Origin of the sequence: Thioclava sp. ES.031, assembly GCF_002563775.1 — a bacterium.
GTDB lineage: Bacteria > Pseudomonadota > Alphaproteobacteria > Rhodobacterales > Rhodobacteraceae > Thioclava.
Genome location: NZ_PDJO01000001.1, coordinates 2537057 through 2647811, shown reverse-complemented (window position 1 = coordinate 2647811; position 110755 = coordinate 2537057). Strand labels below are relative to the sequence as shown.

107 protein-coding genes, 1 tRNA gene and 1 other annotated feature (2 of these 109 cut by a window edge) are annotated in these 110755 nt (G+C 64.0%); of the genes, 59 read left to right on the top strand and 49 right to left on the bottom strand.

The window, feature by feature from the left end; genetic code table 11:
- Positions 1-553 carry the 3' portion of a PQQ-dependent sugar dehydrogenase gene (locus tag AXZ77_RS12625; RefSeq protein WP_098411411.1) on the top strand. The gene continues 572 nt to the left of window position 1, outside the view, so the window shows 553 of its 1125 coding nt (coding positions 573-1125); the start codon falls outside the window, past its left edge; its stop codon occupies positions 551-553.
- A 106-nt stretch (positions 554-659) separates the two neighbouring features.
- Here the strand turns inward: AXZ77_RS12625 and AXZ77_RS12620 are convergent, their stop codons facing one another.
- From AXZ77_RS12620 to AXZ77_RS12605, 4 genes are all read right to left on the bottom strand, one after another.
- A complete protein-coding gene (locus tag AXZ77_RS12620; RefSeq protein WP_255266494.1) occupies positions 660-1526 on the bottom strand; it encodes an ABC transporter permease subunit in 867 nt (288 codons plus the stop codon).
- Positions 1523-2308 (bottom strand): taurine ABC transporter ATP-binding protein, encoded by a 786-nt coding sequence (locus AXZ77_RS12615; RefSeq protein ID WP_098411410.1) that lies wholly within the window; start codon positions 2306-2308, stop codon positions 1523-1525. The genes AXZ77_RS12620 and AXZ77_RS12615 overlap by 4 nt, the downstream gene beginning before the upstream one ends.
- A gap of 77 nt (positions 2309-2385) precedes the next feature.
- Entirely contained in the window at positions 2386-3384 is a 999-nt protein-coding gene (gene tauA, locus AXZ77_RS12610; protein ID WP_098411409.1) for a taurine ABC transporter substrate-binding protein, read from the bottom strand.
- Positions 3385-3477: 93 nt separating this feature from the next.
- Positions 3478-4851 carry an aspartate aminotransferase family protein gene (locus AXZ77_RS12605; protein ID WP_098411408.1) on the bottom strand — a complete coding sequence of 458 codons (1374 nt, stop codon included), beginning with the start codon at positions 4849-4851 and terminating at the stop codon, positions 3478-3480.
- A gap of 254 nt (positions 4852-5105) precedes the next feature.
- Between AXZ77_RS12605 and AXZ77_RS12600 the strand changes: the two genes are divergently transcribed.
- The gene (locus AXZ77_RS12600) at positions 5106-6611 is read left to right on the top strand and encodes a PLP-dependent aminotransferase family protein (protein WP_255266493.1); all 1506 of its coding nucleotides are present in this window, start codon (positions 5106-5108) and stop codon (positions 6609-6611) included.
- A gap of 30 nt (positions 6612-6641) precedes the next feature.
- On the top strand, positions 6642-7382 hold the full coding sequence (locus AXZ77_RS12595; RefSeq protein WP_098412544.1) for a sulfite exporter TauE/SafE family protein: 741 nt from the start codon (positions 6642-6644) through the stop codon (positions 7380-7382).
- 16 nt (positions 7383-7398) lie between these two features.
- Here AXZ77_RS12595 and AXZ77_RS12590 read toward each other — a convergent pair whose 3' ends face one another.
- Positions 7399-8151 carry an SDR family oxidoreductase gene (locus tag AXZ77_RS12590; protein WP_078606190.1) on the bottom strand — a complete coding sequence of 251 codons (753 nt, stop codon included), beginning with the start codon at positions 8149-8151 and terminating at the stop codon, positions 7399-7401.
- A gap of 227 nt (positions 8152-8378) precedes the next feature.
- Positions 8379-9311: a hydrogen peroxide-inducible genes activator gene (locus tag AXZ77_RS12585; protein WP_098411407.1), complete on the bottom strand. Its 933-nt coding sequence runs from the start codon at positions 9309-9311 to the stop codon at positions 8379-8381.
- A gap of 189 nt (positions 9312-9500) precedes the next feature.
- Here AXZ77_RS12585 and AXZ77_RS12580 point away from each other — a divergent pair, with 189 nt between their 5' ends.
- The 3 genes from AXZ77_RS12580 to AXZ77_RS12570 all read left to right on the top strand — a co-directional run bounded on the left by AXZ77_RS12580 (position 9501) and on the right by AXZ77_RS12570 (position 10897).
- Positions 9501-9725 carry a DUF465 domain-containing protein gene (locus AXZ77_RS12580; RefSeq protein WP_098411406.1) on the top strand — a complete coding sequence of 75 codons (225 nt, stop codon included), beginning with the start codon at positions 9501-9503 and terminating at the stop codon, positions 9723-9725.
- 62 nt (positions 9726-9787) lie between these two features.
- Positions 9788-9991 carry a hypothetical protein gene (locus tag AXZ77_RS12575; protein ID WP_098411405.1) on the top strand — a complete coding sequence of 68 codons (204 nt, stop codon included), beginning with the start codon at positions 9788-9790 and terminating at the stop codon, positions 9989-9991.
- A 78-nt stretch (positions 9992-10069) separates the two neighbouring features.
- Positions 10070-10897, top strand: a complete 828-nt coding sequence (locus AXZ77_RS12570) for a DUF6544 family protein (RefSeq protein WP_098411404.1) — start codon at positions 10070-10072, stop codon at positions 10895-10897.
- Between the two features lie 17 nt (positions 10898-10914).
- Here the strand turns inward: AXZ77_RS12570 and AXZ77_RS12565 are convergent, their stop codons facing one another.
- The 6 genes from AXZ77_RS12565 to AXZ77_RS12540 form a co-directional block, all read right to left on the bottom strand.
- Positions 10915-11748, bottom strand: coding sequence for a CPBP family intramembrane glutamic endopeptidase (locus AXZ77_RS12565; protein WP_098411403.1), 834 nt, complete (start codon positions 11746-11748; stop codon positions 10915-10917).
- Positions 11749-11857: 109 nt separating this feature from the next.
- Positions 11858-12193 (bottom strand): DUF1992 domain-containing protein, encoded by a 336-nt coding sequence (locus AXZ77_RS12560; RefSeq protein ID WP_078547572.1) that lies wholly within the window; start codon positions 12191-12193, stop codon positions 11858-11860.
- 121 nt (positions 12194-12314) lie between these two features.
- Positions 12315-13094: a heme ABC transporter ATP-binding protein gene (locus tag AXZ77_RS12555; RefSeq protein WP_098411402.1), complete on the bottom strand. Its 780-nt coding sequence runs from the start codon at positions 13092-13094 to the stop codon at positions 12315-12317.
- A 2-nt stretch (positions 13095-13096) separates the two neighbouring features.
- Entirely contained in the window at positions 13097-14152 is a 1056-nt protein-coding gene (locus tag AXZ77_RS12550) for an iron ABC transporter permease (RefSeq protein WP_098412543.1), read from the bottom strand.
- 10 nt (positions 14153-14162) lie between these two features.
- The gene (locus tag AXZ77_RS12545) at positions 14163-15002 is read right to left on the bottom strand and encodes a hemin ABC transporter substrate-binding protein (RefSeq protein ID WP_098411401.1); all 840 of its coding nucleotides are present in this window, start codon (positions 15000-15002) and stop codon (positions 14163-14165) included.
- On the bottom strand, positions 14999-16042 hold the full coding sequence (locus AXZ77_RS12540; RefSeq protein WP_098411400.1) for a hemin-degrading factor: 1044 nt from the start codon (positions 16040-16042) through the stop codon (positions 14999-15001). The genes AXZ77_RS12545 and AXZ77_RS12540 overlap by 4 nt, the downstream gene beginning before the upstream one ends.
- Positions 16043-16249: 207 nt before the next feature.
- On the opposite strand from AXZ77_RS12540, the gene AXZ77_RS12535 reads away from it, so the two are divergent.
- The 7 genes from AXZ77_RS12535 to AXZ77_RS12505 all read left to right on the top strand — a co-directional run bounded on the left by AXZ77_RS12535 (position 16250) and on the right by AXZ77_RS12505 (position 22795).
- Positions 16250-18349 carry a TonB-dependent receptor gene (locus AXZ77_RS12535; RefSeq protein ID WP_255266492.1) on the top strand — a complete coding sequence of 700 codons (2100 nt, stop codon included), beginning with the start codon at positions 16250-16252 and terminating at the stop codon, positions 18347-18349.
- Positions 18350-18423: 74 nt separating this feature from the next.
- Positions 18424-18756 (top strand): hypothetical protein, encoded by a 333-nt coding sequence (locus AXZ77_RS12530; RefSeq protein ID WP_141536272.1) that lies wholly within the window; start codon positions 18424-18426, stop codon positions 18754-18756.
- Positions 18753-19433 (top strand): MotA/TolQ/ExbB proton channel family protein, encoded by a 681-nt coding sequence (locus tag AXZ77_RS12525; protein WP_098411397.1) that lies wholly within the window; start codon positions 18753-18755, stop codon positions 19431-19433. Before AXZ77_RS12530 ends, AXZ77_RS12525 begins: the two co-directional genes overlap by 4 nt.
- A 1-nt stretch (position 19434) precedes the next feature.
- On the top strand, positions 19435-19809 hold the full coding sequence (locus AXZ77_RS12520; RefSeq protein WP_255266491.1) for a biopolymer transporter ExbD: 375 nt from the start codon (positions 19435-19437) through the stop codon (positions 19807-19809).
- Entirely contained in the window at positions 19806-20192 is a 387-nt protein-coding gene (locus AXZ77_RS12515; RefSeq protein WP_098411396.1) for a biopolymer transporter ExbD, read from the top strand. Before AXZ77_RS12520 ends, AXZ77_RS12515 begins: the two co-directional genes overlap by 4 nt.
- Positions 20189-21025, top strand: coding sequence for a TonB family protein (locus AXZ77_RS12510; RefSeq protein WP_098411395.1), 837 nt, complete (start codon positions 20189-20191; stop codon positions 21023-21025). The genes AXZ77_RS12515 and AXZ77_RS12510 overlap by 4 nt, the downstream gene beginning before the upstream one ends.
- 150 nt (positions 21026-21175) lie before the next feature.
- Complete coding sequence (locus AXZ77_RS12505) at positions 21176-22795, top strand: Na/Pi cotransporter family protein (protein WP_098411394.1); 1620 nt, start codon at positions 21176-21178, stop codon at positions 22793-22795.
- 166 nt (positions 22796-22961) lie between these two features.
- On the opposite strand, the gene AXZ77_RS12500 is transcribed toward AXZ77_RS12505, so the two are convergent.
- From AXZ77_RS12500 to AXZ77_RS12480, 5 genes are all read right to left on the bottom strand, one after another.
- On the bottom strand, positions 22962-24062 hold the full coding sequence (locus AXZ77_RS12500; protein WP_098411393.1) for a site-specific integrase: 1101 nt from the start codon (positions 24060-24062) through the stop codon (positions 22962-22964).
- On the bottom strand, positions 23951-24250 hold the full coding sequence (locus AXZ77_RS19845) for a helix-turn-helix domain-containing protein (RefSeq protein ID WP_176536037.1): 300 nt from the start codon (positions 24248-24250) through the stop codon (positions 23951-23953). Before AXZ77_RS19845 ends, AXZ77_RS12500 begins: the two co-directional genes overlap by 112 nt.
- Positions 24251-24509: 259 nt before the next feature.
- Positions 24510-26597 carry an AAA family ATPase gene (locus AXZ77_RS12490; protein ID WP_098411391.1) on the bottom strand — a complete coding sequence of 696 codons (2088 nt, stop codon included), beginning with the start codon at positions 26595-26597 and terminating at the stop codon, positions 24510-24512.
- Positions 26598-26678: 81 nt separating this feature from the next.
- A complete protein-coding gene (locus AXZ77_RS12485) occupies positions 26679-27674 on the bottom strand; it encodes a GIY-YIG nuclease family protein (protein ID WP_176536036.1) in 996 nt (331 codons plus the stop codon).
- 134 nt (positions 27675-27808) lie between these two features.
- Complete coding sequence (locus tag AXZ77_RS12480) at positions 27809-28294, bottom strand: hypothetical protein (protein WP_098411390.1); 486 nt, start codon at positions 28292-28294, stop codon at positions 27809-27811.
- Positions 28295-28411: 117 nt separating this feature from the next.
- Between AXZ77_RS12480 and AXZ77_RS12475 the strand changes: the two genes are divergently transcribed.
- Positions 28412-28582, top strand: coding sequence for a ribbon-helix-helix protein, CopG family (locus AXZ77_RS12475; RefSeq protein ID WP_253732601.1), 171 nt, complete (start codon positions 28412-28414; stop codon positions 28580-28582).
- Between the two features lie 335 nt (positions 28583-28917).
- On the opposite strand, the gene AXZ77_RS12470 is transcribed toward AXZ77_RS12475, so the two are convergent.
- Together AXZ77_RS12470 and AXZ77_RS12465 are read right to left on the bottom strand one after the other, a co-directional pair.
- Positions 28918-31284, bottom strand: a complete 2367-nt coding sequence (locus AXZ77_RS12470) for a 1-deoxy-D-xylulose-5-phosphate synthase N-terminal domain-containing protein (protein WP_098412541.1) — start codon at positions 31282-31284, stop codon at positions 28918-28920.
- Between the two features lie 16 nt (positions 31285-31300).
- The gene (locus AXZ77_RS12465; protein WP_098411388.1) at positions 31301-32503 is read right to left on the bottom strand and encodes a methionine gamma-lyase; all 1203 of its coding nucleotides are present in this window, start codon (positions 32501-32503) and stop codon (positions 31301-31303) included.
- Between the two features lie 110 nt (positions 32504-32613).
- Here AXZ77_RS12465 and AXZ77_RS12460 point away from each other — a divergent pair, with 110 nt between their 5' ends.
- The 5 genes from AXZ77_RS12460 (at position 32614) to AXZ77_RS19750 (ending at position 36638) form a co-directional block, all read left to right on the top strand.
- Entirely contained in the window at positions 32614-33069 is a 456-nt protein-coding gene (locus AXZ77_RS12460) for an Lrp/AsnC family transcriptional regulator (RefSeq protein ID WP_078523480.1), read from the top strand.
- Between the two features lie 99 nt (positions 33070-33168).
- Entirely contained in the window at positions 33169-34338 is a 1170-nt protein-coding gene (locus AXZ77_RS12455) for a MerR family transcriptional regulator (protein WP_098411387.1), read from the top strand.
- A 29-nt stretch (positions 34339-34367) separates the two neighbouring features.
- Positions 34368-34907, top strand: coding sequence for a GNAT family N-acetyltransferase (locus AXZ77_RS12450; RefSeq protein ID WP_098411386.1), 540 nt, complete (start codon positions 34368-34370; stop codon positions 34905-34907).
- An 8-nt stretch (positions 34908-34915) separates the two neighbouring features.
- Positions 34916-35992: a ribosome small subunit-dependent GTPase A gene (gene rsgA, locus AXZ77_RS12445; protein ID WP_098411385.1), complete on the top strand. Its 1077-nt coding sequence runs from the start codon at positions 34916-34918 to the stop codon at positions 35990-35992.
- A gap of 511 nt (positions 35993-36503) precedes the next feature.
- Positions 36504-36638 (top strand): hypothetical protein, encoded by a 135-nt coding sequence (locus tag AXZ77_RS19750; protein WP_255266490.1) that lies wholly within the window; start codon positions 36504-36506, stop codon positions 36636-36638.
- A 129-nt stretch (positions 36639-36767) separates the two neighbouring features.
- Here AXZ77_RS19750 and AXZ77_RS12435 read toward each other — a convergent pair whose 3' ends face one another.
- Complete coding sequence (locus AXZ77_RS12435) at positions 36768-37547, bottom strand: response regulator transcription factor (protein WP_098411384.1); 780 nt, start codon at positions 37545-37547, stop codon at positions 36768-36770.
- Positions 37548-38191: 644 nt separating this feature from the next.
- Positions 38192-38244 (top strand) — a sequence feature (sul1 is cis-regulatory element that is thought to sense ions involved in sulfur or methionine metabolism; They are found in Alphaproteobacteria).
- An 87-nt stretch (positions 38245-38331) separates the two neighbouring features.
- On the opposite strand from AXZ77_RS12435, the gene AXZ77_RS12430 reads away from it, so the two are divergent.
- The 5 genes from AXZ77_RS12430 (at position 38332) to AXZ77_RS12410 (ending at position 43301) form a co-directional block, all read left to right on the top strand.
- Positions 38332-39816 (top strand): SulP family inorganic anion transporter, encoded by a 1485-nt coding sequence (locus tag AXZ77_RS12430; RefSeq protein WP_098411383.1) that lies wholly within the window; start codon positions 38332-38334, stop codon positions 39814-39816.
- A 12-nt stretch (positions 39817-39828) separates the two neighbouring features.
- A complete protein-coding gene (locus tag AXZ77_RS12425; RefSeq protein WP_098411382.1) occupies positions 39829-40704 on the top strand; it encodes a universal stress protein in 876 nt (291 codons plus the stop codon).
- Between the two features lie 224 nt (positions 40705-40928).
- A complete protein-coding gene (locus tag AXZ77_RS12420) occupies positions 40929-42368 on the top strand; it encodes an IS1182-like element ISPse1 family transposase (RefSeq protein ID WP_098410118.1) in 1440 nt (479 codons plus the stop codon).
- Positions 42369-42613: 245 nt separating this feature from the next.
- Positions 42614-42922: an SCP2 sterol-binding domain-containing protein gene (locus AXZ77_RS12415; RefSeq protein WP_098411381.1), complete on the top strand. Its 309-nt coding sequence runs from the start codon at positions 42614-42616 to the stop codon at positions 42920-42922.
- 160 nt (positions 42923-43082) lie between these two features.
- Positions 43083-43301: a hypothetical protein gene (locus tag AXZ77_RS12410; RefSeq protein ID WP_098411380.1), complete on the top strand. Its 219-nt coding sequence runs from the start codon at positions 43083-43085 to the stop codon at positions 43299-43301.
- A 714-nt stretch (positions 43302-44015) separates the two neighbouring features.
- On the opposite strand, the gene ligD is transcribed toward AXZ77_RS12410, so the two are convergent.
- Complete coding sequence (gene ligD, locus AXZ77_RS12405; protein ID WP_098411379.1) at positions 44016-46424, bottom strand: DNA ligase D; 2409 nt, start codon at positions 46422-46424, stop codon at positions 44016-44018.
- Complete coding sequence (locus AXZ77_RS12400; protein ID WP_098411378.1) at positions 46424-47353, bottom strand: Ku protein; 930 nt, start codon at positions 47351-47353, stop codon at positions 46424-46426. The genes ligD and AXZ77_RS12400 overlap by 1 nt, the downstream gene beginning before the upstream one ends.
- A 512-nt stretch (positions 47354-47865) precedes the next feature.
- On the opposite strand from AXZ77_RS12400, the gene AXZ77_RS12395 reads away from it, so the two are divergent.
- Both AXZ77_RS12395 and AXZ77_RS12390 read left to right on the top strand, forming a co-directional pair.
- Complete coding sequence (locus AXZ77_RS12395) at positions 47866-49323, top strand: ATPase domain-containing protein (RefSeq protein WP_098411377.1); 1458 nt, start codon at positions 47866-47868, stop codon at positions 49321-49323.
- Positions 49324-49327: 4 nt separating this feature from the next.
- Positions 49328-50410: a sensor histidine kinase gene (locus AXZ77_RS12390; protein WP_098411376.1), complete on the top strand. Its 1083-nt coding sequence runs from the start codon at positions 49328-49330 to the stop codon at positions 50408-50410.
- 283 nt (positions 50411-50693) lie between these two features.
- Here the strand turns inward: AXZ77_RS12390 and AXZ77_RS12385 are convergent, their stop codons facing one another.
- Positions 50694-51200, bottom strand: coding sequence for an Rrf2 family transcriptional regulator (locus AXZ77_RS12385; RefSeq protein WP_218000486.1), 507 nt, complete (start codon positions 51198-51200; stop codon positions 50694-50696).
- A gap of 75 nt (positions 51201-51275) precedes the next feature.
- Between AXZ77_RS12385 and hmpA the strand changes: the two genes are divergently transcribed.
- Positions 51276-52457 (top strand): NO-inducible flavohemoprotein, encoded by a 1182-nt coding sequence (hmpA, locus tag AXZ77_RS12380; RefSeq protein WP_098411375.1) that lies wholly within the window; start codon positions 51276-51278, stop codon positions 52455-52457.
- A gap of 76 nt (positions 52458-52533) precedes the next feature.
- Here the strand turns inward: hmpA and AXZ77_RS12375 are convergent, their stop codons facing one another.
- The 3 genes from AXZ77_RS12375 to AXZ77_RS12365 form a co-directional block, all read right to left on the bottom strand.
- Positions 52534-53775, bottom strand: a complete 1242-nt coding sequence (locus tag AXZ77_RS12375; RefSeq protein WP_098411374.1) for a cytochrome P450 — start codon at positions 53773-53775, stop codon at positions 52534-52536.
- A 136-nt stretch (positions 53776-53911) separates the two neighbouring features.
- Positions 53912-54184: a hypothetical protein gene (locus AXZ77_RS12370; RefSeq protein ID WP_098411373.1), complete on the bottom strand. Its 273-nt coding sequence runs from the start codon at positions 54182-54184 to the stop codon at positions 53912-53914.
- A 56-nt stretch (positions 54185-54240) separates the two neighbouring features.
- Positions 54241-54438 (bottom strand): hypothetical protein, encoded by a 198-nt coding sequence (locus AXZ77_RS12365; protein ID WP_098411372.1) that lies wholly within the window; start codon positions 54436-54438, stop codon positions 54241-54243.
- 202 nt (positions 54439-54640) lie between these two features.
- On the opposite strand from AXZ77_RS12365, the gene AXZ77_RS12360 reads away from it, so the two are divergent.
- Positions 54641-54988, top strand: coding sequence for a BON domain-containing protein (locus AXZ77_RS12360; protein ID WP_166741314.1), 348 nt, complete (start codon positions 54641-54643; stop codon positions 54986-54988).
- Between the two features lie 82 nt (positions 54989-55070).
- On the opposite strand, the gene AXZ77_RS12355 is transcribed toward AXZ77_RS12360, so the two are convergent.
- Positions 55071-55925, bottom strand: coding sequence for an SDR family oxidoreductase (locus AXZ77_RS12355; RefSeq protein ID WP_098411370.1), 855 nt, complete (start codon positions 55923-55925; stop codon positions 55071-55073).
- Between the two features lie 163 nt (positions 55926-56088).
- On the opposite strand from AXZ77_RS12355, the gene AXZ77_RS12350 reads away from it, so the two are divergent.
- From AXZ77_RS12350 to AXZ77_RS12325, 6 genes are all read left to right on the top strand, one after another.
- Positions 56089-57858 carry a thiamine pyrophosphate-requiring protein gene (locus AXZ77_RS12350; RefSeq protein ID WP_098411369.1) on the top strand — a complete coding sequence of 590 codons (1770 nt, stop codon included), beginning with the start codon at positions 56089-56091 and terminating at the stop codon, positions 57856-57858.
- 1 nt (position 57859) lies between these two features.
- The gene (locus tag AXZ77_RS12345; protein WP_098411368.1) at positions 57860-58960 is read left to right on the top strand and encodes an enolase C-terminal domain-like protein; all 1101 of its coding nucleotides are present in this window, start codon (positions 57860-57862) and stop codon (positions 58958-58960) included.
- Between the two features lie 69 nt (positions 58961-59029).
- Entirely contained in the window at positions 59030-60016 is a 987-nt protein-coding gene (locus AXZ77_RS12340) for a hypothetical protein (protein WP_098411367.1), read from the top strand.
- Complete coding sequence (locus tag AXZ77_RS12335; RefSeq protein WP_098411366.1) at positions 60013-60636, top strand: gluconate 2-dehydrogenase subunit 3 family protein; 624 nt, start codon at positions 60013-60015, stop codon at positions 60634-60636. The genes AXZ77_RS12340 and AXZ77_RS12335 overlap by 4 nt, the downstream gene beginning before the upstream one ends.
- Positions 60633-62279: a GMC family oxidoreductase gene (locus AXZ77_RS12330; protein ID WP_098411365.1), complete on the top strand. Its 1647-nt coding sequence runs from the start codon at positions 60633-60635 to the stop codon at positions 62277-62279. The genes AXZ77_RS12335 and AXZ77_RS12330 overlap by 4 nt, the downstream gene beginning before the upstream one ends.
- A 61-nt stretch (positions 62280-62340) precedes the next feature.
- Positions 62341-62523 carry a hypothetical protein gene (locus AXZ77_RS12325; RefSeq protein ID WP_078522903.1) on the top strand — a complete coding sequence of 61 codons (183 nt, stop codon included), beginning with the start codon at positions 62341-62343 and terminating at the stop codon, positions 62521-62523.
- Between the two features lie 266 nt (positions 62524-62789).
- On the opposite strand, the gene AXZ77_RS12320 is transcribed toward AXZ77_RS12325, so the two are convergent.
- The 6 genes from AXZ77_RS12320 to AXZ77_RS12295 all read right to left on the bottom strand — a co-directional run bounded on the left by AXZ77_RS12320 (position 62790) and on the right by AXZ77_RS12295 (position 69024).
- Complete coding sequence (locus AXZ77_RS12320; protein WP_098411363.1) at positions 62790-64244, bottom strand: MFS transporter; 1455 nt, start codon at positions 64242-64244, stop codon at positions 62790-62792.
- Between the two features lie 319 nt (positions 64245-64563).
- Positions 64564-65361, bottom strand: coding sequence for an SDR family NAD(P)-dependent oxidoreductase (locus AXZ77_RS12315; protein ID WP_098411362.1), 798 nt, complete (start codon positions 65359-65361; stop codon positions 64564-64566).
- A 21-nt stretch (positions 65362-65382) separates the two neighbouring features.
- Entirely contained in the window at positions 65383-66354 is a 972-nt protein-coding gene (locus AXZ77_RS12310; RefSeq protein ID WP_098411361.1) for a Gfo/Idh/MocA family protein, read from the bottom strand.
- A gap of 27 nt (positions 66355-66381) precedes the next feature.
- On the bottom strand, positions 66382-67488 hold the full coding sequence (locus tag AXZ77_RS12305; protein WP_253732688.1) for a mechanosensitive ion channel family protein: 1107 nt from the start codon (positions 67486-67488) through the stop codon (positions 66382-66384).
- A 413-nt stretch (positions 67489-67901) separates the two neighbouring features.
- Positions 67902-68246, bottom strand: a complete 345-nt coding sequence (locus AXZ77_RS12300) for a hypothetical protein (protein ID WP_098411360.1) — start codon at positions 68244-68246, stop codon at positions 67902-67904.
- A gap of 130 nt (positions 68247-68376) precedes the next feature.
- Positions 68377-69024 (bottom strand): exopolysaccharide biosynthesis protein, encoded by a 648-nt coding sequence (locus AXZ77_RS12295; protein ID WP_098411359.1) that lies wholly within the window; start codon positions 69022-69024, stop codon positions 68377-68379.
- Positions 69025-69198: 174 nt separating this feature from the next.
- Here AXZ77_RS12295 and AXZ77_RS12290 point away from each other — a divergent pair.
- Positions 69199-70352, top strand: a protein-coding gene (locus tag AXZ77_RS12290) for an IS3 family transposase (RefSeq protein WP_098411358.1) whose coding sequence is annotated in 2 segments (ribosomal slippage) — positions 69199-69472 and positions 69472-70352 — 1155 coding nt in all. Because the reading frame shifts where the segments join, the coding sequence is not laid out codon by codon here.
- A gap of 651 nt (positions 70353-71003) precedes the next feature.
- Here the strand turns inward: AXZ77_RS12290 and AXZ77_RS12285 are convergent.
- The 3 genes from AXZ77_RS12285 to AXZ77_RS12275 form a co-directional block, all read right to left on the bottom strand.
- A tRNA-Gly gene (locus tag AXZ77_RS12285) sits at positions 71004-71077 on the bottom strand.
- A gap of 154 nt (positions 71078-71231) precedes the next feature.
- Positions 71232-71792, bottom strand: a complete 561-nt coding sequence (locus tag AXZ77_RS12280) for a fasciclin domain-containing protein (RefSeq protein ID WP_098411357.1) — start codon at positions 71790-71792, stop codon at positions 71232-71234.
- Positions 71793-71961: 169 nt separating this feature from the next.
- Positions 71962-73980, bottom strand: a complete 2019-nt coding sequence (locus tag AXZ77_RS12275; RefSeq protein WP_098411356.1) for an ASKHA domain-containing protein — start codon at positions 73978-73980, stop codon at positions 71962-71964.
- Positions 73981-74138: 158 nt separating this feature from the next.
- On the opposite strand from AXZ77_RS12275, the gene AXZ77_RS12270 reads away from it, so the two are divergent.
- The 4 genes from AXZ77_RS12270 (at position 74139) to AXZ77_RS12255 (ending at position 78124) form a co-directional block, all read left to right on the top strand.
- On the top strand, positions 74139-74954 hold the full coding sequence (locus tag AXZ77_RS12270) for a TIGR00282 family metallophosphoesterase (RefSeq protein ID WP_098411355.1): 816 nt from the start codon (positions 74139-74141) through the stop codon (positions 74952-74954).
- 133 nt (positions 74955-75087) lie between these two features.
- Complete coding sequence (locus AXZ77_RS12265; RefSeq protein WP_098411354.1) at positions 75088-76866, top strand: SLC13 family permease; 1779 nt, start codon at positions 75088-75090, stop codon at positions 76864-76866.
- Between the two features lie 12 nt (positions 76867-76878).
- Positions 76879-77274: a hypothetical protein gene (locus AXZ77_RS12260; RefSeq protein WP_098411353.1), complete on the top strand. Its 396-nt coding sequence runs from the start codon at positions 76879-76881 to the stop codon at positions 77272-77274.
- A gap of 109 nt (positions 77275-77383) precedes the next feature.
- Positions 77384-78124, top strand: a complete 741-nt coding sequence (locus AXZ77_RS12255) for a YebC/PmpR family DNA-binding transcriptional regulator (protein WP_078542695.1) — start codon at positions 77384-77386, stop codon at positions 78122-78124.
- Between the two features lie 49 nt (positions 78125-78173).
- Here AXZ77_RS12255 and AXZ77_RS19395 read toward each other — a convergent pair whose 3' ends face one another.
- The gene (locus AXZ77_RS19395) at positions 78174-78794 is read right to left on the bottom strand and encodes a hypothetical protein (protein WP_141536271.1); all 621 of its coding nucleotides are present in this window, start codon (positions 78792-78794) and stop codon (positions 78174-78176) included.
- Positions 78795-79024: 230 nt separating this feature from the next.
- Here AXZ77_RS19395 and AXZ77_RS12250 point away from each other — a divergent pair, with 230 nt between their 5' ends.
- Positions 79025-79456 carry a peptidylprolyl isomerase gene (locus AXZ77_RS12250; protein WP_078522873.1) on the top strand — a complete coding sequence of 144 codons (432 nt, stop codon included), beginning with the start codon at positions 79025-79027 and terminating at the stop codon, positions 79454-79456.
- Between the two features lie 50 nt (positions 79457-79506).
- Here AXZ77_RS12250 and AXZ77_RS12245 read toward each other — a convergent pair whose 3' ends face one another.
- Positions 79507-80409, bottom strand: a complete 903-nt coding sequence (locus AXZ77_RS12245) for a Stf0 family sulfotransferase (protein WP_098411352.1) — start codon at positions 80407-80409, stop codon at positions 79507-79509.
- Between the two features lie 207 nt (positions 80410-80616).
- Between AXZ77_RS12245 and AXZ77_RS12240 the strand changes: the two genes are divergently transcribed.
- Positions 80617-81390: a transglutaminase family protein gene (locus AXZ77_RS12240; RefSeq protein ID WP_098411351.1), complete on the top strand. Its 774-nt coding sequence runs from the start codon at positions 80617-80619 to the stop codon at positions 81388-81390.
- Between the two features lie 10 nt (positions 81391-81400).
- Here AXZ77_RS12240 and AXZ77_RS12235 read toward each other — a convergent pair whose 3' ends face one another.
- A complete protein-coding gene (locus AXZ77_RS12235; protein WP_098411350.1) occupies positions 81401-81736 on the bottom strand; it encodes a cupin domain-containing protein in 336 nt (111 codons plus the stop codon).
- 136 nt (positions 81737-81872) lie between these two features.
- Positions 81873-82727 (bottom strand): LysR family transcriptional regulator ArgP, encoded by an 855-nt coding sequence (locus AXZ77_RS12230; RefSeq protein ID WP_098411349.1) that lies wholly within the window; start codon positions 82725-82727, stop codon positions 81873-81875.
- Positions 82728-82822: 95 nt separating this feature from the next.
- Here AXZ77_RS12230 and AXZ77_RS12225 point away from each other — a divergent pair, with 95 nt between their 5' ends.
- Both AXZ77_RS12225 and AXZ77_RS12220 read left to right on the top strand, forming a co-directional pair.
- On the top strand, positions 82823-83434 hold the full coding sequence (locus tag AXZ77_RS12225) for a LysE/ArgO family amino acid transporter (RefSeq protein ID WP_098411348.1): 612 nt from the start codon (positions 82823-82825) through the stop codon (positions 83432-83434).
- A gap of 54 nt (positions 83435-83488) precedes the next feature.
- A complete protein-coding gene (locus AXZ77_RS12220; protein ID WP_255266489.1) occupies positions 83489-84394 on the top strand; it encodes a DMT family transporter in 906 nt (301 codons plus the stop codon).
- A 116-nt stretch (positions 84395-84510) separates the two neighbouring features.
- Here AXZ77_RS12220 and choV read toward each other — a convergent pair whose 3' ends face one another.
- The 4 genes from choV to AXZ77_RS12200 are packed head-to-tail and all read right to left on the bottom strand — an operon-like array spanning position 84511 to position 88039.
- On the bottom strand, positions 84511-85563 hold the full coding sequence (choV, locus tag AXZ77_RS12215; protein ID WP_098411347.1) for a choline ABC transporter ATP-binding protein: 1053 nt from the start codon (positions 85561-85563) through the stop codon (positions 84511-84513).
- Positions 85560-86396 carry a choline ABC transporter permease subunit gene (gene choW / locus AXZ77_RS12210; RefSeq protein ID WP_078522866.1) on the bottom strand — a complete coding sequence of 279 codons (837 nt, stop codon included), beginning with the start codon at positions 86394-86396 and terminating at the stop codon, positions 85560-85562. Before choW ends, choV begins: the two co-directional genes overlap by 4 nt.
- A gap of 18 nt (positions 86397-86414) precedes the next feature.
- Positions 86415-87059: a hypothetical protein gene (locus tag AXZ77_RS12205; protein WP_098411346.1), complete on the bottom strand. Its 645-nt coding sequence runs from the start codon at positions 87057-87059 to the stop codon at positions 86415-86417.
- Between the two features lie 35 nt (positions 87060-87094).
- The gene (locus tag AXZ77_RS12200) at positions 87095-88039 is read right to left on the bottom strand and encodes a choline ABC transporter substrate-binding protein (protein WP_098411345.1); all 945 of its coding nucleotides are present in this window, start codon (positions 88037-88039) and stop codon (positions 87095-87097) included.
- A gap of 114 nt (positions 88040-88153) precedes the next feature.
- Here AXZ77_RS12200 and betI point away from each other — a divergent pair, with 114 nt between their 5' ends.
- From betI to betA, 3 genes are all read left to right on the top strand, one after another.
- Positions 88154-88735, top strand: coding sequence for a transcriptional regulator BetI (gene betI / locus AXZ77_RS12195; protein ID WP_098411344.1), 582 nt, complete (start codon positions 88154-88156; stop codon positions 88733-88735).
- The gene (gene betB / locus AXZ77_RS12190; protein WP_098411343.1) at positions 88732-90183 is read left to right on the top strand and encodes a betaine-aldehyde dehydrogenase; all 1452 of its coding nucleotides are present in this window, start codon (positions 88732-88734) and stop codon (positions 90181-90183) included. The genes betI and betB overlap by 4 nt, the downstream gene beginning before the upstream one ends.
- Before the next feature lie 102 nt (positions 90184-90285).
- Positions 90286-91941: a choline dehydrogenase gene (gene betA, locus AXZ77_RS12185; RefSeq protein ID WP_098412538.1), complete on the top strand. Its 1656-nt coding sequence runs from the start codon at positions 90286-90288 to the stop codon at positions 91939-91941.
- A gap of 1 nt (position 91942) precedes the next feature.
- Here betA and AXZ77_RS12180 read toward each other — a convergent pair whose 3' ends face one another.
- Positions 91943-92326: a DoxX family protein gene (locus tag AXZ77_RS12180; RefSeq protein ID WP_098411342.1), complete on the bottom strand. Its 384-nt coding sequence runs from the start codon at positions 92324-92326 to the stop codon at positions 91943-91945.
- Between the two features lie 149 nt (positions 92327-92475).
- Between AXZ77_RS12180 and AXZ77_RS12175 the strand changes: the two genes are divergently transcribed.
- Positions 92476-93057 carry a thermonuclease family protein gene (locus tag AXZ77_RS12175; RefSeq protein WP_369679778.1) on the top strand — a complete coding sequence of 194 codons (582 nt, stop codon included), beginning with the start codon at positions 92476-92478 and terminating at the stop codon, positions 93055-93057.
- Between the two features lie 71 nt (positions 93058-93128).
- Positions 93129-93374 (top strand): YdcH family protein, encoded by a 246-nt coding sequence (locus tag AXZ77_RS12170; RefSeq protein WP_078522858.1) that lies wholly within the window; start codon positions 93129-93131, stop codon positions 93372-93374.
- 61 nt (positions 93375-93435) lie between these two features.
- Here the strand turns inward: AXZ77_RS12170 and AXZ77_RS12165 are convergent, their stop codons facing one another.
- Entirely contained in the window at positions 93436-94830 is a 1395-nt protein-coding gene (locus tag AXZ77_RS12165; RefSeq protein WP_078571732.1) for a short-chain fatty acyl-CoA regulator family protein, read from the bottom strand.
- A gap of 235 nt (positions 94831-95065) precedes the next feature.
- Here AXZ77_RS12165 and AXZ77_RS12160 point away from each other — a divergent pair, with 235 nt between their 5' ends.
- The 6 genes from AXZ77_RS12160 to AXZ77_RS12135 all read left to right on the top strand — a co-directional run bounded on the left by AXZ77_RS12160 (position 95066) and on the right by AXZ77_RS12135 (position 101101).
- Positions 95066-96598: an acyl-CoA carboxylase subunit beta gene (locus AXZ77_RS12160; protein ID WP_098411340.1), complete on the top strand. Its 1533-nt coding sequence runs from the start codon at positions 95066-95068 to the stop codon at positions 96596-96598.
- An 8-nt stretch (positions 96599-96606) separates the two neighbouring features.
- Positions 96607-97128, top strand: coding sequence for a DUF6497 family protein (locus AXZ77_RS12155; protein WP_255266488.1), 522 nt, complete (start codon positions 96607-96609; stop codon positions 97126-97128).
- A gap of 484 nt (positions 97129-97612) precedes the next feature.
- A complete protein-coding gene (locus tag AXZ77_RS19390) occupies positions 97613-97933 on the top strand; it encodes a hypothetical protein (protein WP_141536270.1) in 321 nt (106 codons plus the stop codon).
- A gap of 63 nt (positions 97934-97996) precedes the next feature.
- Complete coding sequence (locus tag AXZ77_RS12145; RefSeq protein ID WP_078601828.1) at positions 97997-98389, top strand: hypothetical protein; 393 nt, start codon at positions 97997-97999, stop codon at positions 98387-98389.
- A gap of 349 nt (positions 98390-98738) precedes the next feature.
- A complete protein-coding gene (locus tag AXZ77_RS12140) occupies positions 98739-98945 on the top strand; it encodes a hypothetical protein (RefSeq protein WP_098411339.1) in 207 nt (68 codons plus the stop codon).
- A 152-nt stretch (positions 98946-99097) separates the two neighbouring features.
- Positions 99098-101101, top strand: coding sequence for an acetyl/propionyl/methylcrotonyl-CoA carboxylase subunit alpha (locus AXZ77_RS12135; RefSeq protein WP_098411338.1), 2004 nt, complete (start codon positions 99098-99100; stop codon positions 101099-101101).
- Between the two features lie 98 nt (positions 101102-101199).
- Here the strand turns inward: AXZ77_RS12135 and AXZ77_RS12130 are convergent, their stop codons facing one another.
- Positions 101200-101676 carry a DUF4174 domain-containing protein gene (locus AXZ77_RS12130; RefSeq protein ID WP_098411337.1) on the bottom strand — a complete coding sequence of 159 codons (477 nt, stop codon included), beginning with the start codon at positions 101674-101676 and terminating at the stop codon, positions 101200-101202.
- 178 nt (positions 101677-101854) lie between these two features.
- On the opposite strand from AXZ77_RS12130, the gene AXZ77_RS12125 reads away from it, so the two are divergent.
- From AXZ77_RS12125 to AXZ77_RS12105, 5 genes are all read left to right on the top strand, one after another.
- Complete coding sequence (locus AXZ77_RS12125; RefSeq protein WP_098411336.1) at positions 101855-102784, top strand: hypothetical protein; 930 nt, start codon at positions 101855-101857, stop codon at positions 102782-102784.
- Complete coding sequence (scpA, locus tag AXZ77_RS12120; RefSeq protein ID WP_098411335.1) at positions 102756-104885, top strand: methylmalonyl-CoA mutase; 2130 nt, start codon at positions 102756-102758, stop codon at positions 104883-104885. Before AXZ77_RS12125 ends, scpA begins: the two co-directional genes overlap by 29 nt.
- 237 nt (positions 104886-105122) lie before the next feature.
- Positions 105123-105809: a TerB family tellurite resistance protein gene (locus tag AXZ77_RS12115; RefSeq protein WP_098412536.1), complete on the top strand. Its 687-nt coding sequence runs from the start codon at positions 105123-105125 to the stop codon at positions 105807-105809.
- Positions 105809-106816 (top strand): endonuclease/exonuclease/phosphatase family protein, encoded by a 1008-nt coding sequence (locus tag AXZ77_RS12110; RefSeq protein ID WP_098411334.1) that lies wholly within the window; start codon positions 105809-105811, stop codon positions 106814-106816. Before AXZ77_RS12115 ends, AXZ77_RS12110 begins: the two co-directional genes overlap by 1 nt.
- Positions 106817-106862: 46 nt before the next feature.
- Entirely contained in the window at positions 106863-107279 is a 417-nt protein-coding gene (locus AXZ77_RS12105) for an AAA+ family ATPase (RefSeq protein WP_255266487.1), read from the top strand.
- Here AXZ77_RS12105 and AXZ77_RS12100 read toward each other — a convergent pair.
- Positions 107276-108826: a Ppx/GppA family phosphatase gene (locus AXZ77_RS12100; RefSeq protein ID WP_098411333.1), complete on the bottom strand. Its 1551-nt coding sequence runs from the start codon at positions 108824-108826 to the stop codon at positions 107276-107278. The two genes, AXZ77_RS12105 and AXZ77_RS12100, sit on opposite strands and share 4 nt — an antisense overlap.
- Before the next feature lie 39 nt (positions 108827-108865).
- Positions 108866-110755: the 3' portion of an RNA degradosome polyphosphate kinase gene (locus AXZ77_RS12095; RefSeq protein ID WP_098411332.1), read on the bottom strand. 276 nt of this gene lie beyond the right edge of the window; only the last 1890 of its 2166 coding nucleotides appear in the window; the start codon falls outside the window, past its right edge — the gene reads right to left on this strand; its stop codon occupies positions 108866-108868.

The window sequence follows — 110755 nt, the reverse complement described above, 5'->3', positions numbered from 1 at the left end:
CGGAAAGCTCCTGCGCCTGACCCGCGACGGGCAGCCCGCGCCCGGCAATCCCCATGAAGGGGCGGGCGGGGTGCGCGCCGAGACCTGGTCCGAGGGGCACCGCAACCAATACGGCCTCGCCTTTACGCCCGAGGGCAAGCTCTGGGAGCATGAGATGGGGCCGCGCGGTGGCGACGAACTGAACCTGATCGAGAAGGGGAAGAATTACGGCTGGAACGCGGTCTCGAACGGGCGGCACTATTCCGGCCTGTCGATCCCCGATCACGACACACGGCCCGACTTCGCCGCGCCGAAGCTCTGGTGGACGCCGGTGATCGCGCCCGCGGGGCTTGCGGTCTATGAGGGGCGCGACTTCCCCGACTGGCAGGGCGATATGCTGATCGGCGGGCTTGCGGGCAACGGGCTTGCGCTGATCGCGGGCGACGGCTCGGATCAGATCGCGCGCTGGGATTTGCAGATGCGGGTGCGCGACGTGGCCGTGGGCCCCAAGGGCGAGGTCTGGATCATCGAGGATGCGGGCGACGGCGCGCTCTATCAGCTGGTGCCGAAGTGATCTTCCCGAGTGCGTAAATGAAAGCGGCGGCGCGCGCCTCTGAGCGCAGCGCCGCCGCCTTGGACAAAGGCCGGGCGGATCATGCCCGGCCTTTCGCATTGCGGGCCTACATCCGGCCCTTCCACGGCACGACCTTCTTCTCCACCCAGCGCATCGCCAGATCGAAGCACCATGCGATGCCGCCGATCAGGAAGATGCCCACCAGCACGGTCGAGGTCTGCAGGAACTGGCTCGCGGAGAGGACCATGTAGCCCAGCCCCATCGTCGCCGCGACCATTTCGGCGGCGACCAGCGTCGTCCAGCCGAAGCCCACGCCGATGCGCATCGCGGTCAGGATTTCCGGCAGCGCCGAGGGCAGCACCACCTCGCGCAGCACCTGCGCGCGGCTCGCGCCGAGCGAATAGGCGGCGTGGATCTGCTCGATCGCGACCGAGCGGACGCCTGCGCGCGCGCCAAGCGCCACCGGGGCCAGCACCGACAGGAAGATCAGCAGCACTTTCGACGTCTCGCCGATGCCGAACCAGATGATCATCAGCGGCAGATAAGCCAGCGGCGGGATCGGGCGGTAGAACTCGAGGAAGGGATCGAACAGCCCGCGCATCACCGGGCTCATCCCCATCGCGAGGCCCAGTGGGATGCCGACGATACAGGCCAGCGCGAAGGCGGCGAAGACACGGCCTGCGGAGACGAGGATATGCTCCCACAGCGGCACGCCGGTGAAGCCGGTCGACAAAAGCCCGAAGAGCTTTTGCACGACGGCCACGGGCGAGGGCAGGAATAGCGGCGCGATCAGACCCGAGGCCGTCACGATCTGCCACAGGCCCAGCACCACCAGAACGGCCACGACCGAGATCTTGATCGTGTTGCCTTCGCCCGGCACGCCATAGGTCTGGCCGGGCTTGGTGGGCGCTTGGCGGAAAATGCGTTTGATCATCGGGGCGGGGCGGCTGTCATCTTGGACATCCATGGTCATGCGGCCTTCTCCTCGTCTGCGAAGATGATGCCGAGAATGGTCTCGCGCATCGCGATGAATTCGGGGGATGCCTTCACGTCGCGGGCGCTTTCGCCTGCGAGGAAACGGCGCGAGAAGGGCAGGTCGAAGCGATGTGTGATCCGGCCCGGACGGGGCGACATCACGATCAGCTTGGAGCCCATGAAAAGCGCCTCTTCGACCGAGTGGGTGATCAGGAAGACCGACTTGCCCTGCCGTTCCCAGATTTTCAGGATCAGTTCCTGCGCACGTTCGCGGGTCAGCGCGTCGAGCGCGCCGAGCGGTTCGTCCATCAGCAGGATGCGCGGATCGGCGGTCAGCGCCCGGCCGATGCCCACGCGCTGCTGCATCCCGCCCGAGAGCATGTAGACGGGGCTGTCCTCGAACCCCTCGAGGCCCAGCACGGTCAGGAATTCGCGGGCGACCTTGTAGCGTTCGGCCTTGGCGACGCCTTGCAGCTTCAGCCCGAAGGCGAGGTTGTCGAGCACGTTCATCCACGGCATCAGAGCGTGTTTCTGGAACACCACGGCGCGGTCTTGACCGGGGCCGGTGACGGGGGCGCCGTCGAGTTTGATCTGGCCCGAACTGGGCGCGAGGAACCCCGCGATCAGGTTCAGGAGCGTCGATTTCCCGCAACCCGAGGCACCGAGGGCGACCACGAATTCGCCCGGCTCGATGGTCAGTTCGACATTGCGAAGCGCTTCGACCGGCTCGGATTTGTCACGGGCGGGGTAGAGTACGGAGGCGCGGCGGATTTCAAGCATCTGGGCTTCCTTTCCGGGGCGGTGCTGGGGAATGGGAAACGCCCGGCCAGAGGTCCGGCCGGGCGCTGGGGCGTGTCTTACTCGCCCATCGCGTCTTGCAGCGGCTTGAGCGTGATGAACTGCGAGTAGTCATCCGCGACGGAGTCGATCCGGCCCGCTTCCTTCAGGAATTCGGCGGTCGATTTGATCGCAGGGGCCATCGCACCACCCAGCCAGTCTGCGCTGACCTGATCGGCGGGCTTGAGGAAGGTGTAGCCGCCGAGGATGCCCGGCACCTGTGCGGCGTCCGCACCGGTATTCGTGGCGATTTCTTTCACCTCGTCGCTATCGGCGGTCCAGGCGTCCTTGTTGTCGATGTAAGAAGCGTCGGCCTCGGCGGTGACCTTCACGAAGCCTGCGACGGCTTCGGGGTGTTCCTCGGCCCACTGGCTGTTGACGACCCAGCCGTCAAAGGTCGGGTAGCCCCATTTCGCGGTCTCGTCCGCGCCCATGATGCGGGTGCCCGATTTCAGCAGCTGCGACTGCACCGGATCCCAGATCCAGGCGGCTTCGATGGCGTTCTGCTCCCACGCGGCGGCGATCTGGTCGGGCGACATCGACAGGATGGTCAGGTCGCTTTCCGAGATGCCCTCATGCTTGAGCGCGCCGGTCAGCGAGAAATGCGCGGTCGAGCCGACCGGCACCGCCACGCGCTTGCCCTTGAGGTCGGCCAGCGACGAGATGCCCGAGCCGTCATGCGCGATCAGGCTCTCGGCCTGGCCGATCACGTCGCCGATCATGAACAGCTTGATCGGAACGCCTTGGCTGGCCGCGATCGCGAAGGGCGAGGAGCCGAGCGCCGCGAGCTTCACGTCGCCCGAAGCCATCGCCGCGATCACATCGGTGCCCGAGGCGAATTTGCGCCACTCGACATCGTAGCCCATCGCCTTCGCATATTCCTCGGTGTTGACCTTGGTCATCATCGGGATCGGGGTGCCGAAATTGCCGATGATCAGCGTTTCGGCCGAGGCGGCCGTGGCCATCGGCAGAAGGCCGATCAGCGCGAGCGTCGCGTAACGGGCGGTTTTCTTGAACATGTCTATCCTCGTCTGTTGGATTTCGGGCCGTTTGCGGCCTCTTTCGGGGAGGGGCCGGGGCGGTTACCCGCCCGGGCCATCGGTGATCTTCTGTCAGGCGCTGAGCTTGGCCAGCGCCCGGTCGAGCGTCTCGGTGATCCGGGCGATCTCGGAGGGGCCGACGATCAGCGCGGGGCTCAGACACAGCGTGTTGTTGAAGCCCTTGAACGAGCGCGAGGTCTTGCCGATGATCACGCCCTCGGCGTCGCAGGCACCAACCACGCCTTCGACGAGCTTCTCGTCGAGCGGCTTTTTCGTGGCGCGATCCGCGACCAGTTCGAGCCCGCAGAACAGGCCCTTGCCGCGCACATCGCCCACGACGGCATGCTTGTCCTTCAGCTCCATCAGGCGGTCCATCAGCAGGTCGCCCATTGCGTTGGTGTTCGCGAGCAGGTTCTCGTCCTCGATGATGCGCATGTTCTCCAGCGCCGCCGCCGGGCCTGCCGTGCAGCCGCCGAAGGTCGAGATGTCGCGGAAATAGCTCATCGGATCGTCGGGATCGGAGCGGAATTTCTCGAACACCTCCTCGGTCGTGATCAGGCACGAAATCGCGGCATAGCCCGAGGCCAGCCCCTTCGCGGTGGTCACGAAATCGGGCTTGATGCCGTAATGCTGGTAGCCGAACCATTCGCCGGTGCGGCCCATGCCGCAGACGACCTCGTCCATATGGATCAGGATGTCGTATTTGGTGCAGATTTCCTGCACGCGCTCCCAGTAGCCCGTGGGCGGGGTGATGACGCCGCCGCCTGCCGTGATCGGCTCGAGGCAGATCGCGCCCACAGTGTCGGGGCCTTCGCGCAGGATAACCTCTTCGATCGCGTTCGCGGCGCGCACGCCGTAATCTTCGTCATCCCATTGCGCGCGATATTCGAGGCAATGCGGCACGGCGACGAACCCGTCGGGGAAGGGGCCATATTGGTCGCGGCGCTGTTCCTGACCGCAGGCCGCCATCGCGCCCAGCGAGGTGCCGTGATAGTCGCGCTCGCGGTAGAGGATCTTCCACTTCTTGCCGCCGTGATGCTTATGCGCGATCTGGCGCACCATCTTGAAGGCTTTCTCATTCGCCTCGGAGCCCGAGTTGGCGAAGAAGACGCGGCTCAGACCCGGCGTCTTCTCGACCAGACGGGCGGCGAATTGCGCCGCCGGGATCGTGCCCGCCGAGCCCGCGAAATAGTTCATCTTCAGTAGCTGGTCGCGCACGGCATTGGCGATGCTCTCGCGGCCATAGCCGACATTGACCGTCCACACGCCGCCCGAGACCGCATCGAGATAGTCGCGGCCATTCTGATCCCAGACCGTCATGCCCTTGCCCTCGACAAGGATGCGCGGATCGCGGTGGTCCAGTGCGGCGTGCTGGAACAGGTGGTGCCAGACATGGGCGCGGTCGGCTTCGACCGTGGCGCTGATATCGTTGAACTGACCGTCCATCGGGTTTTCCCTTTCCTTTGGGTTCGGCGCCCATCAAGCCTTTCCGCGGTGCAGCATGTGAGGGCCAGAGCGCCAATTCCGATGGGGCCAGATTTCGGCTTTGGTGCATTTCGGGCAGAGGTTTTAAGCCCTCAGCCGGGCAGATGACCGGAAAATGGGCAATTGCCGAAGATCGGGCGGCATCTGGACCGCTCGAGCTTGCTCTCCGATGGGGCCAGAGCGCAGATGCGAGGGTCATTCCAAGGAGCCAGATCATGGACCGCTTGCCCGTCTCCATCGACCGCAACAGCCCCGAGCCGCTGCAAAGCCAGCTGCGTCAGGCGCTGATCGGGGCGATTCATGCGGGCAAGATGGCGCCGGGTCAGAAGGTGCTGTCCTCGCGCGCGCTCGCCGAGAAGCTGGGCATCGCGCGCAACACCGCCACCGCCGTCTATGACGAGCTGGTCGCGCGCGGCTATCTCGAGGCGCAGCCGCGCCGCGGGCTGTTCGTCGCCACCCGCGGGCAGGGGAAGGGCCAGAGCGTCGCAGGCGCCTCCGTGGTCGATTGGAACGCGCGCATCGGCGTCACCCCCTCGCAGCTCAACCATATCCGCAAGCCGCTGAACTGGCAGGATTATCCCTATCCTTTCATCTTCGGGCAGGTCGATCCGCGGCTGTTCCCGCTCAACGCGTGGCGCAATTCCTCGCGCGATACACTGGGGCGGGCCTCGCTCGACTGGTGGGCGGCGGATCGCGCGGTCGACGACGATCCGATGCTGATCGAGCAGATCCGCACCCGCATCCTGCCCGAGCGCGGCATCTACGCGCGGCCCGAGGAGATTCTGATCACGCTCGGCGCGCAGGAGGGGTTCTACCTGCTCGCGCAGCTTCTGGCGGGCGCGGGCAAGCGCGTGGGCTGCGAGATGCCGGGCTACCCGGATTCGCGCTTTATTTTCGAGATGTCCGGCGCGCAGAGCGTGCCGCTGCCGATCGACGAGAAAGGCGCGCGGATCGCCTCTGGGCAGGGGCTCGATCTGGCGCTGCTGACGCCCGGCGCGCATTGCCCCTCGATGGTGATGATGCCCGGGCCGCGCCGCGACGAAATCCTCGCGCGGGCCTCGCAGGACGATTTCCTGATCATCGAGGATGACTACGAAGGGGAGGTCGCCTTCGCCCGCGAACCGGCGCTGAAATCGCGCGACCGGGACGGGCGGGTGATCTATCTCGGCACGCTGTCGAAGACGCTCGCGCCGGGGGTGCGCTTGGGCTTTCTGGTGGCCCCCGAGCCGCTGGTGAAAGAGGCGCGCTGGCTGCGGCGGCTGGTGCATCGCTCGGTGCCGCTCAACAACCAGCGCACGGCCGCGATCTTTCTGGCCGAGGGCCATTACCTCTCGCTGCTGCGCAAGCTGCGCGCGGCCCATGCCGACCGCTGGTATCGCGTGATGGAGCATCTGCCCGATCTGCTGCCCGGTTTCCGCGCGCCCGATCCGTGTCATGGGGGCTCTTCGGTCTGGCTGGAACTGCCCGAGGGCGTCGACGGGCGCGATCTGATCGCAGCGGCGGGGGCGGAGGGCATCTTGCTGGAAAACGGCGATCCTTTCGTGGCGCCCGAACAGGCGGGGCGCTTCCTCCGGCTCGGCCTGTCGCTGATCCAGACCGAAGCCATCGTGCCGGGGATGCGCCTGCTAGGCGAGATCGCGGCGCGGCTGGCGCAAGAGGGCGTCTCTGGCCCCAACGAAAATGCCGCTCTGGACCAATCGGGCGCGCAGGCGGCGAGTTAGGGCGAGGGAAAGACCCTGACGGAGCCGATGATGTTCGACGCCACGACCCTCTATGTGATCCTCGCCGTGGCCTATGCGGCGGTGCTGCGCGGCATGGCGGGGTTTGGCTTTGCGATTGCCGCCGTGCCGATCCTGTCGCTGTTCATCCCGCCTCTGGAGGCGGTCGCGATGGCGGTTCTCTTGCAGGTGGTCGTCGGCCTGCACGATCTGGTCAAGCTGCGAGGCGCGGTGCATCGGCCGTCGCTGCTGCGGCTCTGCGCGGGGTCGCTGATCGGCACGCCGCTCGGGATCTGGGCGCTCAGCGCGCTCAGCCCCGATGCCGCGCGGATGGCGATTGCGGTGCTGGTGCTGGGAGGGCTCGCGATGCTGTTGCGCTACAAGCCCGCCGCGCCGCAGCCGCATTCGGGGCTGGCGCTGTTGGCGGGTGTGGCTTCGGGCGCGTTCTCAGGTCTGGCCGCGATGCCCGGACCTCCGGCGGTGGTCTATTACCTCGGCGCAGGCACGCCGCCTGCGCAGACGCGGGCCTCATTGCTGCTGTTCTTCTTCGTTGCTGCGGTGATCGCGGTGCCGGGGCTGTGGCTCGCGGGTGCGATTGACGGGGAGGCGCTCTGGCTGACCGCGATTTCCGTGCCGCCGATGGCGCTGGGCACCTGGGCGGGCACGGCGGCGTTCGCGCGGCTCGATCATGCGCAATACCGCAAGATCGCGATCGCGGTGATGGCGATCTCGGCGGTGCTGGCAGGGTGGCGGGGCCTCTCGGTCTATCTGTGATCGGCCCCGCGTAACTTCAGTCGCGGTGGATCTGGAACGGCGCCCAGCTCTGGCTGACCGGCATGATCTCGATCGAGTTGATGTTCACATGCGCGGGCAGGGCGGCGACCCAGTAGATGCTCTCGGCGATATCCTCGGGCTGCAGCGGATCGGCCCCGGCATAGAGCTTGTCATAGGCCGCCTTGTCGCCACCGGTGCGCACCAGCGTGAATTCGCTCTCCGACAGGCCCGGCTCGATCGAGGTCACGCGCACGCCGGTGCCCGACAGGTCCGAGCGCAGCCCGAGCGAGAACTGCTGCACGAAGGCTTTCGTGCCGCCATAGACATTGCCGCCCGGATAGGGCCAGTTCGCCGCGATCGAGGCGAGGTTCACGATCAGCCCCCGGCGCGCGATCAGCCGATCCAGCGTGAGCCGCGTCATCACCGCGAGCCCGGTGATATTGGTGTCGATCATCGCGCGCCAGTCATCCAGATCGCAGTCCTGCGCAGGCGCGGTGCCGCGCGCGAGGCCCGCATTGTTGATCAGTGCATCGATCTGCGCGAAGCCTTCGGGCAGGCTGTCGAGCGCTGCACGCGTCGCCGCTTCGTCGCGAATGTCGAAGCACAGGGGATGCGCGACTTCCGGTCCGCCGAGTGCCTCGACCAGCGCGTCGAGCCGTTCCTGACGGCGCCCGGTCACGATGACCTTCCAGCCCTCATGGGCGAAACGGCGGGCGATGGCGTCGCCGAACCCTGCGGTGGCTCCGGTGATGAGGGCGGTTTTGGTCATGAAGGGGCCTTCCTGTCTTGCTGCCTGTCGGGCCGCGCGTCTCGGCGCGGCGGTCGCGGCCAGTCTGTCTCTCTGATCTGCCGGTGCGACAGGGCCAGTCGGGGATTTCCCATGGAGCCAGTCCTGCGCGCCTGCTTGGCGGTTGCCGCGGCACGATAAGGGCAGGGGGCCGGAACTGCAATTTCACGGACGCGTGACCGCGTCCCGTCTCCCTCGCGCCCCGGCAATCAGCTCTCGGGATGAAGCACCTTGGCGAAGTCTGTGCGCACGACCTCGCGGATCACCTCGGCGAAGACCGGCGGAATGCGCGCGCTGCGCCGGGTCACCAGCCCGATCGAGCGCATCACCCGCCCGCGCCGGAACGGCACGAGGGCGATATCCCGTCCGGCCTGCTCGACCTCCGAATGGGCATAGAGCGCGGGCAGGAGCGTGATGCCCATATTCATCGCAACCATCTGGCGCAGCGCATCGAGGCTGCTGCCCTCGTAATCCTGCCGCAGGGTGGTTTTCATCTCGCGCGCCAGCTCGACAAGCTGGGCATGCAGCGAGAACCCGTTCGACAGAACGAGCAGCGTCTCGCCCGCGAGATCGGCATCCTCGACGTTTGTCCTCTCCGCAAGGCGATGATCCCCGGCGACGGCAAGCTGGAGCGGTTCGCGGAACAGGCGGGTGACGGTGAAATCCGACGAGAGCACCGGCAGCTGCGTCAGAACCAGATCGAGCTGGCCCGCGCGCAGATCGTCGAGCAGGGCGCTCGGCTGCCCGTCGCGGATGAACAGCCGCAGCTCGGGGTGGTCGGCATGAAGCCGTCGCACCACGCTCGGCAGGAGATAGGGCCCGAATGTCGCGGACGCCCCGAGCCGATAGGTCCCGGCAAGCCCGGCCCGCGTATGTTCGGCAATCCCCGCAAGGGCTGCGACCTCGTCGAGAATACCATCGATACGCGCGCGCACCTCGCGCCCGGCAGCGGTCAGCACCGCGCCGCTGCGTCCGCGTTCGACGAGGGCCGCGCCGAGCGTGTCTTCGAGATTGACGATCTGCTGGCTCAGCGAGGGCTGGCTGACGCCGACACGCTCGGCCGCTTTGCGAAAGTTTCCGGCATCCGCGAGGGCGCGGAAATATTCGAGTTGGCGCAGGGTCGGCAGGCGCGGCTTATCCATAGGAATTTCCGATCATAACTTCAGGATAGTTAGGATTGAGCTTACCCCGTCGCAACCCCAACTCTGATCTGTCGAGGGGGCCTAGAGGGAGCGCGAACGACAGAGGCGGCGAATTGTGTCCCCCCGCCGTCTCCCCGCGAGGGTCCCCCCTCGGCACGAGTGTAACCCAATCTTTACAGGAGTTTAGAGATGAGCCTTTCGGATCGGACCCATGCAGCCATCACGGCCCGTATCGCGGCCCTGCGGGCGCGGCATCGCGACCTAGATGCGCGCGTGGCGCAGGAGCAGAAACGGGCCTGGCGCGACACGGGTGTTCTGCAACGGCTCAAGCGCCGTCGCCTGCGTCTGAAGGACGAGCTGGGCCGCTACGAGGGGCTGCTGCGCACGCGCGCGCGCCGGCGTCTGCCCGGCTGATCCCGAATTCCCCCTGTCCCCGGCGCCTGCCCGCGTCGGGGCCTTTCGTGAAAGGAGCTCTCATGGCGTCCCGCCCCCGCACCGACCCGTTCCTCCCGTACCGCTTTCTCAAGAGCGCGGAGATTTCCGAGCTGGAAGAGGCGCTTTGCCAACGGCACTCGCGGCGCGCCCCGATCCCGCGCGCGACCGCCTCCGAGGCGTGGTTCGATCTCTTCGATGAGCCGTGCGACCGAGGCGCAGCCGTCAGAGGGCGTGCCCCGCGCTGATCGCTTTATGCTATCATCCGCCTCGGGATGCGGCGCGCGCCGCGTCGTCGCTTGAGCGTGGAAAGGTAGGGAAGCTGCATGGCTCTTTGGGTTCTGGCCATCGTCGCCATCGGTCTTTTCGGCCTTTTCTCGAGGCGGCGTCTCGACCTGCGGGCAGACCGGGCCGAGATGGCCCGCCTGAGTGGGTTCCAACCCACCGATCCGCCGCGCTTCTCTGCCGATATGGTCGCCGATCTTCCCGAGCCCGCGCGCCGGTTTTTCACCTTCGCCATCGCGGAGGGAACGCCGCTCTACACCGTCGCCCGGCTGGAGATGCAGGGGCAGTTCGGCATGGGCGACAAATCCGCCCCCGGCTACATGCCGATGCGCGCCACGCAGGTGCTCGCCGCGCCGCAAGGCTTCGTCTGGGCGATGTCGGGCGGGTCCGGCGGGATGCGTCTCAGCGGCTCCGACAGCGCCAGATGGACCCGGTTCTGGATCGCGGGGCTCGCCCCCGTGGCCCGGTTCGGCGGCAGCGCGGATCACAAACGCTCCGCCTTCGGGCGCTACGTCGCGGAGGCGGTGTTCTGGACGCCCGCCGCGGTGCTGCCGGGCCCGAATGTGACGTGGGAGCCGGTTTCCGCAAACATCGCCCGGATGACGATGCGCCATGACGGGCTGGAGCAGGCGGTCGATCTCACCGTCGCCGCCGATGGCCGCCCCGAGCAGGTCAGCTTCCAGCGCTGGAGCAATGCGAACGCGCAAAAGCGCCACCGGCTTCAGCCCTTCGGCGGCTACCTCTCGGAGTTTCGCGAGGTCGAGGGCTTCCGGCTCCCGACCCATGTGGAGGCGGGGAACGACTTCGAGAGTGAGGCCTATTTCCCGTTCTACATCGCCGATGTCACCGAGATCCGCTTTCCCAGGTGACTGCGCCTACCCGTGCCTCATGGCCGCACTTCACCGGGGATCACTTCGGTCACGGCGTCTTCGCGCGTGAACATCATGTCACGCTTCCACCAGACGACCACAGCAGCGACGCCCACCAGAATCCAGGTATCCCAAGGCTGCGCATCCGGCCAGAACGGGTTGATGAGCTGCCAGTGGAACAGCATCGGCAACAGAAGGCTGCCGCGCGCCGCGTTGAAGATCGGCGTGACCAGAACCGCGAGGGTGATGTTGCCGATGAAGAAGGGCAGGAAGCTCCACTGCGCGAAGACCACCCCGGCGAGGTAGAAGGCGGGCAGGTGCCAGACGCCCCAGATCGCGCCGATCAGCACGCCCGCCCAGAACGGGGCGACATGGCGCTGCAACAGCGGTTGCGCGACGCCGCGCCAGCCGAACTCTTCGATCGGGCCGAGAAGCAGCATCATGAACATCACGCTGACCATTGCGCCCGCGCCCTCGGGCGGCATCGGCGTAAGCAGGGGCCCGCCCTTGATCAACGAGCCCGCCATGAAGAGGAGCGGGATCACGAGCAGGATGAAGCCCCACCACGGCGCGGGGCAGCGCCAGATCAGAAGCCGCGACAGGAACCGGCGCAAGCCGCCTAGTCCGGCGGAGGCCACCACCACCGTGAAAGCCGCGATGGCCGGGGCCCAGGTGGCCAGAAAGAAGAGCGGATGCGCGCCGCTGATCTGGCCGAACCGCGCGGCCATGGCGTCAGGCCAGAAGATGTAGCTGCCGATCACGCCCCAGGTGATCGCGAAGGTCAGCGCGAGAAAGGCGAGCAGGGCGCGCGCCGTGGATGTCGGGGTCGGGTGTTCGCGTGCAGCAGACATTGGGTTGGCCTTGGAGCGTGACGTCAGGAAACGCGTCACCGTCACTCTTTTTCGCACGGATTTCCTTGTTCTGGGTCAAGCGCATCGGCCCTCGAACGTCCGCCACCGGCTAAGGGGCCATGAACCGCCGCCGCGCCTCCACCGCGATGTTGTAGCGCTGCTCCAGATCGGCGATCAGCGCCATCGCGACGCGCTTGGCATCCTCGCCCTCGGCCTCCCGGTAGCTCTCTTTGGCGGCCTCCAGCAGCTTCTTGAGCTTGAACTCCTCGGGCAGCGCCCCGGCTTCGGCCATGATGCGCGACGCCACGGCCGTCGCCATATCGGTGAACGCCTCGCCCGAGCGATCCGGGAGCGGTTTGCCCTCGCCGGAAAGCCCGCTCAACTGTCCCTCCGCCAGGGCCTTCTGAATTTGCCGCTCGACGAGGCGGTTCAAGGATTGGGTCATGCCGCGGTCCTGCCTGTTCCGGCGCCGCGCGCGATGCGGCGCCCACGCGAGCATAGCGCGCTTGTGGCGGTGCGAATACTCAGACTTCTGTGCAAAACGGATGACAGGGCGGCGCGCGGGTTCAGGCCGGTCGCGCGAATTGCGGCAGAACCCAAAGCCCGTCCGAGGCCGCCGCGCCCACCTGCAACTCGCATCCATAGGTGCGACTGAGGACCGGCCCGCGCATCACCGCCTCGGGCGGCCCATGCGCCTCGATCCGGCCTTCGCGCATCAGCACCATCTCGTCGGCCAGCTGCGCCGAGAGGTTGAGGTCATGCATCACCGCGACCACGCCACCGCCCGCATCGGCGAAGCGGCGCAGGATCGCCATCACCTCGAGCTGATGCGCGATATCGAGGCTCGCGACCGGCTCGTCGACCAGAAGCCAGCGCGGGCCTGCGTGGCTGACCGGTTGCCAGACCTGCGCGCGCACCCGTGCCAGATGCGCGCGGGCCTGCTGCCCGCCCGAAAGCGACTGGATCGGGCGGTCGGCCAGATCGCTCAGCCCCACTTCGGCCAAAGCGGCGGCCACGATTTCGGGGTGATCCGCCTCGATCCCGGCATGCAGCCCCATCCCCACCACCTCGGCCACGGTGAAGGGAAAGGCGACGCTGTTGGATTGCTCCAGCACCGCGCGCAGCGCGGCCAGCCGCCAGGCGGGCGTATCCGCGATCTCATGGCCTTGCAGGGCGATCCGCCCGCGATAGGGCAGCGCCCCGGAGGCCGCTTGCACCAGCGTCGATTTGCCCGATCCGTTCGGGCCGAGGATCACCGTCACCGCGCCGGGTTTGGCGCTCAGCGAGAGGCCCTGCAACACGTCGCTAACGCCCCGCGCGACATACAGATCGGAAATCTCCAGCATATTCAGACCCCTCCCAATCCCTGACGGCGGATCAGGATCCACAGGAAGACCGGCGCGCCCAGAATGGCGGTGACGATCCCGATGGGCAGTTCCGCAGGCGCGACCACCAGCCGAGCGATCAGATCGGCCAGCACCAGAAGCGCCGCGCCGAGGAGGGCCGCATCCACCAGCAGCGTCTTGTGATCCGGCCCGCCCGCGATCCGCAGCAGATGCGGCACCACGATGCCCACGAAGCCGATCCCGCCCGCCATCGCGACCGCCGCCCCCGCCAGCGCCGCGACGCCGATCACCGCGCGATGCTTGAGCCGCTCGATATCGTGGCCCATATGCGCCGCCGTCGCCTCGCCCAGTGCCAGCGCGTTCAGCCCGCGCGCAAGCCGCGGGGTCAGGACCAGCGCAGGCCCGATCAGCAGCCCGCCGACCAGCAGCTTCATGTCGCTCGCGCCCGCCAGCGACCCCATGCCCCAGAATGTCAGATCGCGCAGCTGCGTGTCATCGGCGAGATAGGTCAGGATGCCGGTCAGCGCCCCCGCCAGCGCGGCCAGCGCGATCCCGGCCAGAAGCAGCGTCGCGATGGAAACCTGACCGCCCCGGCTCGCAACCCGATAGAGCAACAGCGTGGCCGTCCACGCCCCGCCAAAGGCCGCAACCGGCACCAGCCATGTGCCGAAAAAGGCGGCGATGGCGGTGGGGAGGAACCCGCTCAGCACGATCATCGTGACGGCGCCGAGACCCGCGCCTGCGCCGACGCCGATGATGCCGGGATCGGCGAGCGGGTTACGAAATAGCCCCTGCATCACCGCGCCCGCCACCGCGAGCGCCGCCCCGACCATCAGCCCCATGACCAGCCGCGGCAGCCTAATATCGAGCAGCACGACGCGGTCGCGGGTCGAGATCTCCGCGCCGGTCAGCCACTGGCCCAGAACCTGCGGCAGCGAGACCCCCGCCGCCCCGGTCCCGAGCGACAGGGCCGCCGCGATCACCAGCAGCGCGATCAGCCCGAGCCGCAGCGGCGGGCACGGGCTGCGCATGGCACCGGGCAGGGCGAGGGAGGTCATCGCCATCGCCTCAGCCCTCCGCCTCGGGATAAAGCGCCGCATGCAGAGCTTGCGCGGCCTGCGGCGTGCGCGGCCCGAAGCCCAGAAGCAGCATCCCGTCCATCGCGACCAGCGCGCCGCCTTGGGCCGCGCGGGTCTGCCCCAGCGCGGGATGGGCGAGGATGTCGCGCTCGGTCACCGCCATCTCGCCCTCGCGATCCATCGTCAGGATCACATCCGGATCGGCGGCGAGGATCGCCTCGTCGGTGACGGGCTTGTATCCGGCGAACCCTGTCGCGGCATTCACCCCGCCCGCAAGCTCGATGATCGCCTCCGCCGAGGAACCTTCGCCCCCCGCCATCACGCGGCCGTTCTGCAAAGACAGCACGAAGAGCACCCGCTTGGGCGTGTCGACAGCGCCCGCCGATTTGCGCACCGCGTTCATCTCCTTGTCGAAACTGGCGGTGAGCCGTTCGGCTGCCTCCACGCGCCCAAGCGCGGCGCCCACGACCGCGATCTTCTCGCGCACGCCCTGCACGCTCGGATCGCCCGGCAGCGCGACGAAATCGACGCCCGCCGCCTTCAGTGTCTCGACCGCTTCGGGCGGACCTGCCGTGGCTTCGGCGAGGATCAGGTCGGGGTCGAGCGCCAGCACGCCTTCCGCCGAGAGCGCGCGGACATAGCCCACATCGGGCAGCTCGGTGATGGTCGCGGGATATTGCGAGGTGGTGTCGCGCGCGACGAGCCGGTCTTGCGCGCCAAGCGCCGCGACGATCTCGGTCACGGCCCCGCCGAGCGAGATCACGCGGGCGGGCTCGGCCAGTGCGGGGCCGGCGGTGAGAAGGGCTGCGATCAGGGCAAGGCGCTTCATGCCTGACCCTCCAGACGCGGCAATGCGCGGATCGTCGCGTTGAACGCCTCGACGCCGCCATCCTTGCGCGAGGCGAAGATCTGCATGATCAGCGCGCCGTGCTTGTCGAAGGCCTCGAGACTGAGCGCGGGGCCGTTCTTCGTCGGCTTGTCGACCAGCCAGACCTCGGCGATGTGATCGCCGCGCATATGCAGGTTGAAGCGCGGGTCGAGCACGTTGATCCACGGGCCCATCGGCTTCACCGTCTCGATCGTGCCGCCGTGGATCTCGATGCAGCCCGCATTGCCGACGAAGATCATCAGCGGCGTCTGATCGGTAGCGCAACGATTGAGCAGCGCCTCGACCGCGCCGGGGGACATCTCGGTCGCATAGGGCGCGCCCGCGATGCGATAGGCCCCGAGCCGGTTCATCTTCAGCTTCGAGACCAGCCGCAGGAATTGATGCGTGTCGGTCAGCTTGTCCCATTCGGCGCGCAGGGTCTCGGCCTTCTCGGGCAGCGATTTCGCGGCCTCGACCTTAGCGCGCGGCGCAAGGTCGAGCCGATCCGACTGTTCGGGCAGGCGCAGCTCTGCGACGAGCGCGTGGAAGGCCGCCACGTCGCTCTCGGGTTTCAGATGCACTTTATGAATCGCATCGCCTGCCCGGTCGAAGACCTGGATCGAGCGTTTCTCGCCATCCTCCAGCGCGAAAGCATGAGCCCAGTGCTGCGCGAAGAGACGCAGGTCGATCTCCTTGCCGAGCACCATCTGCGCATGCGCGCCCGAGTGATAGTCTTCGTAAGTGCCGCGCCGTTCGATCACGCAGCTCTCGTTGCGGGTCAGCGCCATCACGTCGCCAAGCGCGGTCAGGCGCGGCATGATCGCATCGGGATGGGCTTCGATCGCGGTGGCGGTCGTGCCGATCTGGGCCGCGACCAGTTCGGCCTCCGCGATGCCATGCTGCGAGGCGAAATCGCGCGCGCGCATCTCGGGGCTCTCGGCGCGGAGCGCGCGGATACCTTCGGGGGAAAGCTGTTGGGGCAGGGTGCCGTCTGCGGGCATGGGGAGTCCTCTCGTCGTTTTCGCAAGGGGCGCGAATCTGGCGAGAGGGCGAGGCCTCGAGCTGGGCGCGGATGGGATCAAATATATCTCAGGAATATACTTGACTAGTTTTGTCGGATTCTCTAGCTGGTCAAATCATCGAAATCAAGACAGTTTCTGCGCTGCCAGCGTCACGCCAGCCCCATGCAGACCGCAAAGGGGACAACCATGGCTACGACGCCTCGCGCCGCGCGGATGCGGCTTTTCACGACAGTTACCAGCCTCGCGCTGATCGCCGCCGCAGGTCCGGCATTCGCACAGCAGAGCGGGACCGATGACGGCTACACGATGCTGGGCCGCCTGATCTATGGCTGGGGCACGCCGAAAGTGGCGATCGACACGCCGCAGGCGGTGACGGTGATCGATCAGCAGGACCTCGACGAGGAACAGCCCCGCACGATGGGCGATCTGTTTGCCGACGTGCCGGGCGTGCAGGCGGCAGGCGCCTCGGCGCGGATGCTGGGGCAGGCCTTCAACATCCGCGGCATCGGCAATGCCGAGCAGACCGGCAGCCAGAACCGCATCATCATCACCGTCGACGGTGCGGTGAAATTCTTCGAGCAATATCGCACCGGCTCCTTCTTCGGCGATCCGGAGCTCTACAAGCGCGTCGAAGTGCTGCGCGGTCCGGCCTCGTCCACGATGTATGGCTCGGGCGCGATCGGCGGCGTGGTCAATTTCACCACCAAGGACGCGACCGATTTTATCCCCGAGGGGCAGACCGGCGCGGTGCGGCTCAAGGGCGCTTATGACAGCAATGGCGACGGCAAGATCGGCACGGTGACCTATGCCCAGAAGCTGGGCGAGGATGCGGATATGTTGTTCAGCTATTCGCAGGGCACGTCCGACGACATGGAAGACGGCGGGGGCGAGACGATCCCGGCCACCGCGGGCGACCGTTGGTCGGCGCTGCTGAAGTCGAACTACTATTTCGGCGAGAACCGCGATCAGCGCCTGACCTTTTCGGCCTCGCGCACCGATAGCGACCTGAAGGATGCGGCCGTCGCGCAGACCGGCGGGTCGCTGGCCTCGGCTTTCGGCACCTCCGACCTGCATGCGATCGACGACACGCTCAGCCTGACCTACGCGAATGAGGGCGTGGGCAACCCGTGGCTCGATCTCGAAGCGCAGCTGAGCTACTCGAAAACCTCGACGGAGCGCGACAATTTCTCGCTCGGGATGATGTGTTCGGCGGGTCGTTTCTCGGTGCTCTGCCCGAATACGGCGAGCTACGAGACCACCGCGCTCAAGCTCGAGAACACCGTCGAGATGTCGCGCGGCGCGTGGGAGAATTACCTCACCTTCGGCACGCAGCTCTCGCATCAGAACCGCTTCGCGAATTCCTCGGTGGGCGAACCCGCCTTCCACCCCGGTGGCACCGAGGACAAGCTGGGCCTCTATGTGCAGGGCGAATTCGTCTGGAACGACAAGCTGACGATCACGCCGGGCCTGCGCGTGGACCGTGCATGGCTCTCGCCCGATGCGGCGGCGGCGGCGCAAGGCGGTACCGATCGGGACGGCACGGCGATCTCGCCCAAGATCGCGGCGCTTTATCAGTTCAACGACACCTGGGGCGTCTTCGGCTCGCTTGCGCGGACCGAGCGGATGCCGACGCTGGACGAGCTCTATCAGACCGACGGGATCGGGGCGGCTGGCCGCACCGCCAGCCTCAATCTCGACAAGGAGAAGGCCACCACGGTCGAGCTGGGGGTGACCTATCAGACCTCGGGCCTTCTGTCGGAGGGCGACAGCCTTTCCGCGAAAGCCTCGCTGTTCCACAACGATCTGACCGATCTGATCGCGGCCGACCCCTCCGGCTCGGTCGGCGTGCCCTATTTCCGCAATGTCGACGCGGCGAAAATCTGGGGTGGCGAGATCGAGGCGTCTTACGAGGCCGATCGCTGGTTCGGCCAGCTCGCCTATTCCAAAGTGAAGTCGAAGGACGAGGCGACGGGCCAGACCCTCACCGACACGCCCGCCGAGAATATCGCGCTGACGCTGGGGGCTAAATTCCCCGATCAGGGCGTGCGCGCGGGCTGGCGCGTGCAGGGCTTCAGCGGGATCGAGACGGCGTCCACCTCGACCTCTGCGCCGGGCTACGCCACGCATGACCTCTTCGTCAGCTGGCAACCCGAACGGCTCGCCGGGATCGAGGTGAACCTGACGGTCGAGAACGTCTTCGACCGCGAGTATCGCAACAACCTCTCGCTCGACAACGCGCCGGGCCGGAACGTGAAACTCTCTGTCGCCAAGGCCTTCACATGGTGAGGGCGGCGCTTCTGACACTGCTTTGCGCGTGCCTCCCTCATGGCATTTCCGCGCAGGGCGCGCCCCGGCTCAGCTTGACGCTGGCCGGGGCAACCGAGGCCGAGAACGCCTGCCGGTTGAGTTTTCTGGCCGAAAACGGGCTGGGTGGCGATCTCGACGCGCTGGTGGTGGAGGCGGTGATCTTCACCCGCGCGGGCGCGGTCGAGCGGCTGTCGCTCCTCGATTTCCGCGACCTGCCTGTGGGCAAGCCTCGTGTGCGGCAATTCGATCTGGCGGGGCTGCGCTGCGACGCGCTTGGCCAGATCCTGATCAACGGCGTCGAGACCTGCGGGGGCGCGGACGAAGCGGCCTGCGCGGACGCTCTGGAAACCGGCTCGCGCGTCGATGGGACAGAGGTGACGGGATGATCTCTCCTGCGGCAATCCAACAGGGTTTGAACGATTTCGTGGCGCTCGGCGGCTGGGTCGTGGGGCTGCTCCTGTGTGTCTCGGTGATCGCCGGGGCGGCGGTGCTGTGGAAGCTCTGGCATCTGGCGCATCTGCGGATCGGGGCTCACGCGCGGTTGGAGGCCGCGCTCGATCTGTGGCAGGCGGGCCAGCGCGGGGCCGCGCGCCAGAGCCTCGCGCAAGCCCGTGGCCCTCTGGTGGAACTGACCCGCCGCGCGATGGCAGCCCCCGAGCCGCAGGCGTTGCGGACCCGCTTGCAGACCGAGACCGAAATCCAGGCCGCCCGCAGCGAGGCGGGGATGCGACTGCTGGATGCCATCGCGCAGACCGCGCCGCTGCTGGGCCTGTTCGGCACGGTTCTGGGCATGATCGAAGCCTTCCAGACCCTGCAGAGCGCAGGCGCTTCGGTCGATCCGGCGCAGCTTGCGGGCGGCATCTGGGTGGCGCTTCTGACCACCGCGCTCGGCCTCGGGATCGCGATGCCGGTTTCGCTGTTTCTCTCCTTCGTCGAGAGCCGCATCGCCCGCGAAAGCCAGAGTGCGGCGCTGATGATCGAGGCGCTCTGCGGCCCGGCGCTGCCCGAGAGCGCACCTGCCCGCGCCGAACTCAATCGCGCTGTGCAAACCGCCGGGGAATGACATGCGCAAGCCGCTTCGCCGCCGCAGCCTGTCGATGACCTCGCTGATCGATGTGATCTTCCTGCTGCTGATGTTCTTCATGCTGGCCTCGAGCTTTTCGCGCATGACCGAACTGCCGATCGCGGCGCGCGGGGCAGGGGGCGCGGCTGCTCCCGAGAGCAAATTGGTCTTCCTGAAGCTCGGACCCGAGCGGATCAGCCTGAACGGTAAGGCGGTGGGCTTGGAAGCGCTGGAGGCGGCCCTGCGAGACGGTTTCGCACAAACGCCGCCGCGCCTGCTGGTCAGCCTCGCGCCTGACACGTCGAGCCAGCGGCTGGCCGATCTGCTGGTGCGGCTCCGCGCGGTGCCGGGGCTGCAAGCGGAGGTGCTGGGATGAGCACGCGTTTCACCCGCCGCCGGAGCGAGCCGATCCTGACCCTGATCAACGTCGTTTTTTTGCTGCTGGCCTTCTTCCTCGTGGCCGGCACGCTCGCCGCGCGCCCGCCGGCCGATCTGCAACTGGTCGCTTTGCCGGAAGGCGCTCGCGCGCCCGAACCGGGCCGGGTGGCGCTGAATGCGCAGGGCGATATTCTCTGGCCCGAGGGCGTCGCGGATGCGTCCGCCTTCATCGCGCAGCTTCCGCCCGAGGCCGGCGGCGTGGCCCGTATCCTGCCCGATCGCGCAGCGCCTGCACCCGCGCTCGTGGCGCTGGCCCGCGATCTCAGCGCGGCGGGGGCGGAGGGCATCCGCCTCGTTGCCGAGCGGGGAGAGACGCAATGAACCGGGGCGCGTTCATCGCCTGCGCGGCGTTTGCGGTCTCGGCCGGGCTGCACGCGCTGGGGCTGGCGCAGACGCCCGTCGCCGCGCCGGAGCTGCCGCCCGCAGGCGGTCAGGCCGCGCAGGAGGCCCCGCTTCTGGGCAATGATTTCGCCGATCTCGCGGCAGGGCGGGCCACACCGGTTGTGCCGGAGCACGCCGAACCGATTGCTCGCAAGGTCACGCGTCCGGTGCAGCCGGAGACGCCCGCAATGCCGATGACCACAAGCCCGTCCGCGCCCGCAGCGCCGGACCGCCTCGCCGCCGTCACCCCCACGCCCGAGACCCTGCGCGCCGAGAGCACGCTCGCCCCGCAGCAAAGCCAGCGCCCCGAAGCGCGCCCCAAACGCCCCGCGCCGCAGCAGACAGCCAAGCCCAGAAAACAGCGGCAAAGCGAAGCGAGGCCCACACAGCCCAGCAACGCGGGAAATGCCGCCCGAGACGCCCGGCGCGGCTCCTCGCAAGGCGCGGCCAAGGCCCGCAACACCGCCGATAAAGGCCAGCCCGCCAAGGCCCCCAGCGCCGCCCGGTCCGGTCAATCGCCCCGGCAATACGCGGCCTCGGTGATCCGCAAGATCCAGTCCACGCCGAAGCGACGCGGGCAGGGCCGGGGGCGCGCCGTGGTCGGCTTCGTGATCTCCGCGAACGGGCGGCTGAGCACGGTGCGCATCCTGCGCGGATCCGGCTCCTCGGGGCTCGATGCGGCAGCGCTCGACCACGTCCGCCGCGCCGCGCCGTTCCCGCCCCCGCCGAAGCCCGGAATGAAGTTCTCCTTCGAATTTATCGCCCGCGGCTAGGCCGCGTTCATCAAACGACCCGTAGGGCTGCTCTCACAGGGCAGACAAAGCCGGATTCATCTGGTAAAACAGAGCTTTGCACGGCGTTCTTGCCAGCGCTTGAATTCCGTATCGCGTGGTCGCATTCTCGACGGCGAAGGGTGGAAAACCATGTCGGAGACACTGTCGGCACTGGGCGGAATCGGGTTGTTCCTGCTCGGCATGAAGATAATGACCGAGGCGCTGCGCGAAGCGGCAGGCGCGAACCTGCGCCGCCTGCTGGCACGGTTCACCACCACGCCGCTCAAGGGCGTGGCGAGCGGGCTGGTCACGACGGCCGTGATCCAGTCGTCTTCGGCGACCACGGTGATGACGGTCGGCTTCGTCGGCGCGGGGCTTCTGAGCTTCACGCAGGCGCTCGGCGTGATCTACGGCGCCAATATCGGCACCACCGTCACCGGCTGGATCGTGTCGCTGGTCGGCTTCAAGCTGAAGCTCGGCGCGGTGGCCATGGGCCTGTTGTTCTTCGCGAGCCTGACGCTGTTTCTCTCGCATGGTCGCGCGGCGCGCATCGGGCGCGTGCTTGCGGGCTTCTGCCTGCTCTTCATCGGCCTCGACATGATGCAACAGGGCATGTCCGGCGCGGCGGACTGGATCACGGTGGAGCGCACGCCCGGAACCGGGGTGGGCGGCCTCCTCGCGATGGCGGCGCTGGGGCTGGCGGTCACGGTGGTGATGCAATCCTCCTCGGCGGCCATCGCGGTCGTTCTGGTGCTGGTCAGCAATGGCGCGCTGCCGCTGATCCAGGCGGCGGCGGCGGTGATCGGGATGAACCTCGGCACGACCTTCACCGCGCTGATCGCCGCTTTCGGGGGATCGCGGGCGATGCAGCAGACCGCAATCGCGAACCTGCTGTTCAATTGCGGGACGATGGTGATCGCCTTTCCGCTGCTACAGCTGATCGCGGGCCCGCTGGAGGCGCTGGCCGCGCGCACCGGGGTGGATACCGCGCTGGTGCTGTTTCACACCGGCTTCAACCTGCTGGGCACGCTCGCCTTTCTGCCCGTCACGCGCCAATTCGCCACGCTCGTAGCACGGCTGCGCCCCGATCTGGGCGGGCGCGCACCGCCCGAGCTGGACCGCCATCTGCTGAGCGACGAGGGCGCGGCGATGCAATCGGCCCATGCGATGGTGATCTGGGCCGCGCGCGAGGTCTTCTCGGCCTATTCGCTGGCCATCGGCCCCGCGCGCGACCTGCGGCGGATGTCGGCACTGGGCCCGCGGGTCGGGATCGCGCTCGATGAGCTGAAGGATTACATGGCGCAGATTTCGGTGCCGCGCGACAAGCCCACCGAGGCCGCCGCCTTCGCCGCCCTGATGCATCAAGCCGACCATCTGATGCGGCTGGTGGGGCAGGCCGAACATCGCGGCTATATCGCGATCCTTCTGCGCGGCAAGATCACGCCGCGGCCCGCGCAATGGTTCGCCGCCTGCCTGTCGCCCGATCGCCCGCTCGATCTGCCGCAGATCGGGGCGCGCATGGCGCTGATGGCCGCGCCGGTGGCCCATCGCTTCGCGCGGCACCGGCGCGGGCTGCTGCTTGGCGAGCATGTCGGGCTTTATACGATACAGGAGACGTTTCAGGCGACCGACGCGATGCGCTGGTTCACGCGGATCATGCATAACGTGCAGCGTGTCGGGGAATATGAGCGCGAGGTTCAGAGCAATCTGGGCCATGAGGCCGCCTCCGCCCCCGAGGCCGCGCCGCCGCCTGCTGCCGAGCTCGCCTGACGGCATCCCCAAGCGGGCCGACTTGGTTCACTCATGCGGCATGGGTCGCGCGCGATGGGCGACGATATTCCCGCTACGAAACAGTCTCTTACGATTTCGGGGAGCTTGGAGCGGGTAGCGGGAATCGAACCCGCGCGTTCAGCTTGGGAAGCTGATAGGGGTTCGTTCAAGTCCTTGTTTTTGATTTGATTTTCTTGGGGCTTCGGGAGGGTTTTCGGGAGGCATTGTTGGACAATGCTGAAAAACCATCGATAGCATTTGCCAGATCTTCGTCCAAAACGTGGGCATATCGGCTCGTCGTCGTGATCTCAGAGTGACCCAAGAGACGGGACACCAGTTTAATGTTTTGTGTCTGCCGAAGCATCCGCGTCGCGAAGGTGTGGCGGAGATCATGGAAATGAAAGTCTTCAATGTCGGCGGCTTTCACAGCTTTTCGGAAATGCTCGAAAGCAGTCGAGTTTTGGAGAATGCGCCGACGTGCCGCTCTCTTTCGATTGTGGACCCGAAAAGTGAAGACGTAGGGGGCGTGGTCAGGATCGTCTGATCTTTCGAGCGTCGCAAGCATTGCCTTGATCTCTTGGCTCATCGGAAAACTCATCGACTGTGAAGATGTGCAAGTGTCGGTCTTCATCTTGAACTTCATTCGCTCGGTGTCGATGTCAATATCACGCCAGCGCAGTTGGCAGATTGATCCCTGTCGCGCGCCAGTCATGAGTGCGAACTGAACTAGCGGATGCAGGTCACAGCGAAGGTGTTCGAATAGCCGTTTCTGCTCGGCGATCGTCAGTTCCCTGACGCGTTCTTTGGGCTCGGGAAGCCTCTTCGCGTTGAAATCGAGGTTTGGAACTGTGGCGCCGTGTTCCTTTTCCATATGCCGCAGGGCGCGAGCAAGTGAGGCGAGAGTTCGGTTTACAGTCGCGTTTGATACCTTTGAACGCCTGCTGGACCGGAGCCGCATAAGGTCCGCATCAGTCAGTCTGGAAATAGGCGTCGCAGGTTTTATGACCGTCAGGATTGACCGGAACTGACTTTTCGTCGTCCTGGCGCTTGGCTGGTTTTGGCTGACATCCGAGAAGTAGGTTCCGAGAGCTTCGGACAGCGTGAAGTTTCGCGTAATTTCGGGAGCGTTTCGCGCGTCGACCCGAGCTTCTGCCTCTACTGCCTTCGCTTCCTCGAAGTCGTCGGTCCCGCAAGATCCATAAAATCGACGACCCCTGATTTGGAAGTCGTAGTGCCAGTTGCGCGAACCTTTGGGTCGATAGGGCATTTCGGTTCGATCCTTTTCGTGTTCCGTCCGACAAATTCGGCGAGATCGCGTGCGTCGTAGCGGATTGATCCACTTGTGAGGGCGATGAACGGCAGGCCAGACGCGCGGAGGCGCCGCAGCGTCTTTGTGGAAACGCGCAGTCGGTCCGCTGCCTCTCTCGGGGTCAAGAGTCTCGGAATATCATCCATCCCGCCCTCGAAATGTCGGGGAGAGAAGCGGATCCAGTTTCTATCTTTGTCTTGCCTTGGCATAGCCGCATCGCTCGGTTGCATCCCCGCAAGCTCACGGGGACCGCTGATGCATCAATTCTAAGCTATGTCTCTGGCCCGAACCGCGTAATTGCTCGCCAGCACCATTCGAAGATGTTGATATCTCGGGGTAGTTGCGGTTTTTTCGCATCTACGAACATCAGGCGCCGCGCGGCTCCGTGCTACATCACGAATTCCATCACTTGGGTTTGAGATGGGTGTCTAGAATTCTCCTTCCCAGTCGGGTGGAATGCGGAAAAGTTCGTGATGCGAGATCTTGCAAGCGGTCTGCCTCGAGCTCGCGGTGTTCGAGCAGCGTATTTTTGACGAATTCCAGCGACTGCGTATTTTCCACGATCAGATTCGTCGCGGCGCTATGTCCCTCATCGAGAATTCCGACGACGTGAGCTCGTAGTCGCTCTGGCAGCGAAACGAGTTGATCACCTTTAACTGGCGCCCAGAACAATTCTCCTCCAAACAATCCCATTTTCGTCACTGCATCGAGGGCGAGGCGGGTGGCGACGCCGAGATCGGAATGTTCCGAGCCGCCGGCGCCGCTCGAAACCGATCCTAGCATGACCTGTTCCGCAGCCCGCCCCGCGAGACCTACAGTAATTGCGGCACGAATGTTGTTCTCCGTAAGCAATGGCGCATCGGCCCCTTCGATGTATCCGCCGGACGGCCCAATCGCGACACGCGTAGGAAGCGTCGGTAACAGGCTAAACGCCGCAAGGAGATGCCCCGCTTCATGGATTGCAATACGCTCAAGTTGGTCAGTCGCGACGGCCGGTGCGATCTCCAGCGCCGCATGCCAAAGGTCGTTAGAGGTGACTGCGCGTCCGTGTTGCCGAGCAATGCCGAGCGCGGAACGGGCAACGCTGACAGCAGTCGCACCACTAGAGCCCAGCAAAAGGTCCGCGCCTTGCGTCACATTGAGATCCGGTGCGCCAAGCGTATCGCGCAAGATCGCTGAAATACCGGCTCGGTCCGGGTAGCGCATTCTCAGATGCAGATCGAGTCGTCCTGCACGCCGCAGCGCCGGATCGATAACGTCTGGATGGTTCGTTGCTGCAATCACCATCACGCCCTGCGTCTCGGCTAGCCGCGTGAGTTGTAGCAACATGGCATTGATCACCTGTCGTTGATATTCGCTGTTTTGGTGGTTGGTGCCGCGGCTTGTGAAACTGTCCATTTCGTCGATGAAGAGCACGCAGGGGGCCTTCGAGATCGCTTCCAGGACGACTTCGTCAAGAGCCGCGAGCATCTGCCCGAGGTGTCCGGCTTTTTGGCACTCCGCGTAACTCGTGGCCACCAGCGGCACGCCGAGCTCTTCGGCGACAGCCCGCGCAAGCATCGTCTTGCCGCAACCGGTTGGCCCCGAGAGCAACGCACTCGTGTTGAGCGCCGACCAGTCGGCCTCGCCAGATTGCCAGCAGCTAAAGCCTGCAAGCAGGCGGTCGAGCTGCCGACGGATCGGCCCAAGCCCCTGAACGCGATCAAGTGCGCGGTTTTGTTTGGGTTCGCAGGCGGCCGAGTATTCTACCAGCCTCCGGGCAACTTCGGCTGCCGTTGCTGCCTTGAAGGCCGGCGTCAGCAACGGGCCATCGAGACGGCGAAGTGCATCGTCGGAGGGCAGAGCGTCGTGAAGCGCGCGCCAAGACCTCTCTTCAGTTTCGGGATGCGTGATGCGCAGGAGCTCTAGGATCAGAGCGCGCGTAACCGGCTGCAATTTAAGGGGGGCCGGACAGATTGTCCGCGCTACGCTCGTAAAAGCAGTGGGGTCGGCTGCGACGGCCAGAAGCGGATCGCCGAAACTGATGGCTTCGTCTTGCGTCTGCCGGAAGCGTTGGTGTTGGCGCGCGCGTTCGGAGGCCGACGCACCGCGCGGCGAGGCGTCGACACGCGCGACAAGTCTGACGTCTTCCTTGCGGCGCAAGCCAACGAATTTGCTTAACCGGGGAAGGAGGCGCGGCAAATCGGCCGTCGCCAGCACGAGATCTCGTCCCGGGGGCACTTGAACCAGCGTGCAACTGCCTTCTTCGTGCATCCGGCGAGCGGCGGCCTCATCTCCAAGGAGATGCGCAAAGCGAAGCGCGAAGGCGAGGGTCTCGATCGAGAAGGCAGAAATCTCCGCCTGCTCGTCGTCAAACTCCTCCGGATCGGAGGCCGATGGAGGCTCGCAGGGCTCCATTAGGTGGCGGAGAAAATTCTCCGCGAAAGCGACCTTTCGGTCGGAGTTGAAGAGTTCTTTTAAGGGGGAAGAAGTGGTGGGAAGGGATTGGGGCATGAAAGGATCCTCGGTCGAAGTTGGAAAGGAAGAAGGCACGGTCCTCTCCCGCCCGGCGGCAGGAGGGGGCGCAGAGGCAAGTCAGGAGTCGCGAATGCGTTTCGAGCGCGACCGTTGCCGTGCGAAGCTCTTGGTGGCGGCACGCGCTTCCTTCCGCGCGATCCGATCGAGCAGGCGCAGGATCACCGGTTCGAGCTCGGCACGATAAAGCTCGGATTTGACCCGAAGATATGCGGCAAACTCCGAATGCGGCAGTTCCATGCCGGGGTGCTGCATGGCGAGCCATTTATGGGCGCGTTTCTCAATTCGCTGCGCGTGGCGGCCCGTGCGCATCGGCACCTTGCAAAGCAGCTCGCGCGGCAGATCTGGGTCCCGGTGCAGCTGATAGTTCAGGCGCGACTCCGGAATACGCGAGTAGCCTAGCTTGACGGCGTGCTTGCCAGGCTGCAGCTCGAAGCGCATTGCGTAGAGATAGCTCGGCTCGGTCGGCCACCCCTCTCCGCAGCCAGGACAGGTGAAGCGTCCGGTGACCATATTGCCGCGTGTGATCCGCGACAGCGCGCCGCAGCCATCAGCGTGGCGGTAGATTCGGTAATCGGCCTTGCCTTTCGGGTCGGCGCCGACGAGATCCCAGCCCTTGGTTCGGGCTTCTTCACGATCGCGGGCGTCTTGGCAAACATCGCACTGAGGCTCAACTTCGCCGCGCGCTACACGCTCTACGAAGCCAAATTGCCGGCGAACTTCATGCCCGCACCCAGCCTCGTAGATCGCATAGTTCTTTTCTGTCGGATCGCGGCGCAACATTCGCAGGCCAGCCTTTGCAGCGGTCTCATGCCACCTCGCCTCCACGCAATGCGGGCATTGCGGGCGAAAGTTCATGAGGACATAAAATCGGCTCGCATGAATGTTGCCGCAGGCCTCGCATTCGAGCGCAAGGGTGCCCCTGTCCTTCACCCGTGCGACGACGCGGTAGCCCTTGGCCTTTGCCGCGTCATGCCATTTGGGATGGATCTTGCCAGACTGAATAGGAAGCTCTTCGCCGCGGATGGTGAGCGAGCCGGAGGTATTCTGGGTCATGATGAGACCCTCCTTTGAAAGAAAAGCATGGGCCCGGCGCCAGAAAACAACGCCAGGAAATTCCAGAGATGCGCGCAAGAGCAATGAGGCCGGTCAGCCGACCGGGCTTCTTGCTGCGTTGCGTGTGTTGGGGGTCAGTGGGCCGACGGAGCCGCGACCTCGTCGATCAGTTCGAGAGACATGAAGCTATCGAGCGTGCGCAGGACTTGCTCAATTCGATCATTGCAGAGACGGTCGAAATCCGTCTCCTCGACGATCAGGAAGTCGTGGCTGCGTTCGCGCACGAGCCTTCGGAACGCGGCGAGCTTGTGCCCGCTATCGGCAGCCTGTGCGAGCTTGAAGAGGTATACCGAAAGCCTAAGGGACCGCTCGACCGGCACACGAGGCTCTTCGTCGAGAATGGCCATCTGCAGATCGAGCACGTGGTCCTGCGCCTTCTCCGCCGCGGTCAGCCAGGCCGAATAGGCAGGATCCCAATAATCGACGTGGCGGAGTTCACGTTCGCGCTCCACAACGGCGAGGAGCGCCTTCAGAAACTCCGGGAAGAGCATCAGGATCGGAGTCTTGAAGCACGCATCTTCATTCGCGCGAATGCGCGTGGTAGAGGGGGTGTTAGCCATGGTTATCTCCTTACCCGAGATGGCTGTGGTTAGAGCGAGGGCGGGAGTTGGCGCTCTTGCCTTCGCTCGAGAAATATGACATTATGCCAACATAAAGTCAATCGTGGATTTAATGTCATGACCGAAAAAAAGATGGGGCGTCCGCGCACCGACACTGAGGCAGTCACAGTGCGGCTTCCGCGCGAAACAATCAGAGCGCTCGATGAGCTGCGAAAGCTCGAGGAAGATCTGCCGACACGGCCTGAGATGATCCGGCGGATCTTGGATGCTCATCTGAAGCAGGATTGACGCGGATTATTGACGTTCGTTGGAATACGGCTCTCAGGCCATTTTCGTAGCTCGCGAACTTTCGCGAATGGCAAAGGGGGCGGGAAGCGGTCCTTCGCTGCAGTCGCGAAGGCAGATATGGCGCCCTGAGGAAGCTGACCTTCATGCGGCAAGCCGAGCCTGAATCATCAAGGTTTGCACGAAGAACGTAGAACTGCCCTTGGCTTTGGAAAATCTTAGATGCTCCCGGTAAGTTTGTTTGGTAGTTCGCCCGGTTGCGATGATCGCGGTTGGGAGTGTTTTTCAGAAACAGGGCGCTTGAACCGTCGCTGGCCCGCTTGTCTTGATGTGCGCCTTTAAGCGCACCGCGCGCCCTTCGTCAGGCCGCTGACGGAGGCGGCCAGTGCCTCGCGGTCGATGCGGAAATGCCGGTAAAGATCGCCGACGGTGCCGGTTTGCCCGAAATGCTCGACCCCATGCGAGATGGTCCGGTGACCTGCAACCGCGCCGAGCCATCCAAGCGTCGCCGGGTGGCCGTCGATCACCGTTACCAAGGCGCAATGCCGTGGCAGGGGCGCCAGAAGCTGCTCGACATGGGAGCGCGCCGCACCGTTGCCATGGGCCCGTTCGCGTTGCGCCGCCGTCCAGCCCGCATTCAGCCGGTCGGCCGAGGTCACGGCCAGCACGCCGACGTCCCGGCGCGCTTCCGCGATGATGCCCGCCGCGGCGATGGCTTCATCGGCGACGGCGCCCTGATAGGCGATGACCACCTCGCAATTTGGCCCCGGCGGACGCAGCCAGTAGGCCCCGTCAATGGCACCCTGCCGGAAGGCGTCGTCATGCCGCTTGCCGGGCTGCTCCAGCGGTTTCGTCGTCAGACGCAGATAGACCGATCCACCGGTCTCGTCGCGAAGCCAGGTCCGCTCGTCGGGGTCTCCCTCGCCATCGCGCTGGAGATAGTCGAAGGCCCATCCCATAATGACCGCCAGCTCGTCCGCGAAAGCGGGCTCGAAGCTCGCCAGCCCGTCCTGCGCCATCCCGGTGAGCGGCGTGCCGATCGACTGATGTGCCCCGCCTTCGGGTGCCAAAGTCACGCCCGAGGGGGTGCCGACGATTAGGAACCGCGCGTCCTGATAACAGGCGTAGTTCAGCGCATCGAGGCCGCGATGGATGAAGGGGTCGTAGACCGTTCCAATCGGGATCATGCGCTTGCCGAACAGGCTGTGCGACAGGCCCGCGGCCCCCAGCAGCAGAAACAGGTTCATCTCGGCGATGCCAAGCTCGACGTGCTGACCCTGCGGGGTAAATTCCCATTTCGCGGTCGAGGGGATGCGATGCTCGATGAAAGCATCCTCCCGCGCGGTGCGGGCGAAGAGCTTGCGCCGGTTGACCCAGGGCCCGAGCGAGGTGGTGCCGGTGACGTCCGGCGAGGTGGTCACGATCCGTTCGGCCAGTGCGCTGTCGCCCTTGGCGAGATCGTCGAGGATCTTGCCGAAGGCAGCCTGCGTCGAGATCTCCCGATCGGTCGCGACCGAGAGCGCGGGCGCGGGCAGCGTCGCATCGCTGTAGCGACGCGCGCCCTCGGCGAAGAACGGGACGCGATCGAGGAAGGCGCGCAAGCCCTCGACATCGGCGACCGTCGCGAAGGGCTCCCATTCCTGCCTCTCGGGCACGTTCATATGGCGCTGCCATTCGGCCATTTGCGCCTTGGTCATTAACCCGCCGTGGTTGTCCTTGTGTCCCGCGATGGGCGTGCCCCAGCCCTTGATCGTATAGGCCAGGAAACAGGTCGGCCGGTCATGGTCGATGGACGCGAACGTCTCTGCCATGGTCTCGACGCAGTTGCCGCCGAGGTTTTCCATCAGGGCCGCCAGTTCCGCATCCGAGCGCCGCTCGATCAACGCCGTCACATCGCCCTGATCGCCCAGATCATCCATCAGACGTTTGCGCCAGACCGCGCCGCCCATATAGGTCAGCGCCGAGTATTCCGCGTTCGGGCAGGCGTCGATCCAGTCGCGCAAGGCTGCGCCGCCGGGTTCCTCGAACGCCGCGCGTTGCAGCGCACCGTATTTCACCCGCACCACGTCCCAGCCGAAGGCTTCGAAAATCTTCTCGATCCGTTGGAACAGCCCCTCGCGCACGATCCCGTCGAGCGACTGGCGGTTGTAGTCGATGATCCACCAGCAATTGCGCAGGTCGTTCTTCCATCCCTCCTGCAAAGCCTCGTAGACATTTCCCTCGTCCAGCTCGGCATCGCCCACCAGCGCCACCATGCGCCCGAGCGGCAGATCCGCGCCCCACTCCTTGGCCGCAATATAGTCCTGCACCAGCGATGCGAAGGCGGTGATCGCGACGCCAAGCCCGACCGAACCGGTGGAGAAATCCACGTCATCGACATCCTTGGTGCGGCTCGGGTAGCTCTGGACGCCGCCGAGGCCGCGGAACGCCTCCATCTTCTCGCGGGTCTGCTGGTCCATCAGATACTGGATCGCATGAAAGACCGGCGACGCGTGCGGCTTGACCGCCACGCGATCCTCGGGTCGTAGCGCCGAGAAATAGAGCGCCGTCATGATCGACACCATCGATGCCGAAGAGGCTTGGTGACCACCGATCTTGATGCCATCCACCTTGGGGCGGATGTGGTTGGCGTGGTGGATCATCCAGTGCGACAGCCAAAGCAGCCGCTGCTCGAGGATCTTCAGGTGCTGGGCGTCGGTGTTCATCATGACCTCGCAAATCTCAGGCGCTGCGCATCGCGCGGGCGGGCGCAAGGGCGCCATCCAGATCATCGAGGATATCCGACACGTCTTCCAGCCCGACCGAAAGCCGGATCAGCCCGTCGCCGATGCCATGCGCCGCCCGTTCCTCGGGGGTGTAGGTGGAATGGGTCATCGAGGCGGGGTGCTGGATCAGGGTTTCCGCATCGCCCAGCGACACCGCCCGCGCGATCATGCGCAGCCCGTTCATCATCCGCCGCCCGGCCTCCAGCCCGCCCTTCAGTTCGAAGGCGATCATCGCCCCCGCCTGCGCCATCTGACGGATGGCGAGGTCATGCTGGCCGAAGCTCTTGAGCCCCGGATAATGCACCGCGGCCACCTCGGGATGGTTCTCCAGCCACTCGGCCACCACCTGCGCGCTGGTGCAGTGACGCTCCATCCGCAGGGCAAGGGTTTTCAGGCCGCGCAGGATCAGCATCGCGTTGAAGGGCGCCATCACCGCCCCGGTCATGTCTTTCATGCCGACCAGACGGATCTCGGTGATCGCCTCGGCCCGTCCGACCACGACGCCTGCGACCAGATCGCCATGGCCGCCCAGATATTTGGTGGCCGAATGCGCTACCAGATCGGCTCCGAGCGCGATCGGCCGCGTCAGATAGGGGGTCGCATAGGTGTTGTCGACCACGACCTGCGCGCCTCCCGAATGGGCGATGGCGGCGACCGTCGCGATATCGACCAGACGCATGTTCGGGTTCGCCGGCGTCTCGAAATAGACCACGCGGGTGCGCTCGGTCATGGCGGCACTCAGGTTCGCCGGATCGGTCAGGTCGACATGGGTGACCGTGATCCCGAACTTGGTCAGCCCGTGATGCATGAAAGCGAAAGTGCAGCCGTAAAGCGTCTTGTCGACGATCACCTCATCGCCCGGCGACAGAAGCGTCCAGAGGACGGAGGTGATCGCGCCCATGCCGGAGGCGAGCGCAAGCCCCGCCTCGGCCCCCTCCAAATCCGCCACCCGGCGCTCGAGCAAATCGAGCGTGGGGTTCGAGATGCGCGAATAGATATAGCCCGCGCGGTCCCCGGCAAAGGTCTCGCCCCCGGCCTCGGCGGTCTCGAAGGCGAAGGTCGAGGTCAGATGCAGGGGCGGCGTGAGGGCGCCCTCGTGCTCCAGCGGATCGTAGCCGAGGTGAATGGCGCGGGTGGCGAAACCTTGGGATTGGGACATGTGCGACCTCCTGTTTGCAGCAGAATATCGCGGTCTCGCATCTCGTGGATTGCGTTATTGACCCCCATTTGGCATCAGATTGGCATAATCTGCTAATTGGAAGCCGAAAGATGGACGAAAAAGATCGCCAGATCATCCGCGCCCTGCAACAGGACGGGCGCATGTCGAACCAGGATCTGGCCGCTGCGGTCAATCTTTCGCCATCGCCCTGCCTGCGCCGCTTGCGCAACCTCGAAAAGGAAGGCGTGATCCGCGGCTACGCGGCGCGGGTAGACGCACGCGCCTATGGGCTGCCGATCACCGCTTTCGTCCGCATACGCCTCGAGCGGCACGACGAAGCCACCGTCCAGACCTTCGAACGCGAGGTCGGTCGCATGGACGAGGTTCTGGAATGCCATGTGATGACCGGCCAGACCGATTACCAGCTGCGCGTCGTCGTCGATTCGCTCGATGACTATGAGCGTTTCATCCGCGCCCGCCTGCACCGCGTCGGAGGGATCGGGTCGATCGACACGAGTTTCGCCTACGGCACAGTGAAGGAAAGCATGGTGTTTCCGATGAGGTGATAGCGCAGACCGACGCGACTTTCTCTTGACCTGTCTATAGCTTCACACCTTAGCACCGCCTTTAGTGATGAGAATCGGTGTGAGCGGATAGGGCGACTGATGTATCGGATTTCGGAACTGGCGGAGAGCGTGGGCGTATCGCGCGCGACGCTGCTTTATTACGAGAAGCTCGGCCTGCTGCACGGCCAGCGGCAGGCTAATGGCTATCGCGTCTATTCCGACGCGGACCGGCAGCGGCTGCGCCTGATGCAGCAGCTCCAGGCAGGCGGCCTTAGCTTGAAAGAGTCTCAGGCCTGCCTCGATGGAAAGCTCGACCGAGAGATGCTGAACCATCGGCTTGAGACACTGGAGCACGAAATCGCGGAGAAGACGCGGTCGCGCGACCTGCTCGCAGCACTTCTTGGACGCGGCAGCCTGAAGGACTGGCACGAAGAGGTCGAGCGCGTCGCACCCGATCTGCACCGCTCGTGGCTGATGTCGCAGGGGTTTTCCAGCGCGGAGGCCGGGCTGGTCGCGATGGTCTCCAAGGACATGAACGCCCACGACGCCTACATGGCCGGGTTCATGGAGGTGTTCTCCGAGCTCGACCGGTGGGGGCCAGGAACTGAAGCGGCGACGCTGAAGGCACTGGCGGCGCTGCCCTTCGCTCCCGAAACGATCCTCGAGATCGGCTGCGGCCCCGGCATGGCAACGATGACGCTGGCCGAGGCGAGCATGGCGCGGTTCACGGCCACTGACACGGCCGAGCTGGCGCTCGACAAGCTCAGGGCGCGGATCGCGGCGCGCGGGCTCAATGACCGGATCGAGGTGCAGAACGTCGACATGGCCGTAATCCCGACCCCAAAGCGTCCCTGGGACGTGATCTGGTCCGAGGGCAGCGCCTATATCCTGGGCGTGGAAAAGGCGCTTGCGGACTGGCGGGCGCTCCTGCGCCCCGGCGGCGTCCTCGTGTTCTCCGACATGGTCTGGCGGACTGACAAACCCGAAGACGAGGTCCGCGCCTTCTGGGCCGCGGAATACCCCGCGATGGCGACGCCCGCGAGCCGCGTCGCACAGGCGAAGCGCGCGGGCTACCGCGTCCTTGGCCATTTCGACATCGGGTCGGAAGGGATGGAGGCCTACTACCGACCACTCGCCGCGCGGCTCGAGGCCTTGGAGGCTGATCTCGCGGGGAGCCGAGTCCTTGACGACCTGCGCCGCGAGATCGCCGTGTTCGAGGCCGGGCGCGGGCAATTCGGCTACGAGATGTTCGTGCTGGAGCGGGTCTGACCCCAGCTGGCACCAGAGAGGATCGAGACATGGACTATTCAACGGATTATACCACCCACGCCGAAGCGATTGCGGAGCTGTTCAGAGCGACCTTCACCGCCTCCGAGGGCGCAGAGGAAGGCGCGCTGATCGGCGCCCTTGTGCGCCGGTTGATCACGGAGACGCCCGCCGAGGATCTGCGCGTCTTCACCGCTTGGGAGGACGGCACGCTCCTCGGCGGCATCTTCTTCACGCGCCTCGCCTATGCGAGCGATCCGCGCACGGTCTTCATGATGGCCCCCGTGGCTGTGGCGACAGCGCATCAAGGCAAGGGCATCGGGCAACGGCTGATCGCCCACGGTCTCGACGCGCTCCGGCAGGAGGGCACGGACATCGCCGTAACCTATGGCGACCCGGCCTTCTATGGCCGCGTGGGGTTCAAGCCCGTCTCGGAGGCCGACCTGCCGGCGCCGCAGCCGCTGACCCGGCCGCAGGGCTGGATCGCCCAGTCCCTGACTGACGCACCGCTGATGCCCCTGCGCGGCACCGCCCGCTGTGTCGCCGCCTTCGACGACCCGGCGCTCTGGTAGGCAGGCACATGGTTCGAGACTACTCCGCCTTCCTGCCCGGAGGCACGCCAAATCGGCGCGCGCCCTCTGCGCTTGAGCGGCTGGGCTGGGGCCCGGCCTTCGCACGGCAGATCGACGTTGATGCGCTGACCGCGACACCGCCGGTGCGTGTGGTCGCCGTGCATCGCAGCGGGTTGCAGGTAGCGGGCGACGGCATAGACCAGACAATCCCGCCGGGACCGGACGCCACGGTCGGCGACTGGTTGCTGCTCGACCGCGCGCGCCCGAAGTCGAGCCGCGTGCTGGAGCGCAAGAGCCTGATCAAGCGTCGTGCGCCGGGCACGGGCAGCGAGGTGCAGCTGATCGCGGCGAACATCGACACCGTCTTCGTCGTCACCTCCTGCAACGCTGATTTCAACGTGGCGCGGCTGGAGCGCTACGTCGCGCTGACCTTCGAAGCCGGGATCGACCCCGTGATCGTCCTGACCAAGGCGGATCTGACCGACGACACCGCGTCCTTTGTCGAAGCGGCGAGAGCGGTGTCGGAGCGGGTGCCGGTCGTGGCGCTGGACGCTCGCAGCGCCGCGCCCGTCGAGGCGCTGGCCGACTGGTGCAAGCCCGCCCGCACCGTTGCTTTCCTCGGCTCCTCCGGCGTGGGCAAATCCACCTTGACGAACGCGCTCCTCGGCACGCAGGCCATCGCCACACAAGGCATCCGCGAGGACGATGCCAAAGGCCGGCACACCACGACCCGGCGCGAGCTGCACGGCACGCCCAGCGGCTGCCTCGTTCTCGACACGCCGGGCATGCGCGAAGTGCAGCTGACCGACGCTGCCGCAGGCATCGCCGACGTGTTCGAAGATATCGAGGCGCTGGCTGCAAGTTGCCGCTTCACCGACTGTCGCCACGAAACAGAGCCCGGCTGCGCTGTCCGATCCGCTATCGAGGACGGCAGCCTCGACGCCTCGCGGCTCGCGCGCTGGCGCAAGCTCCAGGCGGAGGAGACCTTCAACTCCGCCACCCTTGCGGAGCGCCGCCAAAAGGACCGCGCCTTTGGCAAGTTGGTGCGCAGCGTGATCAAGGCGAAAACCGATCGAGAGCGATAGGTCCGAGCCCTACCAATCCGGTTCATTTTGGGCTTGATCCTGGCATTCGCTTCAATCGCACCCTGATGTGCTAAGCTTAGGCGCCAACGTCGGGTTGTGATCAGGTGGGCGTGGTGGACTGGGAGAACACCCGTGCAAACTGAAAACCTACCTTTCATTCGTGCCCTCCGTCCCGCTTGGAACAAGGGGCGCACCGTCGGGCAGAAGCGACCACTTCTGCCAAAGCATGTCTGGGCGATCCGCGTGGGGCTGGAAATCGCCAAAAAGGTGCGCAACCTGGCGCTCTTCGATCTCGCCATCGAAATTAAGCTCCGGGGATGTGATCTCGTGACATTGAAAGTCGCCGATGTCTTCGCCGCTGGTCAGGTGAAAGAACGAGCTTCGATCATCCAGAGCAAGACCCGAAAGCAGGTTTGGTTCGAAATCACCGAGGGCGCCTGCAATTCGCGCGCGGATTGGCTCGACAATCCGGCGATTGCTGGGTCAGAGTATCTTTGGCCTGAGCGTTTCGATGAGCGCCTTCGCCTCCAACGGCATGCGCGGGCTGATCGAGAGCACATGCGCGTTGTTGTCAAAGCTCAGCGGAGCGGCCGGCGATGCATTCTCTCTTTGCGAATATCTCAACCGCGCGGACGAACTTGCGTAGGCTCTGCCGATGGCAATGTCGATGCTGTGCCTGCGGGGGCCTGGCGCGCAAGCAGCCGATCAGACAATTTGCGAAAACCAAACCCTAACCCCGCCCGCCGTTTCCGCGCGGCGAGGCGTTCCATGTCTTCTACAAATGTGAGGCTCTTGCCTCGTGACGGTGATACCAGACAGCCGCCGCTGTCCGGTTACTCACGCCGAGCTTGTTGATAATCCGATGCGTATGGATCTTCGCAGTGTGCTCTGAGACCTGAAGGCGATCCGCGATGTTCTTGTTCTGCTGCCCGGATGCCAGAAGTTGTAAGACCTCCCGTTCGCGCCGCGTCAGCGTGTCCATCACGTCCGGCGTCGGCTCCAGGTCGAGGCCCGGCTCGGCAAGCTTTCTCGAGGCCGCTTTCGACACAGTCAATCCGGTTTCAAGAAGCGCCGGCGGGACAACGTGCCCCCCCGACAGGATGATGCGCAATGTCAGCATCCAAGTCGTGATATTGATGTTCATCGGCAGGAAGCTCACCTGATTGAGCAGAGCGCCCGATCGAAGGAAATCCATTGCTTCGCTGTCAGGCCTGTCCTCGCTGTAGGCAATCGCAAAGCGCATGCGCGAAAGAGAAAGTGCTTCTCCCCGCGCCGCGATGAACGCTTTCAGTCCCGCGGCGTTGCCTTCCTCCACGATCAAAGCGCAAATCCTGTCGCCATTCGCAAAGCGGGCATTCTCATCGCGGCGTTGAGGGATTTCCTCCAGATAGTCTACGCGGACCACCGGGATATCCGGCACCTCGCTCTCGAGCGTCCGAACGATCACATCGCTGAAAATCTCCCGCGGCCCCACGAAACAAATGCACGCATCACTCCTGCGCCGCGGCGCAGCTCGAGACACCCCGCTTAAACCCTCCTTGTTGAGCGTATTCATATCCCCTCCGACTTTCAGCCTCCCCAGGCCTTAGTGGAATAGGATAGCACAGGCGCGTGAGCGGGCTATCCGCCCAAATGATATATGGCACCTGAGGGAATTCGGAATACGCGCTGCGCGATAGCACTCAACGTTACGGGACGGACACGTCAGACTTCGCTCACCGAAGCTCCGGCCTCTTCGTGGAGATCTGCTTCCATCTCAGCATCCGTCTCGTCTTTGCCCTTCAGGACACCCGTGCTCTCGAGATCTAAAGTGACGATCCGCCTCGAAAATCGGGAAGCGGGCGCCGCCAAAGGCAGGCATCTCGAGTGCACCAAAGATTGCTCTCGGCGGCGCTGACGAACTATAGCGTCTCCTGTTCACCGGTATATTGCTCGTAGGGTGGGTCGGTATGAAGTGACCAGACGCTGCAACGGGCGCTGGTAGGCTGTTGTGTCTTCCTCACCTTCACCAAATAGGACGGCTTTGGCGCAGGCGACCTTTGCGGAATTTTCATCGACCGTCTGACACTGCATATGGCGTCGGCTAAGATGCCAGACCAAAGAATGTGAGCAAGCCAGCGCTCAACAGCATCTTTACCTTACGTTCCATCAAATGCTTGCAGGCACCAAAACTATCGCTTAGGTGCCCACTCACACTAAGTCGGACCCGGCACGCCGGGTGGCTCGGCCCGGCGCCTATCCCCGGGATAATCTTCAGCATCACGCCCAAATAGTGCCGTAACATCGCTGCACGCTCGGGCCACGCCCTGTTAGATGCTATCTTAAAAATAGAGTGACACATGCCAAGTCTCGCCTCTATTCGAAGCGACTGGTTCGCGACCCCCCGTGCGGACATCCTCGCTGGGATGGTCGTCGCCCTTGCGCTAATTCCTGAAGCGATCGGCTTCTCGGTGATTGCTGGGGTTGATCCGAGAGTCGGCCTTTATGCTTCCTTTTCGATCGCTGTAATCATCGCATTCACGGGCGGTCGCCCCGCGATGATCTCCGCTGCCACAGCCTCAGTTGCCGTGGTGATCATCCCTCTCGTGCACGATCACGGAGTCGAATATCTATTCGCCGCCACGATTTTGATGGGTATCTTCCAGGGCATCGCGGGGCTCCTGCGCCTTGATCTGCTGATGCAATATGTCTCGCGATCGGTGATCACCGGCTTCGTGAACGCGCTGGCGATCATGATTTTTCTGGCCCAGATGCCACAGCTTATGCATGTGACAAACGTCACCTATCTGATCGTCGCAGCCGGGCTCGCGATCATCTACCTGTTCCCCTATCTGACGAAAGCAGTGCCTTCGCCCCTGGTTGCGATCATCGTCCTGACCACCGTCACCATCTATGGCGGGATCGATGTGAACACCGTCGGCGATATGGGCAAACTTCCGCAATCGCTGCCGTTCTTTGCGCTGCCGCAGGTGCCCTTCAACTTGCAGACGCTTGAGATCATCGCGCCCTATTCGCTGACCATGGCGGCGGTGGCGCTTCTGGAATCGATGCTCACCGCCCAAATCGTGGATGATTTCACAGACACCGCGTCGAACAAGGCGCGCGAGATGCGCGGTCAGGGGATCGCGAACTTCTTCACCGGCTTTCTGGGCGGCATGGGCGGGTGCGCCATGATCGGTCAATCGGTCATCAACGTGAAATCCGGGGGCCGGACGCGCCTATCCACCTTGATCGCTGGCGTATTCCTTCTCTTTCTGCTGGTCGTTCTCAATCCGCTTGTGGCTCAGATCCCGATGCCAAGCCTCGTCGCCGTGATGATCATGGTCTCGATCGGCACGTTTTCCTGGCGCTCCATCGGTGAGCTGCGCAGCAACCCGTGGCAGTCTTCGATCGTCATGGTCGCGACAGTGATCATCGTGATCTGGAGCGACAACCTCGCCGCTGGTGTGGTGGTGGGCGTCGTCCTGTCGGGACTGTTCTTCGCCGGCAAGGTGCGCCGGTTGTTCACCGTCTCGACATCGCTGTCCGAGGACGGGCGCACCCGCACTTATCGCATTTCCGGCGAGGTCTTCTTCGCATCCTCGGAACGTTTCGTGGATGCCTTTGATTTCAGAGAAGTTCTGGACCACGTAATCATCGACTTGAGCGAGGCGCATTTCTGGGACATCACCGGAATTGGCACTCTGGACAAGGCAGTCATCCGGTTCCGGCGGGAAGGGACGACCGTCGATATCGTCGGGCTGAATACCGAAAGCGCGCGGATGATCGATCGCTTCGCCGTGCATGACAAGCCGGATGCCGAGCAGCATCTTTCGGGCCATTGAGGAGGAAACACCATGCAGAACATTCTTGCCTGCGTTGATGCGTCAAGTTACGCGCCCAGCGTCTGCACCCTTGCAGCCTGGGTCTCGCGGAAACTCGATCTGCCGGTCGAACTCCTGCACGTCGTTCAGCGCAAGGACACAAGCGGCGCGCGACACGATCTGTCAGGTGCTATTGGACTTGGCGTGAAATCGCGTCTGCTGGAAGAACTGACCCAGCTTGACGCAATGGAGGCCCGTCTGCAAATCGAGCGTGGACGGCTGCTGCTGAATGGGTGCGCCGAGTCGCTCGAAGAAATGAACGCCCACGGTGTGACGCAGTTGCACCGACACGGCGACATAGTCGAGACGATCCTCGAGCGCGAGCAAGAGGCCCGACTCGTCATCATGGGCAAACGTGGGACCAGCCAGGAATTCGCCACCGACCATATCGGGTCAACGCTGGAACGGGTCGTGCGGGCGAGCGACCGGCCTGTCCTGATCGCGCCCAATAGCACCTCAACCCCTGAGGAAGATATGATGCGCGCGGTCGTGCTGGCCTATGATGGCAGCCCGGCGGCCGCTCGGGCGTTGGAGCGCTGTGCGAACTCGCCCCTGTTGAAGGACCTCCCTGTGACAATCGTTATCGCGACCTCTGGGCGCAAATTGACGCAGGACAAGGCAGAACAGATGATGCGCGAAGCGCGCGTAGCCCTGAAGGGGCGCGATGTCACAGCCTTGATCGAAGAAGGCAGCGCGGAAGAGGTCATTGCAAATGCAGTAAAGGCGACCCCAGGAGCCATCCTCTTGATGGGCGCGTTCGGGCACTCGCCCCTGCGCTCTTTGATCGTTGGCAGCACGACCACTGCGATGGTCCGGTCCAATTCCGTGCCGACGTTGCTGGTGCGATAACGGATGGATCGAAGCGCCATCGGCACCCCGCGCGGTTACGACGCTGGGTGTAACATCGTAGAAGGGCGACGCTGAGACGGTTCTATTGCGGAGCGATACATAGATGTCCGCTTCTGAGAAGAAGCACCGCAGAAAAGCAATTGGCCTTCAAGGTCGGCTTCGGGCCGAGGCTGTGTGGAAACTGAAGTCCATGGTATATTTCCGCAAGGCAGCGGGAGGCACGGATGGCGGGTTTCATTGATGGCATCGACCGGGAGCAAGCCACGCTTTTCCCCGAGCGTCTCGAAGATTGGATTGGGGAGGATCATCTGGTCCGTGTCGTCGACCTCTTCGTCGATGAGCTCGATCTTCTCGCGCTCGGGTTCGGACGCTGTGTGCCTGCTCGAACCGGTCGCCCGGGCTACCATCCATCCGTCCTCCTGAAGCTCTTCATCTATGGCTACCTGAACCGGATCCCGTCCAGCCGCCGCCTGGAACGCGAAGCCGGTCGCAATGTCGAGCTGATGTGGCTAACCGGTCGCCTGGTGCCCGACCACAAGACCATCTCCGACTTCCGGCGGGACAATGGCCCGGCCATCCGCAGGACCTGCGCACAGTTTGTGGAACTATGCCGCCGGATTGGCGTGCTGAAGGGGGATTGCGTTGCCATCGACGGCAGCAAGTTCAAGGCAGTGAATAACCGCGACCACAACTTCACGAAGAACAAGATCGCCAGCCGTCTGGCACATCTCGAGCGCGATGTTGAGCGCTACATCGATGAGATGGTGCGCATAGACCGTCAGGAGGAGGGTAAGGCCCGGGCCGAAAAGGTTGCCCATCTCGCCCGTCGCTATGGCCGCATCCGGCAGGAGATCGCGCGGCTGAAGTCAATGGAGAAGGCTTTGGCCGATGCGCCCGACGGGCAGATATCGCTGACCGATCCCGATGCCCGCGCCATGTCGACCAGCGCCCGGCACAGCGGCATGGTCGGCTACAATGTGCAGACAGCGGTCGATACCGAGACGCATCTGGTCGTGGTGCACGACGTTACCAATCAAGGTTTCGATCGAGACCAGCTCAGCCCAATGGCGACCGCCGCCAAGGAAGCCCTGCGGCGCGACGACCTGCACGCCGTCGCCGACAAGGGATATTTCAGTGGGGCTCAAATCCTGGCTTGCCATCAAGCGGGGATCACCACGACCGTGTCGCGCCCGGAAACCTCGGGCAACCGGGCCAAAGGTATGTATGTGAAGGCCGATTTTGCCTATGACCCGGCACGCGATGTCTATACCTGCCCCGCGGGTGAAGAGTTGACCTACCGCTACACGCGCGAGGAAGACGGGCTGCAGGTCGGTCGCTACTGGACCAATGCCTGTCAGCATTGTCCGGTCCGGCACCGCTGCACCAGTGGTAAGGAACGCCGGATCACGCGATGGGAGCATGAGCATCTGGTCGATGCGATGCGCGAAAGGCTGAGCGGGGACGCGGACCCGATGACCCTGCGCCGCTGCACGGTCGAACACCCGTTCGGCACGATCAAGGCTTGGATGGGGCACACCCATTTCCTGACGCGGAGGCTGAAGAATGTCAGCACCGAAATGGCGCTCAATGTTTTGGCCTATAATATCAAGCGAGTGATCGCGCTGATTGGCCTCCGGCGCCTGATGCAGGCCATTCCGGCCTGATCGGGCAGCCGCCCCGGGCTCAGTCGTCATGCTCTGCCCAGCAAGGGCTCACCAGGCCGCGATGCGCGCGAAGGAATGGTCGAAGGCCGCGAAAAACGAGCCGTGCGGAAAACTTGCATCAGAAAGCCCTCGTCGACGGGTTTCCACACAGCCTCGGCCGGAAGCGAAATTCTCCAGTCTCGACCCAGCGTCAAACTAGACAGACCAATCGAAAACAGTCTCCATGCAGGTCGAAGGAGACCAACGTGACCAAAGCAAGTAAGGCTGAAATCGTAAACCTCGTGAGCGATCGCGCAAAAAATCGGATAAAGGGCAGTGTGCGGCTAGAGATGCCGGGCACTGCGACGCTCTATGTGGACGAAACCGGAGCAATTGAGAGCGATCGGGCCGCTGACATAACTCTGACGGCGGAAGCTAGCGTGTTCTTCGACATAGCAATGGGAGTAAAGAACCCCGCAAAGGCGTTTATGATGCGCCAGCTAAAAGTTGACGGGAATCCAATGAAAGCGCTCAAAATTGGAGAAATCCTGAGCACGACGAAAAAGGTTTCTTGACCGCATACGGCCCAGCTTCTTCGCAGGTTTGATGTATTCCTCGAGCGAGACGAGGTGTTGCTGGGAAACGCGCCAATGCTCGGTCGATAAAACAGCCGACACTTAAAGCACGATCAGCGGCACCGAGTTCAAATCAAATTGGATCATGCGCGAGCGACGAATGTCCGTTTGGGTGGGCAGCCAGTTTCGCATCGAGAACCTGATCCCGGAGAGCTACGCCAGCTATGCCGGACCGATTTTTGAAGCTTTTGCGACGCCCGAAGTGGTGACGCGGGAAAGCGACGTGGCCGAGGCGGTCTGGTGTGCTGCGACTGATGTTGGCGACCGCTTGCATTATCCTGCCGGCCCCGATGCAGTAGCCTTGTCTGACGCGGACTGACCTGCAAGCCTGGGTCACGCACTCACCGGTGTGGCCCGCACCCCTTCCAGACAAGCCGATCCGACGGGAGGCGAGACAGAATATTCGACGGTTTCGTCCGCGTCTCGGCCCCCTAAATGAAATTGGCATGCGGCATAGATGATGGAGGTCGGCTTCGAGTGTTCCGCGAGTGCGCGATAAACTGCTCCGCCCAAGGGGGGCAAGTCAATCGCCTCGGTGAATGGCTGATGTTATTCGTGTTTTCACTCCGTCGTTTTCAACGCGGAATATTGATGCGTCAGGTGTGTCGATGAACGCGGCTGAGTCCGTTAAACCCTGTTACGGCGACGGCAATCGCGGGTTGAAGCTGGAGGTGGCCGCAAAAAGAAGCGAGGCCAAGGCCCGCAAGGGAGGCGACACCCAAGATGGTTCCGACCGCCGTAAGCACTCGTAAGATTGACATCCGTCCTCCAAGGAATTCCTGAGGTAGTCGACACTTATCAAGTCACGCTAGTTCTTCTCTACTTTTGCGCGAGAAACTTTCCACCTGCCGAAGGCTTAGGTCATGCACACATGATCGAGACTGATTGCCGCTATGCTCTAGACAAAAGAAAGAGGGGCGCGGCAAGGCGCGCCCTCCCGGGCGTCTCCGAATTGTCGGAAGATCAGTTGCCGAACCTCTCGATGTCGTTCGCCCCCGACCTCCGTGGCGCGGCGACCATCACATGGGGCGCGCTACTCCGAACCCTCCAGCATGTCCTCGAGCTTATCGACCCGGCCCTGGCTGATCGACACGGCATCGGGAAACGCAATCCCTTCGTCCCGCTCCAGCGCCGCACCCAGATCGAAAGCGTTAGGCTTGCGGATTTTCTTCAGCTCGTCCCACGAGACCGGCATCGCGACGGGCGCACCGAACCGTGCGCGCAGCGAATATGGCGCGATGGCGGTCGCGCCTTTGCCGTTGCGAAGCCAGTCGACGAAGATGCGTCCCTTGCGCTTCGCCTTCGACATCTCGGCGGTGTAGCGTTTGGGCGACCGTGCGACGAGGAGGCGTGAAAACACCCGCGCAAAAAGCCTCACCGTGTCCCATCCGGCACTGCGCCGCAGCGGCACGGTGACATGAATGCCGTTGCCGCCGGACAGGAGCGGCCAGTTCGGCATGTCCAACTCGGCGAGCAGATCGCGGATCTCGAAGGCCGCATCTCTCACCGCTGCGAAGTCCAGCCCCTCGTCGGGATCGAGATCGAAGACCAGACGGTCGGGCCGGTCCAGCGGGTCGACGCGGCTGCCCCAGATATGGAACTCGATCGTGCCCATCTGCGCCGCCGCGACCAGCCCCTCCGCCGTGCGGATCATCATATATTGCGCCGTTTTGCCGTCGCTCTCGGTGATCTCGACGCTTTCGATCCCGTCGGGAAAGCCGCGCCCCGCATGTTTCTGGAAGAAACGCTCGCCGCCCAGACCTTCGGGCAGCCGCAGTAGCGACACCGGATGCTCGGCAAGATGCGGCAGGATGCGATAGGCCATCGCCTCGTAGTAGCGCGCCACGTCCACTTTGGTATAGCCCGCGCCTTCGAAGACCACTCGGTCGGGCGAGGAAATCCCGATCCCCGCGACGTTCGGGCGCTCCTCAGAGGCTACGTCATTGTCCAGCCGCACAGTGCGCGCGGGCTTGTCCTCGCGCAGCCCGAGGAAGACCGCGTGCCTCAACCTGTCGCCCCCGGTGCGCTCGGCGTAGCGAATTTCCGCGACCAGCTCGGGCGTGATCCAGTGTATGCCCTTTGCCTCCGACGCCTCGACATCCGCGGGCGCGGTCTTGCGGGCGAGCGGCTTCATCGCCTTGGCCAACGCCTCGGCCTGATCCTCGTCGAAGCCGGTGCCGACCTTGCTGACATAGCGCCAGTCATTGCCCTCGACGGCCCCCAGCGCGAGCGAGGCGAAGGGCCGGCCGCGCTTGTCGCTTTCCTGCCAGCCAAGGATGACAAACTCGTCGCGACGCTCGCATTTGACCTTCATCCACGACTTCGAGCGCGCGCCGCGATAGGGCGTGTCGATGCGCTTTGCGATCAGCCCCTCGCCGCCTGCCTTGCAGATCGTGTCGAAGGCATCCTCGGGGTCTTTTGATATCACCGGCGAGAGCTGCGCGGGCCCGAGTGCGGGGAGCGGCTTCATCACCTCTTCCAGCGCCTTCCGCCGCTCAGCGAGCGGCGCCTTGCGAAGGTCATTACCGTCGCGCGACAGGATGTCGAAGCCGTAGAAGCGGAACGGACCGCCTGCGGTGATGGCCTTTTGCAGCTCCGAGAAACCGTCGAGCCCTGCGCCTGCGACGATCTCGCCGTCGATTAGGGCGCTGTCGCAGTCGACCTCGGCCAGCGCGGGCAGCAGACCTTCGAAGCGATCCGTCCAATCTTTGCCGTTGCGGGTGAAGACGCGCGGGCCGCCTTTGCCAAGCGCGATCAGCGCGCGGTAGCCGTCGAATTTCAGCTCGTGCCACCACCCGTCGCCTGCGACCATCTTGTCGGAGAGCGTCGCGAGCTGCGGCTTGGAGAAGCCGGGGCGCTTGCCCGCCTGCGTCTCGACGGGCGGCTTGTCAGCGGCGATTTCGCGCGTCGTGCGCTGGCTCAGGACAGAGCGGCGATAGCGCGCCACCGGATCGCGCGCGCCACTCGCCGCGTCCTCGGCCTTCGTCAGCAGCCAGTTCTCGCGCTTGCCTTCGGTTTTCATGCGGATCAGGTGCCACTCGCCGGTGAGCCGTGCGCCATGCAGGCGCAAATGCAGATGCCCTTTCTTGAGCGCCTTGCCCACCGGGATCAGCGGCTGCCAATGCCCCAGATCCCAGAGCATCGCCGTGCCCGCGCCGTAATTGTCCTTCGGGATCGTGCCCTCGAAGGTGAGGTAATCCAGCGGGTGATCCTCGGTCCGCACCGCGAGCCGCTTTTCACCCGGGTCGAAGGACGGCCCCTTGGTGATCGCCCAGGACAGCAGCACGCCCTTCCATTCGAGGCGCAGATCGAAATGGGTGCGGGTCGCGTCGTGCTTTTGGATCGAATAGCGCGGCGCGAGATGGCCCGAGGCGGTGCCGCCATCGGGCTCTGGCGTCTGCGCGAAGTCGCGCATTTCGAGATAACGGTGGAGGCTTCCCATCAAGCAGACTTCTTGGTTGAGGATTTCGCGCCGGAGGATTTGCTGGATTTCGACGCGGACGACTTCGAACCGGAGGTTTTCGATGACGATTTCCGACCCGTCGATTTGCCCACGGACTTCGAGCCGGATTTGCCGCTGCCATCGGCCTTGAGGCTGTCCTGCAGCGCGGACATCAGGTCGACCACGTTATCGCCGCCTCTGCTGGTGTCGTCCTCTCCCGTCTTGGCGCGGGGCGTCTTCTTCGACTTGCGCTTGCGGTCGATCAGATCGCGCAGCGCCGCATCGTAGTGATCGGTGAAGGCGGATGCGTCGAAACTGTCGGTCTTGCGGTCTATCAGCTGCGTGGCGACCTCCAACAGCTCCTTGTCCGCAGGCTCGTCCTCTATCTCTGAAAACAGCGGATCGGCCTCGCGGATTTCATCGGCATAATGCAGCGTCTCCAAAAGGATACCGTCGCCGCAGGGCCGCAGCGCGCAGAGATACTCCTTGCCGCGCATCACAAGTTGCCCAAGCCCGATCTTTTTGGCCTGCCGCAGCGCATCGCGCACCACACGGTAGGCGTCCTGCGCGAGATCGTCGGTCGGCACGACATAATAGGGCCGGTCGTAGTAGAGTGGTGGAATTTCGGACGCATCGACGAACTGCACGAGTTCGAGCGTCTTCTTGGTCTCGAGCTTGATCGCGTCGATCTCCTCAGGCTCGAGCAGCAGATACTCGTCATCGCCGATCTCGTAGCCCTTGAGGATCTCGTCGGCATCTATGGGCCCGATACCGGAGACAGTCTTCTCGTAATGGACGCGCTTGCCGGAGGGGCCGTGAATTTGCCGGAACGAAAGCCGCGCTCCCGATTTGGTCGCGGAGTGAATCTCGACGGGGATGCTGACCAGCGACAGCCGTAGCTGGCCTTTCCAGATCGCGCGGGAGGCCATGGGCGGTTCCTTATGCTTGACCTTGGGGGAACGCCTTCCTTTGCAGAGGGTTCCCACGGATCGAGAACGCTTTGTTGTGCTTGGCGTAAATGCCGCGAGCGGACTTTTGCAAGGCGTGGCCACGAGCGCATGTCGACACGAACGAAACCGCCAACTCCTCAGTCTTCAGCGCTTCAAGCGGGGGCTGCCTTCACTTCTGGCCTGGTGAGATGACGCTTCGCGAATACCAGATAATTCCTCGTAGCTTGCTCAAGACAACTGAAAGAGGAGTAGGATTTTGTCTCACCAAGACGACCCAAAGGCGATACTGTTCGCAAGCTTTCGCCCATCATTTCAGAAGCGCAGGTGCCTCGAAGGCGGGGGTGACAGGCCGCTACGTGTCCGTTCCTTGCCAAAAAGGTTTCCTCGAGTCAGCATGTAAACAATGTTGATTTAAAAAAAATTGTGTCGAGAGGTGCCAATCTTGGCTGGTCGCGCGCATTGAGAGTGGACCGGATGAGACGTCGCCCCGCATGTTAGGAGGTATTGTGGTTGAACAGAGGGGTAGAGTTTCGACGGGGGTTGATGGTCTGGACAAGGTGCTGAGGGGGGGATATCCCGCCGGGCGCATCATGCTTGTCGAAGGGGCGCCTGGCACAGGCAAGACCACCCTCGCGCTGCATTTCCTCGCCGAGGCATCGGTCGAAGGGCGGTGCGCGCTTTTCATTAGCGTGGCGCAGTCTCGCCCCGAAATCGAGATGATCGCCAAGTCTCACGGGATCGACCTGTTTGGGGTCAGGGTCTACACTCCTGAGCTTGGCAAGGGCGAGCGGAGCTTCTCGGTAGAAAGCGATGAGGCCGATCTCGTCGAGTTGATGGAAGGGGTGCGCAGCGAGCTTGAAAACGCGGAGCCCGACATTGTGGTGTTCGATTCCCTGCTAGAATTGCGAATGCTCTCTTCGACCGAGTCAGCTTACCGGCGAGAGCTTCTCGCGCTGCGCAGCCAGTTACGTGAGCGCGGCTGCACGGCGTTGCTGATAGACCACCTTGATCACCCCGATGGCGAGCGTCATGCCGAAGGTGTCGCACACGGAGTCATCAAACTTGACAGTGCTACACCGCCCATCGGCATCACACAGCGTCGGTTGACGATAGTGAAGCTGAGGGGCGCACCTTTCAGAGAAGGCTGGCACGATTTTCGCATCAAGACGGGCGGGCTCGAAGTTTTCCCTCGTGTCATTCCGCACGAGGCACATCCTGCGACCCTTGAGGAAAAGTTGGAGCCGCCGCACGAACCGCTCACTCGACTTCTCGGCGGCGGGCTGGAGTTTGGCACCACCACTCTGATCTCAGGTCAGTCCGGCAGTGGAAAGTCGACCATCGCGACCCTGTTGGCGCGCGCGGCATCAGAACGTGGCCTCCTCGCCGCGATGTTTCTATTCGAGGAACGTCCCGAGGTTCTGCGCAACCGCTCCGCCGGCGTCGGTCTCGACATAGAGTTCTATGAGCAATCTGACCGGCTTAGGCTAAGACATTTCGATCCTGCCGAGGTTTCGCCCGGCGAATTCGCAAACGCGGTTCTGCAGGCGGTGGATGATGGGGCGAGGGTTGTCGTTATCGACAGTCTCAGCGGCTATTTCGAGGCTTTGCCTGAGCGCAGTCACGTGATGACGCATATGCAGGCGCTTCTGCAACATCTCACGCGCCGCGAAGTGCTGGTCATTATCACCATGACACAGCACGGGCTGTTGGGGGAACCGCCCGCCACAACCATCGACGCCAGTTTTCTTGCCGACTCGATCATTCTCCTGCGTCAGTATGAAGCCCGGTCCGAAATCCGACGCTCCATCGCTGTGCTTAAGAAGCGGCATAGCGAACACGAACGCCATATTGAGCAGTTGATCATTCGCGCTGGTGCGGTCGAAATTATCCCTTTGTCCGAAGAGGCCGAGCAGCGTGCGAGAAGCGCCTCCGACCTCAGCGCTGAGTAAAGCGATGTCTGAGCTTCGTTGTGAGACGCCACCGGTTCTGATCCTCGCGCCGCTCAATGATGATGCGCGAGCCTTGGCGCGTCTCGTCGAGCGCACCGGCCTCTCGGCCCGAACCTGCGTCACCGCGCGTGACCTCGCCTCGGCCTTGGACGCACGAGGCCCTGATGGCGTTCTATTCGTCGTTGTCAGTCAAGAGGGTGCGAGCCAAGAGATCGGTGAGGTGCTGAACGCGACCTTCGCTGCGGAACCCGCGTGGGCACGGCTGCCGTCGGTTTTCCTTCTAAGCCGGGTTGCGCGTCTCCCGCCCGCTGTCCGCGCGGTGAACCGCAAAGAAAACGCCCCATCGCCAATTCTTCTCGAGCGGCCTGTCAAGGCGGCGGTGCTGCAGAGCGTCTTCGAGGCTCAGGCCGAAGCGCGTCGTCGGCAATTCGAGACCCGCGACCTGATAGACCGGCTCTCTCAGGAAGAAGAGCGTGGGCGCTTCCTGCTAAGCGAACTGCGGCACCGAACGCGCAACAGTCTCACGGTTCTGCAGTCGCTCTTCTCGATGACAGTGCGTCGCGCCCCCGATCTCGAAAGCTTTTCCGAGACTTTCTATGGCCGGCTTCGCGCGCTCACCGATGCGCACGTAAAACTGGCACAGGAAGGCGCCACAGCGCGTCCGCTCGGCGATCTCGTCTTTGAACATGTAGAGCCCTACACCTGTGCGGCTGAGCAACTCCACGTCGAAGGGCCATCTTTGCTGCTGACTGAGAGACTTTCGTTTGACCTGGCGCTGGTGATCCACGAGCTCGCCACCAATGCGGCTAAATACGGCGCTCTCACGGTCCCCGAGGGTCGCGTCTCGGTGCGTTGGAGAGTGCTTCCGGAGAGTGGCATGCTCGCGCTTTCCTGGGAAGAGCGCGATGGCCCGCGGATCGAGGAACCACCGTCCCGTCAGGGGCTTGGCTCTCAAGTCATCGACAGCTTTCTGCGGGGGGAGGCGGAAACCGAATTGCGGCATGACCCCGATGGTGTCTCTTGGTATGCCAAGATTAGCCCCCGCTACTTTACGTCCGCCGCCGATAACGATCTGGTTGCCGATTAATGGCGCGTGTGTGCGATTGGAAGTAATGAAAGCCGAGGGCCGCGCTTTCGCGCGGGAAAACCGCAAATATTTTAAGTTGGTGCCGAACTAAGGTGCCCTGCGCTCTATTTGATCTCGATCTCTAGAAAAAACCGCTCTACGGCGCGGCCAGCTTCAAAAAGGCAATAGAGATCTCCTTAGGAATTCCATTGCTCTTGTGTATTTGCGTCTCGCGGGGGGAGGGCGGCCGTTTCCTGACGGGTGGCCCGGAGAGCTTTTGGACGATCGGCCCGGTGTATCAGCCTTACGAGATCGCCAGCCCGAAATCGCGCGGCGAGATCGCGATATCGGCAATCGTGTAGTTGTCGAGCGTCGCCAAGAAAGCCGCCCGGGCTTCCGCCAAGGGGGAAATCAAACGGCAGGACGCTGTGATCGCGCAATCGCCGCCGCTGCGCATACATTCGACGAGATCGAAATCCGTCTCCATGTGGCGCACAATTGTTCCGACGCCGATCTCTTGGGCGGCACGTGCAAGCCCCAAGCCGCCGGACCGACCGCGTTGTGCAGTCAGAAATTCGCCTCGGGTCAACGCGTTGACAACCTTCATGACCGTGCTTCGGGGCGCATGATAGGCCTCGACGAGATGATCGATCGTGAAACGGCGGTCTTTCATCGACGCCGCATAAATCATGACGCGCAAGGCGAGGTCCGTGGTGTCGTTCAAGCGCATTCGCACATCTCTCCTGATCGGGCTCCCAAGCGACCCGTCTCGTATCACGAGGCCGGACAGAATGTCGCACAGGAAAAACATACCTGTGATTGGCATCTTAATTCGCGAGGGAATAGATGCGGATCATTGGCATGTTTTATAACCCAGGAGATAATGATGGCCAAGCCGCTCTCGGAAAGCTCACTCGCGATCATCGAAGCCACTGCACTCGTCGTCGCCGAGCACGTCGATCAGATCGTGCCGGTCATGTATCGCAGGCTGCTCGCTGCTCCCGAAATTCGGGCGCTGTTCAACATGTCGCATCAACATGGTAACTCGCCGCAGCACAAAGCGCTCGCGGGGGCACTGGTGGCCTATGCGACGCATATCCGGAATCCCGGGGTCTTGGCCGATGCGCTGGAGCGGATCGCACAGAAACATGTCGGCTTGCAGATCCTCCCCGAGCATTACCCCCATGTCGGCGAAGCGCTGCTAGGGGCTGTCGCCGAGGTGTTGGGCGAGGTTGCGACCCCCGAGATCCTGAATGCCTGGGGCGAGGCCTACTGGTTCCTTGCCAATACGCTCATCGAGCGGGAGGAAGAGATCTACGCCGGTGCGGAAGAACAGGACGGCGGCTGGCGCGGGTGGCGGCGCTTCAAGGTTGGCGCGAAGGACAGCGAGACCTCCGAGATCGCGTCCTTCACGCTCTATCCCGTGGATGGGTTGCCTGTTCTCAAGCATCGCCCCGGTCAGTATCTGAGCTTCCGCTTTGCTCCTGCGGAAGGCGAGGAATATCGGCGCAACTACTCGATCTCCTCGGCACCGGATGGTCAGTCCTACCGCATCACCGTCAAGCGCGAGCCCGGCGGACGGATCTCCAACTGGTTGCATGATGCGGTCGAGGTCGGCGCCGAGTTCGACGTGGCCGCGCCCGCTGGCGAGTTCTTCCTCGATCCCGCAGACAAGCGAGAGGTGGTTCTGCTGTCAGGAGGCGTTGGCCTCACCCCGATGATCTCGATGCTGGAGAGCTATGGCGGCGGCGAACTGCGAATGGTCTATGTCCACGCGACGCGGAATGGCCAGTCCCATGCGCTTGCCGCTACCTCCCGCGCAAAGGCGCATGAGAGCCACGTCTTCTACGAGGTGCCGGAAGAGAGTGACGTCGCGAACGGGGTTCATACCGGCCGGGTTGATCCGAACTGGCTCGTGCAGATCAGCGATCCCGCCAGGGCGGACTACTTCATCTGCGGCCCGACGGGCTTCATGCAGGAGATGGTTTCTGGCTTGAAGGCTGCAAACGTTCCGGAGGCACGCATCCACTATGAGTTCTTCGGTCCCGCAGCCGCGCAGATCGGTTGATACCCCGCCCCGGCGCTCTATCCGTCGAGCGCCGGGGTTCAAGAAGTAGTCGTCCCATAATTGCGCTCGCGGTGGTTCAGTTGGGTGACACCGCAACGCGCAAACCGCCTTCGGGCAGCGGCGGGAACTGGTTTTCGGGAAGCGACAGGTTCTGTTCCGGCAAAGTCCAGTCGAGCTTGCGCAATTGCATCACCGCTTCGGTTAGCAACTCGGTCGTGAGCCACTCGCCGGGACAACGGTGATTTTGTAGGTAGTCGCCTCCACCTTGCGGCACGAGCCCCTCGGGTTGGCGGTCGCGCCCCAAATGGCGTTCGGGACAGAAGCTTTCCGCGTCATCCCACGTCTTAGGATCGTGATTAGTGCCGTAGAGGTCGAGCACCAGCCAGTCGCCGGGCTCGAACCTCGCGCCGTGCCAGTCGAACGCTTCGCGCACGCGTCCGCCGATCGCCGGGAAGAACGGATAAAGCCTACGAACCTCTTCGGCGATGGCGTGACTGATGTGTTCGTCGTCTTCCGTCATAGCGTGGATGGCTGCGCGCTGGACATGCAGGGCGTGGGCGGCAAAGACGACGTAGCGTCCGACTGCCACGATCGGGCGCAGGATGTTCAGGAGTTCTTTCGCGGCCACATCCTCGTTCATGCGGCGGCCATCGAGATCCGTATGGAAGGCAAGCTTGCCCAAGGTGCTTCCGGCGGGTCCGTCCACTTCTCGGGTCTCAGCAATGAGACTTCGCGCCCAACGCTCACATCGAGCTCGGAGCCAGCGTGCCTGCAGATAGGCGGGGCCGAGCGCACCGGCTTCGGCGAACATCGTGCTGAGTTCACGCGAGCGGCTTGCAACGTCATGTTGTCCCGGGTCGATGCCGCACCAGCGAAGCGCGGTGCGTGTCATGATGCCGTCGACAGCATCGGAGAGGTCGATCTCGCGGCCTCGCCAACTGCCCGCCGCCGCCTGCCATTCCTCTGCGAAAATCTGGCGGGCCTGCTGCAGCCGCACGGGGGCCATGAGATCGAGAAACATTTTCTTGCGGACCTGATGCTCTGCGCCGTCCAGGCTTTGCACGCTGCCCTTGCCCTGTAGAAGCGGCACTACGGTCGGTGGCATCGCTCCGCGGCGCGTCATGCGGCCCGCCCGATAGAAGCCGCGAACCGCATCCGGTCCGCGAAGAAACGTGACCGGGCGTAGCATTAGGCGGGTTCGGAACGCATCGCTTCCAAGCTCGTCGCATCTGCGCGAAATGAATGGATAGCCCTCGCTGAGAAAGGCGCGGGTGCTGTCGATCCCCGGAAGGTGGGGAATGGTTTGGGAATGATGCATCTGCCTTCCCTCGCTGTGGTTGAATTTGTCACGGACGCACCAAACTGAGCTGTAGCAGTGCTGCGCAACGCAGGGCAGGGCGGTTTGGGGCGTCTGTCGCTCGGTGTCGTATTCATCGCTCACACTCAGTCCGTGTCTATAAATCACTGCTGCGGTGGTGACGGCGTGCGAGTGTCGCGATCTGCTGGAACTCTTGGGCGATGCTTAATGGGAGCGTATCGACCGCGTCAGGAACGGCACCGGGATCTTCCTGCCCGTCGCGCATCACTTCACGCTCGTTGATCCAGGAAAGAAGGGTTTCGCGTGCTTCTGGGGGCATTTCCGCCACCATTCGCGCCAAAAGGCGCCGCTGCGCAATCAGCCGGGCCTCCAAAGTGATCAATGTGTCTTCGAGATAAGTGTTGGGCATGTCATCGCTCTCTGCGCAGGAGCCGGCGGCTCGATACCGGAGCCTCGCTGCTGAGGTCAGTAATTCGCGGGCGGGTCGCTCGCCGGGAAGCTCTCGTCCATTTCTTCATCCACCTGATCCCATTGCCGCGGCGGATTGCGCATCTGTGAAGGGCCTGCTGGTCGGACCTCCGAAGAGGACGCGTGGCGCCGCTGGTTGATGAGATACCCCAAGGCGCCAAGGGCTGAGGCGGCAAAAAGCAGTCTGGTCAACATGATGGGCCTCCTTTGGTCAAAGTAAGCCCTCGCGTGAGACCCGTGCGGTGCTGCACGCGAGGGTCGTCATGCATATTGAAGAAACAACACGCACTAGGCATTGTTCCATATCGAGGTGCATCGTGATCGCGTTGAGTTCGGCCTGTGCAGGAACAAGCGAGACATTCACCCGTTGAACTCTTCCACAGGCATGGAGGTAATCATGACTGAGAAGGGCGATGAAAAAGATGTCCGCGTGGTGCGCTCGGATCTTGCCGAGCCAAGCCGGCCGGAAGGCTATCACGGGGTCGAGCAACCGATCATGCCCGAACCGCCAGAACAACCCGATCGCGTGATGCCCGATGAGGAGCTTTCGCCTGCGGTAAAGGGCGCGCTCGAAAGCGATGGGCGGATCGACATGAGCCAAGTTCTGATTGTCGTGGACGAAGGGGTAGTGACTCTCAAGGGCACGATCGGGTTGGAGTTCCAGCGGACACTCGCTGAGGCGCTCGCGCAGGAAGTGCGTGGTGTTCTCCTTGTCCAAAATCAGATCGAAGTCATTCCGGCTTGAAGCTGACCAAGTCTGACTTCCGAAATTCTGCGGGAGAAAACCGCGCGGGCCGCCGCTAATGTCTGACGGCCCGCGCGTTTGATTAGATCATCGGCATCCCGCCAGTGACGGCCACGGTCGCGCCGGACGTGTAGCTCGAGCGCGGATCGGCGAGCATGACATATGCGGACGCCAGTTCGGCAGGTTGCGCGGGGCGGCCCATCGGCTTGTCTTCCCCGAAATGCGCGACCGAGTCCTCCGGTAGGGTCGAGGGGATCAGCGGCGTCCAAACCGGCCCTGGCGCTACGCAGTTTACCCGTATCTCACGCGGGGCCAGCATCTGGGCAAGCCCCGTGGTGAAGTTCTGAATCGCGCCCTTTGTCGCCGCATAGGCGAGAAGGCCCGGGTTCGGTTTGTCCGAGTTGATCGAGGCCGTGTTGATGATCGCGCCATTTTTCTCGATCACCGGGACAGCGGCCTTGCACAGGTAGAACATCGAATGGATGTTCGTGCGGAAGGTCGTATCCCATTCCTCGTCGGAAATGTCCTCGATCTCGTCGAAATGCATCTGGTGCGCCGCGTTGTTGACGAGAATGTCGAAACGGCCGAAGGCTTCATGCGTGTCGCGGACCAGCGCGCGGCAATGGTCGGCGTTCTGAATGTCGCCCGGCATCACGTAGGCGCGTCGGCCCGCCTCTTCGACAAGTCGGCGGGTTTCTTCGGCCTCGTCGTTTTCTTCGAGATAGGAAATCATCACGTCGGCCCCCTCGCGCGCATAGGCCAGCGCTACGGCGCGACCGATGCCGCTGTCCGCGCCGGTCACGAGGGCGGCCATGCCCTCGAGCCTGCCCGACCCGACATAGCTCTGCTCGCCATGATCGGGGCGCGGTTCCATCTTCTCGGTCGAACCGGGAAGGGACTGCGGTTGCTTCGGGAAGGGAGGTTTGGGGTAATTCATAACCGGCTCCTTTCTGGGTGGGTCTGAACGGACCAACCGGATGCGCGCCGCAATGTTCCTGCGTTTCTTTTACTGGGGCCTCCTCACAGGCTCTTGTCGGAACACTGAGCGAAACAAACCCGTTTCCTTTTCCTATTCACCCCGAACTGTGGAGGAACTCTTCATGTCCGACACCGTTGCCGATTTCATTCTTACCCGCCTCAAGCAATGGGGCATCACCCGCATCTATGGCTTCCCCGGAGACGGGATCAGCGGCCTCGTCGCAGCGCTTGGACGCGATGACGAGATCGAATTCGTTCAGGCACGTCACGAGGAAAGCGCCGCGTTTATGGCAGCAGCGCATGCGAAATGGACCGGCGAGGTGGGCTGCTGTCTCGCGACCTCCGGCCCCGGCGCGATCCATCTGCTCAATGGGCTCTACGACGCTAAGCTAGACCACCAGCCGGTGCTTGCGATCGTCGGTCAGCAGGGACGCAACGCGCTTGGCGGCAATTACCAGCAGGAGGTCGACCTACAATCGCTTTTCAAGGACGTGGCGAGCGAATATGTCCACACGATGATGGCGCCGGGGCAAGCGCGGCACCTGATCGACCGGGCGCTCCGGATCGCACAGGCGCGGCGCAGCGTGACCTGCGTGATCGCTCCTAATGACGTGCAGGAGGCCGCGGCGGTCGAAGCGCCGCCCCATGCCCACGGCACTGTCCACAGTGGCGTTGGCTATCAGGCGCCGCGCCTGCTTCCGGCGGACAAGGACCTCGCTGCCGCGGCGGATATTCTGAACGCGGGCGAAAAGGTCGGCGTCCTCGTTGGCGCAGGTGCGATCGGCGCCGAGACACAGATCACCCAGCTTGCCGAAACGCTCGGCGCGGGCGTTGCGAAGGCACTTCTGGGCAAGGCCGCACTGCCCGACGATCTGCCATTCGTGACCGGCTCGATCGGGCTTCTGGGCACGCAGGCTTCTGACTGGATGATGCGTGAATGCGACACGCTTCTGATGATCGGCTCGCGCTTCCCCTATTCGGAATTCCTCCCCAAGGAAGGGCAGGTCAAGGCGGTGCAGATCGACCTCGATCCGACGATGGTGTCGATGCGCTATCTGATGGACGTGAACCTCGTGGGCGATGCAGCCGACACGGTGGAGGCCTTGTTGCCGCGTCTCAAGCCCAAGACCGACCGGTCGTGGCGCGAGACGATCGAGAAGAAGACTGCCGAATGGTGGGAGGGCGTCGAGCAGCGCGCCAAGGAAAGCGCCGATCCCGTCAATCCTGAGCGGTTGTTCTGGGAGGCGTCCTCGCGGCTGCCCGATAAGGCGATCCTGTCGGCGGATTCGGGCAGCTCGGCCAACTGGCTGGCGCGTGCGATTAAAATCCGCCGGGGGATGAAGGCGTCGCTGTCGGGGACGCTGGCGACGATGTGCCCGGGCCTGCCTTATGCAGTGGCCGCGAAATTCTGCTATCCCGATCGCGCAGCGGTGGCCTTCGTGGGCGACGGCGCGATGCAGATGCTCGGCATCACCGACCTGATCACCGTCTCGAAATACTGGCGCAACTGGGCCGACCCGCGGCTGGTGATCTGTGTGCTGGCCAATCAGGACCTCAACCAAGTGACCTGGGAGCTGCGCGCTATGGCCGACAGCCCGCGTGTCGACAAGACGCAGGACGTGCCCGATATCGACATGGCCGCCTATGCGGAGCTTCTGGGTCTCAAGGGGCTGCGGATCGACCGCACCGAGGAGATTGGCCCGGCCTGGGAGGTCGCCTTCGCGGCGGATCGCCCGACCGTGATTCACGCCACTGTCGATCCGGACGTGCCGACGCTGCCGCCCCATATCACGATGGATCAGGCCAAGTCCTTCATGAGCGCGCTCGTCCACGGTGACTCCGAAACGGCTGGCATCGTGAAGCAGACGATCAAGCGCGTCACGGACCGCTGAGATGACCCTCGGCTCCGATCCGCTGATCGAGGCGGTCGACGTCTCCGCCCTGACGATCCCGACCGATGCGCCGGAAGCCGACGGGACGCTGGAATGGAGCGAGACCTCGATGGTTCTCGTCTCCATTTCCGCCGGGGGTGAGACCGGCCTTGGCTACAGCTACACGACCCCCGCGACGGCTGGGATCGTGCGCGACATTCTCGTTCCACAGGTGAAAGGGCGCAACGCGCTCGACATCGCGAAGCTCTGGCTGGCGATGGTGCATGCCACGCGAAATATCGGGCGCGATGGTCCTGTCGCGATGGCGATCGCGGCGGCGGACACGGCTCTTTGGGACCTCAAGGGTAAGCTGCTGCGCCAGCCCGTCGCGGGCCTTCTGGGCCGCGCGCGCGATACGATCCCGGCCTATGGTTCGGGCGGTTTCACCTCCTATGACGACCGGCAGCTGCGCAGCCAACTCGAGGGCTGGGCCTCCGAGGGCTTCTCGATGGTGAAGATCAAGGTCGGGCGAGACGCCGAGCGCGATCCCCACCGGCTAAAACAGGCGCGCAACGCCATCGGCCCCGATTGTCGGTTGTTCATGGATGCGAATGGCGCCCAGAACCGCAAGGAGGCGCTGGCGCTGGCAGAGCGCGCCCGCGACTACGGCGTGGAATGGCACGAGGAGCCCGTCTCCTCGGATGACCTCGAAGGGCTGCGCCTTTGCCGCGACCGAGCGCCGGCCGGGATGAATGTCACGGCGGGCGAATACGGTTTCAATATCGGCTACTTCCGCGACATGCTCGAAGCGGGCGCGGTGGACGTGCTGCAGGCGGATGCGACGCGCTGCGCGGGCATCACGGGCTTCATGGGCGTGGCCGCGCTCAGCGCCGCGCATCAGGTGCCGCTGTCTGCCCATTGCGCCCCCGCGCTGCATCTGCACGCGTGCCTCGCCGCGCTGCCCGCGATCCACCTCGAATGGTTTCACGACCATGTCCGGATCGAGGGGATGCTCTTCGACGGCGCGCCCGAGCCTGAGAACGGCCAGTTGCGCGACAATGGCGAACCGGGCTTCGGGCTGCGGCTGCGCCTGCGGGAGGCAGAGCGGTTCCGACAGGCCTAAGCACAGATCCCGGCGCATGGTCTCACGCTGGGACGAAAAAGGATTCGGCAGGAGGAAAGGGAACACGCAATGACCCATGACAGGATATATGACACGTTCCGACGCCGCACCCGGCGCCCCGTCGGCGGCATCGGGCTGGGCGCCATCGTCGCGGGCGTGGGCCTCGGTTTCGTCGCCGCCGGGCTGGCCGCGCGCCGCCCACGCTCCGCCAATCCGGTTAAGCGGTCGCGCAACAAGCGCGAGGCGCTGCGGCTCGGTCGGGACGGGGCCGCAATCATGGGTGCCAGCGTCCTCTTCGACAGCGCGCTGGAACATCTGCGGGGCGATTTCCGCCGCGACGAGATGTATGTGGCCCCCCTGACAGGGGCGACCGCGATGGCCGCCGCCTTGGCCGAGCCCCGGCGCAGAAAGCGTGGCCGCGTGCTTGAGGTGACGCATCTCTCTTCCGTCGGGATCGGGATTGCCGGCATGGGGTTTCACCTGCGCAACATCAGCCGCCGGCCCGGCGGGATTTCGTGGAACAACCTGTTCTACGCCGCGCCGCTCGGGGCACCGGGGGCATTGATCATGAGCGGTCTGTTCGGGATGGTGACCCATCGGATGGCCCAGACCGAGGGCTACGAGCATCTGCACGGGCGCGAACTGGCCTGCCTCACCGCGCTCGCGCTCGTGGCGGAATCCGGCGAGGTCGCGTTGCTGCATTTCCGCGGCGCGTTCCATGACAAGGCGATGTATCTGCCGGTCACGCTGCCGCCGCTTGCCGCTGCCGGGCTGATGGCGCAGGCGATCTATCCGCATCGGCATTTCCGGCGCCCGCTTACCCTGCTGCTGCGTGCGGTCGAGGGGCTTGGCTATGTCGGCACCGGCTTTCACGCCCTCGGAGTCGCGCGCAATTCGGCGGGCTGGCGCAACTGGCGGCAGACGACGCTGGCGGGGCCGCCGATGCCCGCGCCGATCAGCTTCGCGGGGCTCGGCAAGACCGGGCGCGCGGCGCTTGATCTGCTCGCGGTGGGGGAGGATCAACCGCGCCAGAACAAGGAAAGGGCGGCGATATGAGCCAACCGTTCCGCACCCCGTATCCCGGCTATGACGTGCTCGACAAATGGGACAGCCCGTCCTTCGACGATCAGACACGCGAGGTTCTGCGCGCGCGGCGTGATCCGCCGCCGCGCCGCTTTCTTGACCCGAACCAGTTCGCGCTTTTGGAGGCGCTCTGCGCGGTGGTGATCCCGCAGCGCCGCCCCGAGCCCGTGCCCATCGCGCCCTTCATCGATGCTGCCCTGCACGCAGGTCGTGGCACCGGCACGCGGTTCGCCACGATGCCGCCCGAGCGCGACGCATGGCTGCGCGGGCTTGAGGCGATCGACGCCGAGGCGCGCGCAGCGTTCGACGGACGCGGATTTTGCGAGCTCGTCCGGCCCAAGCAGGCGCGCCTGCTGCGCTCCATCGATCGCGGCGACTGTCGCGCGCCCGAGGCGTGGCAGGAGATGCCGCCGCAGAAATTCTTCCGCGCGCTTCTGCTCAAGCAGATCGTGCAAATCTATTACAGCGCTCCTGCCGCGATGAGCGAGATCGGCTATGGCGGCCCGGCATCGCCACGCGGCTATGTCCGGCTCAAAGTCGGCCAGATCGACCCTTGGGAGGCGCCCTTCGGAACATGGGAGGATCAGGCATGACACAAGACGCGCCCCGCAATGATCGCCCCCGCGCGGTGAATGGCCACGCCCCGGATGTCTTCAAGCGCGAAGGACAGGTGCCGATGCGCGAATACCCTAAGAACGCGCCGGTCGATTTCGTGATCGTCGGTGCGGGCTGCGGCGGATCGGTTCTCGCCGCCAAGCTCGCCGAGGCCGGAATGTCGGTGGTGCTGTTCGACGCCGGTCCCTTCTTCCAGCCCAGGCGAGACTTCGCGTCCGACGAGCGCGAGCAGGAGAAGCTCTACTGGCTCGACCCGCGGATCTCGGATGGCGACGATCCGATCGAGTTGGGCGCAAACAATTCCGGGCGCGCGGTCGGCGGATCCTCAGTGCATTTCCAGATGGTGTCGCTGCGCTTCCGCCCCGAATGGTTTAAGGCCCGCTCGAAGCTGGGCTACGGTCGCGACTGGCCGGTCGATTGGCGCGAGATGTGGCGCTACTATGACGAGGTCGAGGAGGCGCTGAAGATCTCTGGGCCGATCCGCTACCCGTGGGGGCCCGATCGCGGGCGCTATCCCTATCGCGAGCATGAGGTAAACGAAGCCGGTCTGGTGTTGGCGCGCGGGGCAGAGGCGCTTGGCGTCGACTGGGCGCCGACTCCGCTTTGCACCGTCTCCGCACCGAGCGGGAAATCGCCGCCCTGCGCCTATCGCGGCATGTGCAAGATCGGCTGCTCGATCAACGCCAAGCAGAGCATGCCGATTACCTATGTTCCGCGCGCGATCAAGGCGGGCGCCGAGGTGCGAGATCTGGCGATGGTGGGGCGGATCGAAACCGGTGCAGACGGGCGCGCGACCGGGGTGAGCTACTATCGCGATGGGAAGTGGCGCTTCCAGAAGGCTGAGAATGTGGTAGCGGCAGGCTATTCGATCGAAACACCGCGCTTGTTGCTCAACTCGTCGACTGCTCAGCATCCCCAGGGTCTCGGCAATGCAGACGGACTCGTGGGGCGCAATCTCATGGTGCATGCGAACGACGCCGTATGGGGCGAGTTCGACGAGGAAATTCGTTGGTATAAGGGGCCCCCATCGATGGCGACCTGTGAACATTGGAATTATGCCGACGACGACCCGAGCAAAAATTTCGATGGTGGTTATTCCTTCATGAGCCAGGGACCGTTGCCCGGAGATTTCGCCGGGACTTTGACTTCATCTACGGGAATGTTCGGGGATGACCTGCTCGAAGCCATGGGGCGTTACAATCGGATGGCCGGGCTGAAGATGGTCGGAGAGTCGATGCCACAGGTCGACAATCGCGTGACCTTGGCTGACGAGACGGATGAACTTGGGCTCCCACGAGCCAAGGTCACGCATTCTTTTTGCGACAATGACAGGCGTCTGCAGGGACATGGGAGGAAATTCATGTCACGAATGATGCGTGCTGCAGGTGGCAAAAATCTGTTTGAAACGCAGAGCACTGCACACTTGATGGGTGGCTGCCCGATGGGTGACGATCCCGAGACCTCGGTCACCGACGATATGGGGCGCGTGTGGAATGTCGATAATCTCTGGATTTGCGATGGTTCACTCATGCCCACAGGTGGCGGTGTCAACCCGGCGATGACGATCCTCGCCAACGCCGCGCGGATCGCGGACAGGATTATTGATGCGCGCTTCGACTGACTATCTGGCGCATAGGGGGCCGCAGTCGGCTGCAATGGAAAAAGGGAGTGGCGAGGAAATCATGAAGATCAAAGTTGAATATTCAGGTGGGTTGCGAGCGGACAAGAATGTGGACCAACTGCCGAAGGTTGATGACCCTTTCGAGGGAGAGTTCGTAGAAAACGTCACCAGATATTCGCCGGTAAAGGTCGGATATGCGGCCTATGTTCGCCTCAAAAAGGAACGCGGAACGACCTCTGAATGAAGAAATGCGGGTCGATCCGTCTCAATGCTGGTGAGGCTCAAAACAGCATTTTTGTAGGACTAGAAGACATTCAGCGTCTCAGTCGTCATTGGGCTGGGCGTCGAGAATGTCGAACAAACGATTCACCAAGTTTCCCTGCTGCAATAACATGGTTCTCAGCCCCGGAAACCGCGCCCGAGCCGCGCGCGCATGGCGATCGCACGGCTCGGCATAGACATATGCTCATGTTTCGGGTCGCTGGCTTCGCGGTTTGCGGCGCAGATCCGTTACTGGCTCGCCTCCTCGGCGGAGAGAGGATCTGCCACGTCCTCCAAGGACTCCTGTTCGGCATCGATCCCGATGACCGCTTCAGTGACGGCGGCCACTGTCATCAGCGCACCGGCGAAGAGGTAGCCGTAGAACACGTTCCAAGCGGAGCCAGTGTCGATCAGCATGCCGAAGATCCAAGGCGAAACGATGCCGCCAGCCGCCGTGCCGATCGAATAGAAGATCGCAATCGCGAGCGCACGCGTCTCGAGCGGGAACACCTCGCTCACCGTCAGATAGGCGGAACTTGCAGCCGCCGAGGCGAAGAAGAAGATCACTGACCAGAGCGCCGTGAGCGTAATGGCGGTCAGGTAGCCTTGGGCGAACATGTAACCGGTAGCCATCAGGATGGCTGCGGACAGGCCGTAGCTGAGCGAGATCATCACCCGGCGGCCGATCTTGTCGAACAGTCGACCCAGAACAATCACGCCAAGAAAGTTGCCGATGGCGAAAGGCACAAGATAGAGTCCGGTGCTCTTTGAGGGGACGTCGAAGAAGTTCGACAGAACGAGCGCGTAGGTAAAGAAGATCGCGTTGTAGAGAAACGCCTGCGAACTCATCAGGACGAGGCCGAGCAACGCCCGTTTCCGGTGCGTCGAGAACATCGCCTTGACAATTTTTATCAGAGAGAACGATTTCTGCGGCCGGATCTTGATCTTGTCGTCGTCCGGCACCTTCGAGAGCTCTTCGCCGGTTTGCTCGCTCGTGCGCTTCTCGATGTCGCTCACGATATCTTCGGCCTCGTCCAGCCGATCATGCGTGGCGAGCCAGCGCGGGCTCTCGGGAAGATGGCGGCGCATGTAGAGGATGATGCCGCCAAGCACAGCCCCGATGCCGAAACCGAGACGCCAGCCCATATCGACCGGGAGATAGTCTGGGTTTAGCAGCACGATTGTCGATAGCGCGCCGAGCGCGGCACCGAGCCAGTAGGACCCATTCACGCCAAGCGCGACCTGACCGCGCACGCGGGCAGGGATCATCTCGTCGATCGTCGAATTGATCGCGGCATATTCGCCGCCAATGCCAAGACCGGTGATGAACCGGAAAGCCACGAAGCTCCATAGGTTCCAGGAGAAGGCTGTCAGGAGTGCGCCGACGAGATAGACGGCGAGCGTGATGAAGAAAAACATCTTACGCCCGAAACGATCCGTGAGATAGCCGAACAAGAGCGCGCCAAGAACCGCCCCGGTGATGTAGAAGGACGCGATCATCCCGATCTGCGAACTCGTGAAGCCGAGGCTCTCGGGTTCTTGAAGGACGCTGGAGACGGCCCCCTTGAGGGTGACTTCGAGGCCGTCGAGAATCCAGGTGACGCCGAGGGCGACGATGATCGTCAGGTGGAATCGAGACCACGGCAATCGATCCATACGGGCGGGAATGTCTGTTTGAACCGTTTGCCCTGTTGCGCCAGCCATGACAGCCTCCTCTCAGATCAAATTTTCCTCGGTCAATTGCTTTTGACCACAACGCGAGCTGATCAGGGATGTTCCTGTGCAGGGGGCAGGTTTTCTGGGCTGCAATCATTGAGTTGCCAGAGAAGGGCAAACGTAAGGGGCGCTCACCGCAGCGGAGAAATCCCGCAAAAGCAGAGTCAAACTTTTGACGATCCTACCGAAATTAGACGATGCCGGAAGCGTCTTGAGGGGCCGGAAGCGTCTCGAGGTCACGCGGGATCATTGTGATGCCGATCTAGCGGATAATGCGTTTTTTAAGTATTTGTCCAATCTTTGACTATCAAATCGCAATCGCGGCGACGGACCCTCCATCCACACGGTAGTTGGCGCCGACGACGAAACTGGCCTGTTCGGAACAAAGGAAGGCGATGGCTGCGGCTACTTCCTCCGGTCTTCCACGCCGCTCCAGCGCCAGCCAGGGACGTTCCGACTTCAGGAAGCTCTGGACGGCCTCATCACGGCTGACACCCTCCGCCTCAGCTTTCTGGGTCATCATCCCGTCGGTCATGGGGGTCTCGATAAAGGCGGGGGAGACGCAATTGACCAGCACGCCCCGGCGCGCGGCCACCCCGCTCAGCCCCTTGGCGAAATTCAGAAGGGCCGCTTTGGCGACATTATAGACGGCCTCGTTTTCATAAGGCTGCGCCGCATTCTCGGAGCATAGGATTACGACCCGACCCCAGCCACGGTTTTCCATCGTCGGCTCGAAGGCGCGCACGGTGCGGACGACCGACATGAAATCGCTCTCCCACGCGTCATGCCAGTCACTGTCCGTCATCTCTAGCGGGTGCCCCTTGGCGCCGGTGACACCGGCCGCGCAGACAAGGATGTCCGGCATGGTGAAGCGCTCCTGCGTGGTTGCTGCGAGACCCTTGATCTGGTTCGGATCGCGCAGATCGGCCTGAAGGGCACAGGTGCCGCGGCCGAGCTCCTTGGCGGCGCGGGACACCTCGTCGCCCTTGAGATCCACGAGGATAACCTGCGCGCCCTCGGCCAGCAGCGTTCTGGCGGCGGCCTTGCCGATACCCGAGGCACCGCCCGTGACCAGGGCGGTTTTGCCGTGAAGTCCATAATCCATCGTCGTGCTCCTTTCGCGTGTTCAGTTGAGCCGAAGCCCGAGATCGTCCAGCACCCGGTTGACGCGCGCCGCCTCGCCAGCCGAGACCAGCCCCGGTGCGGCACGGCCCTTAAGCGCGCTCAGAAAGGGCACGATGCCGGTGCCCGCATCGAGCGGATCGAGCACCACGCGCTCGGTCGGACTCTCGGCCCCGCGCAGTGTCAGGGTCATCTCGCCATTCTTCAGCGAAATCGCCCCGGCGTCGCCCACGAGGTCCAACTCGAGCCGCATCCGGGTGTCGGTCCAGCCCGCTTCGACGACGCCGGTAGCGCCGCTCGCAAAGCGCAGGATTGCGGCGCCGTGATCGTTCAAGGGCCACCCCAGCGCGTTGCCGGTGACCGCATTTCCCTTGCGGACGGGGCCCAAGATCCACTGCAAAGCGTCGATCGCGTGCACTGCCTCGTCGACGAACCCGTCGTAGCAGGCAAGCTCCGGGTCGGTCATCCAACAGTCGAGATCCAGCCAATCCGCATAGCCGCCGTCATGATTGAAGAGCATCCTCGCCGATCGCACCGTGCCCAGACGCCCCTCGGAAATCCAGTCTTTCGCCTTGCGCAGGGCGGGGAGGGTCCGGAAGAAATACGCGGTGTGCAATATTACTCCCGCCTTGGCTGATTGCTGCGCCAAGACCTCGGCGTCGCGAGCGCTGCCGGTGAGTGGCTTTTCCGAAAAGGTCGGGAGTCCCGCTAAGAGCGCCGCTCCGATATCAATGGCATGGTGGGCTGTCTCGCTGCAGACGACGGCACCCGCTGCTTGCAAGCCGACAAGCTCGTCGAGCGTGGTGAGCGGCTTGGCGTCAAGCTCGGCACAAAGCCGGTCGCGCCGCTCGAGATCGCGGTCATGCACAAACCCGACGCGAAAGCCGCGCGCCTTCATGTGCTGTAGGTGGTCCGGCAGATGCACATGCGCCCCGCCAAGTAACGCGAGGGTCGAAATGTCTGTATCGTCTTCCATGCCACTTCTCCTGTTGTCGGACGCGGATCAGGCTGGCGTCGCGCCCGTATCAGCAGGCGACGAAACGAGTTCCGCGCGCAGCCTCGGGAGTGCTTCGGGGTAGGCTTCCTGTAGCCACGCGATCAGCTTCTCTCTCACTTCGCAACGCAGGTCCCAAGCCTGCGGAGAGGTGCGTGCACTCATTAAGCCACGGAGCACGACGGCGTCCTTGTCGGCATCCGTGACCTGAAGGTTGATCACTTGACCGTCCCAATGCGGAGACTCGCGGACGATCTCCTCGAGCTTTTCGCGCACTTCGGTCGTAGGCACCGTATAGTCGAGATACCAGTGCACGGCACCGATGATCGACGCATTTTCACGGGTCCAGTTTTGAAAGGGCTGTTCGATGAAATAGCTCAGCGGCACCAGCATCCGTCTCCAGTCCCAGATCCGCACAACAACGTATGTGGCGAAGATCTCCTCGATCCAGCCCCACTCGCCATCCACGATCACCACATCTTCTAACCGGATCGGCTGGGTGATGGCGATCTGGATGCCCGCAATCAGGTTTGCGAGGACAGGTCGCGCTGCCAGCCCGAGGATCAGCCCCGCCGCACCTGCGGAGGCGAACAGGCTTCCGCCATATTTCTGCACTGGCTCGAAGGTCAGTAGCACACCCGTGACGGTAAAGATCACCAGCAGGATCGTGGCGGTTCGCCGTAACACGCGGAACTGCGTGACGAGCTTGCGTGCGGCGAGATTGTCGTCCAGGTCCATCCGTTGGCGACGGATCACGCGGTCGCTCAATCGTTGGGTTACAAGGATGAAGGTCCAACCTATCAAAACGATCAGCAGGATCAGAAATATGTGCCCCAAAACGTCCTGTATCCGCCAAGGCAGATCGGTGCGGGGGACAGTGATCGCCAATGCGGCCAGCACGAAAGCCAACCGCATCGGTCTCTTCGCTTGCCGCAAGGACGAGCCGGCAATGCCATTATCTGCCTCTACCCACCTCCTAAGGATGCGAAAGACCGCCCAATGCACTAGCAACGAGAGTAGAAGCGCACCAATTAAAACAATCGCAGGCCCGAGCCATTGAGGGCCTTTGGCGACCGCCTCTCGGATGAGTTCAAGAATTCGCATTGCGAGAACCATTGCGTCGTCCAGGCCAGATCATAGAGCCGACGCCTGTCCCGCGCCGAAGCGCAGGCTCCTTGCCGGGATGACTGAAGCGAGTTGCGGGAAGTCGCTCCCACCCCAGAGGATGCTTGGATATGAGAAAGTGTAAGTCTGCAGTTGGCGTTCGCGTCGTCGGTAGCGAAAAGGCCATGCCTGACGTCAAGTAGTCAGCCAATATTGGGTGCTCGATCAAGCTTCGGACGAAATTTGCATGTTTCAAGAGGACGCCTCCTGCGAGTTCGATCAGGGAGCTAAGTTTTGGGCACGGTTTCGGCGTATCTCAGTGATCGCCGACCTACGATAATCAACACGCGGGCTTCGCTTCGGTTTCCGCAAACTTTCGATTGGTCCACCTCTTGGGAGACTTTGGTCGCGGGGCTTTTTTAGGTCTAGCTAATTGCGACCCAGGCGACTGCGGAAACGAATAGCACGACGAAGGCAATGGCGAGCAGCGCCCACCGACTCATTCCACCATTAATTTCCGCGGGCCCGGGTTTGCGGTTCTCGGCCACTCCGTGTCGTCCTTCATGTTCTTGTGCCATGCGCACCTGTTGAAGCGAGGGCGAGGTTCCGGCCGCTTCGTCATCGGTTCCTAAGGGCGCGGCGGCGGGGTCGCTAAATGCCACCTTGTCGCCGGTGCCGCCACGGTCGATCGTCTCGCGCAGCTGGCTTGCTTCTGCCGAACCAGAGTTCGCCTTGCCGTCGGGGTTTTCGCGTGCGTCCTTCTTCGTCATCGAGCGCCTCCGGCTTTCAACTGACCCGTCTCGGTCCTTGTGTTAAACGAGAAGTAGGCAAACCAAGTTCCTGCTTGGACAGTCAAAGGCGATTTTGTCGTTATAAGAACGGTCCGTCACATGGTCCGGTTCAGCGCATTAGCCATACAGTTCCGCCAACGATGAACAGCAGAACATAACCAGCTGCGACAACAATGCCGTCACGGCCCAATATTCCGACCGCGAATACCGCGATGGGAAGCCCGATTAGAGGAGTGGCGACGGGAATGGCCCCGAGAATGAGCAACGAGCTTCCAGTGACGATAAGTATCACTGCAATCACCGAGACCGAAATGCTACCGCAGGCGAGGGGCTCCCATCTGCGATGTAAATGTCGACGGAGCCAAGCAGCGCCGGGGTTCAGTCTTGCAGCTGCAGCGTGGACACGTTCTGCCGATATTTCGCGCTTCCCGAAGAATTCAGGTAACCAGACGCCATTCCGTCCTAGGAGCGTTTGAAGCCCGATTAGTGCGACTAGCGATCCGAGCGCTCCCCCAATGCCAGGGATCAATCCGATTGGCAGGATCATGAAGATCGAGGCGATCATTAGCAGCGGCGCGTGACCTTGGGACCCGATCTCTTCGGTTAATTGGCTAAGTGTAATCGTTTGCCTGCCTCGCGTGAGCCGCTTCACTCGCTCGACCACCTGCGGAACCGCCGACGGACCTGCTTTGGCTTTGCCCTCAGCTGCGCCGGATATGCTTCCCCCGCTTAGTGATTGTTTAGCATTCTCTCTCATCGAGAATGCAACTGCTCCGCAGGATGAATGTTCCTGACTGCGCGAGGGTGCCGCCGGACGTGAAAGGCCTTCGCGCGGTCCGAGCCAAGAGTTTTGAGCTACCCCCTGAAATTCGGACACTGACATAAGCTACGATTTGCAGTCTGCTGATCTTCGACGAGAAGGAGATCAGAGATGTCGAAACGCAAGCAGCACGCACCCGAGTTCAAGGCAAAGGTCGCGCTGGAAGCCCTGAAGGGTGAAGAGACAGCGGCCGAGCTGGCGAGCCGGTTCGGGGTGCATCCAACGATGATCCATCAATGGAAGCGGGCCTTGCTCGAAGGCGCGTCGGGCGTGTTCGAGCGCGGGGGCCGAAGGAAGCCCGAGATCGACGAGGAGCAGGTGAAGGAGCTCCACGCCAAGATCGGGGAGCTGGCGGTGGCCAACTCTTTTTTGGAACGAAAGCTGAAGCCTTGGGGCGGGAAGTGAGGCGTGGCATGATCGAGCCGAACCATTCGGATCTGTCGATTGGGCAGCAGTGCAAGCTGCTGTCGATCGCACGCTCATCCTATTACTACGAGCCGAAGGGCGAAACCGAACAGAACCTCGGCCTGATGCGGCAGATCGACGAGCAGTTCCTGGAGACCCCGTTCTTCGGTGTCCGCCAGATGACCTGGCACCTGCGTAACGACGGCCACCTGGTGAACGAGAAGCGGATACGGCGACTGATGCGCCTGATGGGGCTCATGCCGATTTACCAGAAACCCAACACAAGCAGGCCGGCGAAGGGGCACAAGACCTATCCCTACCTGCTGCGAGGTCTGCGGGTGGATCGCCCGAACCAGGTCTGGTGCTCGGATATCACCTACCTGCCCATGCGGCGCGGGTTCCTCTACCTCGTGGCGATCATGGACTGGCACACCCGCAAGGTTCTGTCTTGGCGGATCTCGAACACCCTGGAGGCCGACTTCTGTGTCGAGGCGCTGAACGAAGCCATCCACAAGTTCGGCCCGCCCGAGATAATGAATACGGATCAGGGTTCTCAGTTCACGTCCTTCGCTTGGACGGATCGGCTCCGCCGGTCGGGCGTGCGCATCTCGATGGATGGGAAAGGCCGATTCCTCGACAACATCTTCATCGAGCGGCTGTGGCGAACCCTGAAATACGAATGCGTCTACCTGCATGCCTGGGAGACAGGATCGGAGACAAAGGCGGCGATCCGGAAATGGATGACCTTCTACAACCACCAGCGCCCTCACTCAGCCCTCGGCGGCAAGCCACCGGCGCTGGTCTATTGGCAGAGACATGATATCAACCAACCCGATCAGCAGGTGCAAAGAGTAGCTTAAATTACGCCAGATCCTGTCCAAGAGACGGGGAGTAGCTCAAACACCAAAGCTCGCACAAGACACCCGCTTGAGACGCCAACTCCACATTCGGCGCTCTTTCGCTACGTGCTCACCAGCGTTAGGCAATCAGAAAGCACTCGTTTTGGTTCTCAACGAGGGGAACGCCTGTTCGCGCGTGCGATTGAAAGTGAGTGTTCCGTCTTGAGACCATCGCCAGTTCCTTTCCGATTGAAATGCCGGTTCGAAAAGTTGGATCAACCCATGTGTGCGGTGAAACCGGTCATTTTCTGTGATCCTTCCAAGAAGTCTCATGCTTGTGCGTAAAACAATCAATCAGGGCTTCTTGATCTAGGCATGCTGGAGCTTTCCCTTCCAGAGATCGTCAAATCGTCGCCGGTAGTCGCGGAGATTGATAGGCATGCAGTCTGTGGCGGGCGTTACGGAGCGTTACGTCTCAAGTATCGGACTGTAAAAGAGAACTGCACCAATGATCGGTTCCATCTGCTTCGGGAGTTTCTTCGGGACTCTCCGGGAGTTTCCGTCGATTTATGTCCCGCTTTGGCTTCTCCGTCAGCAAATCAGCCAAAAGCTTTTCTCCGCTATGAGGTTGGATTGTTTCTTTTAAAACAATGCCTTGCCGTCATGGGAGCTTGGAGCGGGTAGCGGGAATCGAACCCGCGCGTTCAGCTTGGGAAGCTGACAGGCTACCATTACATCATACCCGCATGGTGCGAGCGCAGAGGTATTCCAGCCGAAAGCCACGGTCAAGAGGGATCGCGCGCGTCCTCGGGTGCGCTCACAAAAAAGCGCCCGGCGAGGAGGACCTCACCGGACGCCAGGCGCCGCGCGGAAATTAGGGAGACGAGGCGCGGGGTCGGTTTACATCTTCGGCTGAAGCACGGTGTCGATCACGTGGACCATGCCATTCTTCTGCTTCACATCGGCGGTCTGAACCGTCGCGACATCGCCTTTCGGGTCCTTCAGCATCACCATGCCGTCCTTGACCATCGCGGTCAGATCACAGCCGCCGAGCGTCTTGATCGTCGCCATGCCGTTGCCGCGCTTGACGGTCGCCATGATGTTCTCTGCGGTGATCACGCCCTTGGCGACGTGGCAGGTCAGGATATGCGTCAGCATCTCCTTGTTCTCCGGCTTCACCAGCGTGTCGACGGTGCCCGCGGGCAGCTTGTCGAAGGCCGCGTTGGTCGGCGCGAAGACGGTGAACGGGCCGGGGCCAGCGAGCGTGTCGACGAGGCCCGCCGCTTTCACCGCTGCGACCAGCGTGGTCAGGTTCGGAGCAGCCGAGGCATTGGCTGCGATGGGCTTGCTCTCATACATTTTCGCGCCACCGACCATCGGGTTTGCCAGCGCGGGCAGGGCGAGGCCCAGCGTTGCAGCTGCGGTGAGCGAAGCGGCGAATGCACGGAATTTCATAGACATAAGGATTTTCCTCCCTGTTGAGCGACGGTTGTCCCCGCCAAAGCACAAGGGTTACGGCGCGCTTGGGGCGCGCCGATCACTTATGTCTTATCACGAAACCGTGTGCGGCCTGATCCGGCCTGAAAACGGACGTCTCGCAGCGCCCGAAGGCGAGGCCCGAAGGCCCGCCTCAGCCGCGCCGGCGGCGCCTGCGTCCGCCATCCTCGCCCGATCCGCCGGTGTTGAAGCTGACCTCCGGAAGCGGCGCGATCTTGCGCAGCTCGGGGAAGGGGGCGGTGGCATGCGGCAGCGCGTTCGCGGCCACGAAATGCTCTTGGAAGCGCGGTTCGATCGCGGTCTCGACCTTGGTGATCTGATGCACCTGCGCCTCGATCTCGCGCCGCGCCTTCACCGAGCACAGCGCCATATGCGCCCCGGTGCCGGCCGCGTTGCCCGCCGAGGTGACGTGATCGAGCGGCGCATCCGGGATCATCCCCAGCACCATTGCGTGCTTGGGCGAGATATGCGCCCCGAACGCACCCGCGAGCACCACGCGGTCGACCGTGTCCACGCCCATCTCGTCCATCAAGAGGCGCGCGCCCGCATAGAGCGCGGATTTCGCCAGCTGGATCGCGCGGATGTCGCCTTGGGTGACGGTGATGCGCGGGCCTTCCTCGCCGCCGTCATAGATGACGTATTCATGGGTGCGCCCGTTCGGCTCGCAGCGCGGTGTGCCGACCTGTTCGGCCGAGCCGATCAGCCCCGAGGTGTCCACGATCCCGGCCATCCGCATCTCGGCCACGGCCTCGATAATGCCCGAGCCGCAGATGCCGGTGATCCGGGGCGTGCCGAATTCGGGATCGGTCGACCAGTGGTCGTTGCCGATGATCTTGAAGCGCGGCTCCTTGGTCTCGGGGTCGATCTCGATACGCTCAATCGCGCCCGGCGCGGCACGCTGGCCGCTGGAGATTTGCGCGCCCTCGAAGGCCGGGCCGGTGGGTGAGGAACAGGCCAGAACCCGTTGTTTATTCCCGAGAATGATCTCTGCATTGGTGCCGACATCGACGATCAGCGACAGGTCGTCGCGCTTCTGCGGAGCCTCCGACAGCGCCACCGCCGCCGCATCCGCGCCGACATGGCCCGCGATCAGCGGCAGGATATAGGCCCGCGCGCCGGGGCTGGCCTCGATGCCGATCTCGCGCGCGGCGAATTCAAGGCTTTCCGAGGTCGCCAGCGCAAAGGGCGCCTGACCCAGTTCGACCGGGTCGATGCCCAGCAGCAGGTGGTGCATGACCGGGTTACAGACCACGACCGCCTCGACGATCTCGCCCGTCTCGACCTTCGCCTCGCCCGCCAGCTGCCGCGCCAGATCGCCCATCGCATCGCGCACCGCATTGGTCATTTCCTGATCGCCGCCCGGGTTCATCATCACGTAGGAGACCCGGCTCATCAGGTCTTCGCCGAAGCGGATCTGCGGGTTCATCACGCCGGCGCTCGCCAGCACCCGCCCGTCATCGAGCGCGACCAGATGCCCCGCGATGGTGGTCGAGCCGAGGTCGATCGCGAGCCCGTAAAGCGGCACCTCGCGCACGCCGGGGAAGATGCCGGTCACGCGCGGCCCGTCTCCCGCATCGTGGATCGCGACCGTAACCTTCCAATCGGCCTTGCGCAGCGCGGGCTGCAGCATCCGCAGCACATCAAGATCGGCGCGCACGCCCTTGATCTGCCATTGCTTTTCCAGCGCCTGCGAGAGCCGCTGCAGGTCGCCCTCGGGGCGGTGCATATCCGGCTCGGCCACTTCGACATAGACGGGCCGCGTCGCCGGATCCATCTCCATCACGCGCTCGGAGGCCGCCTTGCGCACGACCTGTTTGTGGACCTGACTTTCGGGCGGCACGTCGATCACCACGTCGTCGCGGATCTCGGTCTGGCAGCCCAGACGCCGCCCCGGCTTCAACCCGCGAATCCGGTCATAGCGTTCCTCGACCGCGTTGATCGGGCTGACCGCGTCCGGCTCCACATGCAGGCCGAGCTTCGGGAAATCCCCGAAGGAGGGCGTGCATTGGCATTTCGAACACACGCCGCGCCCGCCGCAGACGGAATCGAGATCGACCCCCAGCTTGCGCGCCGCCGCGAGCACCCTTGTGCCACGCGCCACGCGCCCCCGCTTTCCAGAGGGGGTAAAGATCACCTGCACGTCGTCGGCCATATCGCGCTCCCGTTTTCCTTGCCCCCGTTCTAGGGCCCAAGCCGGGCAGAGCAAAGCCCGCAACCGACGCGCCTGCATGAGAAATCGTCATCATCATCATGCAGCCGATGCGCGCCGCCCATTGCTCTCCCCAGCGGCGCGTTCTATCTAATCGGGCCATGAAGATACTCTTTCTTGGCGATGTGATGGGCCGCGCGGGCCGCGCCGCGATCACCGAAACCCTGCCGAAACTTCGCGAGGAGTGGCGCCTCGATTTCGTCGTGGTCAATGGCGAGAACGCCTCTGGCGGCATGGGGCTGACCGGCGATCACGCGAAGCTTCTGCTGGATGCGGGCGCGGATGTGGTGACGCTGGGCGATCACGCCTTCGATCAGAAGGACATGCTGCGCTTCATCGAGAGCGAGCCGCGCATCATCCGTCCCGTGAACTACGCCAAGGAAGCGCCGGGCAAAGGCGCGCGGGTGTTCCAGGACCGGCGCGGGCGCAAGGTGCTGGTGGCGCAGGTGCTGGGCAACGTGTTCATGAAACGCGCCTTCGACGATCCCTTCTCGGCCATCGAGGCGGAGCTGAAGCGCTACCCGCTGGGCGGGGCGGTGCAGGCGGCGCTGGTGGATATGCATTGCGAGGCGACGTCGGAGAAGATGGCGATGGGCCATTGGTGTGACGGGCGCGCGAGCGTCGTCGTGGGTACCCATACCCATGTGCCCACGGGCGATGCGCAGATTCTCGAGAAAGGCACCGCTTACCTCTCCGATGCGGGCATGTGCGGCGATTACGATTCCGTCATCGGCATGGCGAAGGCCGAACCGATGCGCCGTTTCGTGACCGGCATGTCGAAGGAGCGCTTCTCGCCCGCCCGCGGTCCGGTGACGCTGTGCGGCTTTTATGTCGAGACCGATGACAAGACCGGGCGCGCCACCCGCTGCGAGGCTGTGCGCACCGGCGGCAGGCTCTCGCAATCGGGGCCGCTCTGAGCGCGGCGCCGGTTCGTCTCTGCCCGAAGCTTATGCGTTTGCCTGCAAATTTCCTCTGCAGCGATCAGAGCGCGCTTGCTCGTGCAACACGTGTCGATAGTATCGGGCCGATGCGCTTACGCGAGAACCTTACATGATCCAACTGCCCCTGACCGGCACCGAGACGGCAATCGCGGCCATGCTGGTCGTGGGTTGGATGTTCGTCATGTTCGTCCGCGAGACATGGCCGCCAGAGGTCACCGCCATGGCCGGCGCGGCCCTTATGCTGATCTTCGGATTCGTGCCCTACGAGAACGCAGCCGCGATTCTGTCGAACCCCGCGCCCTGGACCATCGCCTTCATGTTCCTGATCGTCGGCGCCCTGGTGCGCACCGGCGCGCTCGACGCGATGACGCGCTACGCGGAATCGCGGATCGACCAGAACCCGAAGCTGACCGTGCTGTTGATGTTCGGGGTCACGATGTTCGCAAGCGCCGTGATGAACAACACGCCCGTCGTCGCGGTGATGATCCCGGTCTTCATTCAGGTCGCGCGCAAGCTGAACCTGTCGCCCTCGCGGCTGCTGATGCCGCTGAGCTATGTCACCGTGATGGGCGGCATGATCACCCTGATCGGCACCTCGACCAACATTCTCGTCGATGGCGTCATGCGGGGGCGGGGGATGGAGCCCTTCACCATCTTCGAGATCGCGCCTCTGGGCTTCGCGATCTGTCTGGTCGGCGGGACGTTCCTCGCGATCTTCGCGCCGAAACTGATCCCAGAGCGGCAATCGCTTTCCTTCATGCTCGGCGACCGTCCGAAGATGAAATATTTCACCGAGGTCGCGATCCCCGAGGAAAGCGGGCTGATCGGCGAGTCGGTGCTCGAGACCGACACGTTCAAGCGCGAGGGCGTGCGGGTGATCGACGTGCTGCGCGGCGATGCCTCGCTGCGCCGGGACCTCGCCTCGGTCGAGCTGATGGCGGGCGACCGCGTCGTGCTGCGCTCCGAGATGGAAGAGCTTCTCGGGATGCAGAAGAACCGCGACCTGCGCATGGTCGACAAGCTGTCCTCGGTGCAGACCGAGACGGTGGAAGTGCTGATCTCGCCCGGCTGCCGGATGATCGGGCAGCGTCTGGGCGATATGCGTCTGCGCCGCCGCTACGGTGTCTACACGCTGGCCGCGCATCGCCGGAACCAGAATATCGGCCGCCAGCTCGACGATCTGATCGTGGTGGTGGGCGACACGCTGCTGCTCGAAGGCGCGCCCGAGGATATCGCGCGTCTGGCCGCCGATATGGACCTCGTGGACGTCTCGAAACCGCAGGCGCGCGCCTATCGCCGCTCGCATCTGCCGCTTGCCATGGGCGCGCTCGGCGCGGTGGTGGTCTTCGCAGCGCTTGGTGTGGCCCCGATCCTCGCGCTGGCGATGGTGGCGGTGGCGGGCATCCTCGTGACCCGCTGTATCGATACCGACGAGGCCTTCACCTTCATCGAGGGCCGCCTGCTTGCGCTGATTTTCGCGATGCTCGTCGTCGGCGCGGGGCTGGAGCATTCCGGCGCGGTCGAGATGATCGTCTCGGGCGTGGCGCCCTTGCTGAAGATGCTGCCGCCGCAGCTCGCGCTGATCGTGGTCTATTTCCTCGGTCTCATCATGACCGAGTTGCTGTCGAACAACGCGGTGGCGGTGATCTACACCCCGATCGCGATCTCGCTGGCCGCCGCCCTCGGGCTCGATCCGCGGCCCTTCGCGGTGGCGGTGATGTTCTCGGCCTCGGTGGCCTTCGCGACCCCGATCGGCTATCAGACTCACATGATGATCTATGGCCCCGGTGGCTATAAGTTCACCGATTTCCTGCGCGTCGGCATCCCGATGGATATCGTGACCGGGTTGACCGCCTGCCTGCTGATCCCGCTGATCTGGCCCTTCTGAGGAGGTTCCCCCATGCGCTTTGCCGCCCGTCTCGCCGCCCTGTCGCTTCTCGCACCGCTCGCGCTCGCCGCCTGTGTGCCGGGGCAGGGCAGCCGCGCGCCCTCCTGGCCGGACAATGTCAGCTTTCAGGGCACGGTGATGCGTGTCTCCTTCATCGACGGCACGGTCTGTCGCGCGAATATCTCGGGCCAGTATACCGGCGATCTGGCCGGGTGCCCGTACCCAATGCGCTATCAGGTGACGCGCTTCGAGCCCAGCTATCTCGCGGGCAGCGGCGTGGGCGGCCTGTTCCAGCCCTATGCCGAGGTGACGCTGAAAGACGCCTCCGGGCGGCGCTGGCAGTTCAAGACGCCCAAGGAAATCCCGCCGCGCGGCCGCGGCGCGGGCACGCTGACCTTGCCGCAGTAAGGCGCTCCCGACGGGCGCAGAGGCCGCCCGCCACCCATCGATCTTGAATCATCCCCCCGATGCGCACTATACGGGGTCGATTTCGCGACTATTCCGAACGGAGATACCCATGGCAGGCCACTCAAAATGGGCCAACATCCAGCACCGCAAGGGCAAGCAGGATGCGGCGCGCTCGAAGATGTTTTCCAAGCTCTCGAAGGAGATCACGGTCGCCGCCAAGATGGGCGACCCCGATCCCGAGAAGAACCCGCGCCTGCGCCTCGCGGTGAAAGCGGCCAAGTCCCAGTCGATGCCGAAAGACGTGATCGACCGCGCGATCAAGAAATCGCAAGCGGGCGACGGCGATGACTACACGGAGATCCGCTACGAGGGCTACGGCCCCGAGGGCATCGCGGTGATCGTCGAGGCGATGACCGACAACCTCAACCGCACCGCGTCGAACGTGCGCTCTACCTTCACCAAGAACGGCGGCAATCTGGGCACCACCGGCTCGGTGTCCTTCATGTTCGACCGGATGGGCGAGATCATCTATCCCGCCTCCGTGGGCGATGCCGAGACCGTGCTGATGGCCGCCATCGAGGCGGGTGCCGAAGACGTCGAGAGCGACGACGAAGGCCACTGGATCTACTGCGCGATGGAAGACCTCTCGGATGTCTCCGACGCGCTCGAGAAGGAACTGGGCGAGGCCGAGGAAGCCAAGCTGATCTGGAAGCCCCAGAACCGCACCGAGGTCGATCTGGAGACCGCCCAGAAGCTGATGAAGCTGATCGACACGCTCGAAGACGATGACGACGTGCAATCCGTCACCGCCAATTTCGACGTGCCCGAAGAGGTCGCAGCCCAGCTGTAAGGCGATATGCACCGAAAATTGATAAAAGCGCCCTCCGGGGCGCTTTTTTCTATTCGTGATCTCCCTCTGAACAAAGACGGCGGAAACCGTGATAAATGTCGGCGCATCCCCATGAAATTGAGCTTCGCACTACATCCATTCGAATGCCGAATGCATCAACAATCTGTCTCCGGTAATTTTCATTAACCGGATAACGGAATTTCCCTCCAGAAGCTCTGTTGCGTTCAGCAATCCAGCTTACTTGCTTGCGCAACGATGGCAGCGCCTCTCCGATCTCAGCATTGCTCGCGATTCCAAGTTCGCTCAAAGCAGTCTCGTCGACATCAAATTTTAATGCATAGATGTCGCGCGCTTTCCTGAGATGCGACTTCCAGTTGTTGCGCAAATTTTCACAAGCGGCGCCGAGGATTTTCCCGCCAAATTTCCGGGACAGAACTTCATCGAAAAGGCGCAAGGTATCGTGACCATATTCGTTCGGGTTCGCTGCGGGGTCGTCCAGGAGAAGGCAGCCCTTTAGCATCAATTCCAGGGAATGAGCGTAGAGAAAATCTACAGGATCGTCGAAGTTGAGCTTGAGATTTCCCGCTTCCACCCCGCGTGCGACGAAGTCAGCCGTCTGAAGGTAACTATGCCCTTTTTCGAAGAAACCGACTGCGTTTCTGAAACACATCTCGCGCGAGCCTTTCAGCTTTTTCGCTTCTGATGGTGCCCATACTTACACAAAACGTCCAGAGTAGGCAGAATCGCCGTAAAAGCGTCTCAAACGGCCTCAAACCGCCCGAATTTCGGCCCCCCGGTTTACATTCCCGCCCAGAACCCCCAATTTGTCGCGTGACGCTCCGAGCACCCGCGTAACCCCGTGGCCTCGGCAAATTCATCTCCCCGCGAAAGGATATCACCATGACCCAGGCAAAGGCTGGCGACACCCTGCATCTTCATTACACCGGCAAGCTCGATGACGGCTCCGTCTTCGATAGCTCGGAAGGCCGTGACCCGCTGTCCTTCACGCTCGGTTCGGGCCAGATCATCCCCGGCCTCGACAAGGGCGTGACCGGCATGGAAGAGGGCGAAAAGCGCACCGTGCGCGTAGAGCCCGCAGAGGCCTATGGCGAGCATCACCCCGAGCGCATGCAGTCGGTCGACCGCGCGAACATCCCCGACGACATCCCGACCGAGCCGGGCACCCAGCTTCAGGTTCAGACCCAGGACGGTCAGACCGTGAACGTGACCGTCGCCGAGGCGAACGAGAAAGAACTCGTCCTCGACGCGAACCACCCGCTCGCCGGCAAGGCGCTGACCTTCGACGTCGAACTCGTCAAGATCGACGCGTAAGCCTGCGTTTGCTTCCAGAGCTTGAGAAGGCGCCCTCGTGGCGCCTTTTTTCATGCGCGCGAGCGGGCGCCGCGCCGCAGGAGCCTGCTCAGGCTGCCAGTTCGTTTCGCGCTGCGGGTGCCGTGACCTTCCTGCGCATTGCGGGCCCGGCACAGCGCGAGCAGGTCCGCATCGCTGCTCTCCGGATCGGCCCCCAGATAGGCGGCAAGCTTCGTGCGCAGAACGGTGAAATCCGCGGGTTTGGTCACCTTCGTGTGGTCCGTGCACAGGGGCATGTCGAAATTACCCCAACCGAAAAACTGCCAGATGGCCTGAAACTGTCGCTCCGGGTCTTCGGTCAGGTCTTCATAGGTGAGGTCGCAAACGGGCTGGTCGAGTTGCGCGAGAACCGCATCGAGATGGGCTTCGTCCTGATCGATCCGAAAGATTTCGTGGGCAAGGTCCGCCCCGGTGATCTCGTCGACCGGATCGCCGCTGCCGGCTTTGTGGTTCGGCGTGCGTTGCGCCTCTCCGGCTTTCACATGGGCGACGCCGCTCTTTCGATGCACGAGACGCGAGACCGCCTGCGCTACGCGGTCGCTGCGAGAGATGCGCAGATAGGCGCTCGATCCAAAGATTTTTGCATAGGCGTCGATGAACTGTGCGTGAGCCGTCACTGGCTCCAAAGCCTCATAGGCCGGTTTGCCGAAAAAGGCTTCCGCGATCGGAGCAAGCTGGTTCGACATCACGTTGATCGCCGAGGTCCCGTTTTCGCCACGCCCCATTTCAGCCGCGGCGAAGAAATCCGCAGGCGTGATCTCATTACGGGGTTTGCTGCGCATCAAAAGGAGGAAAAATTCGCCCGGTTTTCCCAAGCCCGCGCGTTGCAGATAGTCGCAAAGCAGTGTGCTGCCGGTCCGCTGCGTGGAAAAGACGAGCAGGCAAGCCGGTCTGTAGCTATCGTTGGGTGCCATTACTCACCTTTTTGTCCCGGGGCGTTTTCGCTACTATATCATGGACGGTCTCAAGGCGCACGACCAGCCCGTTCCAGCGGGTTCGGCTTTCCGCCGCGCGATAGGGAACCAAACCCTCGGCGCCCCCCTTTCCCCACCGACGTGTCTCTGTTACGCGGCGCGCTCCATCCCAGTGACACCACCTGAATCCCGAGAGAAGGAGCCGCCATGCGCATTTCGGTCGACGTGCAGATGCAATACCAGTTCCCGCAGCCGAATACGGTCGCGCTGGTGCTCGAAGCGGCGCAGGCTCCGGGGCAGGAGATCGTCAGCGCGTCGATGAATCTCGGCGATGCGAGCGTGGGTCGGATCGCGGGCGATTGCGGCGTGGGCGAGCGTATCTGGGCGCAGGTCGGCACGCAGATGACGCTGCATTATCAGGCGGTGATCGACATCACGCGTCCGGCGATCGACCTCACCCAGATGCGGGCGGCACAGCTGCACGAACTGCCCGCCGAGGCCGCGCCCTATATCCGGCCTTCGCGCTACGTGCAGTCGGACAAGTTCGTGTCCTTCGTGAGCAAGCGTTTCGGCGATCTGCAGAGCGGGGCGAAAGTCGCCGCGATCCGCGACTGGATCGAGAAGAACCTCTCTTACGTGCCCGGCGCGTCGGACAGCGACACCAATGTGCTCGAGACCTTCGCGGGCCGGGCAGGGGTGTGCCGCGACTATGCGCATCTGTTCTGCGCGATGGTGCGCGCGGCGCAGATTCCGGCGCGGATGGCGTCCTCCTACGGGCCGGATGTATGGCCGCAGGATTTCCATGCCGTGGCCGAGGTCTGGCTCGATGGCGCGTGGCACATGGTCGATGCGACCGGCATGTGCGGGGCCGAGAACATGGCGCTGGTCGCGGTGGGGCGCGATGCCTATGACGTGGCCTTCATGGAATCGCAGGCGCCCGCGATGCTGATTAACCAGAGCGTCTCGGTGATCCGGGTCTGAGTGCCTTTCCTCAGGCTTTCAGCGGATAGCGATCGGCCTCCTCGAAGGCGTCGATCACCTTCGTCCCGGCCTTGAGCCGCGCCGAATGTTCCGCGCCCGCGGGGATGTTGTAGCTGTCACCGGGGCGATAGACGCGGGTCTCGCCTGCGATGGTCAGCTCCGCCTCGCCTTCGATCACCGTGCCCCACTGAGCCTTATGCGCATGGGGCGGCAGGTCGAAATCGGTGAGGAAGTGCAGGAACACCACCAGCCCCGCCTCCGAGCGGATCGCGTGGCGGCGCACCTGATCTTCGGGAAACGGCAGATCGAGGGCGGGGAAGGCCTGAATGAAATCGGGTAGCTCCATGGGCGCCTCTCCTCCTGACGGGCCTGCGGGACATGCGTCACTATGCGCGCCGCGCAGGCCGCGGGCAATGCGCGCTCAGGCGGGGGAGTCGCTCTGACCAGATGGAGCCGCGCGCAACGCCCTGTTTCCGCCCCCCTTACAGCAACACCGCTTTCGCCGCCTGCCGCAGTGCTTTGGTCAGAGGCGCGAGCGGGGCTTTCAGCCGCCTTGCGCTCTGCCAGTAGAGCGGCACGTCGATCGGCGCCGGGCCCAGCCGTTCCAGCGCGCCGCTTTCCAGATGCGCACGCACCAGCGCCTCGGGGTTCAGCCCCCAGCCCATGCCGCGCAGACAGGCCTCCACGAAACCTTCGGTCGAGCCGATACGATGCGCGCGCAGCCCCATCGGCATGCCCGCGATCATCGAGGCCCAGCGGTCCTGCAGCCGATCTTTGGCGTTGAACTGCAGGGCAGGGGCCGCGCGCAAGGCGTGCCGGTCGATCCGGTTCGGGAAATAACGCGCGACGAAGTCCGGGCTCGCCGTCGCGATATAGCGCAGCCGCCCGAGGTTCACGCTGTCGCAGCCCGCAATCGGCCCCTCGTCGGCGGTGATCGCGCCCGCGACTTCGCCCCGGCGCAGCAGCCCCGCCGAATGGTCCTGATCGTCGATCACCAGATCGAAGCGCACGCCCTCGACCTCGGCCAGCGCGGGCAGCACCCATGTCGCGAGGCTGTCCGCATTCACCGCGATGCGCAGAACCGGCGGGGTCTCGGAGGGCGCAAGCTCGGTCTCCAGAAGCGCCACTTCGCGCAGATGGGCGATCAGCCGCGCGCCATCCTCGGTCGCGCGGCAGGGCGTGGCGCGGATCACCAGAACCGCGCCCATCCGTTCCTCCAATTGGCGGACCCGTTGCGAGACGGCCGATTGCGACACCCCGAGCCGGGCGCTGGCGGCTTCGAAGCTTCCGGTCTCGATCACGGTGGCGAGCGCATCCAGCGCGGCATAGTCGAACATAAGTTTTACTTATACAGAGTTAGTTTAATTAAGTTGAACTTATACGCACGCCCCGGCACTGAGAAGCGTCTCCGAGCAGACTGGGGGTGAGGCGGATGGAATTGGTGGCATTCTGGGCAGGGCTGAAACTGGGGCTCGGGCTGATCGTGGCGATCGGCGCGCAAAACGCTTTCGTGCTGCGTCAGGGGCTGCGGCGCGAGCATGTCTTCGCGGTGGCGCTGTTCTGCGCGCTTTCCGATGCGGTGCTGATCGCGCTCGGCGTGTCGGGCTTCGCCGCCGCCTCCACGGCGCTGCCATGGCTGCCGGAGACGCTGCGCTGGGGCGGTGTCGCTTTTCTCAGCTGGTATGCGATCCGCTCCGCTTTGGCGGCGATCCGGGGCGGCGAGCATCTCGACCCGAGCGCAGGCAGCGCGCCGTCCCTGCGCGCCGTGCTGGTGACGGTGGCCGCTTTCACATGGGCGAACCCGCATGTCTGGCTCGATACGGTGGTGCTTCTGGGCGCGGTCTCGGCGCAGTTCGCAGGCGCGCGGATCAGCTTCGCCTCGGGCGCGATCGTGGCCTCCTTCCTCTTCTTCTTCGCGCTGGCCTATGGCGCGCGGCTTCTGGCGCCGCTTTTCGCAAAGGAGAGCGCATGGCGCGTGCTCGATGCGCTGATCGCGGTGCTGATGGGCTCGATCGCCTGGAAGCTCGCCGCGGGCGCATTATAACCGACACAAAACCGCCCCTTGCGCGCGGTGCCGAACCAGCGTCCAAGAGGGGTCATGACCGCGCAAGACAAACCCAATAAACCGCTGATCGGCATCCTGTGGATGCTCGCCACCACGGCCTGTTTCGTGATGGTGAACATCATCGTCCACTGGCTGGGCGATCAGGTGCCCGCCGCGCAATCGGCCTTCGTGCGCTTCATGTGGGGGCTGATCTTCTTCGCGCCCGCGCTGGCCCGCATCCTGCGCCAGAACTTCCCGCCGCAGGTCTGGGCGCTGTTCGGGCTGCGCGGGGCGCTGCATGCGGTGGCGGTGGGGCTGTGGTTCTTCGCGATGAGCAATATCCCGATCGCCGATGTCACTGCGATCAACTACCTCAACCCGATTGTCGTCACGGTCGGCGGCGCGCTCCTGCTGGGTGAGGGGCTGGCCTGGCGGCGCGTGACGGCGGTGATCGTCGCGCTGATCGGGGCGCTGATCATCCTGCGCCCGGGGATGCGCGCGATCGAGCCGGGCCATCTCGCCCAGCTTGGCGCGGCGCTGTTCTTCGGCGGCGCCTATCTCGCGGCGAAGCGGCTGACCGATTACGTGCCCGCGGGCACGGTGGTCGCGATGATGACGCTGGTGGTGACCGTCGCGCTCGCCCCGGTGGCGATCTGGAAATGGGAGCCGATCACGCTGTCCGAGACGCTCTGGCTGGGCGCGGTCGCGGTGTTCGCCACCGGCGGGCATTACTGCATGACGCGGGCCTTCGCCGCGGCGCCCGTGACGGTGACGCAGCCGGTGATCTTCCTGCAGCTGGTCTGGGCGGCGATTGCGGGCTGGTCGTTTTTTGGCGAGCGCCCCGACCCTTACGTGATCCTGGGCGGCGCGATCATCATCGGCGCGGTGAGCTACATGACCTTCCGCGAGGCGCAGCTCAAACGCCGGGTGACGCCGCCCGCGCCTGCCACCAAGATCTGACGGCGCGGCACTTTTTTGAAATGTCGGATGCCTCCGGCGGGGATATTTGAGCCAAGCCGAAGGGGCGCGCGCGCCTTGGTTTCGGCTTGGTCAAAATATCCTCCGCGAAGCGTCCCTCAGCTGGCCTCGGCACTGCGCTGGGGGTCGATGAGCCGCGTGATGACGCCCTCGCGGGTCACGACACGGCCATCGGTGAGCGGCACGGCGGGCTCGTAGCGCAGCCGCTCCATCACGTCGCGCACGGGCGCGTCGGCGGGCATCGGCGCGCCGGTGGCGTCGCCGGTCGGCGTGCCGACGGGATCGGCGATGTCCTCGGCGGTGAGCACGCCGAGCGGGTTCATATGGGCCACGAAATCGGCCACATAGCCATTGGCGGGCTTGGCAATGATGTCGCGCGCGGTGCCGCATTGCACGATCCGCCCGCCTTCCATCAGCGCGATCCGGTTGCCGATCTTGAAGGCTTCGTCGAGGTCGTGGCTGACGAAAATGATCGTGCGCTTGAGTTCGGTTTGCAGTTCCAGCAACTCGTCCTGCAGCTTGGTGCGGATCAGCGGGTCGAGCGCGGAGAAGGGCTCGTCCATCAGCAGGATCGGCGCGTCGGTGGCAAACGCTCGGGCGAGGCCCACGCGCTGCTGCATACCGCCCGAAAGCTCGGCCACCTGACGGTCGGCCCAGTCCGACAGGCCCACCAGTTCCAGCTGCCTGTCGACCTTCTTGCGGCGTTCCGCCTTGTTCATGCCCGCGAGTTCGAGGCCGAGGCCGACATTCTCGCGCACGGTCCGCCAGGGCAGCAGGCCGAATTGCTGGAAAACCATCGCGATCTTGGTCAGGCGCATCCGGCGCAGGGTGGCGGGATCGGCATGGGTGACGTCGACGAGGTTCTCCCCGTCATGCACTTCGACCTGCCCGCGCACGACCGGGTTTAGCCCGTTCACCGCGCGCAGGAGCGTCGATTTGCCCGAGCCCGAGAGGCCCATCAGCACGAGGATCTCGCCCTCGGGTACCTCGACCGAGCAATCATGCACGCCCAGCACCTGATCGGTGCGCTCCTGAATCTCGGGGCGCGAGAGCCCTTCGTCCATCATCGGCAGCGCCTCTTGCGGGCGGTCGCCGAAGACGATGGAGACATTGTCGAATTTGACGGCGGTTTTGGCTTTGGTCTGGGTCATTTCGAACCTCCGCGGCGCAGCATGCGGTCAAGGATGATGGCGACGACGACGATCACGAAGCCGGACTCGAAGCCGAGCGCCGTGTTCACGGTGTTGAGCGCGCGCACGACCGGCACGCCAAGCCCGTCCGCGCCCACCAGAGCGGCCACGACGACCATCGACAGCGAGAGCATGATGGTCTGGTTCAGACCGGCCATGATCTGCGGCGTGGCATAGGGCAGCTCGACCTTCCACAGCAGCTGGCTTTTCGTGGCGCCGAAGGATTGGGCGGCCTCGGTCAGCGTGTCCGGCGTCGAGGAGACGCCCAGATGGGTCAGGCGGATCGGCGCGGGCAGCACGAAGATCACCGTTGCGATCAGGCCCGGCACCATGCCGATGCCGAAGAAGACGATGGCCGGGATCAGGTAGACGAAGGCTGGCAGCGTCTGCATCAGGTCCAAGACCGGTTGCAGTACCGCATAGAGGCGCGGACGGTGGGCGGCGGCGATGCCGATCGGCACCCCGATCCCCATGCAGACCACGCAGGCGGCGATCACGAGGGTGAGGCTCTCGGTCGTCTCCTCCCAGTAGTCCTGATTGAGGATGAACAGGAAGCCCACGATCACCAGCAGCGAAATCTTCCAGCTGCGTTGCAGCAGGTAGGCGATCACCGCGAAGGCGAGGATCACGAGAAGGGGCGGGGGGCCTTGCAGCACCCAGAGCGTTGCGTCGATCAGGGCTTTCAGCGCGACGGAGAGCGCGTCGAAGAGCGGTGCGGCGTGGTCCTGCAGCCAGTCGATCACGATCTTGGCGGTCTTGCCGACGGGAATTTTGGTTTCGGTCAACCAGTTCATAGCTGTCCTTGCGGTTTGTTATTTCTGGCGCGTCTCGATGCGGTCGAAGGCGACTTGCGATTGCGCCTTGCCGGTTTCGGGGTCGAGCTTGGTGACGCGCAGGACCAGCCCGGCCTTGGGAGAGAATTCCTTGAGGAAGGCGGTGCGCAGCTTGCCCATCGCGATCCGTTCGACGACCTGCCAGACATCGTAGCGGCAGGCACCGATCTGCACCGAGCCGGTGCCGCGATAGGCGTAGGAGATGGTGCCGCGATCCTTGGTCTCGCCGTCGACTTTCAGGCTCACCGGGGTGCGCCAGTTGCCCAGTTGCGGCAATTGGTCGAGCCGTGCGGGGTCGTCGTCATAGATGAGCGCGAAGCTGCGCCCGTCCATTTCCTGAAGGCTCACCGCCAGCGGATGGTCGTAGCGCTCGCGCTTGGGCGGGCGGCCGAGCTCGGGATCGTCGACCCGGTAGGAGGTCAGCGTGCCGTTCTCGTAGCGATAGGCCTGCGCCATTTTCGGGGTGTTGCGGGTGAGCGTGACGCCCGCCGCGTGCAGGGCCTCGGTGTCGGGGCAATCCGCGGCGTGCGCGGGGGCGAGGGGAGCTGCGATCATCCCCGCGAAGAGAAGGGCCGCGCCGGTGAGGGCGCGGACCGAAGGGGCACGGGGGCGGCGGAGGGTCATGCCCTGCCGCCCGCGCGAAGGTTTTGCCCAAAGGCTCACGAGTTCAGCGCTTTCTCGACCGCTTCACGCGCGTCGCCGCCATCCTTGGTGGTCACGCCTTCGAGCCAGGCCTGCCAGGTTTCGGGATGGGCCTTGAGCCATTCCTTCGCGGCATCCTTGGGGTCCTCGCCGTCGTCGAGGATCTTGCCCATGATCTCGTTTTCCATCGAGAGGGTGAACTTCAGGTTCGACACGAGCTTGCCCGGGTTCGGGCATTCGTCGACATAGCCCGCGCGGACATTGGTCATGACCGTCGCACCGCCGTAGTCGGGGCCGAAGAAGTCATCGCCGCCCGAGAGATAGGTGATGTCGAAGTTGGAGTTCATCGGGTGGGGCTCCCACGCGAGGAAGATGATCGGCTTGTCGGCCTTATCGGCGCGCGCGACCTGCGCGAGCATGCCCTGCTCGGAGCTTTCCTTCAGGTCGAAGTCCTTCAGGCCGAACGCGTCCTTGTCGATCATGTCGAGGATCAGCGCGTTGCCGTCATTGCCCGGCTCGATGCCGTAGATCTGGTTGTCCAGCTCGTCGGCATGTTTGGCGATGTCGGAGAAGTCCTTGATGCCGGCCTTGGCGCCGGCGGCGTTGGTCGCGAGCGTGTATTTCGCGCCGGTCAGGTTGGTGCCGAGCGTCTCGACCGTGCCGTCCTTGGTGTAGGGGTCCACATTGGCGGCCATCGAGGGCATCCAGTTGCCGAGGAACACGTCGACATCGCCTTTCGATAGCGCTTCGTAGGTCACCGGAACCGAGAGCACCTTGGTGTCGGTCTCGTAGCCGAGGGCTTCGAGGATCGTGGTCGCGACCGCGGTGGTCGAGGTGATGTCGGTCCAGCCGACATCGGAGAAGGTCACTTTCGAGCAATCGGCGGCCTGAGCGGGCGCGGTGCCTGCCAATCCGAGCGAGAGCGCCGCACTCAGCGCGAGGAGCGTGGAACGAAACGTCATATTTTTCTCCCTATCACAACGTCAAGAAACCGCAGAATGCGGTTATTGATTGACGAGTCAATAAACATGTCTTAGCCCGACATACAAGCAAACGACCCGAAGGAGGCCCGCACGATGCCCAAGCTTGGAGCAGAGCCTATACGCCGCGCTGCCTTGGTGAAAGCCACCATTGAGACAGTGGGCGAGGCGGGATCGCTGGATGTGACGGTCGCTCAGATCGCCCGGCGCGCGGGCATGTCCTCGGCGCTGGCACACCATTATTTCGGGTCGAAAGACCGGATTTTCCTCGCCGCGATGCGCTCGATCCTGTCGATTTACGGTGCCGAAGTGCGCGGCGCGATGGCGATGGCGCAGACCCCGCAGGAGCGGGTTCGCGCGGTTGTGATGGGCTCCTTCGCGGCGGGATCGTTCCGGCACGAGGCGATCGCCGCGTGGCTGAACTTCTACGTGCTCGCGCAGTCGAGCGCCGATGCGCGGCGCCTGCTGCATATCTATCAGCGCCGTCTGCGCTCGAACCTCGTGCATGGGCTGCGCCCGCTGGTCGGCGACCGGGCGGGCTCCGTGGCCGAGGGGTTGGGCGCGCTGATCGACGGCGTCTACATCCGCGCGGCGCTGGTCGCGGGCGATCCCGACCGGGAGGCCGCCTGCAATCTGGTGCTGGCGCATCTGGAAAAGGAATTGGAGGTCCACCAATGAGGGCACAGCCGAAAGCGAGCCATTTCGTCAATGGCGACTGGATGGAAGACACCGATGGCGACGAGCTGATCGTCACCTATCCCGGCACCGGCGAGGTGATCGCGAAGCTGCACGCGGCGACCCCTGCGGTGATCGACGCCGCGATTTCGGGGGCGATGGAAGCGCAGAAGGACTGGGCCGCGCTGCGCCCGGTCGAGCGCGGCCGCATCCTGACCCGTGCCGTCGCGATCATCCGCGAACGCGCCGAGGAGCTGGCGCAGCTGGAAACGCTCGACACCGGCAAGCCGATTCAGGAAACCCGCGAGGCCGACTGGCCCTCGGGGGCCGAGGCGCTGGAATATTTCGCAGGTCTCGCGCCGACGCTGACCGGCGAGACGATGCCGCTGGGTGGCGATTTCGCCTATACGATCCGCGAGCCGCTGGGCGTCTGCGCGGGCATCGGCGCGTGGAACTATCCCAGCCAGATCGCCTGCTGGAAATCCGCGCCCGCGCTGTCGACCGGCAACGCGATGGTGTTCAAGCCTTCCGAGATGACGCCGCTGGGCGCTCTGAAGCTCGCCGAGATCTTCATCGAAGCCGGGATGCCCGCGGGCATCTTCAACGTGGTGCAGGGCTTCGGTCCGGTGGGGGCGGCGCTGTCCACAGATCCGCGTATCGCGAAAGTCTCGCTGACGGGCTCGGTGCCGACGGGCGCGAAGGTCTATCAGGCGGCCTCGGCGGGGATGAAGCACGTCACGATGGAGCTGGGCGGCAAATCCCCGATGATCGTGTTCGACGACGCCGATATCGAAAGCGCGATCGGCGCGGCGATGCTGGGGAATTTCTATTCCTCGGGTCAGATCTGCTCGAACGGGACGCGGGTCTTCGTGCAGAAGGGCATCAAGGAGCAATTCCTCGCCCGGCTGAAAGAGCGCACCGAGACCATCGTCGCGGGCGATCCGCTCGATGAGGCGACGCAATTCGGCCCGCTGATCTCGCAGGCGCAGTTCGACAAGGTGATGTCCTATGTCGAGAGCGCGAAATCCGAAGGCGCGCGGCTGGTCTGCGGTGGGTCTGCGGGCAACGAGGGGCCGCTTTTCGTGCAGCCCACGGTCTTCGCCGATGTCACCGACGACATGACCATCGCGCGCGAGGAGATTTTCGGCCCGGTCATGTCGGTGCTGGATTTCGAGACCGAGGAAGAGGCGATCGCGCGGGCCAACGACACGCAGTTCGGTCTCGCCGCGGGTGTGTTCACCGGCGATCTGGCGCGCGGGCACCGCGTGGTCGGCCGGCTGCAGGCGGGCACGACATGGATCAACGCCTATAACCTGACGCCGGTGGAAATGCCCTTCGGCGCGGTGAAGCAATCGGGCTTCGGGCGCGAGAATTCCCGCGCGGCGGTGGAGCATTATACGCAGCTCAAATCCGTCTATGTCGGCATGGGACCGGTCGAGAGCCCTTACTGAGTTCGAATTTGGGGCGGCTGGGGGCGCTGCCCGTCGCCGGTTGGTCCTCGGACCGATGGCGCACCAAACGGCGACCCCCGGAGTATTTGAGGCCAGATGAAGATGAGTGTTTCGGCAGAATTTGTGATCGTAGGCGCAGGCTCGGGTGGCTCGGCGCTGGCCTACCGGCTCGTGGAAGCGGGGCGCGACGTCGTGGTGATCGAGCATGGCGGCTCGGATGCGGGGCCGTTCATCCAGATGCCCGGCGCGCTGAGCTATCCGATGAATATGGGGATCTACGACTGGGGCTTTCAGTCGGAACCCGAAGAGCATCTGGGCGGGCGGCGTCTGGCGACCCCGCGCGGCAAGGTGCTGGGCGGGTCGTCGAGCATCAACGGCATGGTCTATGTCCGGGGCCATGCGCGCGATTTCGACCATTGGGAAGAAAGCGGCGCAACCGGCTGGGGCTATGCGGATGTGTTGCCCTATTACAAGCGGATGGAGCATTGGCATGGCGGCGAAGAGACCGAATGGCGTGGCCGCTCGGGGCCGCTTCATGTGACGCGCGGGCCGCGCGCCAATCCGCTGTTCGACGCTTTCGTCGCGGCGGGCAAGGCGGCGGGCTACCCGGTGACCGAGGATTACAACGGCCAGCAGCAGGAAGGCTTCGGGCCGATGGAGGCCACGATCTACAAGGGGCGTCGCTGGTCGGCGGCCAACGCCTATCTGCGCCCGGCGCTCAAGACCGGCAAGCTGCGGATCGTGCGCGGTCTGGCGCGGCGCGTCGTCTTCGAAGGCAAGAAGGCTGTCGGCGTCGAGATCAAGCGCAAGGGGCAGATCGAGGTGGTCCGGGCGAGCTCCGAGGTCGTGCTGGCCGCGAGCTCGATCAACACGCCGAAGCTGCTGATGCTGTCGGGGGTGGGCCCGGCGGAGCATCTGCGCGACCATGGTGTCGAGGTGCTGGCGGATCGCCCCGGCGTGGGTGCGAACCTGCAGGATCACCTTGAGATCTATATGCAATTCGCCGCGAAACAGCCGGTGACGCTGTTCAAATACTGGAACCTCTACGGCAAGGCTCGTGTGGGTGCGCAGTGGCTGTTCACCAAGGGTGGGCTCGGCGCGTCGAACCAGTTCGAGAGCTGCGCTTTCATTCGCTCGGATGCCGGGATCGACTACCCGGACATTCAGTATCACTTCCTGCCGATCGCGGTGCGCTATGACGGCAAGGCCGCCGCCGAGGGGCATGGCTTCCAGGCGCATGTCGGGCCGATGCGTTCGAAATCGCGCGGGCATGTGCGGCTCAGTTCGGGTGATCCCGAGGCCAAGCCGGAGATCAAGTTCAACTATATGAGCCATCCCGACGACTGGGCCGAGTTCCGCAAATGCGTGCGGCTGACGCGGGAGATCTTTGCCCAAGGACCGATGGCCGCGCATGTGAAGCACGAGATTCAGCCCGGCGCTGCGGTCGAGACGGATGAGCAGATCGACGCCTTCATCCGCGAGCATGCCGAGAGCGCCTATCACCCCTGCGGCACCGCGAAGATGGGGGCGGCGGACGATCCGAGCGCCGTCGTCGATCCCGAAGGGCGTGTGATCGGGGTGGAGGGGCTGCGGGTCGCCGACAGTTCGGTCTTCCCGCGGATCACCAATGGCAACCTCAACGCGCCCTCGATCATGGTGGGCGAGAAGATGGCCGATCACCTGCTGGGCCGCGCGCCGCTCGCGCGCGAGAATCTCGAGCCGTGGATCGCGCCGAACTGGCAGGTGGCGCAGCGCTGAGTTAACGGCCCTCGCGGCGCAGGGTGCTGAGGGCATAGCGCCCCGGCCCCTGCGCTGCGAGGATCAAGAGCCCGCCTGCGATCGCCCAGTTCTTCACGAAGATCGTCACCTGCCAAGGGTCGGCGCGCAGCTGCCAGTGAAACCAACTGGTGAAGATGCAATAGGCGGCGAGGATCAGCGCCCAGCCCCGCACCTTCGGGCCGAAGATCAGGCCGAGCGCCGCGATCAGGTTGAACAGCGCCACGGGCCAGACGAGCCAGCCGGGCAGGCCGAGCCAGCCGATCATCTCCTCCACCATCTGCGGGTCGCTGACTTTCTGAACCGCGCCGCCGAAGAACAGCAGAGCGATCAGGATGCGGCCGATCAGGTTGAGCGCGTCGGACATGTGGGACTCCCAAGTTTCGCGTTTACCATTCAGCTACGAAATCTGTTGCGTGCGAGATCAGTTCCGCCGATATCTGGGGTGTGTTAAGGATTTGTTCACTCCTCGTTCTTCTGGCGGTGCCCGCCGCGTCGCAGCTCTCGGCGGCGACCGTGAGCGGCCTGCCGCGCGTCGTCGATGGCGATACGCTGGTGGTCCAGAACACGCGGGTGCGGCTTTTCGGGATCGACGCGCCGGAGGCGAAGCAAAGCTGCAAGACGGCGCAGGGCGTGCGCTGGGCCTGCGGACGGGCGGCCACGGCGGAGCTGCAGCGGCTCGCGGGGCAGGGGGTGCGCTGCTCGGGCGATGAGGAAGATCGCTACGGGCGGCTGATCGCGGTCTGCCGGGCAGGCGGGCGCGACCTGAATGCCGAGATGGTCGCGCGCGGGGCGGCCTTCGCCTATCGGAAATATTCGCGCGATTATGTGTCGCAGGAGGACCGGGCGCGGCGCGCGGGCCTCGGTGTCTGGCAGGGCGCGGCAGAGCGCCCCGCAGAGGTCCGTGCAGCGGCCAAGATGCAGAATCCGCCGGGAAATTGCGCGATCAAAGGCAATATTTCCGGGCGCGGGCGGCTCTATCACCTGCCGGGCACGCGCTCTTATGCGGCCACGCGGATCAACGAGGCCAAGGGCGAGCGGTGGTTCTGCTCGGAAGCCGAGGCAAAATCCGCAGGATGGCGTCGCGCGGGCGGCTGATTTGATACGCATCAATGTGGCGCGAGTCGCGGTGGTCTAGGGTCGGTCCGACAGCAAGGAAAGGGAGCGACATGGCCAATACGCCGCACACGCTGCAAGAAGAATTCCCCACGCAACTCGACCGGATTCACGAGTTGAAAATCTCCAACGCGCATTTTGCAAAATTGTTGGACGATTATGACGCGCTCAACGATCGCGTGCACCGGGCCGAGACGAATGTGGAGCCGATGGACAGCTTGGCCGAGACCGACCTGCGCAAGCAACGCGCCGCGGTGAAGGATGAGATCGCGCGGATGCTGGGCACCGCCGACGCCTGAGTTGTAGGGTAACGAGTGATTTTGGTGAGACGCCTCGAGGCTTCGGCCCCGGGGCGTTTTTCTATGCGATGTCGTAAGGCAGAAGACCGCGATGGTCGGGATCGACATGCAGGCGGCGTTCCAGCGGCGGAACCGAGCGCTGGTGGCAGTCCTTACGCTCGCAGATTCGGCAGGAGATCCCGATCGGCTGGTAGGCCTTGGGGTTGCCGAGCTCCATATCGTCGGCATAGACGAGCCCCTTCGCGTGGCTCACCTCGCAGCCCAGACAGATCGCGTAACGCCGCACGGGCGCGGTGAAGCTGCCGCCCGATTTCGAGACGTCGCGCGCGAGGCAGAGATAACGCACGCCATCGGGGGTCTCGGCGAGTTGGCGCAGGAATTTCGTCGGCGTCTCAAAGGCTTGGTGGACGTTCCAGAGCGGGCAGGCGCCGCCGAACCGGGCGAATTGCAGCCGGGTCGCGGAGTGGCGCTTGGTGATCGTGCCGGCCTGATCGACGCGGACGAAGAAGAAGGGGATGCCCTTCGCGCCGGGCCGCTGCAGGGTGGAAAGCCGGTGGGCGACCTGCTCGGTCGAGGCGGTGAAGATGTCGCAGAGCCGCTCCAGATCGTGGCGCGTGTCCTGCGCCGCCTCCAGAAAGGGGCGGTAGGGCAGCAGCGCCGCGCCCGCGAAGTAGTTGGCGAGGCCGATCTTGGCGATCGCGCGGGCGGTGTCGGACTGGAAGCGCGCGAGGTCGAGCGTGGCCTCCAGCAGGTCGTTCTGGGTTAGCAGCGCCACTTGATGAAGCAGCTGGAAGGCCTGCGTCGGGCGGCCCGCATGGGCGTTGATCAGAAGGCGATTGCCGTCACGCTCGCGCAGTTGCGAAATGTCGGAAAACTGCACGTCGATGCCCCGTTTCGCGAGGGTATCGATCGCATGAGGAATAGGCTCCAACCGGTTGCCATCGCGGCAGGAATAGCGTTCGGCAGCGCGGTCGACGGCGTCGATGTAATTGTCGCAATAGTGGAAGAAGTCGCGGACCTCTTCCCAGGGGGAGACCACCGTTTGCGCGCCCTCGCGGCCCAGGGCTTCGTCGAGCGAGGCGAGGCGTTCATGGGTCTGGCGATAGGCGCGGTGCAACTCGAGGAAGGACCGCGCCAGCGCCGGGGCATTGGACGCCGCGAGCCGCAGATCGGCCAAGGGCGGCGCGCCATCGGAGAAGATCGGGTCGGCCAGCGCCTCGCGCATGTCCGAGACCAGCCGCTCCGCATCGCCCGCCGAGAGCTCGGTCACGTCGAGCCCGAACTCGCTCGCCAGCGCCAGCACGACCTGCGCCGAGACCGGGCGGTGGTTGTTCTCCATCTGGTTGAGATAGGGCAGCGACACGCCGAGCCGTTCTGCGAAGGCTTTCTGGGTCAGGCCGAGCCGCGTGCGGGTTTCGCGCAGTTTCACACCGGCATAGAGTTTCTGAGTCGCCATCTGCCCCTCCCTTTGCAAATGAATTTGTAGCTTTGCAAACATTCGCCGTCAAACTTTCCCGAGTCTGAGGCGGCGTCGCGGGAGCAATCGGAGATACGCTGCGAGTGATGGCGGGCTTCGCAGTTATGCAATTCGCTATCCGTTGCTTGCCAATTATTTGCAAATTTTCTCGAATCCCCTTTGTAAGATTGTTGCGTTCGGAATAGTGTGCCGGGAAATTATGCGGAGGACCCTCATGAGAGACATCCTGAAGGAGCTGGAGCATCGGCGCGACGAAGCCCGCCTTGGTGGCGGCGAGAAACGCATCGAGGCGCAGCACAAGAAGGGCAAGCTGACCGCGCGCGAGCGGATCGAATTGCTGCTCGACGAGGGCTCTTTCGAAGAGTTCGACATGTTCAAAACCCATCGCTGCACCGATTTCGGGATGGAAGAGAGCAAGCCCTATGGCGACGGCGTCGTTACCGGCTGGGGCACCGTGAACGGGCGCATGGTCTATGTGTTCTCGCAGGACTTCACGGTCTTCGGCGGCTCGCTGTCGGAAACCCATGCCGAGAAGATCTGCAAGATCATGGATATGGCGGTGCAGAACGGTGCGCCGGTGATCGGCATCAACGATTCGGGCGGTGCGCGGATTCAGGAAGGCGTGGCCTCGCTTGCGGGCTATGCGGACGTGTTCCAGCGCAACATCATGGCTTCGGGCGTGGTGCCGCAGATCAGCCTCATCATGGGCCCCTGTGCCGGCGGTGCGGTTTATTCGCCCGCGATGACGGACTTCATCTTCATGGTGAAGGACACGTCTTACATGTTCGTCACCGGCCCCGACGTGGTGAAGACGGTTACGAACGAGCATGTGACGGCCGAGGAGCTGGGCGGCGCGACCACCCACACCAAGAAAAGCTCGGTCGCCGATGGCGCCTATGAGAACGACGTCGAGGCGCTGTTCGAGACCCGCCGCCTGATCGACTTCCTGCCGCTGTCGAACCGCGAGAAGGCCCCGGTGCGGCCCTTCTTCGACGAGGTGGACCGGATCGAGGCGTCGCTCGACACGCTGGTGCCGTCGAACGCGAACACCCCCTACGATATGAAGGAATTGATCCTGAAGATCGCCGATGAGGGGGATTTCTTCGAGATTCAAAAGGATTTCGCGGGCAATATCATCACCGGCTTCATCCGTCTCGAAGGGCAGACGGTCGGTGTGGTTGCGAACCAGCCGATGGTGCTGGCGGGCTGTCTGGACATCGATTCCAGCCGCAAGGCCGCGCGCTTCGTGCGCTTCTGCGACGCGTTCGAAATCCCGATCCTGACGCTTGTCGACGTGCCGGGCTTCCTGCCGGGCACCAGCCAGGAATATAACGGCGTCATCAAGCACGGCGCGAAGCTCCTGTTCGCCTATGGCGAGGCGACCGTGCCGAAGGTCACCGTCATCACTCGCAAAGCCTATGGCGGGGCCTATGACGTTATGTCTTCCAAGCACCTGCGCGGCGATTTCAACTACGCCTGGCCGACTGCGCAAATCGCGGTGATGGGCGCCAAGGGCGCGGTCGAAATTCTCTACCGCTCGGAGCTGGGCGAACCCGAGAAGATCGCCAAGCGCACCGCCGATTACGAGGACCGGTTCGCGAACCCGTTCGTGGCGGCCGAGAAGGGCTTCATCGACGAGGTGATCCAGCCGCGCTCGACGCGTCGCCGGGTGGCCCGTGCCTTTGCGGCGCTGCGCTCGAAGAAGCTGTCCAACCCGTGGAAGAAGCACGACAACATCCCGCTCTGAGGAGGCGCATGACGGGCAGGCCGAGGATCACGACGCTCTTGCCCGGCGCTCTCGCCGGGATGGTGCTGGCGTCTCCGGCGCCGGCTCAGGAGCTGCGGGAGGTGACCCCGGTGCCCGATTACGGGGCGGTGATGCATCCGGGCAATCTGGGTGAGGATCTGGGGCCGGGCGATGGGCCGGAGGGGACCAAGGGCAACGAGATCCCGGTCCCGTCCGGGCAGAAGGTCTGGTGGATCGACGTGATCCACAACGAGGCCGGGCCGGACGGGCTGACCTATCGCTTTCGCTTCCTCGCGCCGCAGATCGGAGGGCGCAGTCCGCTTTCCTCCGATATCGCGCTGAAGGATATCGAGGCGCTGTGCAACGGGTGGGTGGTGCCGCGCCTGCCGCAGCCCGGTCCGGAACCCGCGCAGGTGATGGTGAGCCTGTCGGACCAGATCGTGCCGTTCGGCGATGCCGCCCCCGAGGTGGTGCAATATTTCGACAGCTTTTCCGTCGAGGACGGAAACTGCGTTTGGGAGTTTTTCTGATGGCTTTGGCCGGATCCGCAGATCACAGCTTGGAGGGCATGATGCCGGGGCGCGCGCAGGCGCGGCCGCTCACGGCGAAATCGCGCTTTCGTGAGCGGGGTTTGCGGGCTAACCTGTCCTTGGGGAAAGCAATTTCGGTCCCCTCATTGAAACGGGTCGTGCCGGACCTCGCCGAGATCGGGGCGGGCGCCCCCTTGGACAGGAGAACGACATGTCGAAAGCTCTCATCGCGCTTGGCCTCGTGGCCTTCGTCGCAGCCTGCGCGCCCAAGCCCGAGCCTGCGCCGGTGGCCGTCACCACCGAGCCGACCTACACCGGCAAGTACAAATAATCTGCGTGCGGGGCGGGGCGGCAGCCGTCGCCTTGCCCCCACGATCCCTGCGGGAGAGGTGGCGTTTTGCGATACGTCACAGGTTTACCTAGCGGAAATTTGCTTTTTGGAATATGCTCCTAACCATTCCAACAAAGAATGGGGGAGAGTGAAATGGTTCGAATTTCTCTGGGTGCAATGGCCTGCGCGGCCCTGCTTGTGGGCTGTGCGCCCAAGCCGGAGCCTGCACCGGTCACCGTGGAGCCGGTCTATACCGGCAAATATGGCGGCCCTGTTGGCGGCTCCTGCCGACCGACCGGACGGCTTGTCGACTCGCAATATCCGGCCTCCGTACCCGACTGTCCGCTTGAGTGCGGACCGCTCGAGACCGCCACGGCCGCAACGACGCAGCGACCGGCCGAATGCGTGCCCGAGCCGCGTGGCGGATCGACGCGTCAGCCAACCAGAACTCCGAACGACCCGACGCGCGGGTAACAGCGTTGCACCGCTAACGCTCAGCACGCGCCGTCCCAGCAACTTCAAAGGGGAGGGCGCGTCATGCTGAAGCATCGCGGTTTCCCGTCGCGGTTACCCTCGACGGATTATCAATTCACCATTCGCCGCGCCAACAAGAAGGGCGCGACGAAACTCATTCGGCGTGAACGCTTTGCCGATCGCGGCCATGGCGATCGCAAGGCCGATGCCGGCTTCATGGCCGCGCTCTGGGCGCAGTTCGGCGAAGAGCCGTTCGAGCGCGGCAATCTCGATGCGGGCAGGTTGAGCTGGCTCTTCGGGCGCGAGGTGGTGGCCGCCGAGGATCCGTTCGATCCCGAAAGCTACGAGGCGCTTCTCAAAATCGACGTGAAACGCGCGGAAGCCTCCTTCCCGGAGGTCTTCGCCGATCCCGACGCCTTCGCCTTCGATGATGACGAGGATGAGGATTGGGCATGATTTCGCTGATGTCCTGCGCGAAATGGCGGCATGCCGCCGAACCTCGGAATTGCAGGGATTTCGCCTTTGCAATCGCCGGTGCGCGCGGTCACATTGAGCGGGCAAGTCGTACTGTCCCCAACACCCGCGACTTGCGTAATATCCCTACCCCTTCCCTATTCCTGCGGCCTGATCTTATGGTCGGGCCGCAGCTTTTTTCTCTAGGGGGTCAAGGGGCGCGACCTATAGCTGCGACGGGGACTGGCGATTGCTTGCCTATGGGGCTTCAGCTCGCGTTTTCGCCGTTGGCTTTTCACGGTGCCGCGATAAACTTGTGTCCAATCATAACCGCTATTGGAGGCAGTTTCCCATGCGCAAAACCCCGATCCTTCTTCTCGTTGCCGGCCTCGCTCTCGCAGGCTGCATGCAAACCGACGGCCAGCGCGCCCTTGCCGGTGCGGCCGGCGGCGCGGTCATCGCGGATGCGACCGACAACAACATCGTCGCCGGTGCGGCCCTCGGCGCGCTCGCAGGCACGTATTGCGACGACGCGGGCGTCTGCACCCGCTCCTACTAAGCACATCCGCGCGGCTTTCGCCGCGTCCGATCGCTATCCGACCGCCATCGGGGCTGCACGCCCCGGTGGCGGTTTTTCTTTTGTCTCACATCATGAACACGACACGCGGGGCGGGGGGATGCCCCTCCCGCACCGGAAGGGAAGGGCCTGACATGTTCAAGAAAATCCTGATCGCCAACCGTGGCGAGATCGCTTGCCGCGTCATCAAGTCGGCGCAGAAGATGGGGATCAAGACGGTCGCCGTCTATTCCGATGCCGATGCGCAGGCGCTGCATGTTCAGATGGCCGATGAGGCGGTGCATATCGGCCCGCCCCCGGCGAACCAATCCTATATCGTGATCGACAAGATCATGGACGCGATCCGCCAGACCGGCGCCGAGGCGGTTCACCCGGGCTACGGTTTCCTGTCGGAGAACAAGAAATTCGCCGAGGCGCTGGAGAAAGAGGGCGTCGCCTTCATCGGCCCGCCCTCGGGCGCGATCGAGGCGATGGGCGACAAGATCACCTCGAAGAAGCTCGCGAAAGAGGCGGGCGTCTCGACCGTGCCCGGCTATATGGGGCTGATCGAGGATGCCGAGGAAGCGGTGAAGATCTCCGACGAGATCGGCTACCCGGTGATGATCAAGGCTTCCGCCGGTGGCGGCGGCAAGGGGATGCGCATCGCGTGGAACGCCGATGAGGCGCGCGAGGGCTTCCAGTCCTCGAAGAACGAGGCCGCGAACAGCTTCGGCGACGACCGTATCTTCATCGAGAAATTCGTGACGCAACCGCGCCACATCGAGATTCAGGTGCTCGCCGACAAGCACGGCAACTGCGTCTACCTGAACGAGCGCGAATGCTCGATCCAGCGCCGCAACCAGAAGGTCATCGAAGAGGCGCCGTCGCCCTTCCTCGACCCTGAGACGCGCAAGGCGATGGGCGAGCAGGCTGTGGCCCTGTCGAAAGCGGTGGATTACTGCAGCGCGGGCACGGTGGAATTCATCGTCGATGGGGAGAAGAACTTCTACTTCCTCGAGATGAACACCCGTCTTCAGGTGGAACACCCGGTCACCGAGCTGATCACCGGCATCGACCTCGTCGAGCAGATGATCCGCGTCGCCGATGGCGAGAAACTTCCGATGAAACAGGAAGATATCGGCATCAACGGCTGGGCGATCGAGAGCCGCCTCTATGCCGAAGATCCCTATCGCAACTTCCTGCCCTCGATCGGGCGTCTGACCCGCTACCGCCCGCCGGTGGAAGGCAAGACCGCCTCGGGCGGCATCGTGCGCAACGATACCGGCGTCTTCGAGGGCGGCGAGATTTCGATGTTCTACGACCCGATGATCGCCAAGCTCTGCACCTGGGCGCCGAGCCGTGGCGAGGCGATCGAAGAGATGCGTCTTGCGCTCGATATGTTCGAGGTCGAGGGCATCGGTCACAACCTGCCGTTCTGTGCCGCGGTGATGGATCACGAGCGCTTCGTGACCGGCAACATCACCACCGCCTTCATCGAAGAGGAATATCCCGAAGGGTTCAACGGTGTGACGCTGGACGCGGGGATGCTGCGCAAGGTCGCGGCCGCGACCGCCGCGATGGAGCGCGTGGCCGAGATCCGGCGCACGAAGATCTCCGGCACGCTCGGCAACCATGAACGCAAGGTCGGCGTGGATTGGGCGGTCTCGCTGCAGGATGAGGATTTCAAACTCAAGGTGAACGCGGATCGCCATGGCTCCACCATTATCTTCGAGGATGGCGAGGAGATGCGTGTCGAGAGCGACTGGACGCCGGGCGACCCGCTGGCCGAGCTGACCGTGAACGGGGCGCCGCTGGTGCTGAAAGTCGGCAAGATCCCGATGGGCTTCCGCATCCGGGTGCGTGGCGCCGATCTGAAGGTCCATGTCCGCACGCCGCGCCAGTTCGAGCTTGCACAGCTGATGCCGGTGAAACTGCCGCCGGATACCTCGAAATTCCTGCTCTGCCCGATGCCGGGTCTCGTCGTGAAGATCTCGGTCGAGGAAGGCGCGGAAGTGCAGGAAGGACAGCCGCTGGCCACCGTCGAGGCGATGAAGATGGAAAACATCCTGCGCGCCGAGAAGAAGGGCACCGTGAAGAAGATCAACGCCGAGGCGGGCGCGAGCCTTGCCGTCGACGACATCATCATGGAGTTCGAATAAGTGACGCCCGCGCCGTGGCATAGGGAGGCCGGGCGACCGGCTCACCCCGCCACGGCGGGGCGCGATCTATTGGCGCGCGGTGGTGTGCGGGGATGTGGTCAGAAGCCGCGCTCTTCGCGGATCTCGTCGCGCCGGATCGGCATCTTGTCGATCGAGCGGACGATCTCGCGCGCGTCCCACGGGGCGGGCTTGCGCAGGTTCACCGTGCCGTCCTTGGCGATGATGACGAGGGAAAACCCGCGCGGGCGCAGCGTGCGCCGCACGTCGCTGGCCGGATCGGGCGTGGTGTCGGTGATGACGACGACGTCGCGCCGGGCCAGTTCCGCCCAATGGTCCTTCAGATACCGGATCTGCTCCTTGAAGGCCGGGTCGAGCGGGCTGTCGGCGAAGACGACGATGGGCCGTTTCTGCCAGACGAACGCGTCCAGATCCGCATCCGCCCCATCGACCGGTGCGAAGGGGGGCGTGACCTCGGGCTCTGCCACGGCGAGATCGACGGTGCTGTCCTGGGCTGCGACCGCAAAGGGCGTCAGCGCAAGAAATGCAGCGAGTCCAAGGGATAATAGACGGGTCATGGGCTCCTCTCTCGTTCCTGATATATGCGCGCGAGCTCCCTCGCACCATGCCGGACCGTGCGAATTTTCGCGAAATGCGGTCTTTAAGCGCGCCGCAAGGAATCGCGGTGCAGACTGGCGCCGGGTTTTCGGGGCTGCGGCGGGGTGCCGCTTGGACCCGGGGCCGTGGGGGCCGGGCATGGATGTCATTTTGCATATCGGGGCGCATCGCACCGCGACGACGACGTTTCAGGCGTGGATGCTGCAAAACGCCGACGCGCTGGCCGCGAGCGGGATCGCCTATTGGGGGCCGGACCGGACGCGGGCGGGGCTGTTCTCGGGGCTGGTGAAGCGCCCCGATCTGGTGACGCCGGAGGATGGGACGGCGCTGTCGCGGCTGCGAACCGCGCTGGCGTTCGAGTTGGACCGGCTCGCCGATCAGGGGATGCGCCATCTGGTGATCTCGGAGGAGAACCTGCTGGGCGCGATGCCGCATTGCGTGGATATGCTGACGCTCTATCCGGATGCGGCAGGACGGCTGGAGCGCGCGCGGCAGGTGCTGGGCACGCATCTGGGCGGCGTGGCACTGTCGATGCGGCGCTATGATATGTGGTGGTCCTCGGTTCTGTCGGTGATGGCGGGGCGGGGCGCTAGCCTGCCCGATGCGCGCGGGCTCGCGCGGCTTGCCGATCATCCGCGCGGTTGGCCGGAGGTGATCGCGCAGGCGCAGACCGCGCTTGGGGCGCCCGTCACGGTGTGGAGCCATGAGGCGCTGGGGGCGGCGCCGCAGGCGCAGCTTCAGGCGCTTGTGCCGGGCGAAGGCCTGCCTGCCGGGCTGTTCGATGCCCGCAGGCAGCGCAACGCGGCCCCGGGGCGCGGGGCGCTGCGCGAGGGCCTGCTGCGCGCCGGGCACCACGTCGCGGCCGGGCCGGGGCGCTGGATGCCTTTCGATCAGGCGCAGCGCGCGCAGATGACCGCCCGCTATCTGGAGGATCTGACCTGGTTGCGCTGCGCGCCGCCGGGACTGAATTTCGTGGAAATGACGGCCGAAGATGCGGGGAAGACACCCGCCGCGGCGACAGTGGAAGAAGGATTTGGCCATGACGGACAAGAAAGAGGACTGGCGTAAGCTCGCCGAGAAGGAACTGCGTGGCAGGCCGTTCGACGACCTGACCTGGAACACGCTCGAAGGGATCGCGGTCAAGCCGCTTTACACCGAAGAGGACGTGGAGGGGCTCGACCATCTGGGCACCATGCCGGGCCTTTCGCCCTTCACGCGTGGGCCGCGCGCCACGATGTATGCGGGCCGTCCGTGGACGATCCGGCAATATGCGGGTTTCTCGACCGCCGAGGAGTCGAACGCCTTCTACCGCAAGGCGCTCGCCGCCGGTCAGCAGGGCGTGTCGGTGGCCTTCGACCTCGCCACCCACCGCGGCTATGACTCCGATCACCCGCGCGTTGTCGGCGATGTCGGCAAGGCGGGCGTGGCGATCGATAGCGTCGAGGATATGAAGATTCTCTTCGACGGTATCCCGCTCGATCAGATTTCGGTCTCGATGACGATGAATGGCGCGGTGATCCCGATCCTCGCGAATTTCATCGTGACCGGCGAAGAGCAGGGCCATGACCGCAGCGTTCTGTCGGGCACGATTCAGAACGACATCCTCAAGGAGTTCATGGTCCGCAACACCTATATCTATCCGCCCGAGCCTTCGATGCGGATCATCGCGGATATCATCGAATACACCTCGAACGAGATGCCGCGCTTCAACTCGATCTCGATCTCGGGCTACCACATGCAGGAGGCGGGTGCGAACCTCGTGCAGGAGCTGGCCTACACGCTGGCGGACGGGCGCGAATACGTGCGCACCGCGATCAAGGCGGGGATGGATGTCGACAAGTTCGCGGGCCGTCTGAGCTTCTTCTTCGCGATCGGGATGAACTTCTTCATGGAGGCCGCCAAGCTGCGCGCGGCGCGCCTGCTGTGGAGCCGGATCATGGAAGAGTTCGAGCCGAAGAAGCCGCAAAGCTCGATGCTGCGCACCCACTGCCAGACTTCGGGCGTCTCGCTGGCCGAGCAGGACCCCTATAACAACGTGATCCGCACCGCCTATGAGGCGATGTCGGCGGCGCTTGGCGGCACGCAGTCGCTGCACACCAACGCGCTGGACGAGGCGATCGCGCTGCCCACCGAGTTCTCGGCCCGGATCGCGCGCAACACGCAGCTGATCTTGCAGGAAGAGACCGGGATCACCAACGTGGTCGATCCGCTCGCGGGCTCCTACTACGTCGAAAGCCTCACGGCGGAACTGGCCGAGAAGGCCTGGGAGCTGATCGAGGAGGTCGAGGAGATGGGCGGCATGACCAAGGCCGTGGCCTCGGGCATGCCCAAGCTGCGCATCGAGGAGACCGCCGCCCGGCGTCAGGCGCTGATCGACCGGGGCGAGGATGTCGTGGTCGGGGTGAACAAGTATCGCCGCGAGACCGAGGACGAGCTGGATATCCTCGACATCGACAATGCGAAGGTGCGCGACAACCAGATCGCGCGACTCGAGAAGATGCGAGCCAGCCGCGACGAGGCGGCTTGCGAGGCGGCGCTGACGGAACTGACGCGCCGCGCCTCCGAGGGTGGCAACCTGCTCGAGGCGGCAGTGGAAGCTGCCCGCGCCCGAGCCTCTGTGGGAGAAATTTCGATGGCGATGGAAAAGGTGTTCGGACGTCACCGCGCCGAGGTGAAGACGCTCGCCGGTGTCTATGGCGCGGCCTATGACGGCGACGAGGGCTTCGCGCAGATCCAGAAGGATGTCGAGACCTTCGCCGAGGAAGAGGGCCGCCGCCCGCGGATGCTGGTGGTGAAGATGGGTCAGGACGGCCACGACCGCGGCGCCAAGGTGATCGCGACGGCCTTCGCCGATATCGGCTTCGACGTCGATGTGGGCCCGCTGTTCCAGACGCCGGAAGAAGCAGCCCAGGACGCGATCGACAACGACGTGCATGTGGTCGGGATTTCGTCGCAGGCGGCGGGTCACAAGACGCTGGCACCGAAGCTGATCGAGGCGCTCAAGGAGAAGGGCGCCGAGGATATCATCGTGATCTGCGGCGGCGTGATCCCGCAGCAGGATTACGACTACCTCAAGAAGGCGGGCGTGAAGGCGATCTTCGGGCCGGGGACGAACATCCCGCTGGCCGCGCGCGAGATCCTCGACATCGTTCGTCAGGCGCGGGCCTGAGGCAGCCGTTCGCCGGAGGAGCCGAAGCAGGAGGGGGCGCTGCCCCCGCGCTGACGCGCCCCCCGGGATATTTTGACAAGAGCGAAGTACTGCCTTCGCTTGGTTTTCGAGCGGCGCGCGGGGGAACCCTGCGCGCCGCCAGTCATTTCAAAACATTACAACGATTTAATCACAGGGCGGATTTGCGCGGGTGCATTTCCGCCGCAGCGCGGCTAGACTTGAACCATGGACAAGCCCATCTCCCTTTGGTCGCGTATCGCGCAGGCGCTCTCCGCTCTCGGGCGGGGTGAGGCGCTGTCGACGGTCTTCGACAACCTGCGCCAGCCGCCGGAACGCTCGGTTGCCTTCACCATCGCGGTGATTGCGCTCGGGGCGAAGATGGCGAAGGCCGATGGGCAGGTCACGCGCGACGAGGTGGCGGCGTTCCGGCGGATTTTCCAGATCCCGCCGGAAGAGGAAGCCAATGCCGCGCGCGTCTTCAACATGGCGCGGACCGATGTGGCGGGTTTCGACGCCTATGCCCGCAAGATCGCCAATATGTTCGGCCCCGGCGCGGACGTTCTGAAAGACGTTCTCGAAGGGCTGTTCTTCATCGCGCTGGCCGATGGCGATTACCACGAGGGCGAGGATGCCTTCCTGCTGGAGGTCGCGCGGATATTCGGGCTCGAGGAATGCTGTTTCCGTGCGATGCGGTCGGCCTTCGTCGACGATGCCGATCCCGATCCGTGGACCGTACTGGAGGTCGAGCCGGGCACGCCGCTCGATCAGGTGCGCAAGGTCTGGCGCAACAAGGTGCGCGAGGCGCATCCCGACCGGGCGATTGCCCGTGGTCTGCCTGAGGAAGCGGTGCAGCTCTCCGAGGCGCGCGTCATCGCGCTCAACAAGGCCTGGGAGGAAATCCGCGCCAGCCATGCGGAGGCGTGATGCGGATCGCCACTTGGAATATCGAGTGGTTCAACAGCCTTTTCGCCCGCAACGGGGCGCTTCTCGACGATAGTGAATGGTCGGCGCGCTACAATGTGACGCGCAGCCAGCAGACCGGCGCGATCGCGATCGTGATGAGCGCGCTGGAGGCCGATGTGCTTCTGGTGGTCGAGGCGCCCGACGACAATCATCGCCACAAGACGGTGGATATGCTCGAAGGCTTCGCGGAGCGGTTCGGGCTGCGCCAGCGTCGCGCGCTCTTGGGTTTTTCCAACGATACGCAGCAGGAACTGGCGCTGCTCTACGACCCCGATGTCGTGACGGCGCGGCATGATCCGCAAAGCTCGGAGGCGTGGCCGCGCTTCGATGGCAGCCTGCGGATCGACCTCGATATCGATGCGCGGATGGATACGGTCAGCTTTTCCAAGCCGCCTCTGGAGGTGGCTCTGGGGACGCGGTCGAGGGAGGTGATACGGATGATCGGCGTGCATGTGAAGTCGAAAGCCCCGCATGGCGCGACGAGCCTGGAGACGGCGACCCGCATGGCGATAGAGAACCGGCGCAAGCAATTGGCGCAGTCGATCTGGATCCGGGGCCGCGTGGAGGAGCATCTGGCGGCGGGCGATAGCCTGATCGTGCTGGGCGATTTCAACGACGGTCCCGGGCTCGACGAATACGAGAAGCTGTTCGGGCGCTCGGGCGTGGAGATCGTCGCGGGCGAGGGCGGCCCGGACGCGGAGCGGCTGCACGATCCTCATGCGCGGCTGTCGAAAGCCCATCACACGGCGGCAGCCCCGAGTTCCGCGCGGTTCTACCTCGTCGATCAGAAGCAGTATTTTTCGGCCATGCTGGATTATGTGATGCTCTCGCCCGATCTGGCGGCACGGGCGCGGGAGTGGCGTATCTGGCACCCGTTCGACGACCCGCATATCTACCGCGTGCCCGAATTGCGCGAGGCGCTTTTGCAGGCCTCCGACCATTTTCCCGTCTCGGTCGATATCGAGTGATCTCGGGGGCGTGATTTTCGCGCCGCTTGCGCGTAGGATCGGGGGTATGAAACAGCCACTTGCCCTCGCTTTGTCGCTCGCCCTTCTGGCAACGCCCGTCTCCGCGCAGGAGGAGGGCGGCGATGTCGATCGCGGGTTCTCCCTGCTGCAGGAGGGGGCGCAGACGCTGTTTCGCGGGCTGATGGACGAGATGAAGCCGCAGCTCGACGAGATGCAGAAGGGCTTGGGGGAGGCCGCGGCCCAGTTGGGGCCGAAGCTGCGCCAGTTCCTCGCGCTAGTCGACGATATGGCGAATTACGGGGCGCCCGAGCGGCTACCCAATGGCGATATCATCATGCGGCGGAGCCCAGACGCGCCGCCGCCGCCGCCTTTGATGACCGAGCCGCCGGAAGACGCGCCGCAGAAAGACGACCCGAACCAAGGTGGGCCGGTCGAGATCCCGGAGGGTGGGATCGAGCTCTAATCCGTGATGATCGGCTCGGCCTTCAGCGCATTCGCGAGCGAGCGGAAGCGCGACTCGGCGACCTCGCCCATCAGTGCCTTGCCGCGCTTGGTCAGCTTCAGTTCCAGCTCGCCCTTCTTGGCCGAATATTTCAGCTCGCCCGCATCGGCCGGGCTGTGGGTCGCGAACATCGAGCCGAAGCGCATCGCCTTGCCCAGAACCTCGGCCTCCTGAATCTGCTCTTCCGTCAGCAGCGGTAGGAACGGCTCCAGCCGCGAGCCATTGCGCGAGTTCTTGTAGCGGTGCAGGAGCGCCACGCCGAGCCAGATCCGCTCGGGGTGGGACATGGCCGAATAGTTCGCGCGGGTGACGTTCTCGAAACAGGCCTCGGCGCGGTAATCGGGATGGGTGCGCCATGTCGTGTCATGCAGCAGACAAGCCGCGCGCACGAGGCGGAATTTCTCGGGCGGGAGCGGCCCGAAGATCGGTTCGATGAAGGCGTGGAGCTTCTTGCCGAAGCCGGGCATCCGGCTCATCACGCGCTCGGTATGACGCGCGGCTTCCACCAGCGGATCGCGGCGGCGCAGCCGTTCGGGCATCTGCTCGTAGAGGAGCCCTTCGCGGATGCCGTAGGCGGAGACGTCGATCTCCTTGGGCTGGAAGGTGGCGATCAACTCGCGCAGCACCTGGCTGGCCAGCGGGACGAGTTCCATCCGCGCGGCAGATGTGCCGGTCTTGGAGCGCAGCTTCTCCATGTCGGATTTCCCGATCCACTCGATCGTCTCGCCCAGCTCGTCGGGCTTCATCCGGTATTCGTGCTGCACCAGCAGCGGATAGTCGCGCCGCTCCATGTCGAGCCGCGCGATGGCGCGCCACGAGCCGCCGACGAGGTAGATGCGTTCGTGTTCGGTGCCGACCTTCTCGGCCAGATCCTTGATCGTCGCCTGAATATGCGCGGCGATCGCCTTCTTCCCGCCCGCGATCTGCTGCAGGCGGAAGGGGCCGAGCTGTGAGGTGGCGCGACGCCAGACCTTGCCGCCGCGGATCTCGGCCAATTCCATCGAGTTGCCGCCGATATCGCAGACGAGGCCCTCTGCCTCGGGCCAGCCCAGAAGGACCCCTTGCGCCGAGAGGCGCGCCTCTTCCAGCCCGTCGACGATATGGACCTTGAGGCCGGTCTCTTTCTCGATCTTGGCGTGGAACTGCGGGCCGTCCTCGGCGTCGCGCATCGCGGCGGTGGCGACGCAGGTGAGCGGGCCGATCTCCATCCCCTCGGCGAGCGCGGCGAAGCGTTTCAGCGCGGTCAGCCCGCGTTCGCGCCCCTCGGGATTTAGCTTGCCGGTCTCCGCCAGCCCTTGGCCGAGACCCGCCATGACCTTCTCGTTGAAGAAATAGGCGGGGCTGCGCGCCGCGCCGTCGAAGACCACCATCCGGATCGAGTTGGAGCCGATATCGACGACGCCGACGCGCGAGAGCGCGCGTACGGACGGGTCATCGAAGAGAGGCTGGCCGAACGGATCCCAATCGTCGCTGTCATCAACTGCCGGCGCCGCTTTGTCTTTGCTCATCTGCCCGTCCGTTCGAGTCGTTCGCACCCAAAGCTAGGGCTAGTCGAAGCTATGGGCAAGTTCGGGAACGTCGCTTGCCCCAGCGGAACCCCGGCCCGAGAGCGAGGGGTATTCCATGAAGAACCGGTGGCAGGAGAACAGGTCCTCGCGGTCGTCGGGCAGGTGGCGGATGAACTTTCCATCGGGCTGCAAAATCCAGCTCTGCGCCTCGTCGGCCATGTTCGCCGCCATGATCTGGCTGACGATCTGCGCCTTCACCGTGGGGTTCTTGGCCTCCACGAGCGTCTCGACCCGGCGGTTGAGGTTGCGCCCCATCCAGTCGGCGGAGGAGAAGAACACCCGCGCGTCGTTCGACGGAAGGGCATGGCCATTGCCGAAGCACACGATGCGCGAATGCTCGAGGAAACGCCCGACGATGGATTTAACCCGGATATTCTCGGACAGGCCCTTGATGCCGGGGCGGATGCCGCAGATGCCGCGGATCACGAGCGAGATTTTTACCCCCGCCTGCGACGCCCGGTAGAGCGCGTCGATCACGTCGGATTCGATCAGCGAATTCATCTTCGCCCAGATCGCCGCCGGTTTGCCCGCCTTGGCGTGTTCGATCTCGCGGTCGATCAGGTCGAGCAGGCGGGGCTTCAGCGTGATCGGCGAGATGGCGAGGTTCTCAAGACCCTCGGGCTGCACATAGCCCGAGAGGTAGTTGAAGACCTTGGTGGCATCGCGCCCCAGTGCCGCGTCGCAGGTGAAGAAGCTCAGATCGGTGTAAATCTTCGCGGTGATCGGGTGGTAATTGCCGGTGCCGTAATGGGTGTAGGTCACCAGCTGATCGCCCTCGCGGCGCACCACGGTCGAGATCTTGGCGTGGGTCTTGTAGTTGATGAAGCCATAGACGACATGGGCGCCCGCGCGCTCCAGACGGCGCGACTGGCGGATATTTGCGGCCTCGTCGAAGCGGGCTTTCAGCTCCACGAGAGCGGTCACGGACTTGCCGTTCTCCGCCGCCTCACATAGCGAGGAGACGACGGGGCTGTCTTTCGATGTCCGATAGAGCGTCTGCTTGATCGCCAGCACGTTGGGATCGTTCGCCGCCTGATCGATGAAGCGCACCACCAGATCGAAGGTCTCGTAGGGGTGGTGCAGCAGAATGTCCTTCTGCTTGATCGCGGCGAACATGTCGCCCTCGTGGTCCTGCACGCGTTCGGGCACGCGCGGGATGAAGGGCGGCCAGAGCAGATCGGGGCGTTCGCTGAGGATCAGTTCCTTCACATCGGCGATGCCCACGAGGCCCTTTTCCTCGACCACCTCTTCGGGATCGACATGCAGCTCGCGCATCACCAGCGCCTGCAGGTCCTCGGGCGCGCCGGGGGAGACCGACATGCGGATGACCTGCCCGCGGCGGCGGCGTTTCAGCGCGGTCTCGAACTCGCGCACGAGGTCTTCGGCCTCGTCCTCGACTTCCAGATCGCTGTCGCGCAGCACCCGGAACGAGCACGAGCCCACATCCTTGTAGCCCGGGAAGAGCGAGCTCAGATGCAGCATCAGAAGCTGTTCGAGCGGCAGGAACCGCGCCTCGCCCGGCAGGCGCACGAAACGGTCGATCTGCGCGGGGATCGGCAAGAGCGCCTGCAACCGGCGCTGATCGCTTTCGCGCTCCAGCTCCAGCGCGAGGCAGAAGCCGGTATTCGGGATGAAGGGGAACGGGTGCGCGGGGTCGATCGCCAGCGGCGAAAGCACCGGGAAGACGTTGTTGAGGAAGTGATCCGAGAGGAAGTCGAGATCGCGCTTGGTCAGCCGCGAGCGGCTCACGACATGGATGCCCTCGCGCTCCATCTCGCGCTTGAGCGCCGACCACGTCGCCTGCTGGGTGTCCATCAGCCGCCGGGCATTGGCGTTGATCTTCTCCAGCTGCTCGGCCGGGGTGAGCCC

What these genes read in the sequence shown, in the direction of transcription:
- AXZ77_RS12535 (WP_255266492.1), top strand. Translation starts at nt 16,250, where the DNA reads ATGGCTACGACGCCTCGCGCCGCGCGGATGCGGCTTTTCACGACAGTT.
- AXZ77_RS12320 (WP_098411363.1), bottom strand. Translation starts at nt 64,244, where the DNA reads ATGGCTGGCGCAACAGGGCAAACGGTTCAAACAGACATTCCCGCCCGT.
- AXZ77_RS12265 (WP_098411354.1), top strand. Translation starts at nt 75,088, where the DNA reads ATGATCCAACTGCCCCTGACCGGCACCGAGACGGCAATCGCGGCCATG.
- AXZ77_RS12135 (WP_098411338.1), top strand. Translation starts at nt 99,098, where the DNA reads ATGTTCAAGAAAATCCTGATCGCCAACCGTGGCGAGATCGCTTGCCGC.
- AXZ77_RS12350 (WP_098411369.1), top strand. Translation starts at nt 56,089, where the DNA reads ATGTCCGACACCGTTGCCGATTTCATTCTTACCCGCCTCAAGCAATGG.
- AXZ77_RS12240 (WP_098411351.1), top strand. Translation starts at nt 80,617, where the DNA reads ATGCGCATTTCGGTCGACGTGCAGATGCAATACCAGTTCCCGCAGCCG.
- AXZ77_RS12580 (WP_098411406.1), top strand. Translation starts at nt 9,501, where the DNA reads ATGAGCCTTTCGGATCGGACCCATGCAGCCATCACGGCCCGTATCGCG.
- AXZ77_RS12170 (WP_078522858.1), top strand. Translation starts at nt 93,129, where the DNA reads ATGGCCAATACGCCGCACACGCTGCAAGAAGAATTCCCCACGCAACTC.
- AXZ77_RS12435 (WP_098411384.1), bottom strand. Translation starts at nt 37,547, where the DNA reads ATGAATACGCTCAACAAGGAGGGTTTAAGCGGGGTGTCTCGAGCTGCG.
- AXZ77_RS12315 (WP_098411362.1), bottom strand. Translation starts at nt 65,361, where the DNA reads ATGGATTATGGACTTCACGGCAAAACCGCCCTGGTCACGGGCGGTGCC.
- tauA (WP_098411409.1), bottom strand. Translation starts at nt 3,384, where the DNA reads ATGTTCAAGAAAACCGCCCGTTACGCGACGCTCGCGCTGATCGGCCTT.
- AXZ77_RS12480 (WP_098411390.1), bottom strand. Translation starts at nt 28,294, where the DNA reads ATGGCTAACACCCCCTCTACCACGCGCATTCGCGCGAATGAAGATGCG.
- AXZ77_RS12180 (WP_098411342.1), bottom strand. Translation starts at nt 92,326, where the DNA reads ATGTCCGACGCGCTCAACCTGATCGGCCGCATCCTGATCGCTCTGCTG.
- AXZ77_RS12600 (WP_255266493.1), top strand. Translation starts at nt 5,106, where the DNA reads ATGGACCGCTTGCCCGTCTCCATCGACCGCAACAGCCCCGAGCCGCTG.
- AXZ77_RS12365 (WP_098411372.1), bottom strand. Translation starts at nt 54,438, where the DNA reads ATGTTGACCAGACTGCTTTTTGCCGCCTCAGCCCTTGGCGCCTTGGGG.
- AXZ77_RS19750 (WP_255266490.1), top strand. Translation starts at nt 36,504, where the DNA reads ATGAGCGCCTTCGCCTCCAACGGCATGCGCGGGCTGATCGAGAGCACA.
- AXZ77_RS12305 (WP_253732688.1), bottom strand. Translation starts at nt 67,488, where the DNA reads ATGGTTCTCGCAATGCGAATTCTTGAACTCATCCGAGAGGCGGTCGCC.
- AXZ77_RS12460 (WP_078523480.1), top strand. Translation starts at nt 32,614, where the DNA reads ATGGACGAAAAAGATCGCCAGATCATCCGCGCCCTGCAACAGGACGGG.
- AXZ77_RS12490 (WP_098411391.1), bottom strand. Translation starts at nt 26,597, where the DNA reads ATGCCCCAATCCCTTCCCACCACTTCTTCCCCCTTAAAAGAACTCTTC.
- AXZ77_RS12220 (WP_255266489.1), top strand. Translation starts at nt 83,489, where the DNA reads ATGACCGCGCAAGACAAACCCAATAAACCGCTGATCGGCATCCTGTGG.
- AXZ77_RS12345 (WP_098411368.1), top strand. Translation starts at nt 57,860, where the DNA reads ATGACCCTCGGCTCCGATCCGCTGATCGAGGCGGTCGACGTCTCCGCC.
- AXZ77_RS12570 (WP_098411404.1), top strand. Translation starts at nt 10,070, where the DNA reads ATGGCTCTTTGGGTTCTGGCCATCGTCGCCATCGGTCTTTTCGGCCTT.
- ligD (WP_098411379.1), bottom strand. Translation starts at nt 46,424, where the DNA reads ATGGGAAGCCTCCACCGTTATCTCGAAATGCGCGACTTCGCGCAGACG.
- AXZ77_RS12550 (WP_098412543.1), bottom strand. Translation starts at nt 14,152, where the DNA reads ATGACCTCCCTCGCCCTGCCCGGTGCCATGCGCAGCCCGTGCCCGCCG.
- AXZ77_RS12110 (WP_098411334.1), top strand. Translation starts at nt 105,809, where the DNA reads ATGCGGATCGCCACTTGGAATATCGAGTGGTTCAACAGCCTTTTCGCC.
- AXZ77_RS19845 (WP_176536037.1), bottom strand. Translation starts at nt 24,250, where the DNA reads ATGGATGATATTCCGAGACTCTTGACCCCGAGAGAGGCAGCGGACCGA.
- AXZ77_RS12370 (WP_098411373.1), bottom strand. Translation starts at nt 54,184, where the DNA reads ATGCCCAACACTTATCTCGAAGACACATTGATCACTTTGGAGGCCCGG.
- AXZ77_RS12470 (WP_098412541.1), bottom strand. Translation starts at nt 31,284, where the DNA reads ATGAACACCGACGCCCAGCACCTGAAGATCCTCGAGCAGCGGCTGCTT.
- AXZ77_RS12125 (WP_098411336.1), top strand. Translation starts at nt 101,855, where the DNA reads ATGGATGTCATTTTGCATATCGGGGCGCATCGCACCGCGACGACGACG.
- AXZ77_RS12385 (WP_218000486.1), bottom strand. Translation starts at nt 51,200, where the DNA reads ATGTTTTTCCTGTGCGACATTCTGTCCGGCCTCGTGATACGAGACGGG.
- AXZ77_RS12540 (WP_098411400.1), bottom strand. Translation starts at nt 16,042, where the DNA reads ATGCCCGCAGACGGCACCCTGCCCCAACAGCTTTCCCCCGAAGGTATC.
- AXZ77_RS12615 (WP_098411410.1), bottom strand. Translation starts at nt 2,308, where the DNA reads ATGCTTGAAATCCGCCGCGCCTCCGTACTCTACCCCGCCCGTGACAAA.
- AXZ77_RS12375 (WP_098411374.1), bottom strand. Translation starts at nt 53,775, where the DNA reads ATGCATCATTCCCAAACCATTCCCCACCTTCCGGGGATCGACAGCACC.
- AXZ77_RS12410 (WP_098411380.1), top strand. Translation starts at nt 43,083, where the DNA reads ATGTCCGTTTGGGTGGGCAGCCAGTTTCGCATCGAGAACCTGATCCCG.
- AXZ77_RS12395 (WP_098411377.1), top strand. Translation starts at nt 47,866, where the DNA reads ATGTTAGGAGGTATTGTGGTTGAACAGAGGGGTAGAGTTTCGACGGGG.
- AXZ77_RS12300 (WP_098411360.1), bottom strand. Translation starts at nt 68,246, where the DNA reads ATGACGAAGAAGGACGCACGCGAAAACCCCGACGGCAAGGCGAACTCT.
- AXZ77_RS12500 (WP_098411393.1), bottom strand. Translation starts at nt 24,062, where the DNA reads ATGCCCTATCGACCCAAAGGTTCGCGCAACTGGCACTACGACTTCCAA.
- AXZ77_RS19390 (WP_141536270.1), top strand. Translation starts at nt 97,613, where the DNA reads ATGGTTCGAATTTCTCTGGGTGCAATGGCCTGCGCGGCCCTGCTTGTG.
- AXZ77_RS12555 (WP_098411402.1), bottom strand. Translation starts at nt 13,094, where the DNA reads ATGCTGGAGATTTCCGATCTGTATGTCGCGCGGGGCGTTAGCGACGTG.
- AXZ77_RS12520 (WP_255266491.1), top strand. Translation starts at nt 19,435, where the DNA reads ATGCGCAAGCCGCTTCGCCGCCGCAGCCTGTCGATGACCTCGCTGATC.
- AXZ77_RS12515 (WP_098411396.1), top strand. Translation starts at nt 19,806, where the DNA reads ATGAGCACGCGTTTCACCCGCCGCCGGAGCGAGCCGATCCTGACCCTG.
- AXZ77_RS12575 (WP_098411405.1), top strand. Translation starts at nt 9,788, where the DNA reads ATGGCGTCCCGCCCCCGCACCGACCCGTTCCTCCCGTACCGCTTTCTC.
- AXZ77_RS12425 (WP_098411382.1), top strand. Translation starts at nt 39,829, where the DNA reads ATGCAGAACATTCTTGCCTGCGTTGATGCGTCAAGTTACGCGCCCAGC.
- AXZ77_RS12400 (WP_098411378.1), bottom strand. Translation starts at nt 47,353, where the DNA reads ATGGCCTCCCGCGCGATCTGGAAAGGCCAGCTACGGCTGTCGCTGGTC.
- AXZ77_RS12310 (WP_098411361.1), bottom strand. Translation starts at nt 66,354, where the DNA reads ATGGAAGACGATACAGACATTTCGACCCTCGCGTTACTTGGCGGGGCG.
- AXZ77_RS12270 (WP_098411355.1), top strand. Translation starts at nt 74,139, where the DNA reads ATGAAGATACTCTTTCTTGGCGATGTGATGGGCCGCGCGGGCCGCGCC.
- AXZ77_RS12230 (WP_098411349.1), bottom strand. Translation starts at nt 82,727, where the DNA reads ATGTTCGACTATGCCGCGCTGGATGCGCTCGCCACCGTGATCGAGACC.
- AXZ77_RS12340 (WP_098411367.1), top strand. Translation starts at nt 59,030, where the DNA reads ATGACCCATGACAGGATATATGACACGTTCCGACGCCGCACCCGGCGC.
- AXZ77_RS12145 (WP_078601828.1), top strand. Translation starts at nt 97,997, where the DNA reads ATGCTGAAGCATCGCGGTTTCCCGTCGCGGTTACCCTCGACGGATTAT.
- AXZ77_RS12330 (WP_098411365.1), top strand. Translation starts at nt 60,633, where the DNA reads ATGACACAAGACGCGCCCCGCAATGATCGCCCCCGCGCGGTGAATGGC.
- betA (WP_098412538.1), top strand. Translation starts at nt 90,286, where the DNA reads ATGAGTGTTTCGGCAGAATTTGTGATCGTAGGCGCAGGCTCGGGTGGC.
- AXZ77_RS12275 (WP_098411356.1), bottom strand. Translation starts at nt 73,980, where the DNA reads ATGGCCGACGACGTGCAGGTGATCTTTACCCCCTCTGGAAAGCGGGGG.
- AXZ77_RS12105 (WP_255266487.1), top strand. Translation starts at nt 106,863, where the DNA reads ATGAAACAGCCACTTGCCCTCGCTTTGTCGCTCGCCCTTCTGGCAACG.
- AXZ77_RS12420 (WP_098410118.1), top strand. Translation starts at nt 40,929, where the DNA reads ATGGCGGGTTTCATTGATGGCATCGACCGGGAGCAAGCCACGCTTTTC.
- AXZ77_RS12510 (WP_098411395.1), top strand. Translation starts at nt 20,189, where the DNA reads ATGAACCGGGGCGCGTTCATCGCCTGCGCGGCGTTTGCGGTCTCGGCC.
- AXZ77_RS12100 (WP_098411333.1), bottom strand. Translation starts at nt 108,826, where the DNA reads ATGAGCAAAGACAAAGCGGCGCCGGCAGTTGATGACAGCGACGATTGG.
- hmpA (WP_098411375.1), top strand. Translation starts at nt 51,276, where the DNA reads ATGGCCAAGCCGCTCTCGGAAAGCTCACTCGCGATCATCGAAGCCACT.
- scpA (WP_098411335.1), top strand. Translation starts at nt 102,756, where the DNA reads ATGACGGACAAGAAAGAGGACTGGCGTAAGCTCGCCGAGAAGGAACTG.
- choV (WP_098411347.1), bottom strand. Translation starts at nt 85,563, where the DNA reads ATGACCCAGACCAAAGCCAAAACCGCCGTCAAATTCGACAATGTCTCC.
- AXZ77_RS12335 (WP_098411366.1), top strand. Translation starts at nt 60,013, where the DNA reads ATGAGCCAACCGTTCCGCACCCCGTATCCCGGCTATGACGTGCTCGAC.
- AXZ77_RS12485 (WP_176536036.1), bottom strand. Translation starts at nt 27,674, where the DNA reads ATGACCCAGAATACCTCCGGCTCGCTCACCATCCGCGGCGAAGAGCTT.
- AXZ77_RS19395 (WP_141536271.1), bottom strand. Translation starts at nt 78,794, where the DNA reads ATGTGTTTCAGAAACGCAGTCGGTTTCTTCGAAAAAGGGCATAGTTAC.
- AXZ77_RS12280 (WP_098411357.1), bottom strand. Translation starts at nt 71,792, where the DNA reads ATGTCTATGAAATTCCGTGCATTCGCCGCTTCGCTCACCGCAGCTGCA.
- AXZ77_RS12165 (WP_078571732.1), bottom strand. Translation starts at nt 94,830, where the DNA reads ATGGCGACTCAGAAACTCTATGCCGGTGTGAAACTGCGCGAAACCCGC.
- AXZ77_RS12465 (WP_098411388.1), bottom strand. Translation starts at nt 32,503, where the DNA reads ATGTCCCAATCCCAAGGTTTCGCCACCCGCGCCATTCACCTCGGCTAC.
- AXZ77_RS12140 (WP_098411339.1), top strand. Translation starts at nt 98,739, where the DNA reads ATGCGCAAAACCCCGATCCTTCTTCTCGTTGCCGGCCTCGCTCTCGCA.
- AXZ77_RS12200 (WP_098411345.1), bottom strand. Translation starts at nt 88,039, where the DNA reads ATGACGTTTCGTTCCACGCTCCTCGCGCTGAGTGCGGCGCTCTCGCTC.
- AXZ77_RS12160 (WP_098411340.1), top strand. Translation starts at nt 95,066, where the DNA reads ATGAGAGACATCCTGAAGGAGCTGGAGCATCGGCGCGACGAAGCCCGC.
- AXZ77_RS12595 (WP_098412544.1), top strand. Translation starts at nt 6,642, where the DNA reads ATGTTCGACGCCACGACCCTCTATGTGATCCTCGCCGTGGCCTATGCG.
- AXZ77_RS12605 (WP_098411408.1), bottom strand. Translation starts at nt 4,851, where the DNA reads ATGGACGGTCAGTTCAACGATATCAGCGCCACGGTCGAAGCCGACCGC.
- AXZ77_RS12560 (WP_078547572.1), bottom strand. Translation starts at nt 12,193, where the DNA reads ATGACCCAATCCTTGAACCGCCTCGTCGAGCGGCAAATTCAGAAGGCC.
- AXZ77_RS12155 (WP_255266488.1), top strand. Translation starts at nt 96,607, where the DNA reads ATGACGGGCAGGCCGAGGATCACGACGCTCTTGCCCGGCGCTCTCGCC.
- AXZ77_RS12355 (WP_098411370.1), bottom strand. Translation starts at nt 55,925, where the DNA reads ATGAATTACCCCAAACCTCCCTTCCCGAAGCAACCGCAGTCCCTTCCC.
- choW (WP_078522866.1), bottom strand. Translation starts at nt 86,396, where the DNA reads ATGAACTGGTTGACCGAAACCAAAATTCCCGTCGGCAAGACCGCCAAG.
- AXZ77_RS12505 (WP_098411394.1), top strand. Translation starts at nt 21,176, where the DNA reads ATGTCGGAGACACTGTCGGCACTGGGCGGAATCGGGTTGTTCCTGCTC.
- AXZ77_RS12450 (WP_098411386.1), top strand. Translation starts at nt 34,368, where the DNA reads ATGGACTATTCAACGGATTATACCACCCACGCCGAAGCGATTGCGGAG.
- AXZ77_RS12545 (WP_098411401.1), bottom strand. Translation starts at nt 15,002, where the DNA reads ATGAAGCGCCTTGCCCTGATCGCAGCCCTTCTCACCGCCGGCCCCGCA.
- AXZ77_RS12455 (WP_098411387.1), top strand. Translation starts at nt 33,169, where the DNA reads ATGTATCGGATTTCGGAACTGGCGGAGAGCGTGGGCGTATCGCGCGCG.
- betB (WP_098411343.1), top strand. Translation starts at nt 88,732, where the DNA reads ATGAGGGCACAGCCGAAAGCGAGCCATTTCGTCAATGGCGACTGGATG.
- AXZ77_RS12205 (WP_098411346.1), bottom strand. Translation starts at nt 87,059, where the DNA reads ATGACCCTCCGCCGCCCCCGTGCCCCTTCGGTCCGCGCCCTCACCGGC.
- AXZ77_RS12325 (WP_078522903.1), top strand. Translation starts at nt 62,341, where the DNA reads ATGAAGATCAAAGTTGAATATTCAGGTGGGTTGCGAGCGGACAAGAAT.
- AXZ77_RS12130 (WP_098411337.1), bottom strand. Translation starts at nt 101,676, where the DNA reads ATGACCCGTCTATTATCCCTTGGACTCGCTGCATTTCTTGCGCTGACG.
- betI (WP_098411344.1), top strand. Translation starts at nt 88,154, where the DNA reads ATGCCCAAGCTTGGAGCAGAGCCTATACGCCGCGCTGCCTTGGTGAAA.
- AXZ77_RS12475 (WP_253732601.1), top strand. Translation starts at nt 28,412, where the DNA reads ATGACCGAAAAAAAGATGGGGCGTCCGCGCACCGACACTGAGGCAGTC.
- AXZ77_RS12585 (WP_098411407.1), bottom strand. Translation starts at nt 9,311, where the DNA reads ATGGATAAGCCGCGCCTGCCGACCCTGCGCCAACTCGAATATTTCCGC.
- AXZ77_RS12565 (WP_098411403.1), bottom strand. Translation starts at nt 11,748, where the DNA reads ATGTCTGCTGCACGCGAACACCCGACCCCGACATCCACGGCGCGCGCC.
- AXZ77_RS12360 (WP_166741314.1), top strand. Translation starts at nt 54,641, where the DNA reads ATGACTGAGAAGGGCGATGAAAAAGATGTCCGCGTGGTGCGCTCGGAT.
- AXZ77_RS12225 (WP_098411348.1), top strand. Translation starts at nt 82,823, where the DNA reads ATGGAATTGGTGGCATTCTGGGCAGGGCTGAAACTGGGGCTCGGGCTG.
- AXZ77_RS12260 (WP_098411353.1), top strand. Translation starts at nt 76,879, where the DNA reads ATGCGCTTTGCCGCCCGTCTCGCCGCCCTGTCGCTTCTCGCACCGCTC.
- AXZ77_RS12390 (WP_098411376.1), top strand. Translation starts at nt 49,328, where the DNA reads ATGTCTGAGCTTCGTTGTGAGACGCCACCGGTTCTGATCCTCGCGCCG.
- AXZ77_RS12525 (WP_098411397.1), top strand. Translation starts at nt 18,753, where the DNA reads ATGATCTCTCCTGCGGCAATCCAACAGGGTTTGAACGATTTCGTGGCG.
- AXZ77_RS12250 (WP_078522873.1), top strand. Translation starts at nt 79,025, where the DNA reads ATGACCCAGGCAAAGGCTGGCGACACCCTGCATCTTCATTACACCGGC.
- rsgA (WP_098411385.1), top strand. Translation starts at nt 34,916, where the DNA reads ATGGTTCGAGACTACTCCGCCTTCCTGCCCGGAGGCACGCCAAATCGG.
- AXZ77_RS12295 (WP_098411359.1), bottom strand. Translation starts at nt 69,024, where the DNA reads ATGAGAGAGAATGCTAAACAATCACTAAGCGGGGGAAGCATATCCGGC.
- AXZ77_RS12255 (WP_078542695.1), top strand. Translation starts at nt 77,384, where the DNA reads ATGGCAGGCCACTCAAAATGGGCCAACATCCAGCACCGCAAGGGCAAG.
- AXZ77_RS12235 (WP_098411350.1), bottom strand. Translation starts at nt 81,736, where the DNA reads ATGGAGCTACCCGATTTCATTCAGGCCTTCCCCGCCCTCGATCTGCCG.
- AXZ77_RS12620 (WP_255266494.1), bottom strand. Translation starts at nt 1,526, where the DNA reads ATGACCATGGATGTCCAAGATGACAGCCGCCCCGCCCCGATGATCAAA.
- AXZ77_RS12245 (WP_098411352.1), bottom strand. Translation starts at nt 80,409, where the DNA reads ATGGCACCCAACGATAGCTACAGACCGGCTTGCCTGCTCGTCTTTTCC.
- AXZ77_RS12430 (WP_098411383.1), top strand. Translation starts at nt 38,332, where the DNA reads ATGCCAAGTCTCGCCTCTATTCGAAGCGACTGGTTCGCGACCCCCCGT.
- AXZ77_RS12590 (WP_078606190.1), bottom strand. Translation starts at nt 8,151, where the DNA reads ATGACCAAAACCGCCCTCATCACCGGAGCCACCGCAGGGTTCGGCGAC.